General features: G+C 47.5%; 108 protein-coding genes (1 of these 108 running past the window's edge). 64 read left to right on the top strand and 44 right to left on the bottom strand.

Annotated elements, in window-relative coordinates; genetic code table 11:
• Nucleotides 1-1,143 carry the final stretch of an excinuclease ABC subunit UvrA gene (gene uvrA, locus J3P40_RS00540; protein ID WP_256001900.1) on the top strand. 1,704 nt of this gene lie to the left of the window's left edge, so the window shows 1,143 of its 2,847 coding nt (coding positions 1,705-2,847); its start codon lies off the left edge, out of view; it ends in the stop codon at nt 1,141-1,143.
• Between the two features lie 4 nt (nt 1,144-1,147).
• Nucleotides 1,148-2,083, top strand: coding sequence for an NAD(P)H-hydrate dehydratase (locus J3P40_RS00535; RefSeq protein ID WP_256001899.1), 936 nt, complete (start codon nt 1,148-1,150; stop codon nt 2,081-2,083).
• On the opposite strand, the gene J3P40_RS00530 is transcribed toward J3P40_RS00535, so the two are convergent.
• From J3P40_RS00530 to lipA, 3 genes are all read right to left on the bottom strand, one after another.
• Nucleotides 2,078-2,317, bottom strand: coding sequence for a hypothetical protein (locus J3P40_RS00530; protein WP_256001898.1), 240 nt, complete (start codon nt 2,315-2,317; stop codon nt 2,078-2,080). The genes J3P40_RS00535 and J3P40_RS00530 overlap by 6 nt on opposite strands.
• Before the next feature lies 1 nt (nt 2,318).
• The gene (locus J3P40_RS00525; RefSeq protein WP_256001897.1) at nt 2,319-2,870 is read right to left on the bottom strand and encodes an RNA polymerase sigma factor; all 552 of its coding nucleotides are present in this window, start codon (nt 2,868-2,870) and stop codon (nt 2,319-2,321) included.
• A gap of 88 nt (nt 2,871-2,958) precedes the next feature.
• On the bottom strand, nt 2,959-3,837 hold the full coding sequence (gene lipA, locus J3P40_RS00520; RefSeq protein WP_256001896.1) for a lipoyl synthase: 879 nt from the start codon (nt 3,835-3,837) through the stop codon (nt 2,959-2,961).
• A gap of 121 nt (nt 3,838-3,958) precedes the next feature.
• Between lipA and J3P40_RS00515 the strand changes: the two genes are divergently transcribed.
• Both J3P40_RS00515 and J3P40_RS00510 read left to right on the top strand, forming a co-directional pair.
• Nucleotides 3,959-4,252, top strand: coding sequence for a hypothetical protein (locus J3P40_RS00515; RefSeq protein WP_256001895.1), 294 nt, complete (start codon nt 3,959-3,961; stop codon nt 4,250-4,252).
• A 40-nt stretch (nt 4,253-4,292) separates the two neighbouring features.
• The gene (locus J3P40_RS00510) at nt 4,293-4,697 is read left to right on the top strand and encodes an OsmC family protein (protein WP_256001894.1); all 405 of its coding nucleotides are present in this window, start codon (nt 4,293-4,295) and stop codon (nt 4,695-4,697) included.
• Nucleotides 4,698-4,715: 18 nt separating this feature from the next.
• On the opposite strand, the gene ytxJ is transcribed toward J3P40_RS00510, so the two are convergent.
• Genes ytxJ through J3P40_RS00490 form a run of 4 tightly spaced genes read right to left on the bottom strand, consistent with a single transcriptional unit; the run spans nt 4,716 to nt 6,415 of the window.
• Nucleotides 4,716-5,048, bottom strand: a complete 333-nt coding sequence (gene ytxJ / locus J3P40_RS00505; RefSeq protein WP_256001893.1) for a bacillithiol system redox-active protein YtxJ — start codon at nt 5,046-5,048, stop codon at nt 4,716-4,718.
• A gap of 25 nt (nt 5,049-5,073) precedes the next feature.
• The gene (locus J3P40_RS00500; RefSeq protein WP_256001892.1) at nt 5,074-5,196 is read right to left on the bottom strand and encodes a hypothetical protein; all 123 of its coding nucleotides are present in this window, start codon (nt 5,194-5,196) and stop codon (nt 5,074-5,076) included.
• 44 nt (nt 5,197-5,240) lie between these two features.
• The gene (ribH, locus tag J3P40_RS00495) at nt 5,241-5,732 is read right to left on the bottom strand and encodes a 6,7-dimethyl-8-ribityllumazine synthase (protein ID WP_256001891.1); all 492 of its coding nucleotides are present in this window, start codon (nt 5,730-5,732) and stop codon (nt 5,241-5,243) included.
• 14 nt (nt 5,733-5,746) lie between these two features.
• A complete protein-coding gene (locus tag J3P40_RS00490; protein ID WP_256001890.1) occupies nt 5,747-6,415 on the bottom strand; it encodes a tetratricopeptide repeat protein in 669 nt (222 codons plus the stop codon).
• A 107-nt stretch (nt 6,416-6,522) separates the two neighbouring features.
• Here J3P40_RS00490 and recF point away from each other — a divergent pair, with 107 nt between their 5' ends.
• Nucleotides 6,523-7,626 carry a DNA replication/repair protein RecF gene (recF, locus tag J3P40_RS00485; protein ID WP_256001889.1) on the top strand — a complete coding sequence of 368 codons (1,104 nt, stop codon included), beginning with the start codon at nt 6,523-6,525 and terminating at the stop codon, nt 7,624-7,626.
• Nucleotides 7,619-7,909 (top strand): DciA family protein, encoded by a 291-nt coding sequence (locus tag J3P40_RS00480; RefSeq protein ID WP_256001888.1) that lies wholly within the window; start codon nt 7,619-7,621, stop codon nt 7,907-7,909. The genes recF and J3P40_RS00480 overlap by 8 nt, the downstream gene beginning before the upstream one ends.
• 3 nt (nt 7,910-7,912) lie before the next feature.
• Here the strand turns inward: J3P40_RS00480 and J3P40_RS00475 are convergent, their stop codons facing one another.
• From J3P40_RS00475 to J3P40_RS00465, 3 genes are all read right to left on the bottom strand, one after another.
• Nucleotides 7,913-8,080 (bottom strand): hypothetical protein, encoded by a 168-nt coding sequence (locus tag J3P40_RS00475; protein WP_256001887.1) that lies wholly within the window; start codon nt 8,078-8,080, stop codon nt 7,913-7,915.
• A 52-nt stretch (nt 8,081-8,132) separates the two neighbouring features.
• Nucleotides 8,133-8,846: a BamJ family beta-barrel-assembly machinery protein gene (bamJ, locus tag J3P40_RS00470; protein WP_256001886.1), complete on the bottom strand. Its 714-nt coding sequence runs from the start codon at nt 8,844-8,846 to the stop codon at nt 8,133-8,135.
• An 85-nt stretch (nt 8,847-8,931) separates the two neighbouring features.
• Nucleotides 8,932-9,351 (bottom strand): nucleoside-diphosphate kinase, encoded by a 420-nt coding sequence (locus J3P40_RS00465; protein WP_256001885.1) that lies wholly within the window; start codon nt 9,349-9,351, stop codon nt 8,932-8,934.
• Nucleotides 9,352-9,485: 134 nt separating this feature from the next.
• Between J3P40_RS00465 and J3P40_RS00460 the strand changes: the two genes are divergently transcribed.
• The 14 genes from J3P40_RS00460 (at nt 9,486) to J3P40_RS00395 (ending at nt 28,321) form a co-directional block, all read left to right on the top strand.
• The gene (locus J3P40_RS00460; RefSeq protein WP_256007038.1) at nt 9,486-10,496 is read left to right on the top strand and encodes a DHH family phosphoesterase; all 1,011 of its coding nucleotides are present in this window, start codon (nt 9,486-9,488) and stop codon (nt 10,494-10,496) included.
• Nucleotides 10,497-10,509: 13 nt separating this feature from the next.
• Nucleotides 10,510-11,499 carry an FKBP-type peptidyl-prolyl cis-trans isomerase gene (locus J3P40_RS00455; protein ID WP_256001884.1) on the top strand — a complete coding sequence of 330 codons (990 nt, stop codon included), beginning with the start codon at nt 10,510-10,512 and terminating at the stop codon, nt 11,497-11,499.
• Between the two features lie 73 nt (nt 11,500-11,572).
• Nucleotides 11,573-12,340 carry a TatD family hydrolase gene (locus J3P40_RS00450; RefSeq protein WP_256001883.1) on the top strand — a complete coding sequence of 256 codons (768 nt, stop codon included), beginning with the start codon at nt 11,573-11,575 and terminating at the stop codon, nt 12,338-12,340.
• A 2-nt stretch (nt 12,341-12,342) separates the two neighbouring features.
• The gene (locus tag J3P40_RS00445) at nt 12,343-13,359 is read left to right on the top strand and encodes an asparaginase (protein WP_256001882.1); all 1,017 of its coding nucleotides are present in this window, start codon (nt 12,343-12,345) and stop codon (nt 13,357-13,359) included.
• Nucleotides 13,360-13,413: 54 nt separating this feature from the next.
• Nucleotides 13,414-14,829, top strand: coding sequence for an MBL fold metallo-hydrolase (locus tag J3P40_RS00440; RefSeq protein WP_256001881.1), 1,416 nt, complete (start codon nt 13,414-13,416; stop codon nt 14,827-14,829).
• A 64-nt stretch (nt 14,830-14,893) separates the two neighbouring features.
• Nucleotides 14,894-15,865 (top strand): polyprenyl synthetase family protein, encoded by a 972-nt coding sequence (locus J3P40_RS00435; protein WP_256001880.1) that lies wholly within the window; start codon nt 14,894-14,896, stop codon nt 15,863-15,865.
• Between the two features lie 44 nt (nt 15,866-15,909).
• Nucleotides 15,910-17,361: a M20/M25/M40 family metallo-hydrolase gene (locus tag J3P40_RS00430; RefSeq protein WP_256001879.1), complete on the top strand. Its 1,452-nt coding sequence runs from the start codon at nt 15,910-15,912 to the stop codon at nt 17,359-17,361.
• 48 nt (nt 17,362-17,409) lie between these two features.
• Entirely contained in the window at nt 17,410-17,994 is a 585-nt protein-coding gene (locus J3P40_RS00425; RefSeq protein ID WP_256001878.1) for an RNA polymerase sigma factor, read from the top strand.
• A gap of 75 nt (nt 17,995-18,069) precedes the next feature.
• Nucleotides 18,070-19,083: a FecR family protein gene (locus J3P40_RS00420; RefSeq protein WP_256001877.1), complete on the top strand. Its 1,014-nt coding sequence runs from the start codon at nt 18,070-18,072 to the stop codon at nt 19,081-19,083.
• A 103-nt stretch (nt 19,084-19,186) separates the two neighbouring features.
• Nucleotides 19,187-22,642, top strand: coding sequence for a SusC/RagA family TonB-linked outer membrane protein (locus J3P40_RS00415; protein WP_256001876.1), 3,456 nt, complete (start codon nt 19,187-19,189; stop codon nt 22,640-22,642).
• Between the two features lie 28 nt (nt 22,643-22,670).
• The gene (locus J3P40_RS00410) at nt 22,671-24,233 is read left to right on the top strand and encodes a SusD/RagB family nutrient-binding outer membrane lipoprotein (protein ID WP_256001875.1); all 1,563 of its coding nucleotides are present in this window, start codon (nt 22,671-22,673) and stop codon (nt 24,231-24,233) included.
• Between the two features lie 22 nt (nt 24,234-24,255).
• Complete coding sequence (locus J3P40_RS00405; RefSeq protein WP_256001874.1) at nt 24,256-25,875, top strand: DUF5689 domain-containing protein; 1,620 nt, start codon at nt 24,256-24,258, stop codon at nt 25,873-25,875.
• Between the two features lie 6 nt (nt 25,876-25,881).
• Nucleotides 25,882-27,294 (top strand): calcineurin-like phosphoesterase C-terminal domain-containing protein, encoded by a 1,413-nt coding sequence (locus J3P40_RS00400; RefSeq protein ID WP_256001873.1) that lies wholly within the window; start codon nt 25,882-25,884, stop codon nt 27,292-27,294.
• A 64-nt stretch (nt 27,295-27,358) separates the two neighbouring features.
• Nucleotides 27,359-28,321 (top strand): acetyl-CoA carboxylase carboxyltransferase subunit alpha, encoded by a 963-nt coding sequence (locus tag J3P40_RS00395; RefSeq protein ID WP_256001872.1) that lies wholly within the window; start codon nt 27,359-27,361, stop codon nt 28,319-28,321.
• 70 nt (nt 28,322-28,391) lie between these two features.
• On the opposite strand, the gene J3P40_RS00390 is transcribed toward J3P40_RS00395, so the two are convergent.
• Nucleotides 28,392-31,421, bottom strand: coding sequence for a glycosyltransferase family 117 protein (locus tag J3P40_RS00390; RefSeq protein WP_256001871.1), 3,030 nt, complete (start codon nt 31,419-31,421; stop codon nt 28,392-28,394).
• 184 nt (nt 31,422-31,605) lie between these two features.
• Here J3P40_RS00390 and J3P40_RS00385 point away from each other — a divergent pair, with 184 nt between their 5' ends.
• The 5 genes from J3P40_RS00385 to J3P40_RS00365 all read left to right on the top strand — a co-directional run bounded on the left by J3P40_RS00385 (nt 31,606) and on the right by J3P40_RS00365 (nt 35,926).
• Complete coding sequence (locus J3P40_RS00385) at nt 31,606-32,313, top strand: response regulator transcription factor (protein ID WP_256001870.1); 708 nt, start codon at nt 31,606-31,608, stop codon at nt 32,311-32,313.
• On the top strand, nt 32,297-33,667 hold the full coding sequence (locus J3P40_RS00380; RefSeq protein WP_256001869.1) for a HAMP domain-containing sensor histidine kinase: 1,371 nt from the start codon (nt 32,297-32,299) through the stop codon (nt 33,665-33,667). Before J3P40_RS00385 ends, J3P40_RS00380 begins: the two co-directional genes overlap by 17 nt.
• Before the next feature lie 212 nt (nt 33,668-33,879).
• The gene (locus tag J3P40_RS00375; RefSeq protein WP_256001868.1) at nt 33,880-34,410 is read left to right on the top strand and encodes a hypothetical protein; all 531 of its coding nucleotides are present in this window, start codon (nt 33,880-33,882) and stop codon (nt 34,408-34,410) included.
• A 32-nt stretch (nt 34,411-34,442) separates the two neighbouring features.
• Complete coding sequence (locus J3P40_RS00370; protein WP_256001867.1) at nt 34,443-35,372, top strand: bestrophin family protein; 930 nt, start codon at nt 34,443-34,445, stop codon at nt 35,370-35,372.
• A 143-nt stretch (nt 35,373-35,515) separates the two neighbouring features.
• Entirely contained in the window at nt 35,516-35,926 is a 411-nt protein-coding gene (locus J3P40_RS00365) for a BrxA/BrxB family bacilliredoxin (protein ID WP_256001866.1), read from the top strand.
• 80 nt (nt 35,927-36,006) lie between these two features.
• Here J3P40_RS00365 and J3P40_RS00360 read toward each other — a convergent pair whose 3' ends face one another.
• Nucleotides 36,007-37,329, bottom strand: a complete 1,323-nt coding sequence (locus J3P40_RS00360) for a PQQ-dependent sugar dehydrogenase (RefSeq protein ID WP_256001865.1) — start codon at nt 37,327-37,329, stop codon at nt 36,007-36,009.
• Nucleotides 37,326-37,985 (bottom strand): arylesterase, encoded by a 660-nt coding sequence (locus J3P40_RS00355; protein WP_256001864.1) that lies wholly within the window; start codon nt 37,983-37,985, stop codon nt 37,326-37,328. The genes J3P40_RS00360 and J3P40_RS00355 overlap by 4 nt, the downstream gene beginning before the upstream one ends.
• A gap of 129 nt (nt 37,986-38,114) precedes the next feature.
• Between J3P40_RS00355 and J3P40_RS00350 the strand changes: the two genes are divergently transcribed.
• The 3 genes from J3P40_RS00350 to J3P40_RS00340 all read left to right on the top strand — a co-directional run bounded on the left by J3P40_RS00350 (nt 38,115) and on the right by J3P40_RS00340 (nt 43,882).
• Entirely contained in the window at nt 38,115-38,807 is a 693-nt protein-coding gene (locus J3P40_RS00350) for an ABC transporter ATP-binding protein (RefSeq protein WP_256001863.1), read from the top strand.
• Nucleotides 38,794-41,343 carry an ABC transporter permease gene (locus tag J3P40_RS00345; RefSeq protein ID WP_256001862.1) on the top strand — a complete coding sequence of 850 codons (2,550 nt, stop codon included), beginning with the start codon at nt 38,794-38,796 and terminating at the stop codon, nt 41,341-41,343. Before J3P40_RS00350 ends, J3P40_RS00345 begins: the two co-directional genes overlap by 14 nt.
• A gap of 85 nt (nt 41,344-41,428) precedes the next feature.
• A complete protein-coding gene (locus tag J3P40_RS00340; RefSeq protein WP_256001861.1) occupies nt 41,429-43,882 on the top strand; it encodes a glutaminase family protein in 2,454 nt (817 codons plus the stop codon).
• Nucleotides 43,883-43,927: 45 nt separating this feature from the next.
• Here the strand turns inward: J3P40_RS00340 and J3P40_RS00335 are convergent, their stop codons facing one another.
• Genes J3P40_RS00335 through folP form a run of 3 tightly spaced genes read right to left on the bottom strand, consistent with a single transcriptional unit; the run spans nt 43,928 to nt 46,371 of the window.
• Complete coding sequence (locus J3P40_RS00335) at nt 43,928-44,680, bottom strand: NUMOD1 domain-containing DNA-binding protein (RefSeq protein ID WP_256001860.1); 753 nt, start codon at nt 44,678-44,680, stop codon at nt 43,928-43,930.
• Between the two features lie 22 nt (nt 44,681-44,702).
• Nucleotides 44,703-45,494: a diadenylate cyclase CdaA gene (gene cdaA, locus J3P40_RS00330; RefSeq protein ID WP_256001859.1), complete on the bottom strand. Its 792-nt coding sequence runs from the start codon at nt 45,492-45,494 to the stop codon at nt 44,703-44,705.
• A 22-nt stretch (nt 45,495-45,516) separates the two neighbouring features.
• Entirely contained in the window at nt 45,517-46,371 is an 855-nt protein-coding gene (gene folP, locus J3P40_RS00325; RefSeq protein ID WP_256001858.1) for a dihydropteroate synthase, read from the bottom strand.
• 94 nt (nt 46,372-46,465) lie between these two features.
• Here folP and J3P40_RS00320 point away from each other — a divergent pair, with 94 nt between their 5' ends.
• Genes J3P40_RS00320 through J3P40_RS00305 form a run of 4 tightly spaced genes read left to right on the top strand, consistent with a single transcriptional unit; the run spans nt 46,466 to nt 49,752 of the window.
• Nucleotides 46,466-47,005 (top strand): DUF1599 domain-containing protein, encoded by a 540-nt coding sequence (locus J3P40_RS00320; protein ID WP_256001857.1) that lies wholly within the window; start codon nt 46,466-46,468, stop codon nt 47,003-47,005.
• A 9-nt stretch (nt 47,006-47,014) separates the two neighbouring features.
• A complete protein-coding gene (locus tag J3P40_RS00315; RefSeq protein ID WP_256001856.1) occupies nt 47,015-48,166 on the top strand; it encodes a BT_3928 family protein in 1,152 nt (383 codons plus the stop codon).
• 5 nt (nt 48,167-48,171) lie between these two features.
• A complete protein-coding gene (locus tag J3P40_RS00310) occupies nt 48,172-49,227 on the top strand; it encodes an ABC transporter permease (protein ID WP_256001855.1) in 1,056 nt (351 codons plus the stop codon).
• A gap of 3 nt (nt 49,228-49,230) precedes the next feature.
• Nucleotides 49,231-49,752 carry a shikimate kinase gene (locus J3P40_RS00305; protein ID WP_256001854.1) on the top strand — a complete coding sequence of 174 codons (522 nt, stop codon included), beginning with the start codon at nt 49,231-49,233 and terminating at the stop codon, nt 49,750-49,752.
• Here J3P40_RS00305 and J3P40_RS17780 read toward each other — a convergent pair.
• From J3P40_RS17780 to J3P40_RS00245, 12 genes are all read right to left on the bottom strand, one after another.
• A complete protein-coding gene (locus J3P40_RS17780; RefSeq protein WP_256001853.1) occupies nt 49,724-50,518 on the bottom strand; it encodes a tRNA pseudouridine synthase A in 795 nt (264 codons plus the stop codon). The two genes, J3P40_RS00305 and J3P40_RS17780, sit on opposite strands and share 29 nt — an antisense overlap.
• The gene (locus J3P40_RS00295; RefSeq protein ID WP_256001852.1) at nt 50,519-52,429 is read right to left on the bottom strand and encodes a beta-N-acetylhexosaminidase; all 1,911 of its coding nucleotides are present in this window, start codon (nt 52,427-52,429) and stop codon (nt 50,519-50,521) included.
• 43 nt (nt 52,430-52,472) lie between these two features.
• Nucleotides 52,473-53,879, bottom strand: a complete 1,407-nt coding sequence (dacB, locus tag J3P40_RS00290; protein WP_256001851.1) for a D-alanyl-D-alanine carboxypeptidase/D-alanyl-D-alanine endopeptidase — start codon at nt 53,877-53,879, stop codon at nt 52,473-52,475.
• 77 nt (nt 53,880-53,956) lie between these two features.
• The gene (locus tag J3P40_RS00285; protein WP_256001850.1) at nt 53,957-54,949 is read right to left on the bottom strand and encodes an aspartate-semialdehyde dehydrogenase; all 993 of its coding nucleotides are present in this window, start codon (nt 54,947-54,949) and stop codon (nt 53,957-53,959) included.
• 209 nt (nt 54,950-55,158) lie between these two features.
• A complete protein-coding gene (locus J3P40_RS00280; protein ID WP_256001849.1) occupies nt 55,159-56,031 on the bottom strand; it encodes a sugar phosphate isomerase/epimerase family protein in 873 nt (290 codons plus the stop codon).
• Between the two features lie 7 nt (nt 56,032-56,038).
• Nucleotides 56,039-56,926, bottom strand: coding sequence for a hydroxypyruvate isomerase family protein (locus J3P40_RS00275; protein WP_256001848.1), 888 nt, complete (start codon nt 56,924-56,926; stop codon nt 56,039-56,041).
• 10 nt (nt 56,927-56,936) lie between these two features.
• On the bottom strand, nt 56,937-58,151 hold the full coding sequence (locus J3P40_RS00270) for a nucleoside permease (RefSeq protein ID WP_256001847.1): 1,215 nt from the start codon (nt 58,149-58,151) through the stop codon (nt 56,937-56,939).
• Between the two features lie 24 nt (nt 58,152-58,175).
• Nucleotides 58,176-58,880: a 3-keto-disaccharide hydrolase gene (locus J3P40_RS00265; RefSeq protein ID WP_256001846.1), complete on the bottom strand. Its 705-nt coding sequence runs from the start codon at nt 58,878-58,880 to the stop codon at nt 58,176-58,178.
• A gap of 20 nt (nt 58,881-58,900) precedes the next feature.
• A complete protein-coding gene (locus J3P40_RS00260; RefSeq protein ID WP_256001845.1) occupies nt 58,901-60,355 on the bottom strand; it encodes a Gfo/Idh/MocA family protein in 1,455 nt (484 codons plus the stop codon).
• A 25-nt stretch (nt 60,356-60,380) separates the two neighbouring features.
• The gene (locus J3P40_RS00255; protein ID WP_256001844.1) at nt 60,381-60,893 is read right to left on the bottom strand and encodes a c-type cytochrome; all 513 of its coding nucleotides are present in this window, start codon (nt 60,891-60,893) and stop codon (nt 60,381-60,383) included.
• Between the two features lie 34 nt (nt 60,894-60,927).
• The gene (locus J3P40_RS00250) at nt 60,928-61,986 is read right to left on the bottom strand and encodes a sugar phosphate isomerase/epimerase family protein (RefSeq protein WP_256001843.1); all 1,059 of its coding nucleotides are present in this window, start codon (nt 61,984-61,986) and stop codon (nt 60,928-60,930) included.
• Between the two features lie 3 nt (nt 61,987-61,989).
• Nucleotides 61,990-63,150, bottom strand: coding sequence for a Gfo/Idh/MocA family protein (locus tag J3P40_RS00245; protein ID WP_256001842.1), 1,161 nt, complete (start codon nt 63,148-63,150; stop codon nt 61,990-61,992).
• A gap of 222 nt (nt 63,151-63,372) precedes the next feature.
• Here J3P40_RS00245 and J3P40_RS00240 point away from each other — a divergent pair, with 222 nt between their 5' ends.
• Both J3P40_RS00240 and J3P40_RS00235 read left to right on the top strand, forming a co-directional pair.
• Complete coding sequence (locus J3P40_RS00240) at nt 63,373-64,314, top strand: NAD-dependent epimerase/dehydratase family protein (protein ID WP_256001841.1); 942 nt, start codon at nt 63,373-63,375, stop codon at nt 64,312-64,314.
• Between the two features lie 6 nt (nt 64,315-64,320).
• Nucleotides 64,321-65,049 (top strand): YebC/PmpR family DNA-binding transcriptional regulator, encoded by a 729-nt coding sequence (locus tag J3P40_RS00235; RefSeq protein WP_256001840.1) that lies wholly within the window; start codon nt 64,321-64,323, stop codon nt 65,047-65,049.
• 26 nt (nt 65,050-65,075) lie between these two features.
• On the opposite strand, the gene J3P40_RS00230 is transcribed toward J3P40_RS00235, so the two are convergent.
• The 7 genes from J3P40_RS00230 to trhO form a co-directional block, all read right to left on the bottom strand.
• Complete coding sequence (locus J3P40_RS00230; protein ID WP_256001839.1) at nt 65,076-65,861, bottom strand: carboxylesterase family protein; 786 nt, start codon at nt 65,859-65,861, stop codon at nt 65,076-65,078.
• Between the two features lie 30 nt (nt 65,862-65,891).
• Entirely contained in the window at nt 65,892-68,189 is a 2,298-nt protein-coding gene (gene bglX / locus J3P40_RS00225; RefSeq protein WP_256001838.1) for a beta-glucosidase BglX, read from the bottom strand.
• A gap of 8 nt (nt 68,190-68,197) precedes the next feature.
• A complete protein-coding gene (locus J3P40_RS00220) occupies nt 68,198-68,848 on the bottom strand; it encodes a GDSL-type esterase/lipase family protein (RefSeq protein ID WP_256001837.1) in 651 nt (216 codons plus the stop codon).
• 35 nt (nt 68,849-68,883) lie between these two features.
• On the bottom strand, nt 68,884-70,233 hold the full coding sequence (locus J3P40_RS00215; RefSeq protein WP_256001836.1) for a glucoamylase family protein: 1,350 nt from the start codon (nt 70,231-70,233) through the stop codon (nt 68,884-68,886).
• A gap of 47 nt (nt 70,234-70,280) precedes the next feature.
• Complete coding sequence (locus J3P40_RS00210; protein WP_256001835.1) at nt 70,281-71,825, bottom strand: RagB/SusD family nutrient uptake outer membrane protein; 1,545 nt, start codon at nt 71,823-71,825, stop codon at nt 70,281-70,283.
• Between the two features lie 23 nt (nt 71,826-71,848).
• Entirely contained in the window at nt 71,849-74,872 is a 3,024-nt protein-coding gene (locus J3P40_RS00205) for a SusC/RagA family TonB-linked outer membrane protein (protein ID WP_256001834.1), read from the bottom strand.
• A gap of 138 nt (nt 74,873-75,010) precedes the next feature.
• The gene (gene trhO / locus J3P40_RS00200; RefSeq protein WP_256001833.1) at nt 75,011-75,943 is read right to left on the bottom strand and encodes an oxygen-dependent tRNA uridine(34) hydroxylase TrhO; all 933 of its coding nucleotides are present in this window, start codon (nt 75,941-75,943) and stop codon (nt 75,011-75,013) included.
• Nucleotides 75,944-76,055: 112 nt separating this feature from the next.
• Here trhO and J3P40_RS00195 point away from each other — a divergent pair, with 112 nt between their 5' ends.
• The 8 genes from J3P40_RS00195 (at nt 76,056) to J3P40_RS00160 (ending at nt 84,676) form a co-directional block, all read left to right on the top strand.
• Nucleotides 76,056-78,272 (top strand): hypothetical protein, encoded by a 2,217-nt coding sequence (locus J3P40_RS00195; protein WP_256001832.1) that lies wholly within the window; start codon nt 76,056-76,058, stop codon nt 78,270-78,272.
• Nucleotides 78,273-78,348: 76 nt separating this feature from the next.
• Nucleotides 78,349-78,702, top strand: a complete 354-nt coding sequence (locus J3P40_RS00190) for an S-adenosylmethionine decarboxylase family protein (RefSeq protein ID WP_256001831.1) — start codon at nt 78,349-78,351, stop codon at nt 78,700-78,702.
• 1 nt (nt 78,703) lies between these two features.
• On the top strand, nt 78,704-80,017 hold the full coding sequence (locus J3P40_RS00185; protein ID WP_256001830.1) for a DUF4178 domain-containing protein: 1,314 nt from the start codon (nt 78,704-78,706) through the stop codon (nt 80,015-80,017).
• A complete protein-coding gene (locus J3P40_RS00180) occupies nt 80,017-80,187 on the top strand; it encodes a hypothetical protein (protein WP_256001829.1) in 171 nt (56 codons plus the stop codon). Before J3P40_RS00185 ends, J3P40_RS00180 begins: the two co-directional genes overlap by 1 nt.
• Nucleotides 80,188-80,196: 9 nt before the next feature.
• On the top strand, nt 80,197-80,421 hold the full coding sequence (locus tag J3P40_RS00175) for a DUF350 domain-containing protein (RefSeq protein WP_256001828.1): 225 nt from the start codon (nt 80,197-80,199) through the stop codon (nt 80,419-80,421).
• Nucleotides 80,422-80,432: 11 nt separating this feature from the next.
• Entirely contained in the window at nt 80,433-81,947 is a 1,515-nt protein-coding gene (locus J3P40_RS00170; protein ID WP_256001827.1) for a polyamine aminopropyltransferase, read from the top strand.
• Nucleotide 81,948: 1 nt separating this feature from the next.
• The gene (locus tag J3P40_RS00165) at nt 81,949-83,577 is read left to right on the top strand and encodes an FAD-dependent oxidoreductase (RefSeq protein WP_256001826.1); all 1,629 of its coding nucleotides are present in this window, start codon (nt 81,949-81,951) and stop codon (nt 83,575-83,577) included.
• On the top strand, nt 83,570-84,676 hold the full coding sequence (locus J3P40_RS00160) for a hypothetical protein (RefSeq protein WP_256001825.1): 1,107 nt from the start codon (nt 83,570-83,572) through the stop codon (nt 84,674-84,676). Before J3P40_RS00165 ends, J3P40_RS00160 begins: the two co-directional genes overlap by 8 nt.
• On the opposite strand, the gene J3P40_RS00155 is transcribed toward J3P40_RS00160, so the two are convergent.
• Nucleotides 84,615-85,316 (bottom strand): SIR2 family NAD-dependent protein deacylase, encoded by a 702-nt coding sequence (locus J3P40_RS00155; RefSeq protein ID WP_256001824.1) that lies wholly within the window; start codon nt 85,314-85,316, stop codon nt 84,615-84,617. The two genes, J3P40_RS00160 and J3P40_RS00155, sit on opposite strands and share 62 nt — an antisense overlap.
• A 317-nt stretch (nt 85,317-85,633) precedes the next feature.
• On the opposite strand from J3P40_RS00155, the gene J3P40_RS00150 reads away from it, so the two are divergent.
• The 4 genes from J3P40_RS00150 to J3P40_RS00135 all read left to right on the top strand — a co-directional run bounded on the left by J3P40_RS00150 (nt 85,634) and on the right by J3P40_RS00135 (nt 89,431).
• Complete coding sequence (locus tag J3P40_RS00150; protein ID WP_256001823.1) at nt 85,634-86,272, top strand: DUF6266 family protein; 639 nt, start codon at nt 85,634-85,636, stop codon at nt 86,270-86,272.
• 4 nt (nt 86,273-86,276) lie between these two features.
• Complete coding sequence (locus J3P40_RS00145; protein ID WP_256001822.1) at nt 86,277-86,921, top strand: DUF6266 family protein; 645 nt, start codon at nt 86,277-86,279, stop codon at nt 86,919-86,921.
• Between the two features lie 45 nt (nt 86,922-86,966).
• Nucleotides 86,967-88,136 (top strand): dienelactone hydrolase family protein, encoded by a 1,170-nt coding sequence (locus J3P40_RS00140; protein ID WP_256001821.1) that lies wholly within the window; start codon nt 86,967-86,969, stop codon nt 88,134-88,136.
• A 101-nt stretch (nt 88,137-88,237) separates the two neighbouring features.
• Nucleotides 88,238-89,431: a C1 family peptidase gene (locus tag J3P40_RS00135; RefSeq protein ID WP_256001820.1), complete on the top strand. Its 1,194-nt coding sequence runs from the start codon at nt 88,238-88,240 to the stop codon at nt 89,429-89,431.
• Between the two features lie 80 nt (nt 89,432-89,511).
• Here the strand turns inward: J3P40_RS00135 and J3P40_RS00130 are convergent, their stop codons facing one another.
• Complete coding sequence (locus J3P40_RS00130; RefSeq protein WP_256001819.1) at nt 89,512-91,959, bottom strand: DUF5686 and carboxypeptidase regulatory-like domain-containing protein; 2,448 nt, start codon at nt 91,957-91,959, stop codon at nt 89,512-89,514.
• A 106-nt stretch (nt 91,960-92,065) separates the two neighbouring features.
• Between J3P40_RS00130 and kbl the strand changes: the two genes are divergently transcribed.
• From kbl to hemH, 10 genes are all read left to right on the top strand, one after another.
• Nucleotides 92,066-93,253, top strand: a complete 1,188-nt coding sequence (gene kbl, locus J3P40_RS00125) for a glycine C-acetyltransferase (RefSeq protein WP_256001818.1) — start codon at nt 92,066-92,068, stop codon at nt 93,251-93,253.
• 26 nt (nt 93,254-93,279) lie between these two features.
• Nucleotides 93,280-94,332, top strand: a complete 1,053-nt coding sequence (gene pheS / locus J3P40_RS00120) for a phenylalanine--tRNA ligase subunit alpha (protein ID WP_256001817.1) — start codon at nt 93,280-93,282, stop codon at nt 94,330-94,332.
• The gene (locus tag J3P40_RS00115; RefSeq protein WP_256001816.1) at nt 94,332-94,739 is read left to right on the top strand and encodes a Rieske (2Fe-2S) protein; all 408 of its coding nucleotides are present in this window, start codon (nt 94,332-94,334) and stop codon (nt 94,737-94,739) included. Before pheS ends, J3P40_RS00115 begins: the two co-directional genes overlap by 1 nt.
• Nucleotides 94,739-95,314 carry a TetR/AcrR family transcriptional regulator gene (locus tag J3P40_RS00110; RefSeq protein WP_256001815.1) on the top strand — a complete coding sequence of 192 codons (576 nt, stop codon included), beginning with the start codon at nt 94,739-94,741 and terminating at the stop codon, nt 95,312-95,314. The genes J3P40_RS00115 and J3P40_RS00110 overlap by 1 nt, the downstream gene beginning before the upstream one ends.
• Nucleotides 95,315-95,365: 51 nt before the next feature.
• Entirely contained in the window at nt 95,366-96,820 is a 1,455-nt protein-coding gene (gene rlmD, locus J3P40_RS00105; protein WP_256001814.1) for a 23S rRNA (uracil(1939)-C(5))-methyltransferase RlmD, read from the top strand.
• Between the two features lie 3 nt (nt 96,821-96,823).
• Nucleotides 96,824-97,228 (top strand): hypothetical protein, encoded by a 405-nt coding sequence (locus J3P40_RS00100; protein WP_256001813.1) that lies wholly within the window; start codon nt 96,824-96,826, stop codon nt 97,226-97,228.
• A gap of 86 nt (nt 97,229-97,314) precedes the next feature.
• Nucleotides 97,315-97,824 carry a phosphoribosyltransferase family protein gene (locus tag J3P40_RS00095; protein WP_256001812.1) on the top strand — a complete coding sequence of 170 codons (510 nt, stop codon included), beginning with the start codon at nt 97,315-97,317 and terminating at the stop codon, nt 97,822-97,824.
• Between the two features lie 32 nt (nt 97,825-97,856).
• Complete coding sequence (locus tag J3P40_RS00090; protein WP_256001811.1) at nt 97,857-98,678, top strand: hypothetical protein; 822 nt, start codon at nt 97,857-97,859, stop codon at nt 98,676-98,678.
• A gap of 65 nt (nt 98,679-98,743) precedes the next feature.
• Nucleotides 98,744-99,592, top strand: coding sequence for a 4-hydroxy-3-methylbut-2-enyl diphosphate reductase (locus J3P40_RS00085; RefSeq protein ID WP_256001810.1), 849 nt, complete (start codon nt 98,744-98,746; stop codon nt 99,590-99,592).
• A gap of 62 nt (nt 99,593-99,654) precedes the next feature.
• A complete protein-coding gene (gene hemH / locus J3P40_RS00080) occupies nt 99,655-100,668 on the top strand; it encodes a ferrochelatase (RefSeq protein ID WP_256001809.1) in 1,014 nt (337 codons plus the stop codon).
• Here the strand turns inward: hemH and J3P40_RS00075 are convergent.
• Nucleotides 100,658-101,893: a 3-deoxy-D-manno-octulosonic acid transferase gene (locus J3P40_RS00075; protein ID WP_256001808.1), complete on the bottom strand. Its 1,236-nt coding sequence runs from the start codon at nt 101,891-101,893 to the stop codon at nt 100,658-100,660. The genes hemH and J3P40_RS00075 overlap by 11 nt on opposite strands.
• Nucleotides 101,894-101,955: 62 nt before the next feature.
• Here J3P40_RS00075 and J3P40_RS00070 point away from each other — a divergent pair, with 62 nt between their 5' ends.
• The 3 genes from J3P40_RS00070 to J3P40_RS00060 are packed head-to-tail and all read left to right on the top strand — an operon-like array spanning nt 101,956 to nt 104,557.
• A complete protein-coding gene (locus J3P40_RS00070) occupies nt 101,956-102,963 on the top strand; it encodes a UDP-glucuronic acid decarboxylase family protein (RefSeq protein ID WP_256001807.1) in 1,008 nt (335 codons plus the stop codon).
• A gap of 5 nt (nt 102,964-102,968) precedes the next feature.
• A complete protein-coding gene (gene galE / locus J3P40_RS00065; protein ID WP_256001806.1) occupies nt 102,969-103,991 on the top strand; it encodes a UDP-glucose 4-epimerase GalE in 1,023 nt (340 codons plus the stop codon).
• A gap of 2 nt (nt 103,992-103,993) precedes the next feature.
• Nucleotides 103,994-104,557 carry a hypothetical protein gene (locus tag J3P40_RS00060; RefSeq protein ID WP_256001805.1) on the top strand — a complete coding sequence of 188 codons (564 nt, stop codon included), beginning with the start codon at nt 103,994-103,996 and terminating at the stop codon, nt 104,555-104,557.
• Here J3P40_RS00060 and J3P40_RS00055 read toward each other — a convergent pair.
• Nucleotides 104,520-105,752, bottom strand: a complete 1,233-nt coding sequence (locus J3P40_RS00055; RefSeq protein WP_256001804.1) for an ABC transporter permease — start codon at nt 105,750-105,752, stop codon at nt 104,520-104,522. The two genes, J3P40_RS00060 and J3P40_RS00055, sit on opposite strands and share 38 nt — an antisense overlap.
• A gap of 85 nt (nt 105,753-105,837) precedes the next feature.
• Nucleotides 105,838-106,191 (bottom strand): HesB/IscA family protein, encoded by a 354-nt coding sequence (locus J3P40_RS00050; RefSeq protein WP_256001803.1) that lies wholly within the window; start codon nt 106,189-106,191, stop codon nt 105,838-105,840.
• An 89-nt stretch (nt 106,192-106,280) separates the two neighbouring features.
• On the opposite strand from J3P40_RS00050, the gene J3P40_RS00045 reads away from it, so the two are divergent.
• The 3 genes from J3P40_RS00045 to dnaA all read left to right on the top strand — a co-directional run bounded on the left by J3P40_RS00045 (nt 106,281) and on the right by dnaA (nt 109,984).
• Nucleotides 106,281-106,820 carry a DUF7935 family protein gene (locus tag J3P40_RS00045; RefSeq protein WP_256001802.1) on the top strand — a complete coding sequence of 180 codons (540 nt, stop codon included), beginning with the start codon at nt 106,281-106,283 and terminating at the stop codon, nt 106,818-106,820.
• Nucleotides 106,813-108,360 carry an acyl-CoA mutase large subunit family protein gene (locus J3P40_RS00040; RefSeq protein WP_256001801.1) on the top strand — a complete coding sequence of 516 codons (1,548 nt, stop codon included), beginning with the start codon at nt 106,813-106,815 and terminating at the stop codon, nt 108,358-108,360. Before J3P40_RS00045 ends, J3P40_RS00040 begins: the two co-directional genes overlap by 8 nt.
• 193 nt (nt 108,361-108,553) lie before the next feature.
• Nucleotides 108,554-109,984, top strand: coding sequence for a chromosomal replication initiator protein DnaA (gene dnaA / locus J3P40_RS00035; RefSeq protein ID WP_256001800.1), 1,431 nt, complete (start codon nt 108,554-108,556; stop codon nt 109,982-109,984).
• Between the two features lie 5 nt (nt 109,985-109,989).
• Here the strand turns inward: dnaA and J3P40_RS00030 are convergent, their stop codons facing one another.
• The 4 genes from J3P40_RS00030 to J3P40_RS00015 are packed head-to-tail and all read right to left on the bottom strand — an operon-like array spanning nt 109,990 to nt 112,355.
• Nucleotides 109,990-110,541, bottom strand: a complete 552-nt coding sequence (locus tag J3P40_RS00030) for an NUDIX hydrolase (RefSeq protein ID WP_256001799.1) — start codon at nt 110,539-110,541, stop codon at nt 109,990-109,992.
• A gap of 15 nt (nt 110,542-110,556) precedes the next feature.
• Nucleotides 110,557-111,324, bottom strand: coding sequence for a TPM domain-containing protein (locus tag J3P40_RS00025; RefSeq protein WP_256001798.1), 768 nt, complete (start codon nt 111,322-111,324; stop codon nt 110,557-110,559).
• Nucleotides 111,325-111,327: 3 nt separating this feature from the next.
• Nucleotides 111,328-111,771: a TPM domain-containing protein gene (locus J3P40_RS00020; protein WP_256001797.1), complete on the bottom strand. Its 444-nt coding sequence runs from the start codon at nt 111,769-111,771 to the stop codon at nt 111,328-111,330.
• Nucleotides 111,772-111,773: 2 nt separating this feature from the next.
• Complete coding sequence (locus J3P40_RS00015; protein ID WP_256001796.1) at nt 111,774-112,355, bottom strand: LemA family protein; 582 nt, start codon at nt 112,353-112,355, stop codon at nt 111,774-111,776.
• Nucleotides 112,356-112,472: 117 nt separating this feature from the next.
• Between J3P40_RS00015 and J3P40_RS00010 the strand changes: the two genes are divergently transcribed.
• Both J3P40_RS00010 and J3P40_RS00005 read left to right on the top strand, forming a co-directional pair.
• Nucleotides 112,473-114,029 (top strand): NAD(P)/FAD-dependent oxidoreductase, encoded by a 1,557-nt coding sequence (locus tag J3P40_RS00010; protein WP_256001795.1) that lies wholly within the window; start codon nt 112,473-112,475, stop codon nt 114,027-114,029.
• 87 nt (nt 114,030-114,116) lie between these two features.
• On the top strand, nt 114,117-114,476 hold the full coding sequence (locus J3P40_RS00005; protein ID WP_256001794.1) for a CoA-binding protein: 360 nt from the start codon (nt 114,117-114,119) through the stop codon (nt 114,474-114,476).
• Nucleotides 114,477-115,343: the final 867 nt, after the last annotated feature.

Genomic DNA, 115,343 nt, shown 5'->3' with positions numbered 1-115,343 from the left:
GGCCCGGCAGCTGGTGTACATGGCGGACGTATTGTGGCGCAGGGCAAACCTGATGATATCCTGCAGTCGGATACGCTCACGGCGGCTTACCTTAACGGCAGAAAAGCGATTGAAGTACCTAAGAAGCGCAGGAAAGGTTCCGGGGCCAAGCTTTCCATCATAAAGGCCAGCGGTCATAATTTAAAGGAGGTGTCGGTCGACTTCCCTCTGGGTAAGTTTATTGCGGTAACGGGCGTTTCGGGGAGTGGTAAGTCGAGCTTGATCACAGAAACCCTTTACCCGATTCTGAATCATCATTTTTTCAGGGCTAAGAAACACCCGCTTCCTTACGAGAAGGTGAACGGTCTGAAAGAGATCGATAAAGTGATTGAGATAGATCAGGCACCGATCGGACGGACGCCAAGGTCTAATCCCTCTACTTATACCGGGGTATTCTCGGATATCCGCAACCTGTTTGTACAATTACCCGAGGCTAAAATAAGAGGCTATAAGCCCGGCCGTTTTTCGTTCAACGTAAAGGGCGGGCGCTGCGAGACTTGTCAGGGCGCCGGAATGAAGGTGATTGAGATGAATTTCCTGCCGGACGTTCAGGTGCCTTGTGAGGAATGCGGCGGAAAGCGGTATAACCGCGAGACACTTGAAGTGCGTTACCGGGGCAAGTCGATCAGCGATGTCCTTGATATGAGTATTGAGGACGCCTGCGACTTTTTCGAGAATATGCCGGTGATCTACCGGAAGATAAAAACCCTGAAAGATGTAGGCCTGGGATATATTACCCTCGGGCAGTCGTCCATTACGCTGTCGGGCGGCGAAGCGCAGCGCGTTAAGCTTGCTACGGAGCTGTCGAAGAAGGATACCGGCCGCACTTTTTATATCCTGGATGAGCCTACTACGGGACTGCATTTTGAGGATATTCATGTGCTTCTGGGAGTGCTGAACGAGTTGGTAGACCGTGGTAATACGGTGCTGGTGATAGAGCATAACCTGGATGTGGTAAAGGTGGCCGATTGGGTGATAGACCTCGGTGAAGAAGGCGGAGCCGGTGGCGGAAGGATCATTTTTGAGGGTACCCCGGAAGGTTTGATCCAGAATCCGATCAGTCTGACCGGCAAGTTCCTGAAAAAAGAGATGGGCTTATCATAGTTGTATGAACAGGTTATTGAACGACTTTTTGCCTGATGCGTCTGCACCCGCAGACATTACCGCGACACCTGGAACGGATATCGCTTCTGCATTTATGATGGTAACGGCCGGCGATGTAAGCAGGCTGCTGCGCCCGCGTGCCGAGTTCAGTCACAAAGGCGATTACGGACATCTGCTGATTGTTGCAGGTGCTCCGCAGACGATGGGTGCGGCATTGCTCACGGCGATGGGCAGCGTGTATGCCGGGGCGGGTCTGACCACGGTGGCTATACCGGAGCAGGGCCTTAATGCGCTGAATGTAACTTTGCCGGAAGCGATGTACGCAGACCGCAAGGACCTGGTTGGTCCGGCGGCTCTTGACACTTACTCCGCCATAGCCCTTGGTCCGGGTTTACAGTTGACCGGCAAAGTGTCGGGTACCGACCTGAACCTCCTGGAATGTGTAATGTCGCAGCAAGTGCCGCTTGTTATAGACGCGGAAGGCCTTAATTATTTATCGGTAAGCCGGCCTGCACTTAACGAGCTGAGGGCGGGCACGGTGCTTACGCCGCATGTAAAGGAATTTGACCGGCTTTTTGGTGTACATGACAACTGGTGGGGCAGGCTGCAGACCGCGATCAAGTATGCAAAAAAACAAAAGGTTGTTGTGGTTTTAAAGAACAGGTATACGTTCATAGTTGAGCAGTCGGGACAGGTCTACATTAATACGAGCGGCGGACCGGCCATGTCGCAGGGTGGTATGGGCGATGTGCTGACAGGTGTGATCGCTGCTCTTGTGGCCCAGGGGTACGCTCCAAATGAGGCTGCCATTACTGGCTGCTATCTTCATGGGATGGCGGGCGGGGAGCTCGCTGAGCAGCATTTTAATGTAACGGCTTCGCAGGTTGCTGCGCAACTGCCAAAATCGCGCTTGCGCTTGCAGATGCTGACCAGTTCATAAAGGCCTGCATGCATAAGCACCCTCAAGTATCGCTAGTTTTAGTCGGCCGGATGGTTTGAGCGCGCACAGAAGCGCGTGTTTTTCAAGTGCCAGTTCAATAGCCTCAAGTTCCATCCTTACGGCAGCGTGCCTGGCAGCCATTCTGCTTACCTCGGTTCTTTCCTGCAGGCTCAACTGACCCAGGACGTAGAGTTCAAGTATCCCGGATTCAATATATGCTGTTGCAGATTCCAATTCAATTAAATTTCTTCCTCAGCGCTTTTATGGCAAGCCTGATGCGTGTTTTGACAGTTCCAAGTGGAAGGTTTAGTTCTTCTGCTGCTTCCACATGTGTATATCCTTTAAAATATACCATATTAAGTACGTTGAAAAGCTCCGGTTTGAGTCCGGTGACCATGTCCTTCAGCCCAAAAACTTCTGCATTGAATACTGTGTTTTGATGGATATCAATAACACCTACGTTATTTTCCAGTTCATGGTTTTTGCCGTTGTTCCGGAAGTCTTTGGAACGAAGCTTATCGATAGACAGGTTGCGGGCGATATTCATCATCCAGGTAAAGAGCCGTCCTTTACTGGCATCGTAGCCGCCGGCCGACTTCCATATCCTGATGAAGGTCTCCTGAAGGAGGTCTTCGGCCAGCTCGGTCTGAGGTACAATTCGGATGATGACGCCCAGCAGTGCTCCCGAATACATATCGTACAAGCACCTAAGCGCATGTGTATCCTGGTTCTTTAGCCTCGCGACCAGCTCTTCCTCTGATAGTGATATCTTGCTGCTTGTTCCCAATATGGACGAATATACATAGCAACAACAGGAATATAAAATATTTGTTTCGTGCCGCTATTCCTTGTCTGCAAAGAGATATATGCGTAGTTTAATAATCGAAAAGATGCTTCTCGGCATGGTAGGAAGAACGTACCAGAGGACCGCTTTCTACATACTTAAGCCCTTTTGCAAGTCCGGCTTCTTTGTATTTGGCAAACTGATCGGGATGAATCCAATCTACTACAGGATGATGACTTCGGGTGGGCTGCAGGTATTGTCCGAGGGTAAGGATATGTACACCATTTGCAACCAGGTCGTCCATAGCTTCCAGGACGTCCTGTTCTGTTTCGCCGAGGCCAAGCATGATGCCTGTTTTTGTACGAAGGCCGAATTCAGATATCCGTTTAAGGCACTCAAGACTACGGTCATATTTAGCCTGTATGCGTACCTGTCTGGTTAGCCGCCTTACTGTTTCCATGTTATGGGAAACAACTTCGGGACGCTCTTCGAGTACCCGGTACAAGTTGTCCCACTGTCCTTTGAAATCAGGTATCAGCGTTTCCAGGGTAGTTTCCGGACTTTCTCTGCGGATGGCTTTCAATGTCTCTGCCCAGATGATCGAACCGCCGTCTTTCAGATCGTCGCGGTCTACCGAAGTAATTACGCAGTGCTTTACGTTCATCAGTTTTACGGAATTGGCCACGCGGTCAGGTTCACCGGTGTCCACAGCAAGCGGACGCCCGGTCGCCACCGCACAAAACGAGCATGAACGTGTGCAAATATTCCCAAGGATCATGAAGGTTGCCGTGCCGGCGCCCCAGCATTCGCCCATATTCGGACAGTTGCCGCTTTCACAAATGGTATGGAGCTTATGCGTGTCTACCAGGCTGCGCACCTGCGCGTATTCTTTGCCTACAGGAAGCTTTACTCTGAGCCAGTCTGGCTTACGTTGTACAGGGTTTGCAGAAACAACCGGAAGTTCGATCATAACGCAAAGTTACGCAATAGGATTCAATTGTTATAAACCAGATATGTTTGCCTCATGTAATGTTAAAACATTTGTTGCACAGCGCTGTTTATATCACACGGCGCACAGGGGCCGGCTGATTATGACTAAACCATTTAATATCAGGATTAAATATGGCACAAACGAGGTTACTCTAACCATATTGCCTGCTGAAGAAGGTTATTATAAGGTGATCTATTATGGTGCAATCCTCGGCGCGGTTTGTTACGATGGGGAGCATTGGGAAGACGTGCCGGCAGAGAAGATTGCTGCGGGGGACCTGCCTTTCTACAGGTCTGAGCTGAACGACGGGAGAATAGACGTTGAGCTGACCGACTATGTGATCGAGCGGATCGGGGAGGAGATCGATCTTTATGTTGACGAAGAATATGTGTAATAGATAAATTATACTAATCTTTGCAGCATATTTTTTAGATATGGCTACTTCAAAGATTACGTATAATGGCGGACTGCGCACTACTTCGGTCCACGAGCGTTCAGGAAATATAATTACTACGGATGCCCCTGTTGATAATAAAGGTAAAGGTGAGGCTTTCTCGCCTACCGATCTGCTCGCTACCTCACTGGGTAACTGTATGCTGACGATTGTCGGTATTGCGGCGAACGAACATGGGTTTGATATAGATGGCACAACCTGCGAGATCACAAAGATTATGGCAGAGGGCCCAAGACGTGTGTCTGAAATTATTGTGGAGTTCCAATTCCCGGACAACAATTACTCCGACAAAGTGAAGACAATCATTGAGCGTTCTGCACATACCTGTCCTGTAGCTTACAGTTTACATCCCGACATTAAGCAGACGGTTACTTTCAATTACTAAGCACTGCCTGTTCGCTCCTTAGCTTCCGATAACTTCTGAAACTTCTTCGGCGGAGATGTCGCTATGTGACGCATCTAATATGCATTCACCATTGTGAATGAGCAGGATCTGTGGTGACTGGTGATGCACGTGAAAAGTTTCAGCGATCAGTGCTGAGAGCTCACGGTAGTTGAGTAAATCTAAAAAGTAAAGCTTTGTGTCCGGTGGAATGCTATCCCAGTCCATTTCAAATCGCCGTTTGGCCATGGCACTGATGGAACACCGTGTGCTGTGCTTAAATATGAGGCTATAACCTTCGTCGTTCTTAATTTCACTGATCTGGGATTGATCAGTTATATCCTTCCACTGCATTTGATACCTCTTTTCTGTTTAATGATTATGCCCTGCGTCTTTTACCTTCCGGGTACGAACTGTATGCCGGACAGATGCGGCTGGAGCATGCTTCTAAAACAGTGATGGCAAAAAACAGGCCAATAAGCATGATTGCGGTTCTTTTCATAAGACTAAGCTAAGGCTTTTAGGAGAATAAACAAAAACTTTGTCTTACAATGATGCAGCCAGTGCTGCCATCTTGAGGGCAGTGATTGCAGCTTCATCACCCTTATTGCCATGTCTGCCGCCGGCACGGTCTGCCGCCTGTTGCTGGTCGTTGGTAGTGAGCACGCCGAATATTACGGGCTTGCTGTGTTTGATGCTGACATTCGTCACGCCCTGCGCAACAGCATCACAAATAAAATCGAAGTGTCTGGTGTCGCCCTGTATTACGCAGCCGAGGCAGATCACCGCGTCAAGATCATTGTGCTTTTGAAGCAGCAGGTCGGCCGCTGAAGACAATTCAAAACTGCCCGGTACAGCAACAGAACGGATATTACTTTCACGAACACCATGCTTGAGCAGGGTGTCCACTGCGCCCTGGTACAGGCTGCCCGTGATTTCGGCATTCCATTCAGCTACAGCAATCGCAAAGCGATAAGCTGAACCGTCCGGCACAGTGGTATGTGAAAAATCGGAAAGGTTTTTTAGTCTTGTAGCCATTGCGGGAGCCGGTATTAGTTTACCTGAGCTTCTGCACGTGCAATGTACGCATCGATGATCGCTGCTTCCTGACTAGCAGGGAAATCAGCTCTGATTTTCTCGTAAGCTTCCTTGGCTTTTTTGAAGTCTTTCTGGTTTTCGTACACCAGGCCAAGTTTCTTCAGAAACAAAGGTGACGTGAATTTATTGCTCGACTTGTCTGCCGCCTTTTTATAATAGGTAGCTGCTTGTTTATAATCTTTAAGTTCGCTGTATGCATCGCCCAGGAGGCCTAAAGCCAGAGGATCTGCAACCGGACTTCCGGTCTCGCTGTATTTGCCAAGAGATTCTACGGCCTTTTTATATTCTCCCTTACGAAGATAAATGCCGCCCAGGTAAAGGTTAGCCAGATTGGCTGATTTAGTGTTTTCGTATTCGTCGGCAATCTGCTCCAGTCCGGGATATCCACCTTGCCCGTTGATCGCTTTGGCAGACAGGGAGTCGACACCGATGTACTGCTCTGCTTTGTACATTTTGGCAGATGCTTCTTCAGCACGGTTTTTCAGATATACGCTCTGGTACCAGATATAAATTCCGATTAGTACAACGATGGCCCCTGCAATAAATAGCAGGCTTTTTGAGTTTTCCTGTACAAAAGATCCTTTATGAACCGGCTGATTTATTTCTTTTTCTGTAGTGGACATGTTATTTAGAAAATAATTAAGGCGCAAAAATACGTTTTTACATTAAAGTATCAATCTATTTTTTAAGTAATTGAGATTTTTAAAGGTAACTTTGGGCCACCGATACTATGTGGCTAAAAAACATCACACTGCTCAACTTCAAGAATTATTCGGACGCAAGCCTCAGTTTTTCGAAAACGGTGAATGCTTTCGTAGGAAACAATGGTGCGGGGAAGACCAATCTGCTTGACGCTATTCATTATTTGTGCCTGTGCAAAGGGTATTTTAATCCGATCGACAGTCAGCAGATCAAGTTGGACGAGGAGCTCTTTTTGATACAGGGTGACTTTGACCGTGAGCAGAAGAATGAGAAGATAACCTGCGGGGTTAAACGTAACCAGAAGAAGCAGTTTAAACGTAATAAAAAAGAGTATGAGAAACTGTCTGATCACATCGGATTGTTTCCGCTGGTGATGATCTCGCCCTATGATACCAGTATTGTAATGGAGGGTAGTGAGGAGCGCAGGCGCTTTATGGATAATGTGATTTCGCAAACGGATGCGAAGTATCTGGACGAACTGATTACTTATAACCGGCAGCTGTTGAACCGGAATGCCTTGCTTAAACAAATTGCGGCAACACGTTCGTACGATCCTGAACTGCTGGAGATATACAATATGCAACTGGTAGCCTCAGGATTAAGCTTACACCAGAAAAGGACGCAGTTTATGGCTCAGTTCGTTCCATTGTTCGATAAATATTACACCTTTCTCACCGGTGGGGCAGAGCGTGTCGGCCTCCTGTACCAAAGTCAGCTCACTGCTGCCGATTTCGGGCAGTTGCTGGCACAATCGCTGGAGAAGGACAAAGTGCTTGAACGCACTACTACGGGCGTTCATAAGGACGATCTGATATTTACCATCGCCGATATGCCGCTTAAAAAGTTTGGATCCCAAGGTCAGCAGAAATCTTTTCTCATTGCGCTTAAGCTTGCGCAATATGCGTATCTTAGGTTACATAAAGGGTTCAAACCGCTGCTACTTCTCGACGATATCTTTGACAAGCTTGACGATAGCCGGATGCACAAGCTCATGGAGATGGTTTCGCAGCAGGATTTCGGACAGATCTTTATTACGGATACGGGGCGTGACCGGGTCCAGGCCCTGTTTAAGACGATCAATGTACCGGTAACACTATTTGAAGTAGACAGGGGGTCAGTGCATCATGCGTAAACCAAACGATATCACACTAAAGGAAGCCATAGGTAAATTGTTGAACGTTTACCGTATTAAAGGGAAGTTTGACGAAACTTCTGTTGTGGCTTTCTGGCCGGAACTAATGGGTAAAGCGGTAGCCAACCGTACTACGCAGATCTATGTGTCGCAGAAAAAGCTATTTGTCAGGCTTGAATCTGCCGTAGTGAAGAATGAACTGCTTATGGTAAGGGCCGGCATCATTCAAAAAATTAATGAACGCGCCGGCACTGAAGTCATCACTGAAATTGTCTTTCTGTAATCGCTAAAATACCTTACTGATCAGCCAGATGATCAGCGCAAGAACCAGCACAACTACAATTACGCCGGTCCAGACGCCGGCCTTGAAAATACCTTCTACCAGGTCGCAGCTCATAAGTGTTGTCGACAGGAAGGCGATGATTGCGAGGGGGTAATACCTTTTAAATGTCATACGCTTTGGATTTTAGTTATCTAACAAAGTTGTACGACAAATGGTTTTAACGTTATTTCCCGTTCACTTTAAGCAGTTCGATGTCGAATACCAGGGTACTGTATGGCGGCATATCAGGGCCTGATCCGCTTTCGCCGTAGGCCAGATGGTATGGAATATAAAAACGGTATTTAGAGCCCGCCGGCATTAACTGCAAACCTTCCGTCCAGCCTTGGATAACACCTGTAAGCGGCAGGGAAAGCGGCTCGTTTCTGTCGTAAGAGCTGTCAAACTGTTTGCCATTTAAAAATGTTCCTTTATAGTGCACGAGTACGGTATCACTAGCTGCAGGCATGGCGCCGTTGCCTTTTGTGAGAACTTCATACTGAAGTCCGCTGCTGGTGACATTTACACCAGGTTTCGTCTTGTTGGCTTCGAGGAAGGCTTTGCCTTCGGCTCTAGTGGCGGCAAACCGGTTCTCATACGCCAGTTTCAAGGTATTGCTGATGACCGTACGCATCTCTTCTTCCTTGAGTAAGGCCGGCTTTCCTGAAAAGGCGTCTTCGAAGCCCCGGAGCAGTAAGGTATAATTGATCTCGGTAAGGTTGCGGTTCTTAAGGTCGGACGCCATTGAGGAACCAAAAGCATAGCTGACCGAGTCGACCCGGCCGCTGAAGATTGGCGCTTTTGTGGTGGCAACCGGTTTCTTAGCTGCGGTTTTTTTTGTCTGCGCCGCAAGCGTGCCCGCGCAAAGCGGCAGAATGAGTATAAGGATTATTTTTTTCATTATCGGATTGGTTTGCATGCAAGCTAATATAAAGAAAGCACCTGCAAGGTGCTTTCTGATATTTTTGCTTGATAAGAAAGGCAGATTAAAAGCGTTCTTCAGCGGTAAAGAAAAAGTCACCCTCGATCTGCGCGTTCTCATCGGAATCGGAACCATGAACAGCGTTAGCGTCGATTGATTTTGCGTATTTTCTGCGAATGGTGCCTTCTGCAGCTTCTGCCGGATTGGTAGACCCGATCAGTTTTCTGAAGTCTTCGATAGCGTTGTCTTTTTCGAGGATCGCAGCAACGATAGGTCCGGACGACATAAAGCTTACAAGGTCATTATAAAACGGACGCTCTTTGTGTACCGCGTAAAATTCGCCAGCAGATTCAGGCGTAAGCCTGGTGTATTTCAACGCGATGATCTTAAAACCTGCCGAGGTAATATCGTTAATAATAGCCCCGATGTGCCCGTTAGCAACGGCATCAGGCTTGATCATGGTGAATGTTCTGTTTGTAGTCATCTTAATAAATCAAAATTTTTTGCAAAAATACGTTTTATACTCCTAATATCAGACGCCAAACAGATATAAAAATCGCTTGTTTATAAAACGAATGTTCAACTTATCATTAAATCATTAGCTTTGTCCTTAATATGATGTTATCTGTATCAGAAATTAAATCGTTGCTGGCTACCCCCCAGAAGATTGTAATTACTACGCACCACAAGCCCGACGGGGACGCTATGGGCTCGTCTCTGGGTCTGTATGCTTATCTGATACAAAAGGGCCATCACGTTAAAGTGATCACGCCAACGGACTATCCTTACTTTTTGCACTGGATGCCGAACAATTCGGAGGTTATCGTATATACCGAGAACCAGGAATTGTCGGCCACGCTCGTGGAGGAGGCCGCTATGATCTTTTGTTTGGATTTCAACAGTTTGAGCAGGATCAACGAACTCGGCGAGCTTGTCAGAGCATCAGGGGCATATAAGCTCATGATAGATCATCACCTCGAGCCTGAGGACTTTGATGATTACCGCCACTGGAACATCAATGCCTGTGCGGCAGCGCAGCTGGTGTATGAGTTTATCGTGGACGAAATGAAGGATGGGGCTTCGATGACCAAGGATATTGCCACCTGTCTTTACACGGGCATAATGACCGATTCAGGATCGTTCAGATTTGAATCGGCTACCTCTTCGGTTTACCGGATTGCCGCCGATCTGATCGATATGGGGGCGGAGCATTGGCGGATCCACCAGCTCGTTTACGATAATGCTACCGAAAACCGGCTTCGTTTCCTGGGTCACTGTATCAGTAATAAGCTGGAAATACTCCGCGAATACAATACCGCGATCATTTCCGTGACGAAAGAAGAATTGAAAGCGTTTGACATCATGACCGGTGATACCGAGGGTATTGTGAATTATGCGCTTTCGATTAATGGTATTAGACTCGCTGCATTTATTATTGAAAGAACTGATAAAGTTAAACTATCTTTGCGCTCCACGGGCGATTTCCCGGCAAACGAGATTTGTAAGAAATACTTTGGAGGAGGTGGTCACAGAAACGCGGCCGGCGGGATTTCGGAGGCAGGACTTGCAGAGACAGTGGAGCAATTTAAATCGATATTAACCGAATATAAAACACAATTATTACAATAGAAAAAACAACCACATGAAGAAAGGTATAGCAATTCTTTTCGCGGCTACGCTTGGTCTGGCTGCATGCAACAATTACAAAGAGGGCAAGGGTGGTCTGATGTATCAGATACATCACGACGGCGGCAAGGCCAAAATCAAGGAGGGTGACGTCGTAAAGCTGAACTTTATCCAGAAAAATGAGCGGGATTCGGTTATGTTCAGTACTTATGACATTGAACAGCCGCAGGTATTCCCGGTAGGTAAAGCGCAGTATGGCGGTGACATGAACGATGTGCTTACGCTTTTCGGTGAGGGTGACAGCGCTACATTTAAGCTTAATCTCGACACCATGACCAAGCACAGCGGTCAGCCAAAGCCACCGGCTGCTGCAAAGGATAAATATTTGATCTTTACCGTTAAAATCGAAAAAGTATTGGCTAAAAATGCAAATGAAGCGGATACTGCATTTCAAAGAAGGGCCCAGGAATTTTTTCAAAAAGATTATATGGCCAGTGTAGAGCGGTTAAAGGGCGCTGAAGCAGGTAAGATCAAGAACTTCATCGAAGAGAATAAACTTAAGCCTCAGACTACTGCTTCAGGTTTACAGTATGTGATCTCAAATCCGGGCAGCGGTCCGAAACCGGCAATTGGTGATACCATTATGCTGAACTATACTGGTAAACTGCTGACTAAAAAAGCTGACGGGAAAGAGAATATTTTTGATACTTCGGTAGAAAAGGTTGCGAAGGATGCGGGTATACACAACGCAATGGCACAATATGCGCCGCGTCCGTTCACTATCGGTAATGCAATTCCTGGATTTGACGAGGGGTATCAGCTGATCGGTAAAGGTGGAAAAATCCTTTTGATCATACCGTCAAAACTGGCATATGGTGAAAGCGGTCAGCCACAAGCACGTATAACACCGTATTCGCCGTTGGCTTTTGAGGTTGAGATCGTGGACATTAAGAAACCATCAGGCTCTCCTGCGGCTGCCAATACGCCGCCAGCACCTGCACAATAATAATTGACTTTCAAAAATGAGTAAACCCTGTATGGCTCCTGCCTTACAGGGTTTTTTTTGTATAACTTTGCTTATGCTTTTAACAGATACCCATACACACATTTACTACGAAAGCGAACCTGGGAAACTTAGGGATATGATGCAAAGGTGCTTTGATCATGACATCAGACGCCTTTTTCTGCCGAACGTGAATGTGGCCTCAATTGCCATGATCGATAAAATGGTGGAAGACTACCCGGAAAACTGCTTTGCCATGGCGGGCTTGCATCCTTGTGATGTAAAGGAAGACTATGAGGAAGTTCTGGATCTTATCTGTGAAAGCATCCCTGATCGCAATATTTGTGCAATAGGAGAGATAGGGATCGATCTGTATTGGGACAAATCTACGCTGGAAGTTCAGCAGCGCGCGTTTTCCGAACAGATAAACTGGGCTAAAGACCTTGACCTGCCCATCGTGATTCACTGCCGGGATGCGTTTAATGAAGTTTTCGAAGTACTCGAGGCGGCAAAGGACGATAAATTGCGCGGAATTATGCATTGTTTCACGGGCGACTTGCGGCAGGCAGAACGTGCCCTGGAACTTGGGTTTGTCCTGGGTATTGGAGGGGTTGTTACCTACAAAAATTCAGGTCTGGCCGAAGTGCTTAAGCAAATCCGACTTTCAGACATTGTGTTAGAAACCGATGCGCCATATCTTGCACCTGTTCCATTCAGGGGTAAGCCGAACGAAAGCAGCTATCTTAAGTATATCGCCGAAAAGATAGCCGATATCCATCAGGTTACGCTCCAGGAGGTTGCTGAACAAACTACGGCCAACTCGGTTGCCATTTTCAAGCGTTAGTTATGACTAAAATACTCATTATATATACAGGAGGGACTATAGGAATGGTCAATGATCCGACTACAGGCTCATTGGTGCCGTTCGATTTTAAGCAGATCAGGCAGAATGTACCGGAACTGGACAGGCTCAATTACGATCTGGATGTCTACTCCTTCGATCCGATTCTGGATTCTTCCAATATGACGCCCGAAATATGGGCCGAAATTGCCACACTGATTAAAAACAAATATGAACTCTTTGACGGCTTTGTTATCCTTCACGGTTCAGATACTATGGCGTTCACCGCCTCTGCCTTAAGTTTTATGCTGGAGAATCTGAGCAAGCCGGTAGTGCTCACGGGATCGCAGTTGCCGATCGGGGAGATCAGGACCGATGCCAAGGAGAACCTGATCACAGCACTCGAAATAGCTGCTACCCGCCGAGATGATCGGCCTATGGTGCCTGAAGTATGTATTTACTTTGACTATCAGCTGTTCCGGGGAAACCGGGCGATTAAATATAATTCAGAAAAGTTTGAAGCGTTTCGGTCGCCAAACTATCCTATTCTTGCAGAAGCGGGCGTTACGCTATCTTTTTTCAGCAATTATATTCTGCCGCAACCGGACCGGGAGCTCGTTGTTCATCTGAATTACAATCCCAATATCGGTGTGCTTAAATTGTACCCCGGCATTTCCGAACTGGCCGTACGTGCCGTGACTGCATCGCCGGTTGATGCCATTGTACTGGAAACTTTTGGCTCAGGTAATACTACGACAGCTGGCTGGTTTATTGACTGCCTGAAGGAAGCGATAGGAAATGGCAAACTTATCGTGGATATTACGCAATGCCAGCGTGGCTCTGTTGAACTGGGTATGTATGAAACGAGCAAAAGGCTTGAGCAGATGGGTGTAGTAAGCGGATACGATATGACGTTTGAGGCAACAATTACCAAATTGATGTATCTGATGGGTCAAGGTCTGCAGCATCAGGAAATTGTACGCCTGATGGAAGACTCCCTGCGTGGTGAGCTGACCAACTAGTGTAAATTTACCGGGCGTTTACCTTCTGAAGTATATTAATGTTTAATTTTGTTTATGATCATAGAGCAAATATATACCGGCTGTTTGGCTGAGGCGGCCTATTACATTGAACATAATGGTGAGGCGGCTATTGTTGACCCTCTCCGTGAGGTGGGACCGTATCTGAAAAGAGCGGAAAAGTCCGGATCAACGATCAAGTATATCTTTGAAACACATTTCCATGCGGATTTTGTGTCGGGTCACCTGGATCTGGCGGAGAAGTCGGGAGCATTGATCGTGTATGGTCCGACAGCGAATACGGATTTCAAATCGCATATAGCGCATGACGGTGAACAGTTCCAGATAGGGGGACTTACACTAACTGCGCTGCACACACCCGGACATACGCCTGAGTCGACCAGTTATCTGTTAAATGATGAGAAGGGCGAGCCGTATTGCATATTTACCGGAGACACGCTCTTTATCGGCGACGTGGGCCGGCCTGATCTGGCACAGCAGGGTACACTAACGATGGAAGACATGGCTGGTACCCTATATGACTCACTGCAGCAGAAAATTCTAACACTGCCTGACCATGTACTTATATATCCGGCACATGGAGCGGGCTCGGCCTGTGGCAAAAACATGAGTAAGGAAACTTTTGATACGCTTGGTAATCAGCGCCGGCTGAACTACGCTTTAAGGGCGGCAAGTAAAGAACAGTTTGTGGCCGAGGTTACTTCGGGCTTGCTTCCTCCGCCTCAATATTTTGCAAAGAACGCGGCTATGAACCGGATGGGCTATGAAAGTATAGATAACGTGTATGAGAAAGGACTGAATCCGCTTACTCCTGAGGAATTCGAAGTGGTCGCAGCTCAAACCGGCGCGCTTATTCTGGACACCAGGGATCCGCAGGTATTTGCAAAAGGCTTCATTCCGTCTTCAATAAATATTGGTTTGAACGGACAGTTTGCTCCTTGGGTGGGGGCGCTGGTAAGCGACTTAAAGCAGCCATTGCTGCTGGTGACGGATCAAGGGAAGGAAGAGGAGGCCATCACAAGGCTGTCGAGGGTGGGCTATGACAGTACGGTGGGTTATTTGAACGGAGGATTCGCTGCCTGGGCGGCGGCAGGAAAGCAAACGGAGCGCATCGTTTCGGTAAGTGCTGACGAGTTTGAAGCTGTCGCAAATGCCGATCCGGGTCTCCATGTGCTCGACGTCAGAAAGCCAGGGGAATACGAAGCAGAACATCTGGAAAGCTCACTTGCCAGACCGCTTGATTATATTAATGAGTGGACAGGTCAGCTTGATCCAAAGGATACTTATTACATTCACTGTGCTGGAGGGTATCGTTCCATGATCGCGGCCTCAATTCTGAAGGCCCGCGGCTATGATAAGGTTATTGATGTGGCTGGTGGTTATGGTGCGCTAAAAAAGACAGGTTTAAAGCGTACGGATTTCGCATGTCCGTCTAAAGCCATGCATGCCTGATGTTCCAAAAGTGTGCGTTTAAAAGGATTTTAATTTTTATGTTTGCACACTCATTTTTGCCTGAATGCGGGGAATCGATCAGATAAAACTTCCAATAGCTGCGGATATTGATGCCTTTGAAGAAAAGTTCAAAGCCTCGATGCATAGTGATGCGCCATTACTTGACCGTATTACTCATTATATTGTAAAGCGAAAAGGGAAACAGATCAGACCAATGTTTGTCTTTTTTTCAGCAAAGCTATGCGGAGGAATAACCGAATCTACACATAGGGGTGCATCTTTGGTCGAGCTGCTGCACACAGCTACCCTGGTTCACGACGATGTTGTTGATAACGCTTATGAAAGGCGCGGGTTTTTTTCTATAAATGCTTTATGGAAGAACAAGATCGCTGTATTGGTTGGCGACTATCTTTTGGCCAAGGGTCTGCTGCTATCGGTAAATAATAAGGAGTTCCGTCTACTCCAGATCGTGTCCGAAGCGGTAAAGCAGATGAGTGAAGGCGAGTTGCTTCAGGTAGAAAAAGTGAGGCGAATGGATATCAGCGAGGAACTGTATTTTGAAGTCATCAGGCAGAAGACAGCTTCGCTAATTGCATCTTGCTGTGCCTGCGGTGCCGCGTCTGCCGGAGCAAACGAGGAATCGATAGAGAAGATGCGGTTGTTTGGCGAGAAAGTCGGTATTGCTTTCCAAATTAAAGACGATACCTTCGATTTCGGTACCGATGATGTCGGTAAGCCGCTGGGCATCGACATCAAGGAGAAGAAAGTTACCTTGCCGCTTATTTACGCACTGAATCGGGCAGACAAATCGGAGCGCAAGAAAATGATCAATCTTGTGAAAAACCACCAGGACGACCCCGTGAAAATCCAGCAGGTAATCGATTTTGTAAATGGCAAGCAAGGGGTGTTTTATGCCAACCAAAAGATGCTGGAATATCAGCAGCAGGCGTTTGATATTCTCAAAACTTTCGAACCGGGAGATGCCAGGGAAGGGTTGGAGCAGCTTGTGCGTTATACAACAGAGCGAAAAAAATAGCCGCGCTTAATTCGCGGAAGCAACTGTAAATTCTATATTTAAGGATGAAAATCACTTTTTTTTGTGCCTTCCTCTGCACGCTATGTTTCAGCCTATCGGCGCAGGACGAAACACAAACCGTATTCAGGCAAATCAACTCAGATGTTCTTGCCCGGTCGCAAGCCTATCATAACCTGGAGCATGCAACGGCTGCCATCGCGCATAGGCTCACGGGGTCGGTAAACGGAAAAAAGGCAGAAGCTTACGCATTCAAGTTACTGGAGTCGTATGGGTATGAGGTCCGTTATCAGCCTTTTGAAGTCGAGAGCTGGAGCCGTCTTACCAACGAGACCAGGGTTGGCGACCAGCCTGGCAGCCTGAACAAGATCACTTCCGTCACCCTTGCACATTCGCCTGTTAGTGCGAACATAACCGCAGAACTGGTTGATCTGGGCAACGGTTTGGAAGACGATTATATCAAGGACGCAGGGCGGGTAAGGGGGAAAATAGCCCTGGTTTATCTCGGACTTCTTCCGGGGTCGCCCAGCGGTTCACCTTCGCTGCACAGATCAGAAAAAGCGGCTCTTGCAACCCGGTATGGCGCCGCGGGCATCATCATCATCAATACCGTGAGGACGGGCGTGTTACTCACCGGAACAGCATCGGTCACGGGCAAACTCATTCCAATACCTGCCGTATGTATAGGTTATGAAAACGGTATGCGTCTGAAAGAGGCTCTCAAAAGCCATTCGCAGTATGCCAATCTCAACATGACAAATTTTTCTGGTGCCATCAGCGCGAGAAATGTTATTGCAACGCTAAAGGGACATGAGCTGCCGGCAGAAAAGATCGTGATAGGTGCCCATCTCGACAGTTGGGACCTGGCAACAGGGGCTATTGACAACGGGATTGGTGCTTTTGCGGTGATCGATATGGCCAGGGCCATCAAACAAGTTGGAAAGCAGCCCAGGCGGACGATAGAGTTTGTTTTGTTTATGGGCGAAGAGCAGGGACTGCTGGGTTCGAAGGCATACATTCAAAAAGCTGTGAGTGATCAAACGCTTCACCAGGTTCGTTTTATGCTTAACTTCGACATGACAAATGATCCCAAAGGATTTGTCAGTACCCGCAGAGAAATGGAACCACTGTTAAGTAGCTGGGGTGCTAAGATCGCCAAACTGGACACCGGCTTTAAAAATATTGTGGTCACCGCCGCGGGTTTGCACAGTGATCATCAGCCTTTCATGCTGCAAGGTATACCTACAGGTGGAGGTGCCGGAGGTAGGTTGCCGAATAACTCAGCCCCCTTCTATCATTCGGACCGGGATACGTTTGAATTGGTTGACGAGCATGAACTTAAGAACACGGTTCGCTACGGCGCCATGCTTGCTTTCGCGCTGGCACATACAGACCGAATTCCTGCGAACAAATTAGATGAGGCACAGCTCGCTTCATTTTTAAGATTGAACGAGCTTGAGATACCGCTCAGGATTGCAGGTGAATGGCGGTGGAAGTAACCCATTGTTAATAATTCAATAACATTGCAAAGCTAGTTTTGCAACCGAATGGAGGTATTTCGGATGCAGGCTATGGTACCAGATGAGACGTTGATTTCCAGATTGAAGAGCAACGACGCGCATGCGCTTGAAGTGTTGTTTAACCGCTATTACAAATCGCTGTGCCAATTTTGCGGCGTGTATACAAAAGATTATGAAGCAGCGGAGGAAATAGTGGCTGATCTTTTTATCCGGATATGGGACAATCGCCATAACCTAGACGTCGACCACGCCAAAGCATATCTTTTCGCATCTGCTAGAAACATGTCGTTAAACTTCGTTCAAAAAAAGAAGCAACCTGTGCAATCTATCGAGGATATTCCCGATAGCGATCAGCGTTTCAGGAATACAGATACCCCTTTAAAGATCATCTCGGGCAGGGAATCATCGGCACAGATCCTGCAACTGATTGATCAGCTGCCTCCTCGTCAAAGGGAAATTCTCCTGATGAGCCGCATCGATCAGGTGGACAAACATGAAATTGCGCATATGCTGAACATTTCTTTACGAACGGTAGAAACGACGCTCTATCAATCGGTAAAGGAACTCAGAAGCCTGCTTAAAAGGGCCTCCAACTTAAATCTTGGCGGTTAACCATTTGTTAACATAAACCTAACGTTTTGTGCTACGTATGCCGACTCAATAAACTGTCTTTAGTATTGAAGACATATGGAAGCGTACAGTTACCCTTTAATAGTTGCCTATTTTGATAAGACCATCAGCGATGAAGGTCTGAATGAGTTGCAGGAGTGGTTGGAGCGTAGCCCGGATCATCAGGAGCAGTTTAGAGAAACCTTACAGATCCTGGAAGCGTCTAAACTGTATTTTGTAAACTCCGGGGATACCAGTCTGGCCTGGGAAAAGGTGCGCAGTCACATAAACGCAGAGCACCCGCACAGACAGGTCGGTTTTCCCAAAAAATGGCTTGCCTATGCGGCCACTTTGTTACTGTTGTGTGGTGTAGCCTTTTGGTATGTGGGGCGGAGCCCGAAGGTGGCGTCGGCAGCATATGGACAGATCAGCAATCCGGAGGGGCGGCAGACCAGAATATTGTTGCCCGATAGCTCTCTTGTATACCTTGCGGGCGGCAGTACCATCAGATTCCCTAAGAATTTCGGCAGAAAAACCCGAATGATCAGTCTAAACGGCGAGGCCTTTTTTGATGTTGTGCACGGCAACAGGCCGTTCGTAATCAAGAGTGGGGCGGTTACAACAGTAGTTTTAGGTACTTCCTTCAATGTCAAGGCCTTCCAACGCGATCACAAAGTCACGGTGTCTGTAAACACGGGCAAAGTTGGGGTGCTCAATAAAGTTAACGGTAAAAATGTGTTGATCAGTTATCTTCTGCCCAACGATCAGTTGGAGTTGAATACGATCACCGGAAATACAAGCAAGAGCCGCGCAGATGCGGAGCAAACCAGTGCCTGGATCCGAAATCACTTCATATTCAACAATGCAATGCTATATGACATTCTGGCTTCCCTCGAACATCGTTACGGCCGAAAAATAGAATTAATGGATCCCGGAGCCGGAAATATCAGGGTTACAGCAAAGTTCAAAAATATGGCCTTAAAGGATGTGCTTGCCGAATTGATGACGCTTTCCGGGCTCCGCTACATAGAGCGAAACGGACAATTATTTATATATCAACCCAATTTGACGGAAGGAAAAAACATGAAATAGATTTACCAGCCTTATTAAGTAGCCCGGAGTTGCTGGTAACAACTCCAGGCGGTTCAGTTCCAAATTTAAAACTCAAGAATTCAAAAATAAACTAAGTAAATATATGAAAAAGTTATGGTTGCTAGCCATATTGGCGGTTTTGCACTTAGCGTTTCAACCTCAGGAAATTAAGGCGCAAACAGCTGTCGACAGAACCATCACGTATGGTGTGCGGGAAACAACTCTCAAAAATGCTTTCCAGGAATTGGAGAGGCTGAGTGGTTTCTCTGTGAATTATAACAACACCAAGCTAAACGATCAGCGGGTAATTACGGTTTCGAAAGCGGAACGGAGTGTTAAGCAGGTGCTTGGTCTCCTGCTGAATGGAACACCGTTTACCTTTAAGATGGGAAACGGCAACAACATTCTGATTGTTGAGAAACCCAGCACAGGAAAAATTGTTGGGAAGGTGATCGATGAAAATGGTCAGCCGCTGCCAAGCGCAGTGGTGAGGATCGGCAGCCTGGGCCTGGCGAGGCAAACAAATAGCGAAGGTAATGTCACCCTTGAAGTGCCGGCCGGAACATACACGATAGATGTATCCTATATCTCCTATGAGCCTTTTCAGCGTGCCAATGTACAGGTAAGGCCAAATGCAAACACCTCCCTCAGCGCCAGGCTCCAACCTGCTAACAATGCACTTTCAGAAGTGGTTGTAACCGCGCTGGGTATCCGCAGGGAGGAAAAGGCATTGGGTTATGCCGTTACTAAAGTAGATAGTACGCAACTGACAACGGCTGTTGCAACCAACTGGACCGACGCATTATCCGGAAAGGTTGCTGGTTTAAACCTGGTACGCAACAGCGGACCGGCTGGTTCCAACAAGATCATTCTTCGTGGCGAAAACAATCTTACAGGTGATAATGAAGCGCTCATCGTTATCGACGGGGTGGTTTCCAGCAACAGTGTACGCCGTCCGGCGTCGCCTACCGGCGGGCCCTACGGAACTTCGGGAGACAATCTGCCAGCCGACTTTGGCAGCGGTATCAATGACCTGAATCCAGACGATATTGCGGAGGTAACTGTACTGAAGGGGCCAGGCGCTACGGCGCTGTATGGACAGCGTGGTGCCAACGGCGCCGTGATCATTACAACTAAGTCTGGTAATGCGAAAAAAAGAAGGCTCAGCATCGGATTCACGTCCAATACCTCCTGGGAAGAGATCAATCGTGGTCCCGATTCCCAGTATGAATTCGGCCAGGGCCAGTTCGGGGTTGCTCACTTTTCTTACGGAGCTTCGGCCGACGGTTCTAACCAGAACAGTACGAGTGCATCCTGGGGGGCGCCATTCGACGGTCAGTCATTCTTCCAGTACGATCCGACCACTAAAAAAGCGGGAACGGTACGCACACCCTGGCGTGCCTATGAAAACCCCATAAACAGTTTCTTCAAACGGGGCTACGAGACAAACAACTCGGTGAGTCTGGAAGGGACTTATAAGACGGTTGCTATGCGGTTCTCTGCAAGCCATGGCGAGAATGACTGGATTGTGCCAAACACTGGTTTGGAGCGTACGTCTGCTACGTTTTCTGCGAATGCAAAGCCGACCAGGAAGTTGGATGTGAATGTAAAAGCAATTTATAACAACCGGCACAGCGATAACCTTCCTGCTACAGGGTACGGCAATCAGTCGCTCATGTACTGGTTCATGTTTGCCCAACCCAATGTAAATGTCGACTGGTATCGTGATTACTGGGCACCAGGCCAGCAGTATCGTCAGTTCGTGAACATTACAACAACCAATCCAGAGAGTCCGTATGCGATTTCTGAGCAATACCTCAACACGCAAAAGCGAAATGGTGTGCTGAGCAATGTGCAGGCTACTTACAAATTTTCTGACGCATTCAGCGCTATGGTAAGGGGCTCTATAGATTACGCCAGTGACGACCGGACACAGAAGCGTCCATGGGATGCAGCAGGAAGTAAGTTTGCCCAGGGTTCGTATCGCGTTCAGGAAATTAACATGCGCGAGATCAGTGGTGACTTCATGCTTACTTATAACAAGCAGCTCCATAAAAATCTTCGCCTTACCGCACGCGTAGGCGGATCAACACTGAGAAACAATTATTACAAGGATGAACAGCGGGCAGACGGGTTGATCGTGCCAAACGAGTACAGTTTATCTAACGCTGCAAACGATATTATTTTTGTTCCGGATACGGCAGAGTACCAGTTGAACAGTGTTTATGCGCTAGCATCGCTTACCTACAAAAATTATTTGTATCTGGATCTTACAGGACGGGCAGACTGGAACAGTGTTTTGGCGACACCAACACGTACGGACAATGTCGGGTTTACCTATCCTTCTGCAAGTTTAAGTTTTATTGCCTCAGATTACTTTAAGCTCCCAAAAGCCATTTCGCTGGCAAAGCTGCGGATCTCGGCAGCGCAGGTAGGAAGCGGAACACTGATACCGTACCGTACGGCTTATAACTACTCGCTGGCTTCAAGCGGTATTTACCCGGACAGTGGGTCTACAAACCCATCCACATTGCCAAATCCAAACCTAAAGCCGCTAAAAACAACGACGTTTGAAGCTGGCGCTGAGATGCAGTTCTTTAAAGGGCGGTTAGGGTTTGATGTGGCGGTTTATGCCGGCAACACAAGGAATCAAATTCTGACCAGGCAGATCGACCGTTCATCCGGCTATTCAAATGCGATCATCAATGCAGGCCGCGTAGATAACCGGGGACTGGAAGTTGCGCTGAACGCAAAGCCTATATCATTTAAAAATGGCTTTGAGTGGGCTGTTAACATGACATTCTCAACCAATAAGAATGAGATCAAAGCATTAAGCGACAGCTCGATCGTCCTTCGTACCGGCGCGCTGGGCGGCGGTCAGGTAGTTGCCAATGTTGGGGGAAGCATGGGTGACTTATATGGTATTGGTTTTCTTCGCTCGCCCGACGGACAAATTGTTTATGATGCCACCAGCGGATTCGCAAAAGTTACCTCAGGGGTGATACACCTCGGAAATACGATTCCGCAATACCGTGCTGGGATCAGCAATACATTTTCTTATAAAGGATTCAGTTTGAGTACGTTATTTGATGCGCAGGTGGGCGCTGTTGCTCACTCACTTACCTTCTCGCGGATGGCGGCCCTTGGAAAGCTCAAAGCTACATTACCAGGACGGTATAACGGGATTATAGGTAAAGGTGTAGTTCAGAACCCCGACGGTTCGTACAGGACCAATGATGTTGTGGCAACTGATATACAGAATTATTATACATCAGTATACGGTTCAGATCAGGCCGAAGGAAGTATATTCAGTACGGACTTCATCAAGTTTCGCGAGGCAAGCCTGGGTTATGCATTTAAACCTGGATTTGTGAAGAAGCTGAGCCTAAGTCGCCTCTCGATCAGTGCCTACGGGCGTAACCTTTTCATCTGGTCGCCATGGCCTGCTTTCGACCCGGAATTCGGAACGCTTTCGGGCACGGACATCGTTACTGGGTTTGAAACGGGACAGCTTCCGTCAACAAGAACATATGGTATCAGGCTCGTAGCAGGCATTTAATCAATTATTCGGAACTAATAATTTACAGATGAAAACTAACATTTTGAAAACCACCGTAATGATGCTGGTCGCTGTCAGCATGTTGCTTTCCGGGTGCGATAAAGGTTTTGAGGAACTTAATACAGATCCTATCGGCACGGCGTCGGTCGAAGCCAATCAGTTGCTTGCACCAGCCTTGGTCAGCGTGCTGCACGCAAACATGGTCCGCAACCGCAATTTTAACAACGAGCTAATGCAGGTCACTGTCGACATCAGCGATGCCGAAGGCAAAGTATTCCGATACGATTTCCGGCGTAACTGGTCCGACTATCTGTGGAACGCGTGGTATCCACAGGCTACCAATTTCAAGGACATTTACACCATCGCCAGTCGCCCTGGCAAAATCAACGAATCTTACCAGGGCATCTCCCTAATCACCCAGGCCTGGGTATATTCGCTGCTTACAGATACATATGGCGACGTGCCTTACTCGCAGGCGAACGAGGGGAAGAATGGGATTGTTGAACCTGCATACGACAGGCAGATGGAAATTTATCTCGATCTTTTCAGCAAGCTTGAAGAAGCGAACAGGTTGCTTAGCGCCGGAAAGGCCATTGTAGCGAGCGGGGACCCGGTCTTTAAAGGCGATATAGGCAAATGGCGGAAGTTTGGAAACTCGCTTTACCTGCGTCTGCTGCTTCGCGTCTCTGGCAAATCAGAGGTATCTGCTGACGTCATAGCCAAAATTAAAGAAATGATTGACACCAATCCGGGCAATTACCCGATTATGCAAAGCAATGACGACACGGCTAAAATTCTTTGGAACGGAACTAACAGCAGTACGGCGGTCTACTCGTCACCTTTTATGGTTAGCGTGCGCCCGGTAGACTTCAGAGGTGTAGCAATTTCCAGTTTCTTTATTGACAGGTTACGTGATTGGGCCGATCCTCGAATGGATAGTGATTTCGGTAAGGCATCCGTTCCACGCTGGGGTATTGCCCAGGGTTCAGAAGGCTACTCGGGTGTACCCAGCGGCTTTGGTCCTGGTATGGACTATACCCGCAAGGCTTATTTTTATTCAGACGATCAGAATGACGGCTATACGCTGCAGACCGACCCATATACCGGCATCCTGATGAACTGTGCGGAAGTTAATTTCATTCTTGCAGAGGCAGCTGTAAGGGGGTGGATTGACGGTTCGGCAGCAGACTACTACAATAAAGGCATGTTCTACAGCATTAACTACTGGTTACCAACATGGGCCACGGGTGTAAGCGATCCGCGGTTCACGAAATACGTCACTGACGCGGAAATAGGGTGGGATGAAAGTCTCCCGCTGAACGCAACGACAGGTAGTAGTAAACTGGAGCAGATTCATGTGCAAAAATATTACGCCATGTTCCTGGTAGACATGCAGCAGTGGTTTGAATATCGCAGAACCGGCCATCCGATACTGCCTAAAGGTGCAGGCCTGGCAAACGGTGGTGTTATGCCCGCCAGAATGGCCTATCCGATCATTAGTCAGTCGGCCAACCCAACTAGCTATAAAAATGCAATCGCTGCCCAGGGGCCTGATGAAATTAGTACGCAGGTATGGTGGCAAAAACCTTAACAGTAACATAAAGACAAATACGATGAACACAAAGAATATTAGTTATCTTGTATTATTCATTTGCATCTTGGGATGTACCGGCTGTAAATACAACGATGGTTATGATGGAGGTATGGTTAGTTCCTATATTTCTAATTTCGATTTGAGAAAGGTGTACAAGGGCAGCGACGTTACGCTTACTACAGCGAACCTGCTTGGTGCAACCAGCATCCGGGGCGTGGTCGTTTCAGACCATTCCGGGAATAATATGCCTGCAGGTCTACTTGCGGTTCAAAATACACGTCCGGTGGGGGCAATCGACTCTCTGCGGGGCATTTCAATAGCTTTGGGACCTGATGCCGCCACCTACGTGCCGGGCGACTCGGTACATGTCCGGATTGAGGGTGGCGTTTTAACCCGCAAAGATGGCATTTTGCAAATAACTGGGTTGCCGGCAAGTAATGTCAATAAAGTTGCCAGCGACCGATTCATCCCGGTAAACCGCGTGCCGAGTAGCGCTATCCTGGCACGTCCTAACGATTACGAAAGTACGCTTGTTGCCATTGTAAAGGCCGGGTTTGATCCCATTGCAGGCGAGGGAGATACCTATAGCGGGGATAAAACGATCAACGATGGCTTCGATAACTTTACGTTATATACAGCCCCTACGGCTACGTTTGCTAACCGAAATGGGCTTAATTTTAATGCAAATTATTACGGCATTGTATTTAATACGGTCGATGCTAACGGAAAATTGAAACCACAGCATCGCATCCGTACATTGAATGATATACAACCGTTGAGCTCTACGCCGGATATCGCGGCGATCATTATCTCGGGTTTCATGGCTGACCTTGAAGGGGGCGATGGCAATTATGAATATATGCAGTTCCTGGCCACCCGCGACATCAACTTTTCGGTTACGCCTTATTCGGTTGTCGTCACCAACAACGCGGGCGCAAGTAACCCTGGTGGTTTCCCATCTTTGGGATGGGCGACAGGCAGTCTGGCCACCAGCGGCAACGCAAGGACGTATAAATTCAACCTGACCTCCGGCACAGTAGCCAAAGGTCAGTATTTTTATGTGGGTGGTTCGGCTAAATTGATTAATGGTCCGAATTCAACGAGCATTTCTTCTGCAAAATGGATCCGGTCGTTTAACTACAGCACAACGAACGGTGACGGTTTCGGACTTAAAACTTCGGGTTTGTTTGCCAATAGTGGTAACGCTTCCGGTTTTGCTGTGTTTGAAGGGACGGATGTTGATGTAAATAAGGCGCCGATTGACGTGGTGTTCATCGGTGCAGGCGGCAGTCTGTTTAATGGTTCAACGGTAGGTTACCGTATTGCGAATACGGACTTTTACGACAAAATCGATCCAATCACACTTAAGCCCCAGCCGTTCTACCGAAGCGGAGGAAATACACTTAGTTTTAATTATACGCTTCCGGCCGACCAAGGCTTTTGGAATATGCTTGGCGGTGTTTACAATGAAACACTGGGCAAATGGGTAAAGGCCAGAACGCAAAATAACATTGATCTGTCAAAAACATCCACATTACGCGATATTGAAGGAAACTGGCTCCGGCAGTCGCTCGACAACGATGGTAATGTTGTACGTACCGACACGATTGCCCCAACTAAATTAAAATCACAACTATAGCATAGCATGAACAGAAGATCTTTTCTACAGAGCGCAGGCTTTATTGCGGGCAGCGCTTTCATCAGCCTCAAAACCAATGCTTTTTCGAAGCTGGAGCGGGCGAAAACAATCCGCGGCAGGGTGCTTGACGGCAAGCGCGGAGTTGCTAATGTGGTCATATCAGACGGTTTTTCAGTGGTACTTACCGATGCAAAGGGAAGTTACTCCATTACACCGCATGAGAAGGCAACCAATATTTTTATGAGCACTCCCTCCGGGTATGAATTTAAAACCAATGCTAACATTGCGAGGCATTATGAGAAGCTGGGAAGCAGAAACGAGTATGATTTTACATTAAACAAGCTCAGGAGGAATGATAATAAACATCATTTTATCATTTGGGCTGATCCTCAGGTACGGACAAAAGATGATGTACAGCAAATGATGGAAACATCAGTCCCTGATACCATTGCACAGATCAGGGCCCTGGGGCCAGATGCACTTGTGCACGGTATCAGCGTGGGTGATATCGCCTGGGATTTCCTGGAGTTTTTTGAAGATTATAATAAGGCGGTCGCGTTGATGGGTATACCGTTTTTCCAGGCTCTGGGAAATCACGATATGAACTACCGGGAGGGTGGCGACGATACCTCCGACCGGACTTTCAAAGAATTTTTCGGGCCTACGTATTACTCATTCAACCGCGGTAAGGCGCATTATGTTGTACTCGACGATGTCCGCTACCTGGGTGAGGAGCGTAAATATGATGGTTACATCACCGAAGTTCAGTTGGAATGGCTTGCCAAGGACCTGCAGCACGTTAAAAAAGACCAGCTGCTAATCGTTAACCTGCATATCCCTGCACACAACAGCGTAAAGAACAACGATGCGCTTTATAAAATGCTTGAAGGCTTCACCAATGTGCATGTGATGTCTGGTCACACCCATTACAATGTGAACAATATCACAGGCGGCATTTATGAACATAATCATGGAGCTGTTTGCGGCGCCTGGTGGTCGGGTAACATATGTTCAGACGGCACACCCAGAGGTTATGGAGTGTATGAGGTAAACGGAACTGAATTGTCCTGGTTTTATAAATCAACCGGTTTGCCAAAAGAACATCAGATGGCCCTGTACATCGACACGCTTACCAATCAGAAGCGATTGCTGGCCAATGTGTGGAACTGGGATCCTGAGTGGGAAGTTAGTTATGAGATTGATGGCAAAAAAATGGGCGCTTTAGCGCGGCAGGACGGAACAGATCCTGAGGCACTAAGGTTACATAATTTAGGCAAACCTGCCAAGGGACGGGCCTTTACGAAACCGACCCAGACAGGCCATCTTTTTATGGCTCATTTTGCGCCTGGGGTTAAATCTGTAAAGGTGATCGCGAAGGATCGCTTTGGCAACATATATACAAAAGAGCAGACCGTTTGATTGAGGCGTTAGAAGAGGCATCGTTATTCTTTTAAAAAAAAATGCCTATTTTTACTGCCCGCTTATGGAACAGATAAAAACATCATTCGATTTTGAAAAACCTTTGGCCGAACTGGTTCAGCAGATTGATAAAATCAAACAAGTTGCAGAAAAGACAAAGGTAGATATGTCAGCGACCCTTTCTGAGCTCGAAGCTAAGGCTGAGGAGACCAGAAAGGGTTTGTATACCAACCTCACCGGCTGGCAAAAAGTTCAGATGTCACGCCATCCTGAAAGACCGCAGACGCTTGATTACATTAACCTCATTTGTCAGGATTTCATTGAACTTCATGGCGACAGAACGGTAAAAGATGACAAGGCAATTGTTGGGGGTTTTGCCACGATTGACGGACAGACCGTCATGATCATTGGCCATCAAAAAGGAAAAAACACCAAGGAGCGCCAATACAGAAACTTCGGTATGGCCAATCCGGAAGGATATCGTAAAGCCTTGCGTTTAATGCGGCTGGCTGAGAAGTTTAATAAGCCGGTTATCTCATTTATCGATACTATGGGCGCCTACCCGGGCTTGGAAGCTGAAGAGCGTGGACAAGGGGAAGCCATTGCCCGTAATCTTTTAGAGATGTCGGTTTTAAAAGTACCGGTAATCTGCTTTGTAGTAGGTGAGGGCGCGTCGGGAGGAGCTTTAGGCATTGGTATTGGTGATAAGGTGTATATGCTCGAACATACCTGGTATTCGGTGATCTCACCAGAGTCATGTTCATCCATCCTATGGAGAAGTTGGGACTACAAAGAAAAAGCCGCAGAGTGTCTTAAGTTAACCTCTGACGATATGTATAGCAACGGATTGATTGATGGGATTATCAGAGAGCCGCTGGGCGGTGCGCATCAAAACCCGGAGCAAATGGCGGAAACGATGAAGGCACAGATAATAAGCGATTTAAAGGAGCTTAAAGAAATGGACAAAGATCAAATGATTGCGGCCAGAATTGATAAATTCTGCGCAATGGGAGTGGTTGTAGAATAAAAGGTATCGTAGAATAAAAAGGGGCGGTGGTCAATATGAACACCGCCCCTTTTATGTTTCGTTGGTTTTGTTACTGTCGTCCGAAGTATACAGATAAGCGGCCTTCCAATCCAGCAAATATATCGTTTATAGATTTCGCTAGCTGGGGCTGATTGTTTGACGCTGCGGTTTCTGACATCTGGTTTAGGAAAGACATTCCTAATTGAATGTTCTGAGTGCCTATCAGCTTATTCTTACTCTGGCATACATCGGCAAGATAGGTTAACTCTTTCTGAATGTATCGGGAAGCGCGTTCCATAATATCATTGGCGCGTTTGGTTTCGCCGAGCGTATAAAGATGCTCCGCCATAAAATATGCACCCATAGTGGAACGCAGGCCGTAAAACTTTTCTGGCATCACTTCAAAATATTTCGCTGCTACTTTTTTTGCGTCCTCCGTCCGGCCTTGTTTTAATAAGCCCGAGATTGTGTTGTTAAAAATATTGGTGAAGATTGAGATGTCGTCGGCCGACTGAGGGTCGAGATACTTTGCATTTTTCACGTTGCCCCAGACGAATTTGTTCATTACGTTATTGTAAAGTGCCGGCGTGTTCAAAAGCTCGGTCCTCGAATCTGAAGTTGTATCGACTTTCAAAGGCCTCAAGCGCAGAGCGAGCCCTTCATTATAAAGGTAATTATCGAGCCCCAGGTATTGCTCAGAAGGTACTGTGCTCGCGAAATAAACGGGACGCTTCCAGTCGTTGTGCGCCAGTACGTCAAGTAGAGCCAAGGTGCCTTTTGTTACATAGTTCTTATTGAATGTCCAGCTCATTTCCGAGACGATATTTGCTGAGTCGGCGGCGTTTACTACCCCGTTTTTGATGACATCATCTTTATTTATGGTAATCTTAAGGTTCTTTGTTGGTAAGAAGTTGACCTTTTTGCCGTCCTGTAAAGGCATTTTGTCATCATCGTCGTCCGAAAGCAGAAGGTCTACTACGTTTTTTAGTTCAACCGCGCCGGCGATCTTATAGTCCTGATAGTACATTACATCTCTTACGCCCTGCACGTATTGCGGTTCTTTCATTGACAATGGCAATGGATCCGACTCGTTTTGTCGCCTTTGCATTCCGTTAATATACCAATCCGTGTCAAACAAGCTCAGATTCACCAGACGGATGTCAGGTCTGATGTTTTCTACTTCTTGCGCATACCAAAGCGGATATGTGTCATTATCTCCATAAGTAAACAAAATCGCGTTCGGGGCACACGATTCGAGGTAATCCACAGCGATGTCGTGCGCTACCATTTTGGTCGACCTGTCATGGTCGTCCCAGCCTTGAGCAGCCATAACTACCGGCGCAGCAAATAAAGCGAGTACAGTTGCGGCGATGCCGGCGCTTGCCGGATTTAGTTTTTTGCTAAACCATTCCTTGATGCCTAACACACCAAGACCTATCCATATTGCAAAAGCGTAAAATGATCCGGCGTATGCATAATCACGCTCTCGTGGTTCGAGTGGCTTTTGGTTAAGATATAATACAATGGCTATTCCCGTAAAAAAGAATAGTAATGCTACAATGCCTGCATCTGTTTGTTTCCGTTTGAAGTGCCACACAGCACCGATGAGGCCGACGATGAGGGGAAGGAAAAAGAAACGGTTATATGCATTGCTTTCCGCAATAGATGGCGGAAGATTTTTCTGGCTGCCAAGCAACATGGCGTCTATAGGTTTTATACCGCTTAACCATTGGCCTTCATATACGCTACCTTGTCCCTGGTCGTCATTTTGGCGCCCAACAAAGTTCCACATAAAATAACGCATATACATATGCCCCAACTGATAACTGAAGAAAAACCTTATGTTGTCGATCAACGTGGGGAACTTCGTGTCATCCAGTCCGAGCATGTCTTTGTAATACCCGACGTGATTAGGGTCATCGCTGTACATCCGAGGGAAAGGAGTGGTTCTATCGTATACATAGTCCATTTTTCTGCCAGTTTGTACATACTGGTCCTCGCCTTTACGATAAAGTTTCTTTCCTTCTTTGTATTCGATAGGCTGAGAGTTGTAGTTTGGGCCAAAAAGTAACGGGCGGTCGCCATACTGCTCCCTGTTCAGGTAACCAAGAAAGGAGAAAGCATTGTCAGGGTCACTGTTATTCAGGTTCGGGTCGGCCTTGGCCCGTATAATGATCATTGCGAACGACCCATATCCAAATATGATGAGCACCACCGATAGCAGAGCGAGGTTAAGAACTTTTTTCTGATGCTTTATTGAATAACGGATTCCCCAAACGAGGCCGCTAATCAGAAGAACAGCAAAGAATATAACTCCACTACCAAAACTCATACCGAGTGTGTTCACGAAGAAAAGGTCAAAATAAGCTCCAAAGGAAACCAGATACTGGATAATCCCGTATTGAATCACAGCAAGAATAAGCACTCCCACAAAAGCTGTCTTAACAATCCCGGAGGTAGTTGCCTTTTCAGTTTTCTTGAAGTAATATACAAAGGCAAGTGCAGGTATGGTCAGTAAGTTTAACAGGTGAATACCGATGGAGAGGCCCATGATATATGCGATAAAGAGTAACCATCGGTCGGCCCTTGGTTCATGAGCCACGGCCTCCCATTTCAGGATGGCCCAAAACACAATTGCTGTGAATAAGGAAGAAAGTGCGTAGACCTCAGATTCGACTGCAGAAAACCAGAAACTGTCAGAATAGGTGTATGCCAAGGCACCGACGACCCCTGAGCCTATTATGCCGATCAGGTTTGACTTGCTGATTTCCTCGCCTGGCTTTATCAACACTTTCTTTGCAAGCGCGGTGATGGTCCAAAACAGGAAAAGTATGGTTGCGCCGCTGGCTACGGCCGAACCAAGGTTCATAAAATAAGCGACCTTTGTCACATCGCCCATAGCAAGCAGCGAGAAAAAGCGCTGTATCATCAGGAATAGTGGCGCGCCTGGCTGGTGCACCACCTGCATCTTTAATGCTGAAGCAATAAATTCACCGCAATCCCAAAAGCTTACAGAGGGTTCCAGTGTTAATATATAGGTTAAAGTGGCAATTGCGAAGCAGAGCCAGCCCGCTATGTTATTAATCTTCGAATAGTTCATTTTTGTTATTAGTCGTTTGTGTTACTAAGCATTAACAGCAGCCGAAAATAAAGAATAAGATTTGAAATCGAAGCATGGGCAAGTCAGTTTAACATATTTCCGGCTAGCATCGTTTCGTCATTTGAAAGTAAAGTGTATTTCGATGTACCGGTTTTAGCTCCACAAATTCTATTTTCAGCGTAGTATGGTTGGAAGCAAAGTGCTACTTATTGAAGATACTCAGGAACTGGTGTCGGTAATATTGAGAGGAATTGAGGGTGAGGGAGTGGAAATGAGCGTCGCTGCTGACGGCGACACCGGGCTGGCGATGGTTCTCAAGCATCATTTTGATCTGGTGATTCTGGATATTATGTTGCCGGGCATTAATGGAATTCAGTTGTGCCGGGAGATCAGGAAAAGAAACAGCAGTATTGCAATACTTATGCTTACCGCCCTGGGGAGCACGGAAAACATTGTCACAGGTTTGGATAGCGGAGCTGACGACTACATGGTAAAGCCCTTCAAGCTGGTAGAGCTAATAGCCAGGATGCGAACATTGATTCGTCGAAGCAGGTATAATCATATTTCGTCAGATACCATTACCCTTGGAGGTATAGAGGTCAATACGGTGTCTAAGACAGCCTTGCGCGACGGTCAGCAAATCAGTTTAACCGCTACGGAATATCGCCTGCTGGAATACCTGTTGAAGAATCAAAACAAGGTACTTTCCAGAATTCAGATATTGGAGAATGTCTGGGACATTGATTTTAACATGGGTACGAACGTGGTAGATGTATATATCAACTACCTCCGCAAGAAGATTGACAACAGTCCGGTTGGTAAAATCATTCACACGGTCTTTGGTATGGGGTATATTGTAAAGCTGGAAATGCCCAATGAAAATCCAAACTAAGATCACACTTCTATTTTTTTGTATCGGCACGGCTGGCTTACTGGTATTCCATTATGCTATTTTTTATTTCGTCTCAGACTTCAATTTCGAGGATTTTTATAAACGTTTGGATACCCGATCCAAACTTACAGCTGAAGTAAGCATTCATCCAGATGAACGCTCTGCGGATTATGCAGAGATGCGGGCGCGTTACCTTGAAAAGATGGAAGATGAGAAAAATTATGTTTTCAAAATTGATTCTTTAGAAAATCCGGACTTCAAAAACTCTATAGGTCTTCCTCCCTATTTCTACAAAAATATAGTTGAAAATGGTACAGCGCGGTTTAGCCGTGATAATATGTTTTACTATGGGCGATTGTTTAACAAGAATTCAAGCCGTTACATTGTTGTGGTGTCCGCTTCTGATCCGTCAGGATTTCATGAGCTGGAAGTTCTGCGCAGAGCATTGATCGTTCTCTTTGGCGTTTCGGTGCTGCTTACATATGTGGCAGGTAAGATCTTTTCTCACTATATGGTGCGGCCGCTGACCGCCGTTATCAGGAACGTAAAGAATATTTCAGCAAATAACCTGCACCTCAGACTTAATGAGCTGGATGGAAAAGACGAGATGTCTGAACTTGTGCTGACGTTTAATAATATGCTTAACCGCCTTGAAACAGCATTTGCTACGCAAAATAACTTTGTCAGCAATGCATCACATGAACTGAAAACGCCAATCGCTATAATCACGGCGGAACTGGAATTGATGCTTTCAAGGCGGGATCTTGATCATGATACGCGTGTATCTGCGAATCGCGCACTTGCTCATGCAGAAAAGCTCGGGCACATTATCACCAGCTTACTCGGTCTTGCGCAGACGGGTTTTGACGGAAAAAAGCAAAACTGGCAAAAAATTCGCATTGACGAGCTCGTGCTTACTGTTGCAGACTCCGTGAAGAAAATTGTACCTGACAGTGTAATCCATATAGATTTTTCTCTATTGCCGGGAGAAGAAGAAAAGCTCTGCACGGAGGGCAATGTTAACCTGCTACAACTAGCCGTCAGCAACATCGTGATTAACGCTTGTAAATATTCCAATAATCAACCTGTTGAAATCAGGATCATTGCTGAAAACGAGCGAATCGCTATTGCGGTAACCGACAAAGGAATTGGCATACCCCTTAAGGAGCAGCAGTACATTTTTGAACCTTTTTTTCGGGCATCAAATACCGGACACTTTCAAGGGCATGGAATCGGCCTTCCGCTAACACTGAATATTATACGTCTTCATAACGGATCTATTGGTATTCGTTCGGAAGAGGAAGTTGGCACGGAAATGCAGATTATTCTGCCCGTTTGTCGATCCTTCTGCTAAAACCTGAGAACGTTTTCTAATGAAATTCTAATATTTATTAAAAATTTATGGAAATTCTGCGGTTTTATTCCTTGAAGCTATGAGATTCCTGGTGTTCCTAGGTATTATGTTCCTTTTTCTAACGGAATTTTAATTTTTGTCTTAGTTTGTCCTAATAGCAATGAGGTAATATTGTGTACAAGCATTTAGAGTTACACTTAAAATTACTGACTATGAAAACAATCCTAATTCCAACCGATTTTAGCACTGATTCTCTTCGACATGTTCCTGATCTTTGTTCAGGTAGGCAAGACGAAACAGTAGCAGTCTTGTTTGTGCACCTTTTTCGATTATCTGATTCCATTAGCGAACTGCTGTTGCTCTCACGAAGATCACGGGAGTACGAGTATATAAGTGATGAGTTTTATACCGCCTGTGAAAAACTAAGAAAGCAAGTCCCTAACCTGGTTGATTTACGCATTGAGTTCTTTTACGGCAGTACGATAAGTGTGTTCAAAAATTTTATCGAGGCTAACGGCATTACGAATGTCCTACATCCTGATTTATGGGTTTGTGGCAAATTGAATAAATTCAGTGTGGAACCTGGGCAGCTTGTTACGCGTTGCGGCCTTCCTTTGCTGCGTACAGCAAAGCAGGTTGAGCGCACGAATAAGGCGCTTATAGATAGCGATGAATATACATCGCTATCGGGCTTGGCCGACCTGCCAGAGAAATCAGCTGTTTATGAAGAGCAAATAGCCTAAGCATTAAACACTCACAATAAAATTGCCTACTTATGCTATTAAAAAAGAATATCCCGATTCAATATATCTTAGGGAAGGTCAAGAAAGAAGTTATTGGCGTGACCATCTATGTTGCGCTCATCACCTTTTTTTATGAAAACTTCCACATGACGCGCATATCAATTCCTATTGCCGTTCCAACAATTCTAGGTACCGTCATATCGCTGCTACTAGCCTTTAAATCCAATCAGGCATACGACCGATGGTGGGAAGCACGTACTATTTGGGGTGGCATTGTTAATGACAGTCGGACACTTGTGCGGCAATTACTCACTTTTGTGGATGGTGTTGGTGATCAACAAGACGAAAAAGCCTTCTGTGAGCGGCTGGCAAAACGGCAGGTAGCTTGGTGCTGCGCATTAAGCCGTCATCTCCGCGGACAGGATTCTCTACCTGGCTTGGAGCGCTTAGTCTCAAACGACGACATACAGTCATTAAAGCGTTATACAAACGTTCCGGTTGGCCTTCTGGAGTTGCAGGGAAGCGATATACGCCATGCATTAAAGCTGGGGTGGATAAACAGTTATCAGCAGGTACAGATCGATAAGACGCTCACAGCATTTTCTAATCAGATGGGGGGATGCGAAAGGATCAAGAATACGGTATTTCCTGTAACATATAGTATGTATATTCATTTCTCTCTCATACTCTTTGTAATGCTTTTGCCCTTTGGTCTAATTGAATTTTTCGGATTTGCCACGCTACCGCTTGTTATTGCCATTGCTTCTTCTTTCTTCCTTATCGAAAAAATGGCTATCCATCTGCAGGATCCGTTTGAAAACAAACCAACAGATACGCCAACAACGACCATATGTCAGACAATAGAGCGCGACTTGAAGCAAATGCTTAAGGAAAGTTATCGTCAGGATGAGAAATTGTCGGGCACGATGCATAAACCAGCGAAAATGTATTACATACTCTAGGCTAAATTCTGGGGCGTGGCAACACTGACGGTGCGCCACAACTTCTGCCTGTCCGTAATCAGAAGGTCAAAACTGGCGTGCCGTCCGTTGCCTGTTTTGATGCTATCCTGCCGTGCAGTATCTTTGCCATAAAAACTGAAGATATGTATCCTGAATATTTAGTAGAACCCATGCGTGCAGAACTTACAAATGTAGGTTTTGAGGAATTGAAGACACCTGAGCAGGTAGATCAGGCAATAACTACCCCCGGTACCGTATTTGTGGTAGTCAACTCTGTATGCGGTTGCGCAGCCGCAAATGCACGGCCCGCTGCCAAGGTAGCTGCGGCGAATGCCAAACACCCCGATCGTTTGGTAACTGTATTTGCGGGAATGGAAAAAGATGCAGTAGATCGTGCCAGAGGTTATATGGTTCCATTTCCACCGTCATCGCCCTCAATGGCGTTGTTTAAAGATGGAAGGCTAGTCCATATGATTGAACGTCATCAGATTGAAGGCCGTCCCGCGCAGATGATTGCCGATAGCCTTATCGGAGCTTTTGAACAGTACTGCTAGTAGACAGGCTATGATAATTTTGAGTCCTCCTTTTCGAAAAAAGGAGGACTTTTTAGGTTCCAGCACCTAGAAGCGAGTGATTAGCGTGATGCTACCCGCCAAATAGTGCTGCTCACATCGTCAGCAACGAGCAAAGAACCATCCTTCATCATGGCGATGCCCACAGGCCGGCCATAAACATCACCCTCCTGAGCGTCCGCAATAAAGCCTGTTAAAAAATCCTCCATAGGGCCTAGCGGCCTGCCATTTTTGAATGGAACGAAGGTAACTTTGTATCCAGATAATTCCGATCGGTTCCAGGAGCCATGCTGCCCTATAAAGGCACCATCGCGATATCTGGAGGGAAACTTGTTTCCTCTGTAAAAATGAAGGCCAAGTGATGCGGTATGCGATCCAACCGCAAGATCAGGTACCAGGCTCTTAGCCACCATCTCAGGATGCCGGCCTTTCCATCTTGGATCTTCATGTTTGCCAAAATAAGCATAGGGCCAACCATAAAATCCTCCTCTCTTTACACTTGTGATGTAATCCGGTACCAGGTCATCGCCAAGGCCGTCCCGTTCATTCACTGCGGTCCATAGTGTTGATGTTCCTGGTGCCCAATCCATACCTACCGGATTTCTTAGTCCGCCTGCATAAATTACCTCGCCTGTGCCGTCCGGATTAACCTCTAATATTGCCGCGCGTCGCTTCTCGTGCTCCATCCCGTTTTCACCTACATTGCTGCCCGAACCGACGGAAATATAGATTTTACTGTTGTTGGAATTGGCAACAATATTACGCGTCCAGTGATTGTTATATCCACCGGCAGGAAGCCCAAGGACTTTCGTTCCTTTGGTATTGATCTGCGTATCGCCCTGTTTATACGGATACCGATATAGGCCATCTGTATTGGCCACATAGAAAAAATTGTCTATAATGAGCATCCCGTAGGGTTGATTTAAACTTGTAATGAAATTTGTTTTCAACTCCGGAATGCCGTCCCGGTTAGTGTCCCTCAGCAAAACAACGGTGTTTGCACTTTCTCCGGCAACCTCTGCTTTTGCTTTACCACTTATTGCATTGGCTACCTTTTCTTTTACCGACCTTTCTGAGTTGGATAAAGCAACGAATACATCGCCGTTTGAAGCAACATAAATGTTTCTCGGGCTTTTCAGACCGGTAGCAAAAGCGCTTACCCTGAAGCCCGCAGGCGCCGCGGGTGTTTTGTCGGATGGCCAGCCTATTACTTTGCTGAACTTAGTTTTAGAAGCCGTGGTGTCAGGTTTGGGAAGTGACAAGTTCGAAGTCAACGTCCCCGCAGTATCAGAAGCGGCACTGTCACCCTGTTGTTCTTTGCCCTTTTCACTATTGCAAGCGACCATGAGCAAAGTCGCCGCACTAAAAACCATTATTTTATTCATAACACATTTTTAAGTTCTTTCCATACGTTTTCCGCCAGTATCTTTTGGCCTTCATCGGTAGGATGGATACCATCCTGTTGGTTTAAGCGCGCAACGCCTCCCACGCCTTCAAGAAGGAAAGGAACATAGGTCATATTGTTTTTTGCGGCGATATCATTGAACATCTTTCTAAATTCGGACGTGTATTTTTCGCCCATGTTCGGTGGCATTTGCATTCCCAGCATAACCAGCTTAACCTGCGGATATTTTTCTTTCACCTTATTTATTATGGCCTGTAGATTTGCTGCCGTTTCCCTGACGGGGATGCCGCGCAGACCGTCGTTCGCACCAAGTTCCAGCACGAAGATGCTAATCGGTTGCTTAAGCAGCCAATCGATCCGGCTTTTGCCTGCGGCCGATGTTTCTCCGCTCAAACCACCATTGATCACTTTGTATTTCAGATCAACGGAATCGATTTTCCGCTGTATCAGGGCCGGGTAGGCCTGCTTTGGATCTTCCAGCCCATATCCAGCGGTCAGACTAGTGCCGAAAAAGAGAACATTCTGTACTCCCGACGGCACTTCGGTGGCTATCACGGCCGCTTCGGATGGCCGTGCCTGGGATTGTCCATCCTCGGCGTTTTGTTTTTGCTCATTGCCACAACTGCTTAATGTCATAGTTATTGCTGCTATTATGAAAACTTGTTTCCGTAACATATCTGTAAAATATAAATCTAAACTACCGCTTACTTGTTTAACCTCATATATTTAAACAGTAAGCTTCCGGTTAAGTTTAAAACTTTTTTCATGTCCGACCAGTTCATTCTAGACGTTAACAATATAAGTAAGAGATATACAAGCGCAGGCAAAGCGCTCACCGTTTTAAGTGATGTATCATTTCAGATTGAAAGGGGTACTACAGTGGCTATTACAGGCCCCTCTGGTAGTGGCAAAACGACCTTATTAGGTCTGTGTGCGGGGCTGGACAGGGCGAGCTCTGGAAGCGTAACCCTAAATGGCATTTTGCTTGATGGTCTTAGCGAAGACCAACGCGCCACATTACGAAATCAATACGTTGGTTTCATCTTTCAAAATTTTCAGCTTATGCCTACGCTAACTGCTTTAGAAAACGTAATGGTGCCTATGGAATTGCGCCGACAAAAGAATATCAGGACACGTGCAATGGAATTGCTGGGCAAAGTAGGTCTCTCCGATCGTTCCCATCACTACCCCGTACAATTGTCGGGCGGCGAGCAGCAACGTGTGTCACTTGCGAGGGCTTTTTCAAACAAACCCGCTTTACTGTTTGCCGACGAGCCGACGGGTAATCTTGACGGGGAGACCGGGGCCAGGATAGAAGATATGCTTTTTGACCTTAATCGTGAGGCCGGAACAACATTGGTTATCGTGACGCATGACCTTGAACTTGCGGCTAAGACTTCCAGAATTATAAAGATGAAAAGCGGAACCATCCAATCAGATGTGTATGCCGGCCGATAGAATCATAAAGCGGCAATCGGCTGGGATAGCCTGGCTAATGACGATGGCCTGGCGTGACAGTCGCCGTAACCGGTCGCGTCTCCTTCTTTTCGTGGCTGCAATTGTACTTGGTATCGCAGCGCTTGTGGCAGTCTACTCCTTCAGGGACAACCTTACCAAAGATATTGAGCGCCAAGCCCTGGAACTTACCGGTGCCGATCTGGTGCTGGATGGGAATGCAGCACCGGGAAAGGGAACAAAGGCACTCATGGATACGCTCGGTTCAGATCGTTCTTTCGAACGCAGCTTTGCATCCATGGTGTATTTTATCAAAGATGGCGGTAGTCGCCTGGTTCAGATTCGCGCCCTGGAAGGCAAGTACCCATATTACGGGGCTATCGAAACGATACCCGCACATGCGGCGGCAGACTTTCAGGATTCAACAAAAAGCGCTTTGGTGGATAAAACGCTGATGCTTCAGTATAATGCTGTTGTTGGAGATTCCATAAAGGTCGGTGCACTAAACTTTGTGATCAAGGGAGCCCTCGAGAAAGTTCCGGGACAGACGGGCGTGTCTTCAACAGTAGCACCTGTAGTTTATATACCCCTTCGGTTTTTACAGGCCACCGGGCTTACTGAAATTGGAAGTCGCATTACCTACAAATACTACATAAAACTCGACAACCCGGAGGAAGCCGAACAACTCGTTAAGGAGCTTAAGCCAGATCTGGATAAATACGGCCTGGATGCTGAAACGGTAGCTTCAAGAAAAGCAGAGACTGGGCGTTCCTTCAAGGATGTGAACCGCTTCATGGCCTTGTCCGGATTCGTTGCCCTTTTGTTAGGTTGTATCGGCGTCGGAAGTGCAATACATGTCTACATCCGCGAAAAGTTGGGTGCGATTGCTACCTTACGGTGTATGGGCGTGAAGTCTTCGGAGGCATTTCAGATATTTTTGATACAAATTGGCTTTATAGGAGTTCTCAGTGCGGTAATCGGCTGCTTGCTTGGCACTCTTTTGCAGTTTATACTCCCGGCGGTCTTGAAGGATTTTCTGCCGGTGGAACTACATATGCAGTTGAGCTGGCCGGCGATCTGGCAGGGTCTGCTTTTAGGTACCGTGGTTTCTATACTTTTTGCTTTGCCGTCACTACTTGCGGTGCGTCATATATCCCCGTTGAACGCAATCCGGATGTCTTATGAACGCAAGTCTCCCGGGGCAGATCCGTTCGTTTGGCTGGTTTACGTTGTTATTTTGGGCTTTATTTTCTGGTTCACCTACCTGCAGATGGGTGGTTGGCTGGAGGCGGTTATTTTTACATTCGGAATATCCCTGGCCTTTTTGCTTTTGTATACGTTATCCAAACTGTTAATGTGGCTGTTGCGTAAGTTATTGCCTCAAAGTTTTAGCTATCTGTGGCGGCAGGGATTTGCAAATCTATATCGCCCAGGGAATCAAACTATGGTGTTAACGGTGTCAATCGGATTATCTGCGGCATTTATTGGTCTGTTGTTTTTGGTTCAGGCTATTTTGATAAAGCGAGTAACAGTCGCGGCTGGCGATAGTCAGCCTAACATGGTATTGTTTGACATTCAGAGCGAACAGAAAGAGCCTGTGGCCCAACTTACCCGTGCCCATAGGTTGCCCGTGATGAATCAGGTACCAATAGTTACCCTCAGAATCGATGAAATTAATGGAAAAACCGCGGCCGATTTGTCCGTCTCAGATAGTTTGCCTGGCAAAAAACCTGGAGGTCGGGAGCCTTCAGAGCGCGCCTTCAGTAGTGAACTGCGCGTGACGTTTCAGTCGAAGCTAACGGAAGCTGAACGCATCACTAAAGGCGTTTGGGCCGGTGTTGCCGACAGCATACCGCGGGTCTCTTTTGAACAAAACTATGCAAGGCGCATACAGGTTGATGTTGGTGACACAGTCGTATTTAATGTACAAGGTGTGCTCGTGCGGACGATCGTGGGAAGTCTTCGGGAGGTAAACTGGGCCAGGATGCAAACTAACTTTCGCGTCGTATTTCCACAGGGGGTACTTGAAGATGCCCCTCAATTTCATGTACTGATGACGCGTGTACCCACTAGCGAACGCTCGGCAGCATACCAGGCTGCTGTTGTTCGGGCTTTCCCGAACGTCTCCGTTATCGATCTTAAGCTAATTCTGCAGGTACTTGATGATTTGCTTTCGAAGATCAGCTTTGTGATAAGATTTATGGCAGGTTTTAGCATGGCAACTGGTTGGATCGTGCTGATATCTTCTGTATTAACAAGCAAAGCCCAGCGTACCAAGGAGAGCCTGTTGCTTCGGACGCTTGGAGCGAGCAGCAGACAAATCCTTGCTATAACGGCAGTAGAATATCTTTTCCTCGGCATCGTAGCGACCGGCGCAGGGATGTTTCTAGCGCTTTGCGGAAGCTGGGCGCTGGCTGTATATGTTTTCGACGCGGCATTTGAACCATCAGGTACAGTAATAGCGGCATTCTTTTTCATTATCACATCTATCGTCGTAATTACGGGCCTGGTCAGTAGCCGGGCCGCCTTGAAACGCTGATTTATTGGGAATAAATCGGAGTCAATGCCTTTAACACGGATAAAGTTCTTATTTTGCGGGTTATTGAACGCATTAATAATCCAATATGAAAAGATTTTTGTTCTTGGCCCTGTTGCTCTGCGGAACCGTATTTGCGCAGGAACGTAAGGCTCCGGCTTACCCCCTCATTACACACGACCCCTATTTTAGTATTTGGTCACCCTCCGATTCGCTTAACGCCAGTACGACTATGCACTGGACCGGCGCCACACAGTCTCTAACCGGTATACTTAGTGTAGACGGAAAACTTTATAGTTTTCTTGGCAAGCCAGAGAAAATTTATAAAGCCATACTACCGTCTGCCGACGAGCGCCCTATGCAGCAGCTATATACGGAAGATAAGCCTGCCGAAAACTGGATGAGTGTAGACTTTGACGATAATATGTGGAAGTCCGCCCTTAGCCCCGCAGGCAGTGAGCGTGCGCAGGCGAAAACACCCTGGAAGAAAGACGAGATATGGATTAGACGCAGCTTTGATGCTGCGAATGTAGGATCGAATAAGCTGTTTCTGCAGATCAGGCATGACGACAAAGCTACAGTTTATCTGAACGGAAAGGAGATTTACAGTAAGTCTGAACTGGAAGGCAAGTTTGTATACACACCAATCGCTGATGCAATCAGGAAGACGCTTAAAAAAGGAAAGAATATATTAGCTATCCATGCGGTTAATACCGGCGGGCCATCCTTCCTGGATGCCGGTCTGGTAGAAGAGCCAGCGGCAAAGGATGTACTTAAAATTGTTAACGCCACGCCTAAGAGCGTTGACCTGAATGCTACGCAAACGATTTATGAGTTTGTCTGCGGTAAAATAAATCTTAAGTTAACCTTCACGTCGCCGCAGCTTATGGATCGTTTGGATCTGCTTTCCCGCCCCGTATCTTACATATCTGCAAGCGTTAAGGCAAATGATGGTTTGAACCATCAGGTGAAACTATATTTTGGAGCGTCAACCAATGTTGCCGTGCATAGCCCAACCCAGGAAGTCCGCGCGCGTAAATATCGGAAGACTGAACTGGATATTTTGAGCGCTGGTACAATTGCTCAGCCCATGCTGCAGCGTGCTGGCGATGATGTACGGATAGACTGGGGCTATATGTATGTCGCAGTCCCCTCCGCTTACAGAAGTGTTCAAAGCATAAGTACAGCTACAGAAGCCATGAATATCTTACGGGCGAAGCCGGCCGCATCGCCCGATGCGTTAACTGGCGAAAAACTGGTGCTGAACACTTTAATCCCAATGGGGAAGGTCGGTGCTACAGCTAAGGAACAGTTTATTATGCTTGGCTATGACGATGTCTATTCATTGCAGTATTTTGGGAAAAACCTTCGCCCCTGGTGGAATAGCGACGGGAAGGAGACAATCGAGAACCAACTGGCAATTGCTGCAAAAGATTATAAATCCTTGATGAGTAATTGTGCAGCCTTTGATAAGAAGATGTACGCTGATGCCATGAACAGCGGGGGCAAAGCATACGCAGAACTTTGTGAAATAGGCTACCGCCAGGCCATCACCGCACATAAACTGGTTAAAGGGCCGGAAAACGAACTGTTGTTTCTTTCAAAGGAAAACTTTAGCAACGGATCAATCGGCACCGTGGATGTGACTTATCCGTCGGCGCCCTTGTTTTTGATGTATAACCCGGATCTTTTGAAAGGGATGTTGAATGGTATCTTTTATTATAGTGAAAGCGGGAAATGGACTAAGCCCTTCGCCGCACATGATTTAGGGACATATCCGCTGGCCAATGGTCAGACCTACGGAGAAGACATGCCTGTAGAGGAATCAGGAAACATGTTAATTTTGACCGCTGCCATCGCAAAAGCCGAAGGGACCGCTGAATATGCACGAAAGCATTGGAAAACATTAAGCACGTGGGCCGAATACCTGAGCGAGAAAGGACTTGATCCTGCGAACCAATTGTCGACAGACGATTTTGCGGGCCATCTGGCTCGAAACGCAAACTTATCTGTAAAAGCTATTGTCGCACTTGGAGGGTACGGTATGATGGCAGAAATGCTCGGCGAAAAGGCACTTGGACAGAAGTACACAGCTATGGCCAAGGAGATGGCAGGGAAGTGGATGCAGCTTGCAGACGCAGGCGATCATTATGCGTTGACTTTCGATGATAAAAACACATGGAGCCAGAAGTACAATTTGGTTTGGGACAAGGTATTGAGTCTTGGCCTCTTCCCCAAAGAGGTGTACACGAAGGAGATCAGCTTTTACTTAGGTAAACAATTGAAGTACGGCTTGCCGCTGGATAGCCGCCGTACTTACACCAAGTCTGACTGGATCACATGGACAGCCACACTGGCCGATAACAGGCAGGACTTTGAAGCGCTGGTAGCGCCGGTGTACAAATACGCGCTTGAAACACCCGATCGTGTCCCGATCAGTGATTGGCACGAAACCAAAGATGCGCGGCGGCAGAACTTCACTGCGAGGAGTGTTGTCGGAGGGTTTTTTATCAAAATGCTATACGATAAACTTGGAAAATAAAGAAGAGAGGGGACGATCCAGCCGATTGTCCCCTCTCTTTTTTTATCACTGTTCCGTGTCCGCCATTTCAATTCGCTTGTTAGTCCTTTGCGTAATTGCCGACTTTTTGGCTTGCATATGACGCTGTAGCCTTGAACTTTCAAAATGTGGATGTCTGCGCAACTCATTGACATTGATGCGTAATTGCTGGCCCTTGCGCCAGAGGTAACCTCCCGCAGAAAGCGTAACGCCCTTTATAGAATTGGAAATCGCACCATTGTCAATCCCCGTTTCTTTGGTAGCCTCCAGCCCGCTTTTAAAAGATCGGATCCACCGTCCGTTAAGGTCGTACTGAGATATCACTCGACTGTTCGCCGCAATCTGAGGATTAACCTTAATTTTCTTTTTAATGACCTTGCTCCACACATATCCCCCATAGGTAAGCCCGCGACCCTTTATGACATCGCGAATGCCATTGTAATGGACCCCCACGGATTTGGCCGCCTCTTTCGAATTAAGGTGTGTGCGGATCAGATTTCCTTCTAAATCGTACTGGCCCACGGTGTGTTGTTGACTGGATAGTGGTGAGGGGCCGAACCACTTTTCTCTGAGAATTGGTTTCAGGTCTATCTCCTCATCATTGCCGCGCCTCCATAAATAGCCATAAGCGGTATAAGCTCTTTTTGATTCGCTCGCAGCCGCCGAGATGTGCTGATGGAGGCCATTAAAAGCCTCTGCGGCCGCCTTTGCGCTTGGGTAAGTTTCGAGCAGTTTCCCCGAAAGGCTATAGCGGCTGATCGTGTGTTCGTTCTTTTTCACTGTTTTGATTAGCGTAATTATGTTAAAAATCTTTATTGAGCAGTTTCTCAAGTTCACCAAAGGAAACATTCATGCGTACACGGCCCTGTTTAGCGTAAGCAATTTCGCCGGTCTCCTCAGAAACAATAACGGCAACAGCATCCGTTGTTTCAGAAATTCCGATGCCTGCCCGGTGTCTAAGCCCAAACTGGGGAGGTAATTTGTCATTGTCCGTAAGCGGAAGTATACAACTTGCGCTTTTGATCTTGTTTTCGGCAATTACAACGGCACCATCGTGCAGCGGACTGTACTTCTGAAATATGCTCTCCAGTAAACGTTTTGATATCTTCGAATCGATTACCTCGCAGCTATTGGCAAATAATTGATCATCATAAAATTTTACAAAAACCATCAGTGCTCCGGTCCTCGATTTTTTCATGCTCTTACACGCATCAATAATGGGTTTAATCCGGATCAGGTTGTCGCGCTCAATGTTCTTACTTCCGAACAGATAACCCCACCAAGCCTTATTTTGTTGCAGAAAAGTGTTTTTTCCTATCAAAAGGAGGAATCTCCTAATTTCAGGCTGAAAAATCACAATGAGCGCGATGATGCCTACACTCATAAACTTCTCAATAATGGCAGTAAGCAGCCTCATATCAAGTTGCCTTACGGCAAACCAGATTAGCACCACGATAAACATACCCAAGAGCAGGTTTACGGCAATGGTGTTCTTGATCAGGTTGTATAAATAATAGATCAGCAGAGCTACAAATATGATATCCACGATATCAGTTACCGTCACCTTTAGAAAGTCGAAGTCAAAGCCGTTCATCGATGCAAGTTAGTGAAAATAATTATTTCTTCATGTTTTTAACAATAGCGATACATTCGGATGCGGCTTTTACATCGTGCACCCGCAATATTGTGGCTCCCTTCAATAGGGCGATAGTGTTTACAACGGTTGTGCCATTAAGCGCTTCTCCCGCCGAGCCTCCGAGCAGCTTATATATCATGCCTTTTCGTGAAACGCCTACAAGGAGCGGAAGGCCGAATATATGCAGGTCTTCCAAGCGGTTAAGAAGTTCATAATTCTGGTCTGTAGTCTTAGCAAATCCAAACCCGGGATCAATCATGATATCGTTCACCCCGAGCGATTTCAGTTTTGCAATGCGTGCCGAAAAATAATCTATCAGTTCAAGATTCAGATCTTTATAGTCTGTAAGCGTTTGCATAGTTTGGGGGTTACCACGCATGTGCATAATAATGTATGGGACCTTTAAGTCTGCCACCGTAGCAAACATAGCTTCATCAAGATCGCCGGCGGATATGTCGTTGACCAGGTGTGCGCCGGCCTGCACAGCTTCCCGGGCCACCTTCGAACGGAACGTATCCACTGATATCACAACATCAGGAAATCTTTTAACGATAGCTTCCACAACAGGTGTCAGCCGGCTTACTTCCTCATCACTATGTACCTCAACAGCACCAGGCCTGGAAGAGTAGGCGCCGATGTCAATGAAGCTTGCGCCTTCATTTACAAAAGCTTCCGTACGGAGCAGTGCTTGTTCAACGGTAGCTACTCGGCTTTCACCATAAAAGGAATCTGGTGTCAGGTTGAGAATTCCCATGACCGCTGGGGTACTCAGATCCACCAGCCTGCCTCTTATGTTTAGTGTACGTTTTGCGTTTAAAAATGTATCTTTAGCCATTGTCGTTGTACAAACTTATATAAATAGTTCTATATCTTGGTAACAGGCGTTACAGCGATATACTGGCTTAAATTTAATATTATAATTGGTTTTCGTGGCGAATACTTCACAGGAATATGATTCAGTAACAGCGGTTTGCAGGTCGTTGTTTTTAAAAAAGACTTATGATTATGGGACAGCCTGGCGCATTTTGCGGCCGGCGTCAATCACAGATCAGATTTTTATTAAAGCACAGCGCATTCGTACGCTTGAAGAGACAGGGGTATCCAAGGTAGGCGATGGTGTAACAGACGAATACATTGGCATTGTGAATTATTGTATCATAGGAATGATGCAACTTGAGCTGGGACCGGAAGATCCGTATGAACTCGAACCTGCCTTAGTGGAACAATTGTTTGATCAGAAAGTGAGGGAAACCAAAGCGTTAATGTTCGCAAAGAACCATGACTATGGTGAGGCCTGGCGCGATATGCGCATCAGTTCACTCACCGATTTGATCCTGATGAAAATCTTGCGGGTCAAGCAGATTGAGGACAACCAGGGTAAAACGCTTGCTTCGGAGGGAGTAAGCGCTAACTATCAGGATATGCTCAACTATGCAGTATTTGCATTAATAAGGCTGGGACTTAAATAAAATCAAAGCATGAAAAGAATCGCGCTTAATCTTTCACGAATATTTGTTGGAACGCTATTTATATTCTCCGGCCTGATTAAGGCCAATGATCCGCTTGGCTTCGGATATAAACTTCAAGAATATTTTGAAGTTTTCCATATGCCTTTCCTTAGCGGCTGGGCAACCGGAATTGCCATCATGCTTTGTGTGTTCGAGGTCGTGCTGGGGGCTTTGCTGCTGCTTGGGTTCTGGCGCAAGGAGGTCACGCTGGGTCTATTGCTCGTCATAGTTTTTTTTACATTTCTAACCTTTGTTTCCGCTTTCTTTAAAGTAGTGACATCCTGTGGCTGCTTCGGGGACGCAATCCCTCTCACGCCTTGGCAATCTTTCACCAAGGATGTTGTGTTGCTTGTCCTTATCGTTTATCTGTTCCGGTATGCTGATGCTATTCGGCCTGTTACCAACAGTTCCTCCGGGCAGAAGGTAACATTTCTTATTGTTCTGCTCGTTTCGCTGGGATTCAGTCTTTACACCTACAACCGTCTGCCTGTAATAGACTTTCTCCCTTATAAGGTCGGTGCTAATCTACCGGAACTGATGAAAATTCCTGCGGGCGCCGTACCAGACGAGTACGAGATTACCTACAAGATGAAAAACAAAGCAACCGGTGAGGAGAAAGTAATAAATGACAAGGATTACCTTAAAACCGGGATATGGCAGGATGAAAACTGGGAGATCGTCGGCGATCCCGAAAGCCGGTTAGTTAAAGAGGGCTTCAAGCCGAAGATTCGTGACCTCATGATTACTGATGCTTCGGGCACAGACTATACAAAAGAATTGATCGAGAACCCCTATTATAACCTGGTCGTGGTGGCATACGATCTGAGTGCAACAAATGAAACTGCCATGGGGAACTTGAACGCATTATCGTTAAATGCAGCAGAGCAGTTTCATATTCGTACTGTAATGCTAACCTCAGCGGCTGCGCAGACCGCAGACGCTTACAGCAAACGAATGAAACTCTTTATGGAGGTGTTTTATGCCGATGCGGTACCACTGAAAAGCATGGTCAGGGCAAATCCAGGAGTGATGCTACTTAAGAACGGTGTTGTTATAAACAAATGGCATCATAGTGCGGTTCCATCGTTCGACGAGCTCTCACGGGAGTATTTTGCTAAATAGTCCTGATGATACGTTATACCCTCCATAAAATTTCCTATGGATTTGCCGTGATGACGGGTGTGGTTATCATTGTCTTTATACTTTTTAACATTTTGCCCGGCGACCCGGCCCGGATGACAATGGGTCAGCGCGCCGATGTCCAATCGCTGGAAGCAGTGCGTAAAGAATTCGGATTAGACCAGTCGCGCGGCACCCAATTTCTTTTATACATAAACGACCTTTCGCCAGTTAGCGTTCACGACAACAGCCATGCCGACATCCAGAAATATACCCTCCTGGCATCCGTGGAAGTCGGCAGGAAGGTACTCGTTATTAAAGTTCCATACCTTCGGCGCTCCTATCAAACCAAACGTGAAGTAACCACCATCCTTGCAGAAACAGTTCCCAATACCATAGTGCTGGCTTCAGCTGCAATGTTACTTGCTACAGTTACAGGCGTATTTTTGGGCGTGCTTTCCGCAGTTAATAGAGACACCTGGATAGACAGATCGGCGAACGGATTTGCCATCATAGGTATTTCTTCTCCGTCCTTTTTTGCCGGTATTATCATTGCCTGGCTTTTTGGTTTTGTGCTAAGGGAGTATACCGGTTTAAGCATGTCGGGCAGTCTATACAGTTACGATCCTTTCCAAGGGGAAATAATGACGCTGCACAACCTCTGGCTTCCTATGATCACACTTGCCCTTCGTCCTTTGGCAGTTATTGTACAGCTTACCAGAAGTACTATGCTCGACGTGCTTTCTCAGGATTATATACGCACAGCCAAGGCTAAGGGACTCGGTCGATTAACGATTATTTTGAAGCATGCACTTCGCAATGCCATTAATCCGGTGATCACTGCAATTTCCGGCTGGTTTGCATCCTTACTCGCAGGTTCGTTTTTCGTGGAATACATCTTCGGATACAATGGACTAGGACGTGCGACGGTCACCGCGCTTGAAATGTCTGACTTTCCGGTGGTCATGGGGTCCATATTATTTATCTCTCTTGTGTTCATCGTAATTAATATCTTATCCGACATATTATATGCCTTTGCTGATCCAAGGGTAAAACTGGTATAAACAATGATTGTTTTTTTGACAGGCTTCATGGGGTGTGGCAAAAGCACCAACGGACGTAAGCTCGCCGCGGCGATGCAGTACGCATTTATTGATCTTGATGCAGAGATTGAAAAGCTTGCCAATGAATCTATCGCAGGGTATTTCGATGCTCACGGAGAACATGCTTTCAGGGAACTGGAAAGCATGTTGTTGAAAACATTTAATTTCCCGCCAAATGCGATAGTAGCGACGGGTGGCGGCACACCATGCTATGCCGACAACATGAATTGGATGATATCAAACGGGCTGACCATTTATATTGAGATGACGCCGTCGGCCCTCGCAAAACGATTAGAGCGTGGCAAAGACAAACGGCCCCTGATCAGGAATCTAAGTCAGCAAGAACTGATAAGTTTCATCCAGCAAAAGCTACTTGAGCGCGAGCCATTTTATAAACGGGCAGAGGTCGTCCTCAACGGACTCAATTTTGATGTGCAGGATTGTAAGCAAATCGTCCTTAACGCCACTCAGAAGAGGCGGAGATAAGCGAAAAATCGGTACGAGCAGGGAGGTTAAGATACGGGTAAGTCACCTTCGAAAGATATAGACCCTGAGGATGTGCAGGATCCAGAAACTTTGGTATGCTCCTGGTCACAAGATAGCTTTGAAATTCGTCAACACTGAGCGAGCCCCGGCCAATCTTAAGTAACTGACCCATAATAATCCTGATCATCTTTGCGAGAAAGCGGTTAGACGAGATATGAAAGCGTAATTTGTCGCCCCTCGGATCTATTGCGAGCGTTGCAGACATCACATTGCAGATTGTATGCTCATATTTGTCCGGGCCAGTACAGAAACATCGGTAGTCTTTATAGAAAGGTAGCAATCCTACTGCTCTTTTCATCTCGTCAAACTTCAGGTTGTCCAACAGGTAGAAAGAACTCAATCCATTCAGGAAAGGGTCTTTGTAGAAGTGCATGAAGTAGTCGTAAGACCGGAGTACCGCATCAAACCTCGCATGGCGGTTTTCTGCCACAGGGATAATGTCGAACACCGCAATGCCTACCGGCAATATTTTATTTATTCGAAATACCAGGTCAAAGTCCCAGGATTGCGGCAGGTCAACGTGAAAAAAGAACTGGGTAGCATGTACGTGAGCATCAGTACGTCCGCACCCAACTACCTCAATTCTGGTTTTAAAGATATCACTAAGCGCCTGTTCAATCACGCCCTGTATGTTTGGCAGACCTGGCTGTTTTTGCCATCCGCTATAACGGAGTCCGTTATAGCCAATATGAAAAAAATACCTCACTTATTTCTTCCCAGCTCGCTTATTTAGTTCCTCAACAGGCATAACCATCATGCGTCCAACGCGCTGTTTGCCACGGTAAGTAATCACTTTAAGCGTGGAGGCTTCTTTCGGAACCGTTAGTTTTTCGGTGTATTTCGGATAAAAGTAGTCAGGGAAAGAGTTGTCAAAGCTGTAATGAATACTGAGATCTTCCACTTCGGTACTTAGTTCAATCATTAATTGCTTATCAGCCGACCTGCTTACGTTGAAGATCGGATCGTAAACACTGGGTGCATATTTCGTTTCAGCTACGTCCAGGCGTTTAAAGTGCTGCTCAACCCGGCCAAAAAAATTCTTCCAGTTTTTTTTCTCTGGCTGCGACCAAACAGACTCAGCTATAGCAAATCCACGTGGCCAGGTCATGTATTCGGCCTGGCGAATATTATAAACCTGTTCGGTCCACAAGTTACCCTGACCACCTTTAATATAGCGTATATCAGCACCCGGGGGAACCGGATCGAATTCATAGGATTTGCTCAGGCGGAGTGAAGCATACACACGAGGCTCTGTAATCGGGTCGGCCTGCATGTAGTCCAGATAAGCATAGGTAGTCGGACTCATCACTACTTCGTGTTTCTTCTTCGCTGCATCCAAACCGTATTTCATGCCGCGCCAACTCATTACCGCTACACTGGGAGGCATACCCCCGTCCAGTATTTCATCCCATCCGATGAATTTTTTCCCTTTTGATTCTACGATCTTCTGAACACGTTTCGTGAAATATCCCTGAACTTCATGCATGTTGCGCAAGCCTTCACGTTTCATAAGCGCTTTGATCTGTTCATTCTTCTGCCAGAAATTTATCGGCGCTTCATCGCCACCCATATGTATATACTGGAAGGGAAACAACGCTGCGATCTGCGTGACCACCGTGTCAAGGAAGCTGTAAACGCGTTCGTTTGCCGGACATAGTGTATTGTCTACCAACGCTATCGGTGGCGCGCCTCTCGACCAGTCCATAATCTGTTCACCCGACCGCACACGGTAATTGACGGCTTCCGGAGTGCAGGAAAGTTCCGGATAGGCTGCAATAGCTGCCAGACTATGCCCAGGCACATCGATTTCAGGCAAAATATTCACAAAACGCTCCTGTGCGTACTGCACCAGCTCCCGGATATCATCCTGTGTATAAAAGCCTCCGTAATCTCTCGGCTCGTCTGCCGCAGGTGGAGCAAAATAACCAAACTCACCAACGCGTTTAACCCGCCAGGCACCTACTTCAGTAAGTTTGGGAAGCCCTTTAATTTCAATACGCCATCCTTCGTCGTCGGCCAGATGCAAATGAAGGATATTGTATTTATACCTAACCATCGCGTCTATATACTGTTTAACCTCTTCCTTGGTGAAGAAATGACGGGAAACATCAAACATAAGTCCACGCCAGCCTAGTCTCGGATAATCCGTTATATCTGCGCAGGGTGCCTGCCAGTCCACATTCGTCACTTTTTCCATGCTTTCAATTTCCGCTGGGAAAAGCTGTATCAGGCTTTGCGCGCCATAAAATAATCCAGCCGCTTTATTGGCTTTGATGGTAACCTTTTCAGGCGTCACATTAAGTTGGTAACCTTCATCGCCCAGCGCCGGGTTGGCCCGGTTATTCAGTTCCAGCACAATAACCGGTCGCTCTGCGTGCTGTACCACCGAAACAAAACTGCCCGTTGGTTTAGAAAAACGCTCCTGTAAAAACGCCGTCACCTGTTTTAGTTCAGGGAGCGCGGGCGACTGTATCACAACGTTTTCAGGCAATATAAAGTAACCTTCCAGCTTAGTAACAGATACAGGTTCAGGTATAATGGCGATTTCAGGCTTTGTCTGTGCATTACTTTGAAAAGCCAGCGTTAAGAGACAAGCAAGGATAAGGAGTTTTTTCATAATGTCACGTAATTCGTAAAAATAGTCATAAATTCCGAACCCTTCACTTCAATGCATCAAGAACTGCAAATAGTTTGCTTTTAATACCAGATCCTGAGTAGTTGTTTACATTAATAACGACAACGTATTTGCGACCGGCACCGGTAGTATGATATCCTGCATAAGCTAATACATCGCTAATGGTTCCACTTTTCAACCTCATACCATTATTCAGAGGCAGCGACTTTAAAAAGTCTGTAAACCAAGGCGCTGATTGCGCCCGGTACAGAACCGTAGCCATTGCGGCGGTCGACACCCTGTTCGCCGGACTCAGGCCGCTTCCGTCAAGCATCTTTAACGAGCCGCGCGCCACGCCCCGGCCAACCCAATGGTTTACAATTAAGTCAACGCCAGCTGCCGTTGTAGCCTTTTTACCGGCTTTCCAGGCTAGAGTACGTATCAGATGCTCGCCGTACAGGTTAATGCTTTTCTGATTGAACAAATAAACAATATCCGCTAAGGAAGGGGAGTTCAGCGTTACCAGCGCTCTTCCAGCAGCCGGAATTTTTTTCCCTGCTAAAGTGAGGCGCCTTCCGGTACTCGGATCCCCCGTCGCCGGAATACCCAACCGGCTCAAGGTGTCCCGCAACCGCAGCGCAGCATCATAAGCCGGTTCGGGCAATGCCACTGAAATTCCTGACTTTGCGATCCCTGAAGCCCAGGTACCGCGCAAATAGGCGGTATTCGACAGCGGTGGGAGATAGGCATACACCTGATCCCCGGAACCCCTTGCTCCGCTTGAGATCTCATTGACGATCCGGATGTAAGGCATTTCCGGTACAATGCGGGTTACCGACACTTTGCCGCCGGTGGTTGACAGATGGATGTCAAATTGATTTTCCCTCCAGCTCAGGCCCGAGGCAGCCGCTCCATAGTAGTTTCCAATATCCTGCCATATCCAGCCATCCGGCGTCTGTGGCGATCCCCAGACCAGATCGTCACCGATGATGCGGCCGGTTATTTTCCTGATCCCAGCTTGCCTCACTGCCGTTACCCACTGGTCCAGAATGTTCTTTTCCTTCGTGTTCGGATAACGCCAGGAGCCCAGGGTCGGGTCGCCACCACCTTTGATGATCAGGTCGCCCTGCAATGTGCCGTCGGCGCTGATGCTTCCCGAATAAACCAGACTTGTGCTGTATCGGAAATCCGGGCCTAACAGTTCCAGGGCAGTTGCTGAAGTGATGGTCTTTAGTATCGATGCGGGTGCCAGCCCGATGTCCTCGTTCTTCGCAAAGATTTTGTCGCCCGTACTTGCATCAAGAATACAGATCGAAGTGATCGCATGCCTGGTTTGCGGGTCGTTTTCAAAGTCAGCAAAAGCTTTCCTAAGGCGCTCCGAAGGAGCCTGCGCCAGAAGAGCACCGTTAAATACTGCTATAAAAAGAATAGAGGTCAGGAGTTTTTCAAACATAAGATTATAAAAACAAAATGCAGGACTGGTTTTCCAGCCCTGCATCAATTAACGCACCATTCCGGCGCTGGTTCTAATTAAATTAAGTCATTCTTCACCAGGTATTCAGCGATCTGTACAGCATTTGTGGCAGCGCCTTTGCGCAGATTGTCTGCCACAATCCACATGTTCAGTGTTTTAGGCTGAGACTCATCCCGGCGTATACGTCCCACAAAAACTTCATCCTTTTCATGCGCATCTTTAGGCATTGGATACTGAAGGTTGGCTATGTCGTCAACCACAATAATGCCTTCCGATTCTTCAAGGATGTTTCTTACCTCTGCAAGGTCAAAATCGTTTTCGAACTCAATGTTCACCGACTCTGAATGTCCGCCCATTACCGGAATGCGTACCGTTGTAGCGGTTACGCGGATGCTATCGTCGCCCATAATCTTATTGGTCTCCAATATCATCTTCATCTCCTCTTTGGTGTATCCATTATCCTGGAATACGTCAATATGTGGAATAACGTTCAGGTCGATTTCATATGCATAGGCTTTAGGGCCATCTTTAACACCATTACGCTCATCCATCAACTGGTCTACAGCCTTAACGCCTGTTCCTGTCACCGATTGATAGGTAGATACCACAACCCGTCTGATTTTATATTTGTCATGAAGTGGCTTCAAAGCAACCACCATCTGTATTGTCGAACAGTTGGGGTTTGCAATGATCTTGTCTGCCTTTGTAAGTACATCAGCGTTTACTTCAGGGACAACCAGTTTTTTGTCAGGGTCCATACGCCATGCCGATGAATTATCGATCACTGTAGTTCCCGCCTCCGCAAACCGTGGCGCTTCCTGCAAAGAGGTACTTCCGCCAGCAGAAAAAAGTGCAATGTCCGGTTTCATCGCAATAGCTGTATCCATATTTACAACAGCATACTTCTTACCCTTGAAAGAAATTTCCTTGCCAACGCTCTTCTCAGAAGCTACAGGGATCAATTCGGTCAACGGAAAATTACGCTCTTCCAATACTTTTAACATTACGGTACCAACCAGACCGGTTGCACCTACTACTGCGATTTTCATGATTTTTTTATAATTGTTTAAATTGTGTTTGGGCTCGGCTTTTCGCAGATGACCCGGTTAATTGTTTTTTAGTTTAATGAATAGTGTTCAATAATAAGTGGACAAATATCAGCATTTTTTCTAATATAATGGCCTAACGCGCTTATTATAAACGAAAAGGGAAGTGACCTTTCCGACCACTTCCCTTGTTTATCTCTGTTTTAATGTTTTTATAACAGCTGGCGGTCTACATAATCAAAACTCTTCTTAATACTTACATAAGGATCGATGGAGAAGTTTTCCTGCTCAACGATGGCGTGTTTCAAGCCTGCAAGTTTAGCGTGTTTAAAAATGGTTTTAAAGTCCACTTTTCCGTCGCCAACTTCCGTATTAAGCGTGTTGTCCGCCTTATCCATATCTTTCACATGCCACATGACGAAACGTCCGGGATGCTTGTCAAATAGATCCTTTGGATCCAGTCCTGCACGTACTACCCAATAGAGATCCATCTCAAACTGCACCTGGTCTTTGTCTGTTTCCTCAAGAAGAATATCATAGCCAGTCCTTTCGCCATGCTTCTGAAATTCGAAGTCATGGTTATGGTAAGCAAGCTGAAGGCCCGACTGTTTACATAGTGCTGCTGCCTCGTTAAGACGTTCAGCAACCCGTTTGTAGTCTTCAGCGTTCGATCGCAGAGACTGATCCAGGTAAGGACAGGTCAGATAAGACATATTCAGTCCTGCAGCCCCTTCTATCAGCGTCTTCAGCTCTTCTGTGTCGCCCGTTTTGATATAATTATCCAGCCCGAAGTGTCCGCTAGGCGCCTTTAAGCCGTTTGCCTCCAGAAGCGATTTGAAAGACTTAATGTCCATCCCCCAGAATTTCGATTCAGCGGTGTAGCCATAAGTTTCTACCTCCCGGTAGCCGGCGGCGGCGACTTTCTCAATAACCCCTTTTACGTCTTTAGGCAGCAAATCCCTCAAGGTATAGAGTTGCAGTCCAACCACGTCATTTTTCGCAGCTGAGCAGGCGAATCCTGGTAATATTGCCGCACCTGCTAAAGCGATAGCGCTTTGCTTTATAAATGTTCTTCTGGAGTTCATAGATCGATTAAACATCACAAATATTAACAGCTTCTTTAAGCGACTGGAATTTGTCTTGCTTTTTAGGCAGAAACTCTTGTGCCAGATATCCTTTAAAGCCCGTCGCAACAATGGCTTTGATGATTGCAGGGTAGTTTAACTCCTGGGTTTCATCCAGCTCATTTCTTCCCGGGACACCAGCGGTGTGGTAGTGGGATATGTATTGATGGTTATTCCTTATCGTACTGATCACGTTACCCTCATCGATCTGCATATGATAAATATCGTACAACAGCTTGAAGTGCTCAGAACCCAGGCGTTTGCACAATTCAACGCCCCAGGGTGTATTGTCGCACTGATAGTCTTTATGGTCTACTTTACTGTTCAGCAGTTCCATCACAAGGATCACATTGTGCTTTTCGGCAATGGGTAATACTTGCTTCAATCCCTCCACGCAATTCTTCCAACCGGTCTCATTATCCTTACCCCGTCTGCGCCCGCTAAAACAGATCAACTGCTTGTAGCCTGCAGCAGCAACCTTCGGAATCATTTCTGAATAGTTTTTAATAAGCTGCGCATGAAACTTCGTATCATTCCATCCGTCGTCCAGATTAAGTTCTGCGCCATTGCAAAGGGACGAATCAAGACCATGTTTTTTAAGCGTCGCCCAATCGTTCGGACCAACCAGATCGATAGCTTTAATGCCGATCTTTTTTGCTTCGATACACAGTGTGTCAAGGTCTACGCCCCCAAAGCACCAGCGACATACAGAATGATTTACGTTTCCTTTCAAAGCCCGGGTGGCATTCGTTTCTGAATCTAATGCCAGCGCCGGCAATGCTGCCGAAACACCTAAGGCGGCAGTTCCGGCAACAATATTTTTCAATGCAGTTCTTCTGCTGTTCTCTGGATTCATCTTGGTATTATTAAGACGCCGTAGTTGTTTCAGCTTTGTTATTGTCTTTAAAAAGGAGCAGGAACAACAGGGCTACTCCGGCAGAAATGGACGCAGGAACAATCCATATGCTATACCAGTCGTGACCGCTGCCAACAACATGATCATCTACCACCATACCTGAAATGATAGACCCGATAAGCATACCCACACCATACGTAGCCAGGGTGATAAAGCCCTGTGCTGCACTCTTGAAGCGATCCCCCGCCAGCCTGTCTGTATAAATCTGTCCGGTTACAAAGAAAAAGTCATAGCAGATACCATGCAGAACAATTCCTCCAATCAGCATCCAGTAATTCGCATCAGCATTTCCGAAGGCAAAGAAAAGATACCGCACTACCCAGGCGATCATACCGATGGCCAGCATCTTTTTCACGCCAAGCCGCACAAAGAATAGGGGCATCAAAAGCATAAACAACGTTTCTGAAACCTGTCCCAGCGATTGGACGCCGGCGGCACCTTTCATACCAACCTCATTAAGGAAAGGATTGGTGAAATTATAGTAAAAAGCCAGTGGTACACAGATCGCAACGGAGGAAAGGAAAAAGATCAGGAAAGATCTGTTTTTCAATAAGCCAATTGCATCCAGGCCGATGATATCGCCAAAGCTGGTTTTCTCGCCCTTCTTAACAGGAGGCGTATGTGGTAATACAAAACTGAAAAGGCCCAGGATCAGCGAAGCTATTGCGGCCATTTTAAAGGTAAGCACTAAATTGCCGTCCTGTTCCCAGTTAAGCCAGCCAATAGTCAAACCGGCTACTATCCATCCAATCGTCCCAAATACACGGATAGACGGGAACTCTTTTCCCGGATCTGTCATCTGCTTAAATGAGATAGAATTAACCAGGGCCAGGGTAGGCATATACGCGATCATATATCCTAGGATGAAAGGGAAAAAACTGTCAAAATCCAGTGCATCAGCAGCAAACCATAATAATGCGGCACCAATAAGGTGCAATACGCCAAGTATGCGCTGAGCAGCAAAAAATTTATCGGCAATCAATCCTATGATAAAAGGAGCAATGATCGCGCCCAGCGACTGCGTGCTGTAAGCGGAGCCGATATCAACACCACCGGAAGACAGGTTCTTCCCAAGGTATGTACCCATTGTAACAAACCAGGAGCCCCAGATAAAAAACTCCAGGAACATCATGGTCGATAATTTAATTCGGTTGTTTAAGTTCATATTGGTTTTTTGGTTAAATTTCTCTTACAACTCCTTAATCATGATGTTGCGGTACCAAACATCATCACCATGATCCTGAAGTGCGATCTTACCAGATTTAAAAGTACCCCAGTTTTCCCAGCCTTTAAACTTGCTTTGCGCGATCAGTTGTTTCCAGTTTTCATCCCATAAGGTAGTGGAAACGATTTTAACACCGTTCAAATAATGCTCAAGCTTGCCGTTCTTACTGATGATCTCCGCGGTATTCCATTGTCCAACAGGTTTTACAGGTTCTGAGCTGCTCTTAATTACATCATAAAGATCTCCGGCGCGGTGCTTTGGGTACTTTCCATCAGGGTGACCCTCGTTGTCAATCACCTGCATCTCCAAGCCTGTGCTGTAGGTCGCACCATATTTGGCCTTGTCTTCGTGTACATAATAAATAAGTCCGCTATTAGCGCCTGGAGAAACTTTCCAGTCATATTTCAAATGGAAATTGCTGTATTCTTTATCTGTTACCAGGTCTCCGCCTCCATTGCGCGGACCCTTAGAGTTCAGGTACAGCGCACCATCCTGGATTTCCCATTTGCTGCCTGCCGTCGTTTTGCCGTAAGTATGCCAGCCGGTCGTGGTTTTGCCGTCAAACAAGGGGGTAAAACCTTTTGTGCTAGTCTGGCTTTTTGTGGTGCTGCATCCCACTACGGCTGTAATTGCCAGTGCAGATAGCGCTGAAAAAATGTATTGCTTCATTTATGTGTTGTATTGTTAATTTATGCGCCAAGCGTCCATCCGCTTCGGTATTCGCGTTTTACAAATTGATTTACATCGTCAAGGTTTGTCACTTTCATCGCGTCGTTATCCCAAAGAAGTTTGATGTTACGGCCAGGATAAGTAACCCTGTCGCCTTCCTTGCGTTGAACGTCCACACCCCTGATAGCCAGGTTAGCCATGAGCAAAGCTTCCGTTAAAGGACCTGCAATCTCAAAAGGAGAACTAACCTCCTGCTTACCGTAACCGGCAATAGCAGCCTCAACCCACTGCGCATAGTGTCCGTTAGCCCCACCAGGTACACGTGCAAACTTCTGAGCAACCTTGATGTCTTTATTTCTGCTTAGTGGAAGAAGCTTAGGATTATGACTGTACGTTTCGCACATCATCTTACCCTTCGTTCCAATAAACAGCGTTCCGTTTCCTCCATCCCCAAAGGTCTCATTGGCCTGCAGTTCCTCAGGTCTCTCCGGTTGTATTCCGCCGTCCATCCAGTGTACCGTTACTTCTCCCTTAGTCTTGTTTGTTTTAGGGAATTTCAAGGTTACATGGCTTGATGGCGGACAGCTGTCAGGGAAATACCCCCGTCTGAACTCGTCTACATACACTGAGCCAACACTAGCCTGCACCTCATTTGCATACTTAAGGTTAAGCACGCTGAAAGGAGCCTCAAGCAGGTGGCAGCCCATGTCGCCCAAAGCGCCGGTGCCATAATCCCACCAGCCCCGCCAGTTGAACGGGACAAGTTTCGGAACATACTCACGGTAAGGAGCAGTTCCCAGCCAAAGGTCCCAGTCCAGATCAGACGGCACAGGTGCCTTGGTAGAAGGCCACGGGATACCCTGAGGCCAAACCGGCCGGTCCGTCCATGCATATATCGTATGCACATCTCCAATCAAGCCAGCATCGTACCATTCCTTCATAATACGCGGACCATCGTTAGATGCGCCCTGGTTACCCATCTGGGTTACCACCTTATACTTCTTCGCAGCAGCAGTCAGCGCTCTTGCTTCGTAGATGTCATGTGTTAGCGGTTTCTGCACGTAAACATGCTTTCCACGCTGCATTGCCGCCAATGCCTGAATTGCATGGTTATGGTCGGGTGTTGAGACAGAAACGGCATCGAAATTTTTGGACTCTTTATCCATCATCTCACGCCAGTCGCGATAATACTTAGCCTTAGGAAACGCTTTCACACTCGCAGCTGCGCGCGAATCATGCACATCACATAAAAATCCGATCTCCGCTTTTCCACTTTTGGCGAAAGAAGCAATATCAGACTGCCCTTTTCCGCCCACGCCGATTCCAGCAACAATCAGTTTATCACTAGGTGCAATAAAACCACTTCCGCCGAGCACGTGCCTCGGCACAATCATAAAGGCTGAAGCGGCAATAGCGCCTGTTTTCAGAAAACTCCGTCTCGACGTAGTCTCCTGATTTTTTTCTGTCTCATTCATGGTTCAAGTCTTTGGTTAGGTTGTGTTATTGTTTCAAAGAAAGGATATATTTCGCCATTTCCTTAGCATCTTCCTTGCTCAGGTCAGGGTGCGGGCTCATAGGCACTGCGCCCCAAACGCCAGAACCGCCTTCAATGATCTTTCCGGCCAGCATATTCACATTCTCGTCAGTGTTTGGATATCTTTTAGCCACGTTCACGTAAGCCGGACCCACAAGTTTTTTGGTCTCATGGTGGCAAGCCAGACAATCAGATTTAGCGATAAGCCCCTTTCCGGGCATATCTTTCTTTGGTTTTTCAGGTGCCGGTGCCTGAGCAGTAGCCGCATTAACAGGTGCAGGCGCAGCCTCATCCTGTCCGCTGACAGGTGCCGTACCGCTCGAATCGGCGTCCTGTGTATTTGCGTCAGTTGTTATGCTTTTCGCGCTGTCAAGCGTCTTAACTTCTGCAGTATCCCCACCATTTGCCCGTTGTTCCGGACTTTGACACGACGCCATACCTATAGCCAGGCATGCAGCGAAAAATAATTGGTTTTTCATGTGTATATTGTTTATTATATTTAGCTAACTATTATTATTTATCCAGCCCCAGTATCATTCTGTTAAAGCTCTCATCACCTCCAGAAGCCGCAAAATCGTCAAATGCCCGGTCAGTTACTTTAATGATGTGTTTCTTAATGAACTCAGCACCTTCCTGTGCACCAACCTGTGCATCCTTAATGCTGCATTCCCACTCCATCACCGCCCAGCCTTTGTAGTCATACTGTGCCAATTTACTAAAAATTGTCTTAAAGTCTACCTGCCCATCGCCCGGAGAACGGTACCGGCCTGCGCGGTTAGCCCAGCTCTGGTAGCCGCCAAAAGTGCCTTGTCGGCCTGAGGGATTGAATTCAGAATCCTTCACGTGGAAGGCCCTGATCCGCTCATGGTACAGATCGATGTATTCAATATAATCCAATTGCTGCAATACAAAATGCGATGGATCATAAAGCAGACACGCTCTGGGATGGTTGTTTACCTTCTCCAGGAACATCTCATAAGTGATACCGTCAAAGAGGTCTTCGCCCGGGTGAATTTCATAGCAAACGTCAACCCCGCTTTCGTCAAAAGCATTCAGGATCGGTGTCCAGCGTTTGGCAAGTTCTGTAAAACCTGCCTCAACCAATCCCTCAGGGCGTTGCGGCCAGGGATGAAACATGTGCCATAACAGTGAGCCGCTAAAGGTAGCGTGTGCTTTCAAGCCAAGATTTTCCGAAGCTTTTGCTGCATACTTCAACTGCTGCACGGCCCATTCTGTCCTCGCTTTAGGGTTATTCTTATATTGATCCGGTGCGAAGGCATCAAAGGCAAGATCATATGCCGGATTTACAGCAACAAGCTGGCCCTGAAGATGGGTAGATAACTCAGATATCTCAAGGCCGTGAGCAGCCACCTTGCCTTTTAGCTCATCCGCATAGGTTTTGCTTTCCGCCGCTTTTTGCAGATCAATAAAGCGTGGATCAAGCGTTGGCATCTGAATTCCTTTAAATCCTAAGCCCGCAGCCCATTCACATATAGCATCGAGGCTGTTAAACGGGGCTTCATCACTGATAAACTGCGCCAGGAATACCGCAGGTCCTTTAATCGTTGTCATACGTTATGCCTTAAAATCAAACCATTTCTGATCAGAACCGCTCGATTCCACCACAGTTTCAATGAACGTCATACCTCTAACACCATCCTCAACTCTTGGGAAGTCGAGCATCGCTTCAGTGGGCTCCGTTCCATGTATTTTAGCTGATACAGTTAACGCAAAATTCCGGTATATATTGGCAAAAGCTTCCAGATAACCTTCCGGGTGGCCGCCAGGTACACGTGTGTTATGTTTTGCTGCGTCCGACAAATATGCCTGTCCGGCACGATACACCTGTGCAGGCTCGTTGAGCCATTTCACCATCAGCGTATTTGGTTCCATCTGATGCCATTCAAGGCCTCCTTTTTCACCGTAAACTTTTATTTTCAAAGCATTTTCTTCACCTGCCGCCACCTGCGAGGCGATCAGTACACCGTTTGCACCGTTGTTAAACTTCAGCAGCACGTTTCCGTCGTCATCAAGTCCCCGACCCGGAACCACAATGTTCAGGTCAGCACAAACCTTAGTGATCTGTAAGCCTGAAATATATTCGGCCAGCTGCGCCGCGTGAGTACCAATATCACCCATACAACCGCTCTTTCCACTTTTCTTCGGATCCGTTCTCCAGGCAGCCCCCGCATTACCTTCACGTTCGGTCAGGGTGCTCAGCCATCCCTGCGGGTACTCCACCATAACCTTCCTGATGGCGCCGAGTTTCCCTTCTTTAACCATTTGCCTGGCTTGCTTCACCATAGGGTAGCCAGAGTAAGTATGCGTAAGGCACAAGATAAGACCTGTTTCTTCCACCTTATTCTGCAATTGCCTTGCTTCATCCAGCGAAAGCGCAATCGGCTTTTCAATCACCACATTAAAACCATGATCAAGAGCCATCATCGCAGGAGCAAAATGCGCAAAGTTGGGTGTAACGATCGTCACAAAATCGATCTTCTGATCAGCAGGCAGTTTGCTCTCCTTCTCAATCATCTCTTCGAAATTCATGTAAATCCTGTCTTCAGGAAGGAACAGCATTTCGCCCGACTCTTTCGCGATCTCCGGATTGATGCTAAGCGCACCGCAGCAGAATTCGATTTGTCCGTCCATGTTTGCAGCAATGCGGTGTACTGCGCCGATAAACGCATCTTTACCACCGCCAACCATGCCCATTCTAATTTTTCTAGTCTTCATGTATGTCGTAAGTATAACTTTTGTGTGTCAGGAGCTTTTGCTAAAGCTTTTAAGCATCTGTTTTTTTGCGGTAATATTAGGCAAAAAAACCTTAGTTAGTGTCTTTGATACACAATTAAGGTAAATATATAATGTTTTTGTTACTAAATCAATTCAACCAACATTGGCGTATTACCCGCATGCCAATATTTTATTTACTTTTGCCCAAATCGAGACAAGCTAATGGAAAAAATAATCGTACTAGGTTCCAACGGACAGATCGGAACCGAGCTGGTAATGGCATTGCGTAAAATCTACGGAGAACAAAATGTTGTTGCCTGTGATATAAGGAGGCCGGATTATGACATCAAAAATTCCGGACCTTTTGAGTTTGTAAACGTACTGGAAAGAGACACCTTACACCTCCTCTTCAAAAAGTATAAACCCACGCAGGTATACCTGCTGGCCGCGCTGCTCTCAGCAACCGGCGAACAAAACCCTAAGCTGGCATGGGACTTAAATATGAACGGCCTGCTTCACATTCTTGAGCTTGCCATAGAATACAAAACAGCCAAAGTGTACTGGCCCAGTTCTATCGCTGTATTCGGGCCAACTTCACCTAAAGACAACACACCACAATACTGCGTTATGGATCCAAACACCGTGTACGGGATCAGTAAACTGGCAGGTGAACGCTGGTGCGAATACTACAATCAGAAATTTGGCCTCGATGTCCGGAGCATTCGCTACCCCGGACTCATCAGTTGGAAAGCAGCCCCCGGTGGCGGTACAACAGATTACGCCATCCATATTTTTCATGATGCGCTGAAAAAGGGGGGGTACGCCTCATTCCTTAATGCCGAAACTGAACTGCCTATGATGTATATGGACGATGCCATTAGAGGAACCATTGAACTGATGGATGCAGAAGCCAGTAAAATCAGTATCCGGTCAAGCTATAATTTCACGGGCGTCAGTTTCACACCGGAAACGCTGGCTGCCGAAATCAGGAAACACATTCCGCAATTTCAGCTAACTTACACCGAAAATGATCCGCGTCAGCAGATTGCCAACAGCTGGCCAAAGTCTATAGACGATAGCTATGCGGCGGCCGACTGGGGTTGGAAACCACAGTTCGACCTGGCGGCTATGACCACAGAGATGTTAAAGAATTTAAAGAAATAAAGTACAATGGGAAGAGCATTTGAGTTTAGAAAAGAAAGAAAATTTAAACGCTGGGCCAAAATGGCCGTGCAGTTCACGCGTATAGGTAAAGACATCGTTATCGCGGTAAAAGAGGGTGGACCTCACCCCGAAACCAACTCCCGGCTGCGTACGGCCATACAGAACGCTAAGGCAGTAAACATGCCCAAGGATCGGGTAGATGCCGCAATCAAAAGGGCGTCCGACAAGAGCATGGCCAACTACGAAGAGATTGTTTATGAAGGCTATGCGCCGCACGGTGTTGCCATACTTATTGAAACTGCGACCGACAATACCAACCGTACCGTAGCCAATGTGCGGAGCTATTTCAATAAAACAAACGGAACACTAGGTAAGACCGGATCACTCGATTTCGTCTTCAGCCGCAAGTCTGTATTCCGTTTCGTACCCTCAGACAATATCGATCTGGAAGAGCTGGAATTCGAGTTAATTGATGCCGGCTTGGAAGAACTATATGTAGAGGCCGACGAAGAAGGAAACGACATTGCAGTAGCACAAGGATCATTCGAAAGTTTCGGCTCGCTGCAAAAGGCCCTTGAAGAAAAAGGCGTAGAAGTAAAAAGCGCCAAGCTGGAACGAATCGCATTATCACATCACGAGGTCACCGAAGAACAGGCAGCCGATGTATTTAAGCTTATCGACAAGCTTGAGGAGGACGATGACGTTCAGGCCGTATACCATAACATGGCCGAGTAGCCAACAGCCTAACAGGCAAAAACACCTTATTTTTTGTTTGAAAACAACCATGGCAACAGCTCGGGTTCTGCAAATGCGGAATCCCAGCTGTTATGATTATCGTTCGGATATAAAGTAATCTTCGGTTCCACACCCAGCACCCTCAACTGATCCGCAATTGCAGTAGAAAGAGCCACAGGTACCACATCATCCTTCTCCCCATGAAATATCCATAACGGTGTATGATTGTATTTTCGAACATTCGCCACATTGTCGCCTCCGCATATCGCAAAAGCCGCTGCAAAAGTCTTACGCTTTCTTCTTAGTAATTCATACGTGCCCATTCCGCCCATCGATAAGCCGCCTACATACACTTGATCCCGGTTTACGTAAGGCTTATCGAGCAAATTGTCAATCATGCCAAGCAGCGCCCGCATTGATTTTGTTGGCTTGCCACCCGTCTTAAAAATACGCTGCCTTTTGCCTTTAGCATCTGTACTGAAATCTGCGTTTGCCCAAAAGCTGTCACTACTGCATTGCGGAAATACCACAATCGCCGGAAATTCCTTTCTCACTTTATCCTGCAGGAAAAGTTTCCCGCCATGCGTCAGCTGCTTCTGATTATCGCTGCCCCGTTCTCCCGAGCCGTGAAGGAAAAACACGATAGGATATTGCTTTTGTGCATCAAACTGCTCTGGAAAGAGAATACGATACTGAATGGTGTCTTTGCGTTTCACAAAGCTGTCGCGGTCGTACTTATTAAAATCCTGTGCCTTCGCGGCAAAACCAGTCAAAGCTATCACGAGCGCTGTCAATAATTTAGATCTTATCATACAACTAATATAAAAAGAACAGCAATCAGTTTAAAGCACGAAATTGAAGTCAGCCTGCAGGTTGTCTTTCGAACTGCTGCCAATGAATACCTTAAACGCACCCGGCTCTGCAGCAAACTTCAGATCTTTATTATAAAACTTCAGATCTTCTTCGGTAATACGGAAGCTGACTTGCTTAGACTCGCCCGGTTTCAGACTGATCTTCTGAAAACCTTTCAGCTCCTTAACCGGCCGGGTCGAACTGCCCACCATATCCCGGAGATACAGCTGCACCACTTCCTTGCCTTCCCTGGCACCGGTGTTCTTGACTGTTACGCTGGCGGTTAGTGCGCCACCCCGTTTAAAAGATTTCCCATTCAGCACGAGGTCACTGTACGCAAAACTTGTATAACTTAACCCATAGCCAAAAGGATACAGAGGCTCATTGGTCACATCCAGATAGTTCGATCTGAACTTAGAAAACCAGCCACCTTCAGGCAGTGGTCTGCCCGTATTCTTATGGCTGTAATAAAGCGGTATTTGTCCTACGTTCTGAGGGAAGGTTGCGGTCAGTTTGCCCGAAGGATTGACATCGCCAAACAGCACATCTGCGACCGCATGTCCCGTCTCCGTACCTCCAAACCATACATTAAGGATGGCAGGCACATGCTTTTGCTCCCAGCTCAGCGTAAGTGGTCTTCCGGCAAAGAGCACCAGCACCACCGGTTTGCCAGTCTTCAGTAAAGCTTCCAGCAGGCGTTTCTGCGTATCGGGTATATCCAGGTTCGTCCTGCTCGAAGATTCACCGCTCATCTCAGAACTCTCTCCAAGGGCGGCAACGATCACATCAGCTTTTTTCGCTACTGAAAGCGCATCATTTATAATCTCCTGTTCCGGGCGCTCATCCCTTGCGATGTCCCTTCCAAACATGGTCGCACGTTTCTGATACTCCGCATCAGATAACAGATTGGCGCCCATGCTGTGCAATATCTTCACCTGATCGCCCAAAACATCCTGCATACCCTGCAGCAGCGATTTGGTATTGGCCAGATCACTGTTTACACTCCATGTACCCGGCATGTTCGCACCTGTGTTGGCCAGCGGGCCAATCAAAGCGATCGTACCGCTTTTTTTCAAAGGCAGCAGCTGGTTATCGTTTTTCAACAATACAAAAGATTCCGCAGCCACCTCGCGGGCAAATCTCAGATGTTCAGGTTTCAATATCTCTGTTTTTGCACGCTCTTCATTACAATAACGGAAAGGGTCATCAAACAACCCAAGCTTATATTTAGCCTCCAGTACCAGTCTGCATGCATTGTCTATCTGCTGCCTGGTCACCTTTCCTTCGTTGAGCGACTTCTTCAAGGTGGTCAGAAATCCTTCTCCAACCATATCCATTTCTACACCGGCTTTCAATGAAAGGGCAGATACCGTTTGCAAATCACCCAGTCCGTGTTCAATCAACTCATTCACTGCCGTATAATCCGTTACCACAAAACCTTTAAAGCCCCATTGTTTTCTCAGCACGTCTGTCATCAGCCATTTGTTGGCCGTAGCAGGCACACCATTGATATCGTTGAACGATGTCATCACACTGCCCGCACCCGCGTTGATGGCTGCCCTGTACGGCGGAAGATACTCGTTATACATCCGGTCCAGACTCATGTCCGTCACATTATAATCGCGGCCCGCTTCGGCAGCTCCGTATAGTGCAAAATGCTTCACGCAGGCCATCATCGTATTATACTTTGCAAGGTCATCGCCCTGATATCCGCGCACCATAGCCTTCGCGATCTGCGAACCCAGGTAGGTGTCTTCGCCCGAGCCTTCAGAGATGCGTCCCCAGCGCGGGTCTCTCGATATGTCTACCATTGGTGAGAACGTCCAGTTCAGGCCATCGGCCGTAGCCTCCACTGCGGCAATGCGTGCTGTTTCCTGAATCATAGGTAAATTCCATGTGCAGGACAGTGCAAGCGGAATAGGAAAGGTTGTTTTATAACCGTGGATCACATCCTGACCGAAAATGATCGGGATCTTCATCCGGGTCTGCGTTACCGCAATTTCCTGTACCCGGCGTATACGCGCCGGTGTCGTCATACTGAACATGCCGCCCACCTGACCTTTTCTAATCTTTTCTTCCACCCCCGTACTCACAACCGAACCTGTGGTAGCCTCACCGCCAGTAAGCAGGTTTAGCTGACCAATCTTTTCATCTATAGTCATTTTAGACATCAGGCCGCTTATGAATGCGTTCATCTTAGCATCAGCGGCAGATGGCTTTTTCATCTGGGCCGTGCTGGTCAGGCCGGCCAAAAGCAAAATCGGAAGGTACAGGCGTGTATTTTTCATAGCTGCGATTATTTCTTTTTCAAATAAGGCGTAATTTCTTTAATCCAAATATCATATCCGGCCTGCTGCATATGAAGCATGTCCGACTTAAAAAGTTCAGGCCGCAGGTTGCCCGCCTTGTCTTTCATCGCAGGGTTAATATCCACATACTTAGCATTTTTCTGTTTCTTCAGATAAGCCCTGATCATTTCATTTCCCTTGATCATCTCGTCGGCAAACTTAGTACGCGAAGGACTAAGCTTCATCGAAACATACAGGACATGCGCCTTAGGCAAGCCCGTACGCAGATTCTCATAAAATGTCACAAACCTCTTATAGGTCTCTTCGCCCGTAGCGCCCTCTGCAATATCGTTCTCACCGCTGTAAATCACCACCTGCCGGGGTTTATATTTAAGTACAAGATCGTCTATATACATATTGGCCTGCTGAAGCGTTGAACCTCCGAAGCCCCGGTTGATGGCCTGATAATCTTTATAAACCGACCCCAGATCTGTCCACATCCGGAGCGAAGAACTTCCAACGAACACGATCCCGTTAGGCGCGGGCATCGACACACTGTCTGATTTCCGGAACTGCTGGATTTCATTCCAAAAGGGTCGGTTTTGGGCAAAAAGCCCGGTGGTAAACAGCACAAACAGCGCTGCCAGTTTTAGTTTCATATGCATATTCAAAATTTAGATACCCAATATATCAATTATTTCAGCGCCGGACTCGTAAAGCCAAGTTTCCTTAATCCGCCCTGCACGTCCGGGTGACTCATGAAAAGCTTCCACAGCAGCCCCGTCCGGTAATTTTCTATCATCACAATGATCGGTCCCTGGTCTATAGCCAGGTGTGATTTTGCATACCAGTTATGATGCTCGCTGAACGCATCCACAAAACCGTATTCAGTCCAGAGCTTATCGCCCAGATCAAAATAGAAATGCTTCAGCGCCTGCATAGAATACTCCGGCGTGTAGGGGAAGGCAGACAATGCCGCCGTAGGCGTGATCACCCCATGATCTTCAGTAGGGGAGTGCGCAGCATAACCCTGCCAGCTGTCGCTGGCCGTCAATCCCCAACTGTTGGCCCCATAGCCCTTATACTTCTTCGGATTTTCCAGTACGTACGCACGGTTTATCAGTGTATGGTTTCTGTTCTGCTCCCAATAGTCGGCATACCTGTCCTTGAGCCCGCGTGGATCCAATCCCAGAAACGAGTAATGAGAAAAGAACAGCGGTCCGCCGTAATCAAACCCAAGCGGCAGCTTATGTCCATAAAACTCCCGGCCATTCTTAAAGAAATTACTCTGCGCCCAGCCGTTATGATACACCGAAGCAGGGACCGGATAACGCGTAGAAGAAGCCGCAAGCACATAGGTAATCAATGCTTCATTGAAGCCCCTTAGCGGGAAATTCATCGCCCAGCCGTTATTCGGACTCCAGTGCCAGTACAAAACGTCCTGGCCCTCGCGGGTAAACCAGTCCCATTCAATATCGTTCCACAAGGAATTGATACGGCCGCGAAGTTCATTTTCTGCAGGCGTATTGGCATTAAAGTACCGCTGAGCCGTAAGCAGGCCCTGGAACAGGAAAGAACTCTCCACCAGATCCGCCCCATCATCCTTACGGCTGAACGGGATCGTCTTTCCGGTGGCCCCATCCAGCCAATGCGCAAACACACCGTGATACGCATCCGCCTTGCCCAGAAACTTTACCATCTTCAGCAAAAACCGCGCGGCCGTATCCCGGGCAATCCATTGCCGTTCGGTAGCCACAACAACAGCCATCACCCCAAAGCCCGTCCCGCCGGTAGTTACCACCTCATGTCCGTAACTGAACGACTTATTGCTACGCTCGCGCGCCATATTGCTCACCGGATGCGCAAAATCCCAGAAGTACCTGAACGTCTGCCGCTGAACCAAGTCAAGCAGTTGTTCGTCCGTCAGGTTTTTATCGATTTTTATCGAAACGGGGATCTTACCTGACTGCTTTTGCTGGGCAATTGCCGCCGTCAGTAAAAATAGTAACGGTAACAGAGGTATTGTTTTTAAGTATTTGCTCACGTTTAAATCTTGCTGAACTGCTAATTTAGAATATTAATACGCCAGATCTAATTATTATAATAAGGATTTTGTGTTAATACGCCTTTACTTAAGTCAATTTGTGTTTGAGGTATTGGTAGTAATCCGTCGCGGTCCTCATCAAATGCAGTTTTTCCTGCCGCATGCAGTACTTCCTCAGCGATACCCCATCTTACTATATCAAAAAAACGCTCATGCTCCATCGCCAGCTCGATTCTCCGTTCATGGCGGATCGCTTCCCGAGCTACAGTTTGATCAGTAGTAACAATATCGGGCAGGATTCCGGGATTAGAGCCTCGGGCCCGCCGTCTGACAGAATTGAGGGCCTCAACCGCATTGGCGATATTTTGCTGTCCTCCCACCTCATTGGCCGCCTCAGCATACATCAGAACTATATCGGCATATCTGAGGATGCGCACGTTCATCCACCACCCGCCGCGGTTTCGGTAAAGCGACCGGTAGGACGGGTTGGTGTAAACCTTGTTGTTATATCTTGGATTGGGTAACCCCGCAGGAAAACGTTCACCATATAAGCTAACGCCAGGTTCACCGTTCACCACTGTGTAGAGGATGGTGCGATTTCTCCGCGGATCGTTTGGCTCATACGCGGCTTCCAACTGCTCACTAGGTGTATTCCATCCCCACCCCATATTGAAATCCCCGGTTCCCCTGACACCCTGTATGTTGGCATATTGAACGCCGTTGTCAGTGGGTACCGTGGCACTTGATGTTGCCTGAACTTCAAATACGGATTCTCTGCTGTTTTCACCTGCTTCACTGAAAATCCTCTCGTACGGTGTACTAAGGTCGTATTGACCTGAATTCATGACTAGGCTGGCGGCACTCATTGCTGCGCTCCATTTTTGCTGTGTCAGGTATACTTTTGCCAGCATTCCATTCGCCGCTCCACTTGTAATGCGTCCGATGAAGCGGGGTTCCCAGCTTGGTGGCAGGTTGGATGCGGCGAATCTAAGGTCTTCCTCAATAAAAGCATACACCTGTGCCGACTCGCTTTGTGGCACGTTAGTCTGCGAAACATCCAGCACTTTTTCGATAATCGGGACCCTTCCAAAAAGGCGAACCAGCATAAAATAACCATATCCTCTTATAAATCTGACTTCCGCTTCCGATCTATCTTTCACCGCATCGGGAGCTTCAATATCCGCGTTGTTCCTGATCTGATCAATGGCCGTATTGCACCGGTTAATCAAGGTATAATATGCCGTCCACAAAGAATTGGCCCGGCCACTTGTTGGAAGTACAGGAAAGTTGTCCATGTTGATAACATCCGCTCCGCCATCCGAAGGTGTACTTCCTTTATCAGCATCATCGCTGCGGATGCTGGTGGCAACGATGAATGCGTCGGCATGCACATTGTAATCTCTCAGGAAATTATAAGCACTGAAAACAAAGGTATCATAGGGCCCCGCGCCGCCAGGATATGGATAGTCCTCTTCCGTATATTCACCCTGTTTCTGCGTGTCCAAAAATTTCCTGCAACCTGCCATCGAGAAGCAACTAAAGATAACAATCACCAGGGAAATGTATCTGTATATATTGTTTATGGTTTTCATGATATTTGCTATTAACAGATTCTTTAAAAGTTTACGTTTAACCCGAGTGAGTATATCGCTGGAACCGGATATACCCCGTTATCAGCACCACCTGCAGTAATATTGCCGATTTGGGCCTCAGGCGAATATCCGCTAACCTTGGTCCACGTTGCCAGGTTTTGAGCACTTACAAAAATCCTCGCATTCTGAATGCCTATTTTTGAAAAGGTATTCTTATCGAAAGTGTAGCCCAACTGAACAGTCCTAAGGCGGAAGTAATCGCCAGGCTCCAGAAAATAGGTGCTGAATAAATAGTTGTTACCTCGAGTGTTATCTAGAATTGGTTCGGTGTTGCTTGTGCCGGGACCGGTCCACGCGTTCAGCCGGTTGCTCTCATAGTTTAGTACGGCAAACTGTGCGGTTCTTCGCTGTGTGTAAATATGATTTCCAGCTACGCCCTGCCCTTCAATAAGGGCATCAAAACCCCTGTAACCAAAAGATAAGTTTAGACCAAAGCTATATGGAGGGAATGGGGTTCCAAGATATACTCGGTCGGCCGTGGTTATTGTTCCGTCACCGTTCGTATCTTCATAAGCGATGTCACCAGGCCTCGAGTTTGACAGAGCAGGTCTCTGAGCGATATCCTCGGCCGACTGGTATATCCCGGCTTGTCGGTAACCAAAGAAGTACCCTATCGACCGCCCGCTTTCCGTAACATTGATGCCGCCGTTTCCTAAAATTTGGAAATTAGTGGCATTTCCGAGGGAATTAACAATGTTCTTATTATAACTGAAGTTACCTGAAACGCCATAGGTAATATTCTCGCCAATAGCATCATTCCAACCCATGTTCACTTCAATACCCTTATTTGTTATCTTGCCCAAATTGGTGAAGTAAGAAGGCAAGCCCCCGGGAAGTGGGAAAGTCGTTAAAATACCATTAGTGGTTTTGTTGTACAGGTTCAGTTCTGTATTAAACCTTGAGTCCAGCGCCCGTATGTCGAGGCCCAGATCAATTCCTTGTACAATTTCAAAATGCAGATTAGGGTCAGGGGTATAAGCAGGCTGTACCGCACCATAAACGTTATCTCCAAACACAGCAGTCGATGATACAGACAACCCGGCCTGATAAAGATTGTTACCACTTATATTTGAATTGCCAAGCCTGCCCCAGGCTCCGCGAATCTTCATGAACTCAATGCCGCTTATAGCAGTCTTAAAGAAGTCTTCCTCGCTGAGTACCCAGCCTAGTCCTACACTTCCAAATGTACCCCACCTATTTTCCGGAGCGAACTTAGAGCTGCCGTCCCTTCTTATGGTTGCGTTTAAAAGGTACTTGTTTTGGAAGCTATAGCTCAATCTGGCAAAGGCACCGGCGTTAGATTCCGCAGCGCCACTGCCGCCGTTGGAGAGCACATTATTTAAATTTACCACACCCAGGTACCAATAATTGGGGTTGTTAGGTACATTCAATGTGGTGTCTGTTCTTGATGCATTTAATAGTGTTTGCGATGTTGACACAGTGGTAAATCCTATTACACCCGTTAAACGATGCCCGTTTTCAAAGTCTTTGTCATACGTTAATGTGTGATCTTGTTGATATCGGCGAAACTCATCAGCGGATTGTCGAACGCTAGTGTTGACCGTTTCGTCAAAAGTTACCTGATTGGGATTGCCGTTCTCGCCAACATTAATAAAAGAGAAAGGCAGGGGCGAATATCCCCGGACGTTATTAAAGCCCAAGTCGGTATAAACAGTGGATCGCCAGGTAAAATTATCCAGGAATTTGATCTCTCCGAAAAGACTCCCTGTAAAACGGTATCCTCTTTCTATTGAAGTTCTGTTATTCCGGTCAAGCGCAGCAACAGGGTTTCCCACTTGAGCGCGTTGAAACGAGGGCATCGCATAATACAAATCTCCTTCTCTGACCGGAACAACCGGAGCGGCCCAAATTGCGTTGTTTAACAGGGCATTTGATGAGGGATTTCTGTTCCAATGGAAACCGGTAAGATTTGCCCCCAGTTTGATGCCATTGGTAACGTTTATTTCTTCGTTTATTCGGGCAATGTACTTCTTGAAATTATTGTACTTTACGACGCCCTCCTGATTATTATAGCCAAGACTTATGAGTGTACTACTCTTTTCACCTCCGTTCGAGATGGTAAGTGTATTCGTTGTCGTAGCTGCGCTCCGAAGAATCAAGTCCTGCCAGTTTGTATTACCCGTATAATTTGAGAAGTCGAAAGGCGCAGCATTCAGGTTTGCCAGCTGAGTGTTATACAAGCGCTGGAACTCCTGGGCATTTGCAACGCCAATTCTTTTCGAGACATGTTGTAAACCAACCTGGCTTTGTAAATTAACGGTAGTCTTTCCCCTTGCAGCTTTTCTTGTAGTCACGGCAATTACCCCATTGGCGCCTCGCAATCCGTATATAGCGATGGAGGATGGGTCGCGTAATAAATCTATGCTTTCTATGTCGCCCGGATTAAGGTAGTCGATGTTATCCTGGATAATGCCGTCAACCACATATATAGGGTTTGCACTGTTTGTACTGTTTACACCTCTAATACGAACTGTAGGTGTTTCACCTGCACTCCCGGAGTTGACGACCGTGAGCCCCGCCACACGGCCTTGAAGAGATGATATCGGGTTAGTGGCTGGTCTGTTAGCCAGTTCATCTCCGCTCACCGTCGAAATAGACCCCGTCACGTCGCGCCTTCTCTGCGTACCGTAACCCACAACCACCACGGCCTCCAGGTCCTGGGCCGATTCGGCCAGTGTGATATTGATCGTTGTCCGGTTGCCCACAGCCACTTCCTGCGTGGTAAAACCGATGTAAGTAAAAACGAGCGTTGCGTCTGCAGGTGCGTTAATACTGTATGCACCCGATGAACTTGTCGTAGTTCCGATCTGTGTTCCCTTTACCAATACGCCCACACCGGGTAGCGGACTCTTATCGGCCGCATCAATCACCGTACCGGTAATGGTGATGTTCTGCGCTGAGGCAGTTCCGGCAAACAAAAGTAAAAGGAATACAAAAACAGAAAGCTTAGTAGGGATTCTTTTCATGCTGTTTAAGTTAGTTTTAGTGAAAAATAGACGGGCAAACCGGGTTAGGCCCGGCAGAATGCCCGCTAACTATAAACAGATGAACAGAAGAGTTGTTTAGAAACCGGCATTGTATTTATACCTGTTTCAGTCCCCGTATTACTTCGCGGCAACCGGCTGCGGTACCTTCACATAATACCCCGTTCCATCGTATTTTCTTTTACGCGGATTCGTGGTACATGCTTCCGAACAGCATCCCTGCAAGGCCTCGCCGCACTCATCACATTGCGTAATGTGCTCGTTGCATTCCGGGTTGGCGCAGTTGATCATCTTAGGCGTAGTTTTGCCGCAGTTATAGCATGTAGAAACCACCTTTGGGTTCACCGTATTTACGTCTACCGCCACGCGGTTGTCAAACACATAGCATTTGCCTTCAAAATCCTCTCCGCCAACTTCCTTCCCATACTTAATGATGCCGCCGTGCAACTGGTACACATCTTTAAACCCATGGTGAAGCAGCAGGGCAGAAGCTTTTTCGCATTTAATACCGCCGGTGCAATAGGTCAGCACCTTTTTGTCCTTATACTGCGCCAGCTCATTGATCTTAGCCGGAAAATCCCTGAAGTTCTCAATATCCAGCGTAACCGCATTCTTAAACCGGCCCAGATTGTGCTCATAATTCGAACGCACATCCAGCACCACAACATCGTCGCGGTCTATCATATCCCGAAACTCGGCAGGTTCCAGATGTTTGCCCGTTTGTTTATTCGGGTCAATAATGTTCGGGTCGCGCAGGCCCGAATGCACAATCTCCGCCTTATAACGGCAGTGCATTTTGATAAAGGAAGGCTCGGGCACATCGTCTATCTTGAAATCTGTTTTCGCAAATCGCTCATCGGCCTTAATGGCGCTCATGTACGCCTCACAAGCCTCCCGCGTACCCGAAACGGTACCGTTCAGCCCCTCGTCGGCCACAATAATACGGCCTGTAAGGTTTAATGATTTACAAAAAGCAAGATGGTCCGCGGCGAACTGCTCCGCCTCTGCTATAGGCGTATAGCAGTAGTAAAGTAAAGTCTGATAAGTGGTCATAAATCCATTGATACCGCTGCAAACGGCGTTTAATGCGCTGCAAATATAAAAAAAATCGCAATCCTATTTTTAAATACTATTTTTAGGCAACACAACTGTAACCAGATAGACCATGAACACCAAACTCTTTTCTTTATGCCTTGCTGCGTCCATGCCCATCCTAATGAGGCATGCAGTGGCTCAAACCAATCCGAAACCTGCGGAAAAAACAGCATTTCAAACCGGCAGTGCATGGCGACCAGAAATTGACGTGCGGTCGGACATTGCCATTGTGTATGGGGCGGGCGACCGCCGGGGAATGACTTTCGAAGAGCGTGTTAAATCGTGGCGCGACCGCGGCTATCAGACGCATTTTATGACAGGCATAGCCTGGGGCGGTTATCAGGACTACTTCCTCGGTAAATGGGATGGCAAGAACCATCAGGACATTGGGCAGGTAGAACGCAACGGCGAAATCATCTGGCACGATAAGGATGTGGTGCCTTACATCGTACCTGTGGCCTCCTATATCGACTATATGAAAACTGCGGTTGTAAAAAAGGTGATCGATGCCGGCATCACGGCAATTCATCTCGAGGAGCCTGAGTTTTGGGCAAGGGCCGGATACAGTGAGGTTTTCAAGCAGGAATGGAAAAAGTTTTATGGCTTCGACTGGCGCCCGCAGCATGAATCACCCGAGAACACCTATCTCTCGCAAAAGCTCAAGTACCAGCTTTATTATAATGCGATTAAAGAAGTATCCGAATATGCCAAGTCCTACGGCAAAAGTAAAGGGCTCGACGTCAAAGTATATATTCCCACACACTCGCTGGTCAACTACGCCTCCTGGCGAATCGTCAGTCCCGAAGCCAGTCTGGCTTCATTAAAGAGTATAGATGGGTATATTGCACAGGTGTGGACCGGCACTTCGCGTGAACCGAACTTTTATAAAGGCAAGGTCAGGGAGCGCGTGTTTGAAAACGCTTTCCTGGAATATGGATCTATGGTGTCCATGACCGCGCCAACCGGGCGTAAAGTGTTTTTCCTGACCGATCCGATTGAAGACAGGCCGAAGGACTGGTTAGACTATAAACTGAACTACCAGGCCACCTTCACCGCCAAGCTGCTATATCCTATGGTCGCCGACTATGAGGTGATGCCATGGCCTGAGCGCATTTATACCCGCCCGTACCGGCTGGCCAACAGCGAGGAGGAAGTGCTGATCCCGAAATACTATTCTACCCAGATGCAGGTGATGGTCAACGCGCTAAACCACATGCCTTTGTCGGCCAACCGTGTCAACGGCACCAATGCCATCGGTGTACTGATGGGCAACAGCCTCATGTTCCAGCAGTTTCCCGAACACGCCGGGTACAGCGATCCGCGCTTCTCTAATTTTTACGGACAAACCTTGCCGCTGCTCAAAAACGGAGTGCCGGTACAAACCGTACATATGGAAAACCTGGCCTTCAGGAACACACTTAAAGACATCAAAGTGCTTATCATGAGCTATGCCAACATGAAGCCCGATGCTGCGGCGGCACATGAACATTTAGCCGAATGGGTTAAAGCGGGTGGTGTACTCGTGTACTGCGGTCGCGATAACGACCCCTACCAAAGCGTCATGGAATGGTGGAATACCAAGGGCAATGCTTTCAAGGCGCCGTCCGACCACCTCTTTAAGCTGCTCGGCATTCAGCCTGCACAGACCGGCGCTGCGGCAGACAACCACAATAACGCCCAGTATTTCAAAGCAGGTAAAGGAGCGGTGTACGTGATTAGAAAGAACCCTAAGGAATTTGCTATGGAAGCCAATGGCGATGCAGTCTTTCTGAACACTGTGAAGCAGGCATTTGAACAGGAAGCCAGGGCCGGTAAACTGGACTTTAAAAACAACCTTTTTCTGCAAAGAGGGCCCTATGATATCGTTGCCGTCATGGATGAAAGTGTGAACACGGAGCCTCATACCGTCAAAGGACTCGTCATCGATCTTTTCGATCCAGAGCTTCCTGTGCTAACCGAAAAGGTAGTGAAACCCGGCGAGCAAGCGTTTCTATACAATCTGAACAGAGTCGCGGATAAGAACAAGCCCCAGGTACTGGCTGCTGCGGCACGTGTGTACAATGAGGAGACAGGAAACAAGACCTATAGCTTCACCTGTAAGAGTCCGGCCAACACCATCAACAGCATGCGAGTATTGTTGCCGGCCGAGCCACGTAGCGTAAAGGTTACCAATGCCTCAGGCGCGGAACTTTCCGGTGCAAAACATAACTGGCATGCGGCTTCCCGTACATTGCATCTGGGGTTCGATAATAGTCCGGAGGGTATTAACGTCACGCTTCTATGGTAACAAGGTCAGTGCGAAGTTGAATCTTTGAACTAAATAAAACTTTATTATTTTTGAGTTTGAATTAATGCTTTCAACAATGACTTACCAGCCGGGCCTGCATATCCTCTCGGAGTTTACTAGCAAAAAGGAAGAATATCTCTTAAAACATGTCGCATGCAAGCAACGCTTTGATGAACTGATCGATGCGTATGGACTGGTTAAGGTCGGGGAGGTGTACCATGACTTCCCGGGCGGAGGGTTTACCGCAGTGGTCTGCCTGTCCGAATCACATATGTCTATTCACACCTGGCCGGAGTTTGGGAGAGCGACCTTCGACGTGTTTCTCTCCAATTACAGACGTGATAATTCCGAAAAGGTCAGGATAATCTACGAAGCGGTGCTTCTTTTTTTTGAAGGACATGAGTATGGAAAGTCAGAATTGATACGATAATATGGCCAGCCTCTCACTCTCTTCTTTTCCAGTGCCCGAAACCTTCGAATGCCCAACGTGCCGGGCAACAATCACGCTATACGATCCGCAAGGCAGCGAATACTGCGCCTGTGGGTCATGCGCCGCCTACATCAGGTTTTCAGGTGAGACGCCCGAAGTGATATACAAAGCCAGAAAGAAGGCGCAAACGCCTTTAATACCCATCGGAAGCGAAGGTGTCTTAAAAGGTTACCGGTTTAAGGTGATTGCCTACATAGAAAAACGTGAAAACGATCCCCTCTATAGATGGCGCGAATATATCCTTTACCATTATGAGAAGGGCTATGCTTTCCTTTCTGAGTTCGACGGCCATTGGAATCTCATCTTAGGAGCCAACTTTCAACCTGAGTTGGAAAGCATGGTTCAGTCCGGAAAAACGCTCTCTTATCAGGGCGGCTCAACGCAGTATAAGCTCTTCCATAAGTACACACCTGCAATTATCGCCATGATCGGCGAATTTGACTGGGACATTCGGGGCGAAAAAATACATATATCTGAATTTATATCTCCACCCTTCGTCATATCCCAGGAAACGGAAAAGGGACTTCATGGTAAGACGCAGTACTATAATGGGGAGTATACAGAGCCTCAGGTTATAGCTGAGGCGTTCAAATTGGATATTAATGATTTTCCAAGCAAAGAGGGCGTCGTCTCCAACCAGCCATCCAAAGGATATGAAAGCTGGTCGTGGACAATAAAGATCGCGCTTATCGCGGCGATGTTCATTTTTGTATCGGAATTTTTGATTAGCTCGTTAAGGCCTGAACGTACGCTCCTTGATAAAACATACTATCTCATGGCCGATAGTGTAAAGCCGGTTAATGAGTTCAACCCGTTCGTGACTTCTTCTTTCGAGATTCATGGCTCATCCGCACTTGAAATGGAGGTCAGTTCCATGCTAGATAATAACTGGCTTGAAGCGACCATCGTGTTGGTCAACGAGGCCAGCAATCAATCCTGGGAGGTGACCAAAGGCATAGAGTTCTATCAGGGTTATGAAGGCGGTGAGCACTGGTCGGAGGGTAGCCGGGTGGCAGCAATGATGATTTCGGAGATACCCGAAGGTAAGTACCATCTCAACGTTTATGCCGCAGGCGGGGATATACGGAATGGTGCTGTCGATATTCGTGTTACCGCAAACCCCGTCATGTGGCGGAATATATTCGTTGCCGTACTGCTGATCAGTATCGTTCCTATCACCAATCTTATACGCGCTTACTACTTTGAAAAGCGGCGCTGGTCTAACAGTAATTACTCACCTTTTAGCCAGGGATAATGAAGTTGACTATAAAATACATTTACATTGTTTTCATCGCCATGGTTGTGGTATCCTATGTCTACGCCTCCTATGTGGGGCGGGCGGCCTGGCAGGAAAATCTCCGGCGAAACAGCGAACCCAGCAGCGTCCGGACATATGGACACGGAAACAGGTTTCATCATAAATAATTATAAAATATGAGCTTATACGAATTAATTAACATCAAATATGTAGTAGCCTCAGTGCTGTACTCATTCCTTGGTATCTTTATCCTGCTTATTTCATTCTGGATCATTGAAAAGATCACCCCTGAGAATCTCTGGAAAGAAATTCTTGAGAAGCGGAATATGGCACTGGCTGTTGTTTTTGCAGCGTTTATTATAGCGATAGCGATGATTGTAAGCTCATCTATCCATGGATAGCCAGGTTAACAATGAGTAATAAACTACCCATATTATTACTGCTGTCCGTATTCGTTGTTGCCACCTGCGGACTCATCTATGAGTTAATCGCCGGTACACTGGCCAGTTACCTGCTGGGAGATTCCGTTACCCAGTTTTCCATCATCATCGGGCTTTATCTTTTTTCCATGGGCATCGGATCATGGATGTCCAGGTATTTCGAGAAGAATATCCTATTCTGGTTTATCCAGATTGAAATTTTGGTAGGTCTGGTTGGCGGCGTCAGTTCCAGCATCCTTTACCTGGTTTTTGAGAGTGCGGCCTCCTTCCGAATTATCCTGTACAGCCTCGTGGGTATTACCGGAATACTTGTAGGGCTCGAGATACCACTGCTTATGCGAATTCTCAAAGACCGGTATGAATTTAAAGACCTGGTTTCCCGCGTTTTTACTTTCGATTACATTGGAGCGCTGCTTGCATCCATTATTTTTCCGCTGCTGCTTATACCATATCTCGGACTGGTGAAAACATCATTTCTCTTTGGCATGCTGAATGTAGGCGTCGCCTTACTGGTATGTTTTGCATTTCAGAAAGAGATAAGCCGACCGGGTTATCTTAAAACCGCATCTGTGGTTTCTCTGCTTGCGTTGCTGGCGGGTTTTGTAATGGCTGCGCAGATAACCAGTTATGCAGAGAGTCTGAGCTATAACGACACCATTATTTATTCAAAAAGCACTTCTTATCAGCGTATTGTACTCACTAAACGCGGTAAAGTTTTAAAACTTTACCTGAATGGAAATCTTCAGTTCAGTGCCGACGACGAGTACCGCTATCATGAGGCGCTTGTTCACCCCGGACTGGCAGCCTTACCGCAGGCGAGGCATGTTCTGGTAATGGGCGGAGGCGACGGACTGGCCGTGCGTGAAATACTTAAGTATCCCAACGTGGAAGATATCACCCTCGTAGATCTCGATCCCGGCATGACATCCTTGTTTCGGTCAAATTTGATGCTCACTGAACTGAACCAGTCATCGCTGTTGTCGCCCCGCGTTACCGTAGTCAATGGTGATGCGTTTACCTGGATCAGATCAGCCGCAAAAAAATATGATTTTATAGTCGTCGACTTCCCAGATCCTTCCAACTACGCCGTAGGTAAATTATACACCAACACTTTCTACAGGGAGCTCCGTAACGTGGCTGCACCGAACGCGGCGGTTGTAGTGCAGTCAACCTCGCCCTACGTAGCCCCGAAATCATTCTGGTGCATCGACGAGACCCTGCGGTCCGTTGGTTTTTTTACTGTTCCATATCATAACTACGTTCCTTCTTTCGGCGAATGGGGATACATTCTTGCCACCATGCAGCCAGCATATAGGCTACCCTCAGCGTTTCCCCCAAATCTGCGGTTTGTGTCGACTTCTACACTTGCACAGATGATGCATTTTCCTGATGACATGAAAAAAGTGCAAACGGATGTAAATAAATTGAACAACCAGGCCCTTGTCAAATATTTTGAAGAAGAATGGGGCGCCGTTACCTATCAGTAAAATGAGGGAGCCGATCAGCAGAAAAAGATTCTTGATGCAAGCCGCCCTGGCTGTTGGCGCGGTAATGCTCAACGGCTGCATGGGCAAGATCACAGGACAGACACAAAAATATAAGCATATTTCCGGAGGCTTGGGCGGGCCCGATGCCCGTGCGGGTCACATGCTCCGGGACAAGTCGCCGTTGCCCCCCGCCACAGGAAGTCAGGAGGTCGATGTCCTCGTAGTTGGAGCGGGCGTATCCGGTCTTTCCGCAGGGCGCTGGCTCCAGAAGCAGGGGATGTCAAACTTTGTAATCCTGGAACTTGAAGATCACGTTGGCGGCAATGCCCATCATCAGCAGAACCGTGTTTCTCGTTATCCCCTCGGCGCGCACTACATCACCATTGCCAATAATGACGATCAAGAACTGCTGCAATTTCTGGAAGAGTCGGGTGTTATCACCGGCTATCAGAACGGTCTGCCTTTATATAACGAATTTTACCTTTGTTTCGATCCTGAAGAGCGGTTGCTTATTAACGGGCAATGGCAGGATGGACTGATTCCGCGCTTCGGTGTGAATCCAGGCGATACCTTAGAGATAAATAAGTTTTTAAATCTGGCCGACCAGCTTCGGGATGCACGGGGATCAGACGGCAAATATGCATTTTATATACCGGTAGACCAGTCGTCTGATGATCCGGCCTTTCGTAAGCTCGATACCATTTCCTTTGCAGATTATCTCAAACGGGAAGGCTACCAATCGCCGTATCTTCTGTGGTACCTCGAGTATTGCTGTAAAGACGACTACGGTCTTACCTTGGATCATATATCTGCTTGGGCCGGGCTGAATTACTTTTCGGGTCACAAGGGCCGCGCGGCCAATGCCGATCAGGGAGCTGTACTCACCTGGCCGGAGGGAAACGGCTGGCTGATCCGTAAACTACGTGAAAAGCTTGATAAGCATATCAAAACGTCGTTTATGACCCACAAGATAAGCTTCGGGACTGATGGCAAGGTGCAAGCCCTCGTGTATGACCTTAAAACAGCCAGCACGGTCAACATAATAGCTGATCAAGTCATCATGGCAACGCCGCAGTTTGTAAATAACCGTATTCTCGAAGGAATATCCCGGCCCTTCGATGCGGCTAAGATCACCTATGCACCCTGGATGGTCGCCAACATTACTGTTCAGGATCTGCCATCCGGTCCGCCGTCGTGGGACAATGTGCCGTTTGGTAAGCCCTCCGTCGGCTATGTATACGCCGGACATCAGCAGCCCGGTATGTCTGCCGGACCAAAGGTGCTGACGTTTTATCTGCCCTTATGCAAGCAAAGTCCACGCGTAGCCCGCCTTGCGGCATACGCGCGGACATACGAGCAGTGGCTGGACATAATTATACCGGAAATGGAATACATGCACCCCGGTATTACTCGCTTGATAATGCGGATAGATGTTTGGGTGTGGGGCCATGGTATGGTGAGTCCGACCACGGGCTACATCTGGGGAGAAGATCGCCGGAAAGCAAGGCAGCATATTGGCGGAAAAGTTTTTTTTGGTCACACCGACCTGAGCGGGATTTCCTTGTTTGAGGAGGGATTTCATCAGGGAATACGCGCAGCGAAGGAGCTGTTGGCTACACGAAATGCCTAAGCAGCCATGGCTCAACTCGCCGTTGTCCGACAGTATCTTTATATTGTCGCCACCCTTTTTGTCGCTGCTTATTGTAAGCCTTATGCCAGCAAAATTTCAAAACGCGGCAGGTATGCCGGTGCTTTATTGGGTAATCCTGGTGGTGTTTATCGACGTGGCTCATGTTTATTCAACACTATACCGCACTTACTTTAACCCCGCTGGCATGGGCACCAGGCGAAACCTGCTCCTTACCGTTCCTTTGGCTTGCTATGTTATGGCTGTGCTGCTTTATCATGCAAATGATATGTGGTTTTGGCGGATTCTCGCCTACCTTGCGGTCTTTCACTTTGTACGCCAGCAGTATGGCATCATGCGCCTTTATTCCAGAAAGGAAAACAATGGAATGTTCTTTGAGGCGGTCGACAAGGTGGCAATTTATACAGCCACCCTTTATCCGCTGCTTTATTGGCATCTGTCGGCCGACCGCAACTTCAACTGGTTTATCGCCGGCGACTTCCTGTATTTCAACTCCGCCCCATTGCGGGAAATCTCTTTTGTCTTATATCTTGCGGTCATCCTGATTTATTTTTTAAAGGAGGGCCTCATTATCTTTCGGTATTCGGAAATCAATATTCCCCGAAATCTTGTCATAGCAGGAACTTTTCTTTCCTGGTACTTTGGTATCGTCTATTTTAATGGCGATATGGCCTTTACAATGCTCAACGTAATATCTCATGGAATTCCCTACATGGCGCTTATATGGTTTTTTGAGAAACAAAAAGTCAGGCCCCGCTCAGAATCGGGCCCTTTACAGAACGCGACCTCCACACGGTACGGCTTACTGTTCTTTATCGGCTCAATTATTTTATTCGCTTATTTAGAGGAAGGTTTGTGGGACGGATTTGTTTGGCGGGAAAACGCATCGGTATTCGGGATATTTTCCTTTCTTCCCGCTATACATGAAAAGGATGTGCTGGCACTGCTTGTTCCCCTTCTGGCCCTGCCGCAAATGACACACTATGTTCTAGACGGCTTTATTTGGAAAAAATCCAGAGCTACGAAAGCAGTAACTCCGCCAGTCGCGGAACACCAACGGTCGCCGGAGCTTCAATCTTGATATAGTCGCCGCTAATGTAAGGTACTTTGCGGTCGACCACATATTTAGGGATATCATAAGGCACATAGTCGGTAAGTCCCGCTGCCGGGTACACCGCCAGTGATGTGCCGATCACAGCAAAAACGTCGGCCTCGGCGCATAGTTCCGCTGCAGGCAGGAGGTTAGGGACGTTTTCGCTAAACCAAACGACATGCGGGCGCAAGGGCTTGCCGTATTCACACAGGTCGGTCATCTTAATTTCCCAGCCATCAATAGGGTAAGTCAGGCTGGCATCGGCGTCCGACTGCGACATGGTGATGAGTCCGTGAAGATGCAATACATTTTTTGAGCCCGCGCGCTCGTGCAGGTCGTCAATATTCTGTGTAATAATCTGTACCTCAAAATGCTCCTGCATTGCGGCCAGGGCCAGATGCGCGGCATTCGGTTGCGCCTCCAGCACCGATTTGCGCCGCTCGTTATAAAAACGCTGTACCAGTTCCGGATTTCGCCTCCAGCCTTCGGGCGTAGCTACTTCTTCAATGTCGTAGCCTTCCCACAGCCCGTCAGAGTCTCTGAACGTTTTTAATCCGCTTTCTGCGCTGATGCCAGCGCCCGTTAATACTACCAGTTTCTTCATCTTACCCGAATGTAGGAATTTCATTGCATTTACCACAGTGCTCTCCTTGTTCGGGATAAGCACGGCAATTTTATATCGTAACTATTTATAAAGCTTCTTATATCAGGAGAATTGATTTATGATTGGCTGGGGTTTGGGAGGGGTTTGATATACCCCAGGGGGTATTCCAAACCCCTCCCAAACATAACGCAATGGTCATGTAGGTCGGAGGTTTTATTGTTGATTATCAAAAGAATATTTTTAATTTTCCCGAACATGTACTTGGCCAGTTAAAGGCTTTTTGGTTATATTTACCAAAAATCCCCAGTATTGTGGGAAATTAACAATCTATTAAAAAAACCATGGGTATTATTAAAAATGGCCTCCACGGGGAGGTAACCGGGAAGGTAGGCAATTTGGTCTACTATACCCGGAAGGGAAAAAATATTGCACGGACAATAGGGGTGAATTTAAATCCGCCGACGGAAAAGCAGTTGGCATCGCGACAGCAGGTAGAGCTAATGAGTCCGCTCCTGAGCAAACTGCTTCCGTTTATTAACGTGGGCTTTGCGCCGGAGATTGTAGGGAAAGATTTAAATTGTTTTAATGAAGCGATGAGCTACAACCGCAGGAATGCCCTTCAGGGAGATTATCCGAATGCTACGGTCGCTTACGATCGGCTGAGGGTCAGTCAGGGTACGCTTTTACCTGCGCAGGATCCGGCAGTGATGCAGGTGTCTGCCGGACTGGAATTCAGCTGGGCCGCAGATACAGAACTCTCCTGGGAGCGCAGTTCGGACCAGGTCATGATGCTGGCGTACTTTCCTGAAACAGAGGGTAGCTATCTCAGTTTGTTCGGGAACAGGCGTGAAGCGGGCAGAGATCTGCTGGTGATTCCGGATGCACTTCAGGGAAGCTATATGGAAGTGTATATATCGTTCGTATCGGCCGACCGTAAGGCGACGGCCAATAGCACGTATCTGGGTAACTTTAATCTGTAAGCACATGGCTATTGTAAATAATGGATTGCTCGGCACTTTTTTTAAAAAGGCTGGAGTGGTGATCGGTCGCCGTGGCAAGCGCAGAAATGTTATGACCGGGCTTCATAAGCGGAGTAAAGCGAAACCCACCGAAATACAGCTTGAGCAACAGGAACGTTTCGCGGAATTAGGCCGTTTTCTTCATAGGAATGCCGATCTGGTTGCGGCGGGTTTTAAGTCGGCCGCCAAGGGCAAAGAGATAATAGGCACGGCGTTTTCTTACAACTACCCGCGGGTTTTCAAGGAAGACTATCTGGATTATACACGGCTGGTTTACAGTCGCGGACCGGTGTCCATACCCTGCGGGGTGCAGGTTACGGCGCTGGCCGATGAGGGTACCGGTCATATGCGCAAGCTCAGGTTTACCTGGGCAGCGCAGCCGCAGTCGCCCAACTGCCAGTATGCCGACCGGGGTACTTTCCTGATTTATTCTCCGGAAAGGAATGCAGGAGTCAGCAGTGTTCATGTGGTAAACCGTCGTGCCTGTGCTTGCGACGTGCTGGTGCCACGGTACCTTGCGGGCTTTACCCTGCATTGTTACATGAACTTTGATTCCGCGGACGGTGGAAGGACGGGCGACACGGTATATGCCGGTGCTTTGATTTTATAATACGGGCTTTAATTGTTTATTTTAGGCCATTAAACTCCAGCTCGTATGATGTCTTTCCGTATTTCCTCCTTGCCGTGCCTGTGCGTGGCCATAGTGATGTTGTTTTCGCTGTCTCCGATAAGCCTGCTTGCTCAACTTAAAAAAGGCGAGGCGGAGCAGTTCGCCGCGGCCGAGCTGGAGAAGCAGCGGGCGCTTCAGAAGGTGCATCTGGCATCTGTGTGGCAACAGAAGGTGGCACGCAATGGGGAATATACCCTTAAGTTTCAGTACCGGGTATTGGGCGAGAAGCCTGCGGATGGGCGGAGCCTTTATATCTCGATGCATGGGGGTGGGGGCACTACCGCTGCAGCCAATGATCAGCAGTGGAAGAATCAAATTGGGCTGTATACCCCGAAAGAGGGTATCTATCTGGCACCAAGGGCACCTACAGATACCTGGAACCTGTGGCATCAGGAGCATATAGACACCCTGTTTACGGAAGTGATTAAGGCGGCGATGCTAATGGAGGACGTAAATCCGAATAAGATTTATATTACGGGTTATTCGGCGGGGGGCGACGGCACTTTTCAGCTTGCCCCTCGCTTAGCGCCCTACTGGGCTGCTGCAGCCATGATGGCGGGTCACCCCGGCGACGCTGCGGCCATTAATCTCCGCAACCTGCCTTTTGCCATCTACATGGGTGGTAAAGACGCGGCTTACAAGCGTAATGAGCTGGCCGCGGTATGGGGCAAAAAACTGGATAGCCTGGCTGCAGCCAATCCGGGAGATTTTATCCATGAGGTGGAGATTTATCCGGATATGCCGCATTGGATGAACAGAAAGGATACAGTTGCCATGCCATGGCTGGCTTCTTTCCGCAGAAAAACTTTGCCTTCGCGGGTGTCCTGGCAGCAGGATGATGTGCTGCGCGATCAGTTTTACTGGCTGGGCGCACCACGCGGAAAGGGAAAAGCCGGCGCTCTGGCTACGGTTTCTGTTTCGGGGAATACGGTACAGATCGAACACAATACACACCCGGCTTTGCTGATCTACCTGAACGATGAACTGCTAAACCTCGATAAAAAGGTGAAAGTGACATATCAGGGAAAAACGCTGTTCAACAAGCGGGTAAAGCGCGATAAAAGGGTCATAACGCAGACGGCAGCAGCATTAGACCCCGACCGGGTGTTTTCTGCGGTGCTGCTGGTAGAGAATGGTCAAGTGCGACAGTGGTAACTCAGGGCAGATGTAACATTATTGCAGATCTGTTTGATGTGCAAGATTATTATTAAGTTTGCTGCGTTTATAAATCAACAAACTAACTGTTAAACATACAAATGACTACAAACTTTATGAAATCTGCCTGGGTAGGCGCAGCATTGCTGTTGGCCGCTGGTTCGGGCTTTGCGCAAGACAACCTGGTAAATTCGCTTAAAAACAACCAAAGCGAGGCCAGCAAAAACAGTTTTACTTTCACACCGGTAGTGAGCACCGAAGCGACTTCGGTAAAGAACCAGAAATCATCGGGTACCTGCTGGAGCTACAGCACCAACTCTTTCCTGGAGTCGGAAATGATCCGTATGGGTAAAAAGCCTGTGGATCTGGCCGACTTGTTCACGGCAAGAAACGCCTACATCGAAAAAGGGATGAATTATGTACGTATGCACGGCGCGCTTACTTTGGGCGACGGCGGTGCTTGTCACGACGTAATCAACATGTTTGCTAAATATGGTGCATTGCCACAGGAAGTATATAATGGTAATGATTATGGCAGCCCTGGCTCGTCCGACCGTATGAACAAGCTGACCAAGGCGATCCTGGAAAAGGCGGTTAACGCACCTGACGGTAAGTTTGACGCCACCTGGAAAGCAAGATATATCCGCACCATCGATTCTTGCATGGGTGCAGTTCCTGAGAAATTCACTTTTGAAGGTAAGGAGTATACGCCGCAGACTTTTGCGAAAGAGGTGGTAGGCATCAATCCGGCCGACTATGTGGAGCTTTCTTCTTTCAATACCTCGCCGTATTACACCAAGGCTGTTCTGATGGTTCCGGACAACTGGTCGTTCGATCAGGTATATAATGTACCTATGGACGATATCACTAAGATCATAGATAACGCATTGAAAGGCGGCTACACTGTAGCCTGGGCTACCGACGTAAGCGAGAAATATTTCAGCTGGAAAAACGGTATCGCTTTCGTTCCTGAAAAGGAAATCGAAAACATGAGCGGCGAGGAGCAGAAAAATCTGTTTAACGGGCCGAAGCCTGAAAGGGAAATCACCGTAGATATGCGCCAGGAAGCTTTTGATCAATATAAGACAACCGACGATCATGGTATGCAGATCACTGGTATTGCGAAAGATCAGAACGGTAAAGAGTACTATGTGGTGAAAAACTCGTGGGGTGCTACAAACGACTATAAGGGTTATTTGTACGTTACCAAGAACTTCGTGAAGTATAAGACCACAGCATTTCTACTGCATAAAAAAGGTATCCCTGCTGATATCAAAAAGAAACTAAGCATCTAAGGAGTACTCGGAGCTCGTATTAATAAGACGCAAAAAATCCCTTGTCTGACGGTAGGCAAGGGATTTTTTATTTTAAAGAGTTAGAAGCCGTACGAAAGCCTGAAGCCGTGGTCGACTTTCTTATTGCCGTCGTAAGCAAAGCCATAGGCCACACGCAGGATGAGTCGCTGCAAGCCAAAATAGAACTCAGTGTAGTTGCGTTTCACGGGCTGGGTGAGATAGCCGGCGCCGATAAATTCCTCAAGTTTAAGTTTGCGCAGGAATGGCATTTTATTGCTGAGCATTCCGCTGAAATTATGTTCGTAATGCAGTTCCGCATACTGCTGATCGGTGCTGTACAGGTAAAAATCGAGGAAAAGAAACTTGCGCAGATCGGGTTGTCCCAGTAAACTGTTGTTGCCCCTGAAATGCTTAAACTCGGGGTAGTAGATGGTGTTCCGGTTCAGGAACTTTCCTACGCCAACAACGAAAGAGGAATAGCCAAACATGCCTGTCCGGATGCGGTTTTGTGAAACCTCCAGCGCCAGCAGGTCGTACTCTACCTCGCTGTCCAATATGCCCTTAACCGCTTTGCGATAGTGGAGGTCGATAACGGGGTATCTAGCTGGTTGATAAAACTTCCCTTCGGGGCGGGTGATATAGGTCTGCCCGATCGTGTAACTTAAGGTAGCGCTTAGGTTAAAGGCGTTATATGTTGGAAAAAGCGGCGTTTCTGAGTCGGGCGTAAAAGGGTTGTTGGAGGTAAAGGTTTCCCCCTTCAGGTCCTTGATCTTAAAGCGTGTGGTATTCACCAGGTTGTAGTTTTCCGAGAAATCGGCCATTAAGGTTGCTTGAAAACCGTTAAACAATTCCCTGGTGGTCGACACATTCGCGAAGGCTTTTTTATAGAATTTAGAGAAGTTGGTCTCGAAGAACAGGGAGTTGATGCTGTTGCCAAACAGGCTCATGGAACCAAAGTTATTGAGGTCGTATATCCCGGTTCCCGCGCTCACACTTAAACTTGCACGCTTCTCGGGCTTGTAGTGGTAGGTAGCTGTGAGACTCCCGGTTAGGGTTTCGTTAGAAAAGCCATAGCGAAGCTCAGGCCGTAAAGTCAGATAGCGCCAGTCTTCCAACTGCTTGGTATACGTAACCCCATGCCGCAGCGTAACGCCCTCCACTGTATTATAGAAAATAGACTTGTAAAGCGGATCGAAACGGAGGGTAGACTCCTTCCGGCGGTTGCTGATGGTATGGCCGGCCACCACAAACTTAAGTGCATTGAATTTGTTGCCCGCCCGTTCTACAGAATCCAGATAGCGGTCGGAGTTGCGATATGCCGCAATGCTGTCTTTACGCCGGTAATCGGCCCGCTCTTCTGCGGTAAGCGGTATAGGCCGGGCCATGTTCCAGAAGGAGGAGTCTTTCTTGTTGACCGACTTGGTTACGCGAAGCAGCTCTCCATTGAAATACCCCTTGGGCAGTTCCGGGTCAATATCATAATTGCTGTACACTCCTATATAGTAGCCCTGGAACTGGAAGCCGAGTACATCGCCGCTGAATTGCAGGTTGATGCTGGAGGGCATATAGGTCTTGCCGCTCTGCAGAAACTGCTGAGAGATGTTGAGCGTGTCGAGCAGGTTTATTCCGGTGCTTTTTGTCAGATACACATCGGCGCTAAGCAAGTGGTAGGTTTCGTCGTGGATATAAACAACGCCCCTGAAAACCGGGTCGTGTTCACGCCTGGGGATGATTTGGATCTTATTGACCGTGGCACCATTTTCTGTGGTGGTACCCAACAATTTATAACGGTAATAGAGCATGGCATCCTCGGCTATGGGCGACACAAATCCTCTTGCGCTCAGGATGTTCTCCATCACCACATTCTCGTAGAAATTGACCATCAGGTCGGAAGCCTTGTTAAAGCTGAAAGCATTGTTCTGACCCGCAACCTTCGAGGAGATCATTTCTTCATGGATCTTGTTTGGTCGCTCAAAAGCCAGTTTGGAGGTCGACTCCGAAAGGTAGATAATGCCCTTGCGGTTGGTATCCAGGTCGAGCGTTTTCTGAATATCGCGGCCAAAGAACTTTTTTGGAGCGCCTACAAGCTTCTGGGCACCTTTAATGTAGACATCGGCCGTATAACTTTTAACCTCTGTCTTATGCTCCAGCCGTCTTCTGATGGCCTGCCTGATGATCCGGTAGGCGGGATCGCGACCATCGCTCCGTATGGTAACCCCCGCAAGACTGTAACTTTCTTCCTTCAGTACGGTGTTTTCGGTATGGTTGCCGCTCAGATTGAGCGCTTTTTCTACAGGCTTATAGCCTATGGCTTTGTAAACGATGGTGCTGGTTCCTGCAGGTATGGTAAAACTGTAATAGCCGTCGACATTAGCGGAGGTGCCTTTGGTCGTGTTCCGGATGTACACGGATGCAAAAGGTACGGGTTTCCCGGCGTCATCGGTGATGTATCCGCTAAGTTTAAATTGCTGGGCAAGCGCTCCGATGGTAATAAAAAAGCAAAAAAGTGCGGTACAGATGTGTTTCATTAACAAGGTAACAGTAATATTTGATTAAAGTTTGATGACGCTGCGCTGACAGTACCACCTAAAGGTATAATTTCATAACTTTGCCGCCAACAAAAAACAACTTATTATGTACAAAACTTTACAGCCTGCACTGCAACAGGAACTTGAACAAATAGAAAAAGACGGTCTATATAAGCGCGAGCGTATTATTGTAACCCCTCAGGGCGCCGATATCAAGGTCAGTACCGGTCAGGAAGTCGTAAATTTTTGTGCAAATAATTATCTGGGACTTTCATCACACCCGGCTGTGATCGAGGCCGCCAAGAAGGCGATCGATCAATATGGATACGGTATGTCGTCCGTGCGGTTCATCTGCGGTACGCAGGATGTGCATAAGGAGCTTGAGGCTAAGCTTTCGGAGTTTCTCGGTACAGAAGATACGATTTTGTATGCTGCGGCATTCGACGCAAACGGCGGGGTATTTGAACCTTTGTTTGGCGATCAGGACGCGATCATTTCTGATGAACTGAACCACGCGTCGATCATCGACGGTGTGCGTCTGTGCAAAGCAAAGCGTTTCCGCTACAAGAATGCGGACATGGCCGACCTGGAGCAGCAGCTGATCGCAGCGAAAGATGCGCGTCACCGCATTATCGTTACCGATGGTGCTTTTTCGATGGACGGTGTTATTGCACCGTTGGATAAGATCTGCGACCTGGCCGACAAATATGAGGCGCTGGTCATGATCGATGAGTCGCATTGTACAGGTTTTATTGGCAAGACTGGTCGCGGTACCCACGAGCATTTCAACGTGATGGACCGGGTAGATATCATCACCGGTACGCTGGGTAAGGCATTGGGTGGTGCCTCAGGCGGTTTCACATCGGGAAAAAAGGAAATTATTGATATGCTCAGGCAGCGGTCACGGCCGTACCTGTTCTCCAACACCCTGGCTCCAGCCATTGCGGGTGCTTCTGTGGCGGTGCTCGACCTGCTGAGCGAGACGACTGATCTGCGCGATAAGCTGGAACGCAATACACAATATTTCCGCGAAAACATGAAAGCTGCTGGTTTCGATATTAAAGAGGGTGTTCACCCGATTGTTCCCGTGATGCTTTATGATGCCAAACTGGCGCAGGAGTTTGCCGCAAAGATGCTGGAAGAGGGCATTTATGTCATCGGTTTTTACTATCCGGTAGTTGGGCAGGGCAAGGCCCGGATCAGGGTGCAGCTTTCTGCAGCGCATGAGCAGCATCACCTGGATAAGGCTATTGCTGCCTTTACCAAGGTTGGTAAGGCTTTAGGCGTGATATAGGATTGTAAAAGCGTATATTTGACCCCATGTTGCAAGATAAGATAACACAATATACTTCGGAGGTTTCGGCCTTTACGACGAACAATGCAGACGAACTGGAGCAGTTCCGGATCAGGTTTTTGGGAACGAAAGGGATCATTAAGGATTTGTTCGATGCGTTTAAAGCGGTTTCACCCGAAGAAAAGCGTACACTTGGTAAGGTCTTAAATGAGTTTAAACAGCTTGCCGAGGCTAAGTATGCGGAACTTAAAGACAGCAGCAGCGCGGTGGATACCGGGAAGTCGGCCGACATGGACCTGACACTGCCCGGAGAGGGTTTCGAACTGGGTACGCGACACCCGCTGGCCCTGGTACGCCGGGAGATCGTGGAGATCTTTAACAAGCTTGGGTTTGTGGTGGCCGAAGGGCCGGAGATCGAAGACGACTGGCATAACTTCTCTGCGTTGAACTTTCCGGAGGAGCATCCGGCGCGCGACATGCAGGATACGTTCTTTATCCGCAAAGCGAAGCCGGGAGAAGACGATGGCAAGGGGGATATCGCCTTGCGTACGCATACCTCATCTGTGCAGGTGCGTATGATGGAATCGGGCAAGCCACCTTTCCGCGCTATTATGCCTGGGCGGGTATATCGCAACGAGGCTATTTCAGCCAGGGCACATTGCTTTTTCCATCAGGTGGAGGGGCTGTATGTAGACGAAAACGTGTCGTTCGCTGATCTGAAACAGACCTTGTTCTATTTCGTTCAGGAGTTGTACGGTGAAGGTACCAAGGTACGTTTCCGCCCTTCTTATTTTCCTTTTACGGAACCTTCTGCGGAGATGGATATATCCTGTACAATCTGCAAAGGCGATGGCTGTCAGATGTGCAAGCAAAGCGGCTGGGTAGAGATATTGGGCTGCGGGATGGTTGATCCCAACGTGCTGGAAAACTGCGGTATAGACAGCAATAAATACAGCGGTTTTGCTTTTGGCATGGGTATAGAACGTATCGCGAACCTGAAGTTTGAGATTAAGGATCTGCGCTTGTTCTCTGAGAACGATGTGCGTTTCCTTAAGCAATATAAATCGGCTTTAATTTGATGAACCGGGCATGGGGTATGGTTTTCTTAGGTCTGGCGCTGCTGTGCAGTTGCGGAAAGGCAGAAAACTATATTCCGGAGGTTCCGGTAAATTTCAATATTACCATACAGGAGTTTAACCTGAAAAAGGTGAATAATGTGGTGCTGGTGCCTAATCAGGGCGTAAAGGGGCTGATGATCGTAGCGATCGGCGGGGAGTATGTGGCGTTCGACCGCTGCAGTTCTGTGAACCCGCAGGAGGGCTGCCAGGTGTCGCCCGACGAAAGCGGCGTGACGGCTACCGACCCATGTACAGGGGCTAAGTTTTTGCTGACGGACGGCAGTCCGCAAAAGGCACCAGCCGTTAAATATTTAAAAAAATACAGAACCGTGCTGCTGGGCGGACAGATGATAAACGTGCGTAACTGATGGAACCGGATAAAATTAAAGAAAGTATTATCAGGGCTGCGAAAGAGCTTTTCAGGAAATACGGTTATCATAAAACCAGTGTCAACGAAATTGCACGGAAGGCGCGTATAGCCAAGGCAACGATGTATAAGTACTTCGAAAGCAAAGTGCAGATCCTGGATGCCATTTTGATGAACTATCTTGACCTGAACCTGCGGGAGATTTTGCAGAACAAGGTGCAGTTTGCCAATGAGGAAGAGCATCTGAAGGCATTGGTGATGAAGACCTGCCGGCTGACCTATACGGTGTGCAATGAGTTTATTGGCTGGGACTTTGTGCGGGAGAATGCCAACTCGCAGGAGTTTCTGAAACATCTTTCCGACCAGTTGGAGTCGCTTCTCCTTTCGGCTTATCTTGAACTTGACCATTTTAAACATAATCCTTCGAGAAAAGAGGGGCTCGCTTTCTTGCTCAAGGCAAGCAAAAGCATCGTGTTCTCCTTCGCCTTTACCTCGGTGAGCGATGCCGACGTGCGTAAGAATTTCGTGAGCTTTCAGAAGGAGATGCTGCCCTTCCTGGTCAAGGCCGCGCTCTAGTTTATTTTTATTTCATAATTGCTCCGTTGTTTTGGCTAAATTTGCCGGATAATGAGTAGAAACAGAAAATCGGGAACGGTAACCATCATTCCCAATCTTAGCATTATTGATATTGCGGAAGAAGGTAAGGGTGTGGCAAAGGCTGATGAACTGGTGGTTTTCGTGGAACGGGCTGTTCCCGGCGATGTGGTTGATGTACGGCTGACGAAAAAGAAAAAGAATTTTGCCGAGGGTGTTATAGAGCGGTTGGCAAAAGCCTCTGATCTGCGTATGCCTGCCTTCTGTTTGCATTTTGGTACCTGCGGGGGCTGCAAATGGCAGCACATGGGTTATGATGCGCAGCTGAAGTTTAAGCAGAAAAATGTGGAGGCTGCCTTGCAGCGTCTGGGTAAAATAGATACTTCGGCGATGGAGCCCATATTGGGTTCGGCGCAGAATACCTATTACCGCAACAAGCTGGAGTATACATTCTCTAATAAGCGCTGGCTTGACAAACAGGATATGACAGAGCGCACCGAAGGTTATGATGGTCCGACTCCTGAATTGGAGATGAATGCCCTGGGTTTTCACGTGCCGCTACGCTTTGATAAGATTCTGGATATTCAGCATTGCTATCTGCAGGCAGAGCCCTCAAATGATATCAGGAATGCGGTGCGCGATTATGCGCTGGCGCATAAACTTAGTTTTTATGACCTCCGCAATCATGAGGGCAACCTGCGTAACCTGATTATCCGTACTTCGTCCACAGGTGAAATTATGGTGGCCGTGGTGTTTGCCTATGTGGAGCAGGAACAGATCGAGGCACTGATGGCTTTTCTTCAGGCGCGTTTCCCTGAAATCACTTCGCTGCTGTATATCGTCAATCAGAAAAGAAATGATACGATCTTCGATCAGGAGGTGATTACCTATGCGGGGCGTGACTATATTTTTGAGGAGATGGACGGACTTCGATTTAAGATAGGGCCGAAGTCTTTTTACCAGACCAACTCTGAGCAGGCTTTTGAATTGTACAAAATCACGAAGGAGTTTGCCGGCTTTAAAGGCGACGAGCTGGTATACGATCTGTATACCGGCGCCGGAACGATAGCCAACTTTGTGGCACGCAGTGTGCGGCAGGTAGTGGGTATTGAGTATGTGCCAACAGCCATTGAGGATGCGAAGTTCAATTCCGAACTGAACGGCATCGGCAATACCTTGTTTTATGCAGGCGATATGAAAGACATCCTGACGCGCGATTTTATTGCGCAGCATGGTAGGCCTGATGTGGTGATCACGGATCCGCCGAGGGCGGGCATGCATGCTGATGTGGTGGAGCGCCTGCTGGAGATGGAGGCCGAGCGGATTGTGTATGTGAGTTGTAATGCGGCTACCCAGGCGAGAGACCTGGCCTTGCTGACGGGGAAATATGAGGTGCTGCGGATTAAGCCGGTAGATATGTTCCCGCATACGCAGCATGTAGAAAATGTGGTGTTGCTTCGTTTAAAGGGAGCAGCGGTAAATGGTTAAGACATGGATTTAGAAGAATTACTTCCGCAGCAGCCGGAACAGAACAAGCCGGAGGCTAAGCCGGTGAGTCCCTTGGTAAGCCTGGAAAAGGATCTGGAGTTTTATGCTCCTTCCATCCGCGAAGTGGCTGTCGATATTATGGTTGAAGGCATATCTGCACAGCCGATCTTTATTGCGCACCAGCATACCGTGAGTATTGGTGAGGTGATCCTGGACCGCACGGAACTGAATACAGGCTGGACCATACAGGCTTCTACTTTTGAGGAGTTTGTAGAGAAGGGCATTATTGCGGCCGAAAAAAAAGCGTTGTTTTTGAAGAACTATAAGGATCCAAAGGCTTTTATGTGTGTTTTTGTGATCGTACCTGAGGGTGCAAACTTTATCTTTTATCCTTATAAAACGAAATAAAGGCTGAGGCCCCTCAATTCGTTGCCGGGGTGTTTGATAATACTGCCGAAAATCGTTCTTTTGTATTGCGCATAAACGTAAAAAGCATGGCAGATTCTCAATTACTGATTCTTAATAAAACGCAGATACAGCAAAAAATTAACCGCATTGCTTATCAGATCCTGGAAGATAACCTGGAGGAGGAAGAAGTAGTGCTTGCGGGTATCTGGGAACGCGGGTACAAGCTGGCACAGCGCCTGCAAAAGGTACTTTCTGAGATATCTTCTTTAAAAATTACTTTGCTGAAAATTGATCTGGACCGGTACAACAGTAAGCTTGTAGCGGCGACCGACCTGGATGAAACGCAATGGAAGGACAAGGTCATTATCCTGGTGGATGATGTGCTGAACAGCGGCAAGACGCTGGCCTATGGCTTAGGTGTTTTTCTGAATACGCCTCATAAGAAGATCCGCACGGTAGTGCTGGTAGACCGTAGCCATAAAATATTTCCTATTGCTACCGATTACGTTGGCCTGCAATTGGCTACTGTACTTAAAGAACATGTGGATGTGGTTATGGATGTGGAAGGCGAGGAGGATAGAGTGTATCTGAGTTGATCCTTTTCCTATATATCGCATTATTATTCCTCGTGCTGAGATTCTCAGTAACGCTATTTAATTTTTTGTCGAACCCCAGACTAGGCTATTACGGCCGGCACTTTACCGACCATGTGCTTATCGTGATACGTAATTATGGTTCGTCTGCCTCGCCGGAAAAGCTGCTGGCTTCAATCCGTGAGCAGGACTATCAGCATATAGAGGTAGTGGTGCGCAATGCTCCGGATGAGCAGGTGGAGCCGCAAACGCGGGCCGGCTATACGCTTACCCTCGACGCAGATATCCTGATTCAGAAAGGCTTGATCAACAACATGCTGTACCGCATGAAATTGTTCGGTTTAGGTTCTCTGTCCTTAGTTCCCCGCCGGTCGTTAAGGCGTTGGCGCGACTACTTATATGATCCGTTAAGTGATTTTATGCTGCTCAATCTCTTCCCGCTTCGTTTGGCCAGGTACGTAAGGCTACCTATTTCGCCGGGTCTGGAACGCAGTGTGGTCATGACCAGCAGTAAGGGCGAGCGCTCGGAAGTACTCCTCGCAAATAAGTTCGCATACTCAGCCCCGCTTGCCGATGCTGGGAAGCAAGGGGAGCGGATGTATGGTTTTCTGAGTCATAATATGCTTGCAGCGCTTATCTATGTGGTGCTGCTCATTGGCGGACCGGTGGCGTTGGGCCTGGTATCGGATCTTAACTTGCTGGCCTTGCCGTTCGGATTGATCTTCCTCAGCAGGATCATGGTGTCGTTTATGACCAGGCAGAACCCGCTGCTCAATCTGGTGCTGCATCCTTTGCAGATGCTTTTGCTTGCAGGGCGACTGCTTCGTCGTATTTATGTAGATATCCGCAGGTTATGATGCTGTATTCAATGATATCAAACTCTTTTTCTTTATTTTTGTAGTTAGCATCAGCTGATTTGCACATGAAATACGATTTGACGGTTACCATTGATAAAGGTTCAGGTTTCTGCTTCGGGGTGGTTTATGCTATTGATATGGCAGAGGATATCCTGGATCATGAAGATCATTTGTATTGCCTGGGCGATATCGTGCACAACGATGAGGAGGTAAAGCGTCTGACCGACAAGGGTTTGCGGATCATTGATCATGATAAGTTGAAAGAGCTTCGCCGGGAAAAGGTGCTGATAAGGGCGCATGGGGAGGCTCCGGATACGTACAGGCTGGCCCTGGAAAATGAGCTTACGCTGATTGATGCGTCTTGTCCGGTAGTGCTTAAACTTCAGAACCGGATCAAAAACTCCCATGATGAGGAGGAGCAGATCCTTATTTTTGGCAAGCACGGGCATGCCGAAGTGATCGGTCTGCAGGGTCAGACAGACGGAAAGGCCATTGTTTTCCAGGATATCGCTGAACTTGACCAAATGGAGTTGCCTCAGCGGTTTACACTTTATAGCCAGACCACCAAGAGCACGGATAAATTCTACCAGATCAAAGAGGAATTGCAGAACCGGGGATATGATGTGAAGGCCAATGATACGATATGCAGACAGGTGTCTAACCGTTATTCGGATCTGGAGAAGTTTGTGGTGAACTATGATAAGATCATATTCGTGTCCGGAAAGAAGTCTTCCAATGGCAAGGTGCTTTTCGACGTTTGCAAAAAATACAATCCCAATACTTATTTCATCTCGAATAGGGAAGAAATAGATATGTCCTGGTTCAATCCGCATGACAAAGTGGGTATCTGCGGGGCTACTTCCACACCGATGTGGCTCATGGAGGAGGTAAAAACTTACCTGCTCGATCATTAAAAAGTAATTATTGTTTTAACACAGCTTCTTATAGCCTTTAAAATTTAAATTCGCACGCAATTATGGGAAAAAAGGGTGTTTTGTTGGTGAACCTGGGAACTCCGGACAGTCCGGAAGTGAGTGACGTGCGTAAATACCTCGACCAGTTTTTGATGGACGGTCGGGTTATTGATATCAACGCCTTTAAAAGGACGCTGCTTGTAAAGGGCATTATCGTTCCTTTCAGAAGTCCGAAAACAGCCAAACTTTACCGGGAGATATGGGACGAGAACGGTTCTCCGCTTCTTTATTACAGTAAAATACAGGCCGATCTGGTTCAGCAAAAGCTGGGCGATGAGTACCAGGTTGAACTCGCCATGCGGTACCAGAACCCTTCCATTGGCGCTGCGCTTGAAAAGCTGAGGGCTGGCCTGGTGGATAGTATTAAGGTTATTCCTTTGTTTCCACAATATGCTTCGGCAAGTACGGGATCAGTGATTCAGAATGTGATGGAGCAGGTGAGTGTGTGGCCAACGATACCGGAGATATCTTTCGTGAATTCTTTTTACGATAATAATCTGGTTATTGAGACCTTTGCCGACAACGCCCGAAAGTATCAGCCGGAAACTTACGACCATGTTTTGTTCAGTTTTCACGGACTCCCGGAACGTCAGTTGCTGAAATGCGATATCACCGGTTCGCACTGCCTGAAGAAAGAGGGCTGCTGCGATACGATCACCGAGGTGAATAAATTTTGCTACTCTGCTCAGGGTCACGCTACTGCCCGTCTGATTGCGGCTAAGCTGGGTATTCCGCGCAGCGGTTATACCGTCTGCTTCCAGTCGCGCTTGGGCAAGGAGCCCTGGGTTCAGCCTTATACCACCGATGTTTTAAAGCGACTGGCCGCTGAAGGCAAGAAACGCCTGCTGGTGTTTAGTCCCGCTTTTGTGGCCGACTGCCTCGAGACGATTTATGAGATCACTGTAGAATATCACGAAGAATTCAAGGCCCTGGGCGGAGAGCATGTGCAGCTTGTGGAGAGCCTGAACGACGATCCGCGCTTTGTGGATGCGCTGATCGGAATGGTTAAGGCTTGAGCAGCGTTTTCAGGTGACCGGTGATTTGTCTGGTTGAACCGGTATTATCTTCTACATAAGTTTTTGCTGTATCGCCGACTTCGGGTGTCTGAATAAAGTGTTCAAAGGCCAGTTTAAGGTCGTTTGCATCATGAATGCTTATGGCTGCCCCGGCCTTGATCAGGTCTTTTGCTTCCTGAAATTTCTGGTATTTAGGTCCGAATATTATTGGGAGACCGAAAGCTGCGGCTTCAAGCGTATTGTGAATACCAGCGCCAAAGCCCCCCCCGATATAGGCAATATTTCCATAGCGGTAGAGTGACGACAGCATACCGATGCTATCAATAATAAGCACTTGCGTGTCCAGTTTTTCCGCGACAGATTCTTCAGCTTGAAGCTGGGTAAAGGTTTTGCTGGCCGGAAACTGTTTTAACAGTCGCCCGATATTAGCCGCTCCTACCTCATGCGGCGCAATAATGAATTTCCATATGGGGTATGCCTGAACCAGTTCGAAGAGCAGGTTTTCATCGGCCTCCCAGGTGCTTCCGGCAACGAGTACAGGTTGCCCCATAGAGAAACGCGCTGCAAGAGGAATTTGCGCTGCCGTATCTGCAAGCTGAGCTACGCGATCAAATCGTGTGTCGCCGCTCAGCGTGAGATTGCTGACTTTGATGCGGCGAAGCAGAAAGGCGCTTTCCACGTTCTGAATAAAGAAATGCGAGACGAAACGCAGAATCTTCCGGTTGAATCCGCCGTACCACTTAAAGTATATTTGATTGGGCCGGAAGATGCACGATATCAGGATGAGTGGAATCTGCCGGGCGTGCAGTGCGCTGAAATAATGATACCAGAATTCATATTTGGTGAACACCGCGATTTCGGGGTTCACCAGTCTTACAAACTTCCGGGCGTTGGCCGCGGTATCGGCGGGAAGGTAGAACACGCCCTCCGCATTCGGGTAATTCTTTCGTACTTCGTATCCGGAGGGTGAAAAGAAGGTGATAACCACAGGCTTTTCAGGGTGTTGCTCCCTGAGCATTTCAAGTACCGGCCGTCCTTGCTCAAACTCGCCCAGCGAGGCGAAATGAAACCAGATGTGCTTAGTGCTGCCGTCTAAACGGCGTTCTATTTCAGGGAAGGTACGCTTTCTGCCCCGGGCAAGTAATCTGGCTTTTGGATGGAACAAAGAAAACAAGCGCAGGGCCAGGCTGTAAAGCTGAATGGAGATGTTATATAGCCAAAGCATTTTGTTGTTTTTTGTTATCTTAGCCGAAGATACTTTAATATCGTTAAACTGATTATCAAAAGATGAAAATAGCTGACGGATCGAGGAGAAAACGTGTGTTGATTACTGGTGCTGCGGGCTTTCTTGGCTCTCACCTGTGCGACAGGTTTATTAACGAGGGTTACCATGTGATCGGCATGGATAACCTCATTACCGGGGATCTTAGAAATATTGAACATTTGTTCGGGCTCGAGAATTTTGAGTTTGCGCATCATGACGTTTCTAAGTTCGTCTACGTGTCGGGCGAACTGGACTATATCCTGCATTTCGCATCACCTGCCAGTCCGATCGATTACCTTAAAATCCCGATTCAGACGCTTAAAGTGGGTTCGCTGGGTACGCACAACCTGCTTGGCCTTGCCAAGAACAAGAATGCACGGATGCTGATTGCTTCTACTTCTGAGGTGTATGGTGACCCGAATGTCAATCCGCAGCCTGAGGAGTACTGGGGCAATGTGAATCCGGTTGGCCCGAGAGGGGTTTACGATGAGGCGAAGCGTTTTCAGGAGGCTATGACGATGGCTTACCATACATTTCACGGACTGGAAACGCGCATTGTGAGGATATTTAATACCTACGGACCAAGGATGCGGCTGAACGATGGCCGGGTGCTCCCGGCTTTTATCGGGCAGGCCTTGCGCGGCGAAGACCTGACGGTGTTTGGGGACGGCTCACAGACGCGTTCTTTCTGTTATGTGGATGACCTTATTGAGGGAATTTACCGTTTGCTGCTGAGTGATTATGCCCAGCCGGTAAATATTGGTAACCCCGATGAGATTACGATCAGGCAGTTTGGCGAGGAGATCATTAAACTGACGGGTACCAAGCAAAAGCTTGTGCTTCGTGACTTGCCGGTGGATGATCCGAAACAGCGCAGACCGGACATCACAAAAGCTAAAGAGATACTGGGCTGGGAGCCTAAAGTGAGCAGGGCTGAGGGTTTGAAGATCACCTATGAATACTTCAAGTCTTTACCCAAAGAAGCGCTCGTAAATATTGAACACAAAGATTTTTCTACTTATAACCGATAATTTGGATGTCTAAGATTTTGGTAACCGGGGGTACCGGTTTCATTGGTTCGCATACGGTGGTTGAACTGTACAATGCCGGCTACGATGTTGTTGTGATAGATAACTTGTCTAACTCGCACCCTAAGGTGCTGGACCAGATTGAAGCGATTACGGGAAAGCGACCGGAGTTCGCCTCGCTGGATTTGTGTGACGAGGCTGCTGTGAATGCTTTCGCGGAAGCGCACCGGGACATCTCAGGGGTGATCCATTTTGCGGCTTTTAAGGCTGTGGGTGAATCGGTACGCGAGCCTTTAAAATATTACAAAAATAACTTTTATTCACTGATCAACCTGATCAATGCCTATAACAGCACACTGAACCTGGTGTTTTCGTCTTCTTGTACGGTATACGGACAGCCAGACGAACTTCCGGTTACCGAGGAAGCGCCGGTAAAACGGGCGGAGTCGCCCTATGGCAATACCAAGCAGGTTTCGGAAGAAATACTGAGAGAGACCTGTGCGGTTAGTGAGGAGCTTAGGGTCATTTCCCTGCGGTATTTTAACCCGGTCGGCGCGCATGAAACTGCCCTGATCGGTGAGCTTCCGATAGGTGTACCGCAAAACCTGGTGCCGTTCATTACGCAGTCGGCCATTGGTAAGCGCGGACCTATTACCGTGTATGGCAACGATTACAACACGCCCGATGGCTCGGCGATCCGGGATTATATCCATGTGGTGGATCTGGCTAAAGCTCATGTGGCCGCGATAAGGCGACTTGAAGAGAAGCGTGCTGCTGAAAACTACGAGGTATTTAACCTTGGTACCGGTCGGGGTACTTCTGTGCTTGAGGTTATTCATGCTTTCGAGGCATCTACCGGTCAGAAACTAAACTACCAGATTGGGCCAAGAAGGGAAGGTGACGTGGAACAGGTTTGGGGTGATGTGTCGAAGTCGTCGAGAGACCTGGGCTGGACTGCTGAACTTGGTATTGAAGATATGATGTCTTCGGCCTGGAAGTGGGAGCAGTATATCCGGGATAATCCATTTTAAAAATGCTTTTAAGTGCGCATAAGGAGCTTAAGGAAGAGATAAAGGCGCTGCCGGAGAAGGAGAAGGATAAGCTTTTACTGCGTCTCATCGCAAAAGATAAGGTGCTGACAGAGCATCTGCATTTTAAGCTTCTTGAGAATGAAGAGGATCTTGCATTAAGGCAGGAGGCACTAACTTCTGTCATAGATGAAGTGCTAAGCCAGATAGCCGCCCAGGGGATGCGCGATCCCAAAAGCGCGCTTTCCCAGTTCAGGAAACTGATGAGCTCAGTAAATCATCATGCTAAGGTAACTAAAGATGCATTGTCGGCTTTTGAACTGAAATTGCATCTTTTGCTGCACATACCGGTCGACTACAAAGTAGGGAGATTCAGCGCCATGTCCCGGTTCAACGAGAAGCTAAGCATATATTTCATCAAAGCTGTGGCTTCGCTGCTAGCAGGCTATCGAAAACTTCATGAAGACATTCAGTATGACCTGAAAGACGACATGAATGCGCTGTTACTGAAAGCTGCTCCTTACAAGGATGTTATTCATACCGCAGCGCCTCTACCGGATCAAGTTTAGAGGCTTTTTTGGCGGGGTAATATCCAGATATAATTCCTACACCCACGCATAAGGCAAAACCTATAGATATCCACTTCCAGGGAACAATGAAAGTACCGCCCATGCTTAAGGATACGAGGTTTCCGATGGATATGCCGAGAAGGATTCCGAAAGCACCGCCAATGAGGCAGATGATCACGGCTTCGATAAGAAACTGCTTGCGGATAACGGCTGGGTTGGCACCGATGGCTTTGCGAAGTCCGATTTCCCGGGTGCGCTCGGTTACGGATACAAGCATAATGTTCATGAGTCCGATAGACGCACCTATGAGCGTAATGCCGCCTATGGCAATGCCGCCCAAAACAACGTAACGCAGGTTCTCAAACAGCGTTTGTGCCATGGCATCACTCTTGGTGATCTCGAAATTGTTGGGCTGAGTGATCTTCACTTTACGGATATTCCGGAACTGTGCAGTAGCTTCACCAATGACATTGTCCATCTGGTCATTTCTAGGCACAGTAACGGTGATGGTGTACGATGGATTGCTGCTGGGGTTAATCAGCTTTGCTTTGAGCAGCGGAATATACACGGCACGGTCGCCGCTGAAGCCCATGCTTTGACCCTTAGATGCGAGTATGCCGATAACTTTCAGCCGGCTGTTTCCTACATTGATCACTTTATCGAGCGGGTCTTCGTTACGAAACAGTTTATCGGATACTTCTTTGCCGATAATGCATACGTTGTTGCCCGAGGTTACTTCTTTAATGCTGAAGTTTCTGCCGGAGGCCAGGCTAAGACCCTGTGCGTTCAGTCCGTTTTCGTCGATCCCCTGAATGTTGATGTTCGGATTCGTTTTGTTTTCTCCGCGTTTGACCGTAGCTCCGCCCGTTGCAAAGACGCTGACGGCTACTGTGGCGGGGGCATTAAGCTGTTCTTTGAAGCTGATGGCATGTTCGTACCGGATGGGTGGAAAAGGCTTTGGTCTTTTTCCGCCCCCGCCTATGCGTATGCCGGTGCCCCGGTTACGGATGGTGAAGGAGTTTGAACCCATGCTCGAAAAGGTATCGGTCATGTTCTTCTTTACCGCATCAAGTGTGGTGAGTATACCTACAAGTGCCGATAAACCGATGGCGATGATGAGTGCTGTCAGTAATGTTCTTAGCCGGTTGCTGCTTATAGACTGCAGGGCAAGCTTGATGTTCTCGGTATAGGTCATCTGAGATGATAAAAGCTGTTTGCGGGACGAAAACTAAAAAGTCCCGCTGTTAAGACAACGGGACTGCTTATATGTTACATGTTTTTTAAACGGAGAAGCTGGTACCGCATCCGCAGGTGCTGCTTGCATTTGGGTTGCTGAATGTGAATCCCCTTGAATTAAGCCCATCCTGCCAGTCGACCTGCATGCCTAACAGGTACATCTGATGAGCCTTGTGCATAAACACTTTAATTCCGTCTATGATAAACTCCTGATCGCCCTCCTTTTTCTGATCAAAGCCCAGAACGTAGCTCATCCCGGAGCAACCACCGCCCTCGACCCCAACGCGTAACCCAAATTCCTCAGATATTTCCTGCTGGTCTTTTAGTTTCAGCAGTTCTTTTACTGCTCCTTCCGTGAAAGTAACCGGTGCAAACGCTGTATCAACTGTACTACTCATGGTGTATTATTTTTATCATGTAAATATAAATAATTTACACACTTTTGCCTTTACAGCGACTAATTTATTACCGTATCCAAACAATACAAATGCAAGTAGAACCTATTATTTTTGATATTGCCCGGATTGCATGCAGTGGGGTTATTATTGTGGTGGCAGCTTATTATATCGTTAAAACCGATGTGGACCGTTACCTGAAAATTAAAGCCGCTCAGTACCGGAATACGGACAGCCAATATGTATTGTCGCTGCGCCTGCAGGCACACGAACGGCTCATCCTGTTTGCTGAGCGGATAAATCCTGCCAATTTGCTTTTGGCTGTGCATGATAAGGCGCTCAGCAAGGCGGGGATGCAGGCGGTTTTGCTTGAACAGATCCGGGCAGAGTATCAGCACAACGTCTCGCAGCAGCTTTATGTGAGTGGTGGCTTGTGGCAAACCGTCCTTAAGTTGAAAGAGGATACCATAGCCCTCGTCAATAATGTGAGCCGTACTTTGCCGGAAGACGCAAGCGGTACAGACCTGGGCAGGCAGATTCTAATTCAGCTGGCGGGTATAGACGAAGCACCTTATGCGGCGGCACAGGAGCTTATCAGAAAGCATATTCACAAGGTTTATTCATATGAGTGAGAAAAAATTTACGACCAGTTCGGGTATTGTGATTAAGGATGTGTACAGGGAGGCGGCGCCGATGAACGAAGAGCCGGGAGCGTTTCCCTTTACGCGGGGTATTCAAAAAGATATGTACAGGGGCAGGCTCTGGACCATGAGGCAGTATGCCGGGTTTTCCACGGCCGAGGCTTCAAACAAACGATACCACTACCTGCTTGCTCAGGGCACTACCGGTCTGTCTGTGGCATTCGATCTTCCGACGCAGATTGGATACGACTCTGACCATGAGATGGCTGATGGAGAGGTAGGCAAGGTTGGGGTGGCGATTGATTCGCTTAAGGATATGGAGCTGTTGTTTGATGGGATCTCGCTAGAGAAAATCACGACCTCCATGACGATCAACGCGACAGCCTCCATCTTGCTTGCCATGTATATCGCGCTTGCAAGGAAGCAGGGGGCCGATCTTAGTCAGCTTTCGGGTACTATACAAAACGATATACTAAAGGAGTACGCTGCAAGGGGTACGTATATATATCCACCTAAGCCTTCTATGCGCATCATTACGGATATCTTTGAGTACTGCGCAAAGGAGGTTCCGAAATGGAATACCATATCCATATCAGGGTATCATATCCGCGAGGCGGGGTCGACCGCCGTGCAGGAACTGGCTTTTACACTGGCCAATGGCAAGGCCTATCTGAAAGCCGCCATGGAGAAAGGCTTAGATATCAATGTGTTTGCCAAGAGGCTTTCTTTCTTTTTCAATTGTCACAATAACTTTTTTGAGGAAATCGCAAAGTTCAGGGCTGCCCGGCGCATGTGGGCCGGCATTACAAGAGATTGCGGGGCTACCGACAGCAAGGCGCAGATGCTGCGGTTTCATACACAGACCGGTGGCTCTACCTTAACGGCACAGCAGCCTTTAAATAACGTAGTGCGGGTAGCAAATCAGGCGATGGCTGCGGTACTTGGCGGAACGCAGTCGCTCCACACGAACGGCTACGACGAAGCCTTGTCGCTCCCCACCGAGTCGGCCGCCCGGATAGCCCTGCGCACCCAGCAGATCATTGCGCATGAGAGCGGGGTAACAGATACGGTCGACCCGCTGGCGGGCTCGTATTTTGTGGAGACGCTTACCAATGACATGGAAGCTGCGGCCAAGGTCTACCTGGATAAGATCGATGCGATGGGCGGGGCGGTGAATGCGATAGAGCAGGGGTATATTCAGGAGCAGATTGCCGAGGCAGCCTACCAGTACCAGACGGAGGTAGAAAAGGGCGACCGCGTCATTGTAGGTGTGAATAAATATGTGCAGGATCAAGAGGCTTCGGGCGAGGTCTTTGCTGTAGATGAATCGATACGGCTGGTGCAGATGGAGAAGCTGAAAAAGCTGCGGGCGGAGCGCGACCAGGCGGCGGTAGATAAAGCCCTGTCAGATCTGGCTTCAGCAGCACGTGGAGAAGCTAATCTGATGCCTTATATAGTGGTCGCCGTCGAGGCCTACGCTACCTTAGGGGAGGTTTCTGACACGTTAAGAAGTATTTTTGGCGAGTACTGAAAATGTGTTAAAAAATAGTTATCCACAGAAAAAATTGAGGTTAAGAGTAGTATGATATTGCTGGTTAGACAGTTACCGAATAATTGAAAATTATGTTTTTTTTGTTGATAATTTTTTGAATATTCGATCTGTCGAAACGCCGCTTTTTTTTATGTCGTATCGCCACTGTAAACCAACAAATTATATGATAACAATGGAAAAAACTTGTACAGAAGTATGGAAAAACTGTCTCCAAATCATAAAGGATAACATTCCAAACCAGAGTTTCAAAACCTGGTTTGAGCCGATATCCGCATTGAAACTGGAAGGCAACGTTTTGACTATACAGGTGCCAAGTTTATTCTTCTATGAGTGGTTGGAAGAGCATTATGTAGGGCTGTTGCGCAAGACGGTGAAGAAGCAGCTGGGCGAGGAAGGACGGCTCGAGTATAATATAGTGGTCGACAAGTCTTCCAACTCGGGTTCTCCTTACACGACAAACATGCCGAGCAATGGCAATGGTGCGGAAGCTAAACGTCAGTCGATGCCGATTCCGGTGTCCATCAACAAGGATATCAAGAACCCTTTCATCATTCCTGGTTTAAAGAAGCTGAACGTTGATCCCCAATTAAATTCCAACTATACTTTTGAGAACTATATTGAAGGCGACTGCAACAGGCTTGCAAGGTCTGCCGGTTACGCCGTAGCCGCGAAACCTGGGGGTACTTCTTTTAATCCGCTGATGATCTATGGAGGAGTGGGTTTGGGTAAAACACACCTCGCGCAGGCCATCGGAAATGAGATTAAGCGCAATGTGCCGGATAAGCTGGTGATCTATGTGTCATGTGAGAAGTTTTGCCAGCAGTTTGTAGACTCACTGAAAAACAACACCATCAATGATTTCGTGAACTTTTACCAGGCGATGGACGTGATCATTATGGATGATGTTCATAACTTCGCGGGCAAGGAAAAGACACAGGATATCTTCTTCCATATTTTCAATCATCTTCACCAGTCGGGCAAGCAGGTGATCCTTACTTCTGATAAGGCGCCTAAAGATCTGGCCGGACTTGAGGAGCGCTTGCTCAGCAGATTTAAATGGGGTCTGTCTGCAGATTTGCAGATTCCGGATCTGGAGACAAGGATTGCCATATTAAGGAAAAAGATGTATGCTGACGGTATTGATCTTCCGACGGAAGTGATAGAATACGTAGCGCATAATATTGATAACAACGTTCGTGAGCTGGAAGGCGCAATGGTGTCCCTGCTTGCACAGTCTACACTCAATAAAAAGGATATAGACCTGGCGCTTGCCAAGCAAATGCTGAAAAATTTCATAAAGAACACTTCGAAAGAGATATCTATGGAATATATCCAGAAGCTTGTTTGTGAATACTTCGAGGTGCCTGTAGATATGGTAAAGTCGCAGACCCGCAAGCGTGAAATCGTTCAGGCGCGTCAAATCTCCATGTACTTGTCGAAAAGCCATACAAAATCTTCCCTGAAAACTATCGGGGCTTTCTTTGGCGGCCGCGACCACTCTACGGTAATTTATGCATGTCAGACCGTAGAAGATCTGATTGATACAGATAAGAAATTCAAAGGGTATGTCAACGACATACAGAAGAAATTAAAGATGAGTTAGGGAGGCTATTTCAGCACCCCTAACTTCATTAATCCATAAAATAGCGCTGTAGTGTGCAGCGACTGTGCAATCTGGTTATCCAGTAGTAATTGCTTTACCTCCTCAATGGTATATTCCTCTACTTCCAGTACCTCATGCTGATCAAGATGTTGCTCATGTGTTTTAACCCCTCCGGTAAGTAAGTACATGTAAGTGATGTTGTTTGCCGTAGCCGGATTGGGATACGAGGTGGCCAGTAATTCGATGCTCGGAAAGGTATAACCGGTTTCTTCCAGCATTTCCCTTTTTATCGCAGTTTCCGGATCTTCATCTCCATCGATCACTCCGCCTGGTATTTCCAGGGATATAATGTCGCCCGCATGGCGGTATTGCCGCACCATCAGGATGGTGTTGTTTTCGGTTAGGGCAACAGCATTAACCCAGTTGGGGTATTCCAGCACGTAATAGTCGTCTTTTATTTGTCCGTTCTGCAGATCGCAGGTATCGACACGAAGTGTCGCCCATTTCTCTTTCACCAGGTATCTGGTGGAAAGTGTTTTCCATTTATGTAGTTCCATGTGTGCTTTTTTGGATTACCAGCTTCCGCTGCTTCCGCCACCTCCAAAACTTCCTCCGCCGAAACCACCGAAACCACCGCCGCTGCTTCCGCCTCCCCAGCCTCCGCCGTGGCCAGAGCTTCGTCCTCCGCCGAGTAGCATACTCCAGAACAATGCATCCGCAACGCCGCGACTGCCAATGACCTGTCGGCCACCACCGCCGCCGCCACCTCTTTTGATGAGGATAACAATGATCACAATGATCAGTAAGAGTATAGCTGCCGATGGAATCCCTCCACCTTTTCTACCCCTGGGTTTGTCTTGCTTGTACTCACCTTTGGTGTAGCTGATGATCGCATTGGTTCCCGATTCGAGTCCGCCGTAATAATCTTCCTGTTTAAAAAAGGGCTTGATGTCGTTTTCGATGATACGCTTGGCATACACGTCCGGGAGCACGCCCTCTAAGCCATATCCCGTCTGTATAGAGATTTTCCTGTCGCCCAAGGCCACAACGATCATCACGCCATTGTTATTCTTAGCGCCGCCCACGCCCCACTTTCTGCCCAGTTCAAGGGCATATTCATTGATGTCGTAGTCGCCCACCGTCTTCACAATGGCAATCGAAATTTGCGTGGAGGTGGAGTCGTCAAAAGCAACGAGCTTCCGTTCCAGACTGTTGAGTTGCTGGGCCGATAAGGTACCCGTATAATCGTTCACCAGTTTTGACGGCTTGACCGGGAGGTCCTGGCCAAATGCGAAACAGGCGATGAAACTAAAGACCGCTGCTATACATAGTTTTTTCATGGCTTAGCGATCTTTAGGTTTATCCATGAAAACGATATCGTTGGGCAGTTCGTTGATGTCGTCATGCGCTGAAGGAAAGAAAGTAGCCAGTTTTTCACCTGCCAGCGTAACGCCGGCAATGATGCCCTGAGCAAGATTTCCAGCGGCAAAATGTGCTTGCATGGCTACCTTGGTCGTCTCCCAGAAATCGGGGGGTACAACGCGGTTGATCCCGCTGTCGCCGATAATAGCAAATTTATGGTCCTCATAAGCAAGGTAAATCAGCACGCCGTTGTGACGTGCTGTTTTATCCATATCGAGTTTTGTGAAATATGAGGTAGCCTGCTCAAAAGCATCACCCTGACAGTGTTTGTCAACAGCCACCCTGATCTCTCCCGAGGTGTTTTTTTCTGCACTGGCAATCGCGTCGGCGATCAGGTCCTGTTCGTATTTACTGAATAACCCCATCCCTAGAACTCTACCTTTGGAGCATTCTGAGCACCTGCGTCTGCTTTAAAGGCGGCCTTCTGACTGAAGCCAAATATTCCGGCGGTAAGGTTGTTGGGGAAAGATCTGACCTTGGTATTGTATACCTGTACGGCGTCGTTAAAATCTTTACGCGCTACTGTAATACGGTTTTCTGTACCCTCCAGCTGTGCCGACAGGTCGCTGAACTGTTGGGTAGCCTTCAACTGAGGATAGTTTTCGGTAAGCACCATAAGCCGGCCAAGCGCCTGGCTAAGCTGACCTTGCGCCGCCTGATATTTCTGCATATTTTCCTCGGTGAGTTTATCAGGGTCAACAGTGATCTGGCTTGCTTTTGAACGTGCTTCTATAACCTGGGTAAGCGTGGTCTGCTCAAACTTTGCGGCACCTTTTACGGTGCTGACGAGGTTGGGGATCAGGTCTGACCGGCGCTGATACTGTGTTTCTACCTGTGCCCATTTGGTCTTAACATCTTCGTCAAGTCTTACAAGATCGTTATACCCGCAACCGCTGAAAACGACTAATAAAACCACAACTCCTAATACTGCTAATACTACTTTTTTCATTGTTTTTGTGTTTAATACGGATGCGCTACACGCTCCGCTTTTGTTGGTTAATTTACAAATTAGAACTCAACTTTCGTACCTTTGTTACAGTTTCAGGATAAAAACCTGACTGTTGACATGAGAAAAACAGTTGATATCGCTTTAATCCCCGAGGATGTTTCAAGTGACGCGGCGATACGTCGGGCGCTTTCCAGCGCGCTGGGGCGCCAATATTCCCGCCTTAATACCTATAAAATTCTAAAACGCTCCATTGATGCCCGTTCAAGGCGCGTGGTGTACAGGATGCAGGTAGAGGTATTTCTTGATGAGGATAATTTGGCAGAGCCTCTGGTTTTTCACTATCAAAATGTCAGCCTCGGGTTGCCTGTAATTATTGTGGGCGCCGGACCAGCGGGCCTTTTTGCTGCATTAAGATGTATCGAGAACGGCTTTAGGCCAATCGTACTGGAACGCGGGAAAGATGTTAAGCAACGTAGAAGAGATCTTGCCGCTATTAATAAGGAGGGCGTTGTTAATACCGAGTCCAACTATTGTTATGGTGAAGGTGGCGCAGGCACGTACTCCGACGGAAAATTATATACCCGATCTAATAAGCGTGGTGATATCAATAAGGTGCTGGCCATGTTTGTACAGCACGGCGCTTCAGAGGATATTCTCATAGATGCGCGACCGCATATTGGTACAAACAAGCTGCCCAATATTATAACCGCGATGAGGGAGACGATCCTTTCTGCAGGCGGAGAGGTGCAGTTTGGGAAAAAAGTAACCGATCTGCATGTTGCAGACGGAAGAATACGGGGCGTAGAAATCAATGGAGCGGAGTTATTGTCGGCCAACGCTGTAATTTTAGCTACAGGGCACTCCGCAAGGGATATATATGAGTTGCTTTTCAAAAAGGGAATCGCTGTAGAGCCCAAACCCTTTGCGCTCGGTGTGCGCATTGAACACCCGCAAAATGTTATTGATTCTGCACAATACCGCTGTGATATACGGAGTGAGTTTTTGCCTCCGGCATATTATAGCCTGGTGGAACAAGTGGGGGAACGGGGAGTGTTTTCATTTTGTATGTGCCCGGGCGGCATCATTGCACCTTGCGCGACCGATGAAAATGAGGTCGTCGTCAATGGCTGGTCGCCCTCCAAAAGGAATAATCCATTTGCCAACTCGGGCACGGTGGTTCAGGTCACATTGGACGACGTAGAGGGTGATCATCCATTAAAGATGATGCATTTTCAGGCAGAGATTGAGAGAAAGGCCTTTGAGGCCGGCGGCGGAGACCTGGTGGCCCCCGCCCAGCGCATGATTGATTTCGTTGAGGACCGGCTTTCGGCAACACTGCCGAAGAATTCCTACTTGCCCGGCACGAAGTCTTCGCGGCTTAAAGACATCCTTCCGGATTTTGTGGCCGGCAGTCTCCGTAAAGCGCTGCCTGTATTTGGACGTAAGATGAAAGGCTACTATACAAATGAGGCGATTATTGTTGGCGTAGAAAGCAGGACTTCTGCGCCAGTCCGCATTCCGCGTGACCAAACTAGTTTACAGCATCCGCAGGTAGCAGGCTTGTTTCCGTGTGCCGAAGGCGCAGGCTACGCCGGCGGAATTGTGTCGGCCGCTATAGACGGAATAAATTGCGCCGATGCTGCTGCGCTCTTTTTAGGTAATGCGGGTAGCTAATGAGCTGTTGGTCTGCCCGAAAACTCTTAGGTGATTCAGTTGTTAGGTAATTGGTTGTAAACACAAGATTTATTTAATAGTAAGGCTGTGAAAAAGACATTAATTATAGGAGCAACGCCAAATCCAAGCAGGTATGCCTATCTGGCGGCCGAAATGCTTTCAGGTAAGGGACATAAAATTGTAAACGTAGGGATTAAGCGCGGTGTAGTTTCGGGCGTAGAGATTGAGGAACCTCAGGAAATCCATCAGGATATACACACGATCACACTGTATGTTAACCCTCAGATGCAAAAAGGATACTACGACTATATCTTAAAGACAAATCCCAAAAGAGTGATCTTTAATCCGGGGACCGAAAACAGCGAACTCATAGCCTTGCTGAAAGAGCATGCCATAGAGCCGGTAGTTGCCTGCACGCTGGTGATGCTGTCTACTGGCCAGTACTGAGCCTCGGCTTTCTGATTATTTACTGCAATATTCACGACTTCACGAAATCTGTCTTGGATGCTACCTGGTGTGCACCAGGTGGCAGGTAAGTCCGCTTTGGGAGTAGTGTGAGTGAGCCATGAGTCCGCCTTTTTTCTGGGAAAAGGCGGACTCATGGCGGACTCATGGCGGACTCACATGCTTCCAGGTGGCTACTTTGTCTTATCCTAATATAGTTATACAGGTTGTCTTATACTGAATAGCCCTTACAAGAACCGGATATTTAAACGGTTAAATCCTTACAATTACAAAAGACATACTATATGCATATATAATGAGTTATGATATAGCGGGCCGCTGTACAAACTAAACAAGTCTGCCGCCTTTTAAGCAAGTGAGAAATAAGGATGAAAATTTCCCTGCTGTAAGCTAGCAAGTTAGAGGGGATAAACCAATAAAAGGCTGATTTGTTTTGGCAGGAGCGGATTTATTTCTACTTTTGCACTCCGCTTCGGAGGAAGGGGTTGGCTGAGGGAAGCTTCAGTGATTGAAAGGTTGAGTAGAGGATCTGCTGATCGTGTTAGAAAGGGTTTTAAAACTTTGAGGCACGAAAAAAAACTTTAAAAAAGTTCTTGACAGCGGCAGAATTTTTTCTACCTTTGCAATCCCAAACGACGGGGACCTGACCGGCAGATACCGGAAAGGAGAAAAGAAAAGATTGAAAGGATGGGTTTTTTGAAACTGACTTCCGGAGGAATAGACCGGGAAGAAACTGAAAAGAAGATCCGTTTTGATATAGAAGGGCGAACCGCGACGGGGGACCCGAGAAGTTCATTAAAGAGATGTCATTTATAGCGCGAGCGAGGTAATACAGTACGGAATCGAAGT

Origin of the sequence: Pedobacter deserti (assembly GCF_024436415.1) — a bacterium.
In the GTDB taxonomy this organism is placed as follows: Bacteria; Bacteroidota; Bacteroidia; order Sphingobacteriales; family Sphingobacteriaceae; genus Pedobacter; species Pedobacter faecalis.
This window is presented reverse-complemented; position numbering and strand designations above follow the sequence as displayed.

Excerpts from the sequence above, each read along its gene's own strand:
- J3P40_RS00535 (WP_256001899.1), top strand. The coding sequence starts at position 1,148 with ATGAACAGGTTATTGAACGACTTTTTGCCTGATGCGTCTGCACCCGCA.
- lipA (WP_256001896.1), bottom strand. The coding sequence starts at position 3,837 with ATGATCGAACTTCCGGTTGTTTCTGCAAACCCTGTACAACGTAAGCCA.
- J3P40_RS00515 (WP_256001895.1), top strand. The coding sequence starts at position 3,959 with ATGACTAAACCATTTAATATCAGGATTAAATATGGCACAAACGAGGTT.
- J3P40_RS00510 (WP_256001894.1), top strand. The coding sequence starts at position 4,293 with ATGGCTACTTCAAAGATTACGTATAATGGCGGACTGCGCACTACTTCG.
- ytxJ (WP_256001893.1), bottom strand. The coding sequence starts at position 5,048 with ATGCAGTGGAAGGATATAACTGATCAATCCCAGATCAGTGAAATTAAG.
- J3P40_RS00500 (WP_256001892.1), bottom strand. The coding sequence starts at position 5,196 with ATGAAAAGAACCGCAATCATGCTTATTGGCCTGTTTTTTGCCATCACT.
- ribH (WP_256001891.1), bottom strand. The coding sequence starts at position 5,732 with ATGGCTACAAGACTAAAAAACCTTTCCGATTTTTCACATACCACTGTG.
- J3P40_RS00490 (WP_256001890.1), bottom strand. The coding sequence starts at position 6,415 with ATGTCCACTACAGAAAAAGAAATAAATCAGCCGGTTCATAAAGGATCT.
- recF (WP_256001889.1), top strand. The coding sequence starts at position 6,523 with ATGTGGCTAAAAAACATCACACTGCTCAACTTCAAGAATTATTCGGAC.
- J3P40_RS00480 (WP_256001888.1), top strand. The coding sequence starts at position 7,619 with ATGCGTAAACCAAACGATATCACACTAAAGGAAGCCATAGGTAAATTG.
- J3P40_RS00475 (WP_256001887.1), bottom strand. The coding sequence starts at position 8,080 with ATGACATTTAAAAGGTATTACCCCCTCGCAATCATCGCCTTCCTGTCG.
- bamJ (WP_256001886.1), bottom strand. The coding sequence starts at position 8,846 with ATGAAAAAAATAATCCTTATACTCATTCTGCCGCTTTGCGCGGGCACG.
- J3P40_RS00465 (WP_256001885.1), bottom strand. The coding sequence starts at position 9,351 with ATGACTACAAACAGAACATTCACCATGATCAAGCCTGATGCCGTTGCT.
- J3P40_RS00460 (WP_256007038.1), top strand. The coding sequence starts at position 9,486 with ATGTTATCTGTATCAGAAATTAAATCGTTGCTGGCTACCCCCCAGAAG.
- J3P40_RS00455 (WP_256001884.1), top strand. The coding sequence starts at position 10,510 with ATGAAGAAAGGTATAGCAATTCTTTTCGCGGCTACGCTTGGTCTGGCT.
- J3P40_RS00450 (WP_256001883.1), top strand. The coding sequence starts at position 11,573 with ATGCTTTTAACAGATACCCATACACACATTTACTACGAAAGCGAACCT.
- J3P40_RS00445 (WP_256001882.1), top strand. The coding sequence starts at position 12,343 with ATGACTAAAATACTCATTATATATACAGGAGGGACTATAGGAATGGTC.
- J3P40_RS00440 (WP_256001881.1), top strand. The coding sequence starts at position 13,414 with ATGATCATAGAGCAAATATATACCGGCTGTTTGGCTGAGGCGGCCTAT.
- J3P40_RS00435 (WP_256001880.1), top strand. The coding sequence starts at position 14,894 with ATGCGGGGAATCGATCAGATAAAACTTCCAATAGCTGCGGATATTGAT.
- J3P40_RS00430 (WP_256001879.1), top strand. The coding sequence starts at position 15,910 with ATGAAAATCACTTTTTTTTGTGCCTTCCTCTGCACGCTATGTTTCAGC.
- J3P40_RS00425 (WP_256001878.1), top strand. The coding sequence starts at position 17,410 with ATGGAGGTATTTCGGATGCAGGCTATGGTACCAGATGAGACGTTGATT.
- J3P40_RS00420 (WP_256001877.1), top strand. The coding sequence starts at position 18,070 with ATGGAAGCGTACAGTTACCCTTTAATAGTTGCCTATTTTGATAAGACC.
- J3P40_RS00415 (WP_256001876.1), top strand. The coding sequence starts at position 19,187 with ATGAAAAAGTTATGGTTGCTAGCCATATTGGCGGTTTTGCACTTAGCG.
- J3P40_RS00410 (WP_256001875.1), top strand. The coding sequence starts at position 22,671 with ATGAAAACTAACATTTTGAAAACCACCGTAATGATGCTGGTCGCTGTC.
- J3P40_RS00405 (WP_256001874.1), top strand. The coding sequence starts at position 24,256 with ATGAACACAAAGAATATTAGTTATCTTGTATTATTCATTTGCATCTTG.
- J3P40_RS00400 (WP_256001873.1), top strand. The coding sequence starts at position 25,882 with ATGAACAGAAGATCTTTTCTACAGAGCGCAGGCTTTATTGCGGGCAGC.
- J3P40_RS00395 (WP_256001872.1), top strand. The coding sequence starts at position 27,359 with ATGGAACAGATAAAAACATCATTCGATTTTGAAAAACCTTTGGCCGAA.
- J3P40_RS00390 (WP_256001871.1), bottom strand. The coding sequence starts at position 31,421 with ATGAACTATTCGAAGATTAATAACATAGCGGGCTGGCTCTGCTTCGCA.
- J3P40_RS00385 (WP_256001870.1), top strand. The coding sequence starts at position 31,606 with ATGGTTGGAAGCAAAGTGCTACTTATTGAAGATACTCAGGAACTGGTG.
- J3P40_RS00380 (WP_256001869.1), top strand. The coding sequence starts at position 32,297 with ATGAAAATCCAAACTAAGATCACACTTCTATTTTTTTGTATCGGCACG.
- J3P40_RS00375 (WP_256001868.1), top strand. The coding sequence starts at position 33,880 with ATGAAAACAATCCTAATTCCAACCGATTTTAGCACTGATTCTCTTCGA.
- J3P40_RS00370 (WP_256001867.1), top strand. The coding sequence starts at position 34,443 with ATGCTATTAAAAAAGAATATCCCGATTCAATATATCTTAGGGAAGGTC.
- J3P40_RS00365 (WP_256001866.1), top strand. The coding sequence starts at position 35,516 with ATGTATCCTGAATATTTAGTAGAACCCATGCGTGCAGAACTTACAAAT.
- J3P40_RS00360 (WP_256001865.1), bottom strand. The coding sequence starts at position 37,329 with ATGAATAAAATAATGGTTTTTAGTGCGGCGACTTTGCTCATGGTCGCT.
- J3P40_RS00355 (WP_256001864.1), bottom strand. The coding sequence starts at position 37,985 with ATGACATTAAGCAGTTGTGGCAATGAGCAAAAACAAAACGCCGAGGAT.
- J3P40_RS00350 (WP_256001863.1), top strand. The coding sequence starts at position 38,115 with ATGTCCGACCAGTTCATTCTAGACGTTAACAATATAAGTAAGAGATAT.
- J3P40_RS00345 (WP_256001862.1), top strand. The coding sequence starts at position 38,794 with ATGCCGGCCGATAGAATCATAAAGCGGCAATCGGCTGGGATAGCCTGG.
- J3P40_RS00340 (WP_256001861.1), top strand. The coding sequence starts at position 41,429 with ATGAAAAGATTTTTGTTCTTGGCCCTGTTGCTCTGCGGAACCGTATTT.
- cdaA (WP_256001859.1), bottom strand. The coding sequence starts at position 45,494 with ATGAACGGCTTTGACTTCGACTTTCTAAAGGTGACGGTAACTGATATC.
- folP (WP_256001858.1), bottom strand. The coding sequence starts at position 46,371 with ATGGCTAAAGATACATTTTTAAACGCAAAACGTACACTAAACATAAGA.
- J3P40_RS00315 (WP_256001856.1), top strand. The coding sequence starts at position 47,015 with ATGAAAAGAATCGCGCTTAATCTTTCACGAATATTTGTTGGAACGCTA.
- J3P40_RS00310 (WP_256001855.1), top strand. The coding sequence starts at position 48,172 with ATGATACGTTATACCCTCCATAAAATTTCCTATGGATTTGCCGTGATG.
- J3P40_RS00305 (WP_256001854.1), top strand. The coding sequence starts at position 49,231 with ATGATTGTTTTTTTGACAGGCTTCATGGGGTGTGGCAAAAGCACCAAC.
- J3P40_RS00295 (WP_256001852.1), bottom strand. The coding sequence starts at position 52,429 with ATGAAAAAACTCCTTATCCTTGCTTGTCTCTTAACGCTGGCTTTTCAA.
- dacB (WP_256001851.1), bottom strand. The coding sequence starts at position 53,879 with ATGTTTGAAAAACTCCTGACCTCTATTCTTTTTATAGCAGTATTTAAC.
- J3P40_RS00285 (WP_256001850.1), bottom strand. The coding sequence starts at position 54,949 with ATGAAAATCGCAGTAGTAGGTGCAACCGGTCTGGTTGGTACCGTAATG.
- J3P40_RS00280 (WP_256001849.1), bottom strand. The coding sequence starts at position 56,031 with ATGAACTCCAGAAGAACATTTATAAAGCAAAGCGCTATCGCTTTAGCA.
- J3P40_RS00275 (WP_256001848.1), bottom strand. The coding sequence starts at position 56,926 with ATGAATCCAGAGAACAGCAGAAGAACTGCATTGAAAAATATTGTTGCC.
- J3P40_RS00270 (WP_256001847.1), bottom strand. The coding sequence starts at position 58,151 with ATGAACTTAAACAACCGAATTAAATTATCGACCATGATGTTCCTGGAG.
- J3P40_RS00265 (WP_256001846.1), bottom strand. The coding sequence starts at position 58,880 with ATGAAGCAATACATTTTTTCAGCGCTATCTGCACTGGCAATTACAGCC.
- J3P40_RS00260 (WP_256001845.1), bottom strand. The coding sequence starts at position 60,355 with ATGAATGAGACAGAAAAAAATCAGGAGACTACGTCGAGACGGAGTTTT.
- J3P40_RS00255 (WP_256001844.1), bottom strand. The coding sequence starts at position 60,893 with ATGAAAAACCAATTATTTTTCGCTGCATGCCTGGCTATAGGTATGGCG.
- J3P40_RS00250 (WP_256001843.1), bottom strand. The coding sequence starts at position 61,986 with ATGACAACGATTAAAGGACCTGCGGTATTCCTGGCGCAGTTTATCAGT.
- J3P40_RS00245 (WP_256001842.1), bottom strand. The coding sequence starts at position 63,150 with ATGAAGACTAGAAAAATTAGAATGGGCATGGTTGGCGGTGGTAAAGAT.
- J3P40_RS00240 (WP_256001841.1), top strand. The coding sequence starts at position 63,373 with ATGGAAAAAATAATCGTACTAGGTTCCAACGGACAGATCGGAACCGAG.
- J3P40_RS00235 (WP_256001840.1), top strand. The coding sequence starts at position 64,321 with ATGGGAAGAGCATTTGAGTTTAGAAAAGAAAGAAAATTTAAACGCTGG.
- J3P40_RS00230 (WP_256001839.1), bottom strand. The coding sequence starts at position 65,861 with ATGATAAGATCTAAATTATTGACAGCGCTCGTGATAGCTTTGACTGGT.
- bglX (WP_256001838.1), bottom strand. The coding sequence starts at position 68,189 with ATGAAAAATACACGCCTGTACCTTCCGATTTTGCTTTTGGCCGGCCTG.
- J3P40_RS00220 (WP_256001837.1), bottom strand. The coding sequence starts at position 68,848 with ATGAAACTAAAACTGGCAGCGCTGTTTGTGCTGTTTACCACCGGGCTT.
- J3P40_RS00210 (WP_256001835.1), bottom strand. The coding sequence starts at position 71,825 with ATGAAAACCATAAACAATATATACAGATACATTTCCCTGGTGATTGTT.
- J3P40_RS00205 (WP_256001834.1), bottom strand. The coding sequence starts at position 74,872 with ATGAAAAGAATCCCTACTAAGCTTTCTGTTTTTGTATTCCTTTTACTT.
- trhO (WP_256001833.1), bottom strand. The coding sequence starts at position 75,943 with ATGACCACTTATCAGACTTTACTTTACTACTGCTATACGCCTATAGCA.
- J3P40_RS00195 (WP_256001832.1), top strand. The coding sequence starts at position 76,056 with ATGAACACCAAACTCTTTTCTTTATGCCTTGCTGCGTCCATGCCCATC.
- J3P40_RS00190 (WP_256001831.1), top strand. The coding sequence starts at position 78,349 with ATGACTTACCAGCCGGGCCTGCATATCCTCTCGGAGTTTACTAGCAAA.
- J3P40_RS00185 (WP_256001830.1), top strand. The coding sequence starts at position 78,704 with ATGGCCAGCCTCTCACTCTCTTCTTTTCCAGTGCCCGAAACCTTCGAA.
- J3P40_RS00180 (WP_256001829.1), top strand. The coding sequence starts at position 80,017 with ATGAAGTTGACTATAAAATACATTTACATTGTTTTCATCGCCATGGTT.
- J3P40_RS00175 (WP_256001828.1), top strand. The coding sequence starts at position 80,197 with ATGAGCTTATACGAATTAATTAACATCAAATATGTAGTAGCCTCAGTG.
- J3P40_RS00170 (WP_256001827.1), top strand. The coding sequence starts at position 80,433 with ATGAGTAATAAACTACCCATATTATTACTGCTGTCCGTATTCGTTGTT.
- J3P40_RS00165 (WP_256001826.1), top strand. The coding sequence starts at position 81,949 with ATGAGGGAGCCGATCAGCAGAAAAAGATTCTTGATGCAAGCCGCCCTG.
- J3P40_RS00160 (WP_256001825.1), top strand. The coding sequence starts at position 83,570 with ATGCCTAAGCAGCCATGGCTCAACTCGCCGTTGTCCGACAGTATCTTT.
- J3P40_RS00155 (WP_256001824.1), bottom strand. The coding sequence starts at position 85,316 with ATGAAATTCCTACATTCGGGTAAGATGAAGAAACTGGTAGTATTAACG.
- J3P40_RS00150 (WP_256001823.1), top strand. The coding sequence starts at position 85,634 with ATGGGTATTATTAAAAATGGCCTCCACGGGGAGGTAACCGGGAAGGTA.
- J3P40_RS00145 (WP_256001822.1), top strand. The coding sequence starts at position 86,277 with ATGGCTATTGTAAATAATGGATTGCTCGGCACTTTTTTTAAAAAGGCT.
- J3P40_RS00140 (WP_256001821.1), top strand. The coding sequence starts at position 86,967 with ATGATGTCTTTCCGTATTTCCTCCTTGCCGTGCCTGTGCGTGGCCATA.
- J3P40_RS00135 (WP_256001820.1), top strand. The coding sequence starts at position 88,238 with ATGACTACAAACTTTATGAAATCTGCCTGGGTAGGCGCAGCATTGCTG.
- J3P40_RS00130 (WP_256001819.1), bottom strand. The coding sequence starts at position 91,959 with ATGAAACACATCTGTACCGCACTTTTTTGCTTTTTTATTACCATCGGA.
- kbl (WP_256001818.1), top strand. The coding sequence starts at position 92,066 with ATGTACAAAACTTTACAGCCTGCACTGCAACAGGAACTTGAACAAATA.
- pheS (WP_256001817.1), top strand. The coding sequence starts at position 93,280 with ATGTTGCAAGATAAGATAACACAATATACTTCGGAGGTTTCGGCCTTT.
- J3P40_RS00115 (WP_256001816.1), top strand. The coding sequence starts at position 94,332 with ATGAACCGGGCATGGGGTATGGTTTTCTTAGGTCTGGCGCTGCTGTGC.
- J3P40_RS00110 (WP_256001815.1), top strand. The coding sequence starts at position 94,739 with ATGGAACCGGATAAAATTAAAGAAAGTATTATCAGGGCTGCGAAAGAG.
- rlmD (WP_256001814.1), top strand. The coding sequence starts at position 95,366 with ATGAGTAGAAACAGAAAATCGGGAACGGTAACCATCATTCCCAATCTT.
- J3P40_RS00100 (WP_256001813.1), top strand. The coding sequence starts at position 96,824 with ATGGATTTAGAAGAATTACTTCCGCAGCAGCCGGAACAGAACAAGCCG.
- J3P40_RS00095 (WP_256001812.1), top strand. The coding sequence starts at position 97,315 with ATGGCAGATTCTCAATTACTGATTCTTAATAAAACGCAGATACAGCAA.
- J3P40_RS00085 (WP_256001810.1), top strand. The coding sequence starts at position 98,744 with ATGAAATACGATTTGACGGTTACCATTGATAAAGGTTCAGGTTTCTGC.
- hemH (WP_256001809.1), top strand. The coding sequence starts at position 99,655 with ATGGGAAAAAAGGGTGTTTTGTTGGTGAACCTGGGAACTCCGGACAGT.
- J3P40_RS00075 (WP_256001808.1), bottom strand. The coding sequence starts at position 101,893 with ATGCTTTGGCTATATAACATCTCCATTCAGCTTTACAGCCTGGCCCTG.
- J3P40_RS00070 (WP_256001807.1), top strand. The coding sequence starts at position 101,956 with ATGAAAATAGCTGACGGATCGAGGAGAAAACGTGTGTTGATTACTGGT.
- galE (WP_256001806.1), top strand. The coding sequence starts at position 102,969 with ATGTCTAAGATTTTGGTAACCGGGGGTACCGGTTTCATTGGTTCGCAT.
- J3P40_RS00060 (WP_256001805.1), top strand. The coding sequence starts at position 103,994 with ATGCTTTTAAGTGCGCATAAGGAGCTTAAGGAAGAGATAAAGGCGCTG.
- J3P40_RS00055 (WP_256001804.1), bottom strand. The coding sequence starts at position 105,752 with ATGACCTATACCGAGAACATCAAGCTTGCCCTGCAGTCTATAAGCAGC.
- J3P40_RS00050 (WP_256001803.1), bottom strand. The coding sequence starts at position 106,191 with ATGAGTAGTACAGTTGATACAGCGTTTGCACCGGTTACTTTCACGGAA.
- J3P40_RS00045 (WP_256001802.1), top strand. The coding sequence starts at position 106,281 with ATGCAAGTAGAACCTATTATTTTTGATATTGCCCGGATTGCATGCAGT.
- J3P40_RS00040 (WP_256001801.1), top strand. The coding sequence starts at position 106,813 with ATGAGTGAGAAAAAATTTACGACCAGTTCGGGTATTGTGATTAAGGAT.
- dnaA (WP_256001800.1), top strand. The coding sequence starts at position 108,554 with ATGGAAAAAACTTGTACAGAAGTATGGAAAAACTGTCTCCAAATCATA.
- J3P40_RS00030 (WP_256001799.1), bottom strand. The coding sequence starts at position 110,541 with ATGGAACTACATAAATGGAAAACACTTTCCACCAGATACCTGGTGAAA.
- J3P40_RS00025 (WP_256001798.1), bottom strand. The coding sequence starts at position 111,324 with ATGAAAAAACTATGTATAGCAGCGGTCTTTAGTTTCATCGCCTGTTTC.
- J3P40_RS00020 (WP_256001797.1), bottom strand. The coding sequence starts at position 111,771 with ATGGGGTTATTCAGTAAATACGAACAGGACCTGATCGCCGACGCGATT.
- J3P40_RS00015 (WP_256001796.1), bottom strand. The coding sequence starts at position 112,355 with ATGAAAAAAGTAGTATTAGCAGTATTAGGAGTTGTGGTTTTATTAGTC.
- J3P40_RS00010 (WP_256001795.1), top strand. The coding sequence starts at position 112,473 with ATGAGAAAAACAGTTGATATCGCTTTAATCCCCGAGGATGTTTCAAGT.